Genomic DNA, 115,343 nt, shown 5'->3' on the forward strand with positions numbered 1-115,343 from the left:
GAAGCCTGATGGCGACGCAGACGCCGAGGCAATGTCGGCAAACCTGCAGCGCTCCTTCGTTGGCCTGGAAACGATCACTCCGGAGGCCACGGCGCTGGTTGCCGAGCTGCTCGAGTTGCCGGTATCCCCCGCGATCAAGGACATTCCGCCGGCCCGGCGGCGCGAGCTTCTGCTTGAGGTGCTGACGCAGTGGGTACTGAGACAGTCCGAGGACGTTCCTGTCATCCTCGTCGTCGAGGATCTGCATTGGGCAGACGCTTCCACCACCACCCTGCTTCGGCACATCGTGGGGCGGCTGTCGAATTGGCGGGTGATGGCCATTTTCACGTTCCGGCCCGAATTGACGGCCGAATGGCTGCTGGGATCGCAAGTGACAAGGCTGGGTCTGCGCCGCCTCTCCAAGAACGAGGCAAGAGCGCTGACCGCACAGATTGCCGACGCCTCGACCATGACGGCAGAGATCATCGCGTCGATCGTCGCCAAAACCGGCGGGATTCCGTTGTTCATCGAAGAGCTGACCAAAGCAGTTCTCGCCGGGGCTTCTTCCGCCGATCATGATCCGGCGCGATTGACGGCACTGGTCGACAGCATTCCATCCACGCTCCGGGGGTCGTTGGCCGCCAGACTCGACCGCCTTCAGATCGCAAAGCCGCTGGCGCAGGTCGCCGCGACGTTGGGCCGGACCTTCGACAGCAAAGTGTTGGCGGCCGTCACCGGAGAGAGTCAGCCCGCGCTCCGCGCGCAGCTCGATGAATTGCTGCGTCAGGGCTTCATCCATCAGCACGGAACGCAGGTTCAAGCCAAATACTCGTTCAAGCACGCACTGATTCAGGAAGCTGCCTACGACTCGCTGCTCAAGAGCGAGCGGCGATCGATGCATCGCAGGATCGCGGAAGTCATCTCCACGCAATTCGCCGACGTCGTCGCGGCGACTCCCGAGGTCCTGGCCGAACATTATGCGGCCGCAGAGCTCGCGGAATTGGCGATCGCGCATTGGGAAGCGGCCGGCAACAAGGCTGCCGAGCGTTCGGCCAATGTCGAGGCCGCCAGCCATTTCGCAAACGCCCTCGCGGTCCTTCGCCGAATGCCCGACACGACCGAGCGGGCGCGTCGGGAGTTATCGCTCGAGCTGCAGCGCGGCTCGCAACTTCTCGCCATCAAGGGGAATGCCGCCCCTCAGGTGGAGGAGGTGTTCACCCGCGCCTACCAACTCAGCTGGAGACTGGGCGAGCACCGGCTGCTGTTCAGGGCCCTCTACGGGCTGATGATGTTCTTCATCGTCCGAGGTCAGCTTGAGAAGGCGCATCAATGCGGGGTGCGCTTGATCGAACAGGCAGAACGCGCCGGCGACGATGGCCTTCAATTGCAGGCCAAGCGGCCGCTTGGCCTGACGCAGTTTTACCTCGGCCAGTTCAGCAGCGCGAAGGAGACCTTGAAACAGGCGCTCCAGCTATACGACCCCGATCGGCATCATCACCATCGGTTCGAATATGGCTCCGACCCGGCCGTCCTCGCGCAATGCAATCTCGCCTGGACCGAGTGGTTCGTCGGCTTACCAGATACTGCGATCGCAGACAGCGCACAGGCGATGGCGCGGGCGATCCAGCTCAACCATCCGCACAGCCTCGGATTTGCCCTCAGCTTCGAAGCCTCGATCAGGCAGAGCCGTGGTGAACCGAAGGAAGCGCTCCAGGCAGCCGAGCAGGCGATTCAGATCGGTCAGAGCTACCGCTTCCCCTACTGGAGCGCCTGGGGACGGATCTTGCGCGGCTGGGCCATCGGCAGGCTGGACCGTCCCGCATCAGGCGCGGCCGAAATCAAAGCCGGGCTGGAAGATTATCGCGCCACAGGCGCCGAGCTGATCCGGCCCTACGGCCTGATGTTGCTCGCAGAGACGCTCGGTACCGATGGCGCGCTCGAGGATGCCTTGGCCATGCTGAACGAAGCGCTCGACATCACCGAGACCAACAGGACGCTGTTTTGCGGGCCGGAGCTGTACCGGCTTCGCGGATCGTTGTTGCTGGCGGCGGATCCACACGACGATGCAGGCGACGAGAATCTCAAGAAGGCGGTCGATCTGGCACACGAGCTCGGGTCGCCAATGCTGGAATTGCGGGCCCTCGCCAGTCTCGTCTCGGCTTCACCGCACCGAGGCAGCTCGGCTCCGCTCCAGCGGCTCGAGCGGCTGCGCGATGCCATGACCGAAGGCTTCGCCACAGCCGATCTGGCCGAGGTCGCGCGCGTCATCAAACTCGCGGCAACGCATCGACGCTAGACGATCGGGGGCTGAAGGCGTCACCGGGGCGCCTTCGCGCGCGTTGGAACCGCGATGAGGAACCAATGGCGCCGCGACCAGTATTGGCCTAAAAGAGCCCGACCTCCCATTATCGGCGGCTTGTGCGACCGTGCATCGTCCAAGTCCCGCCGGTCGACCGATCCGGTCCCGGGATTTCCCATTCGGCGTGATCGCCCAGAAGGTTGTCGTTCGTGACATTTCCGACCAGTCCCCCGCCGCTCGCGCGAGCTTTGGCGGAGCGCAATTATCTACAGGCGACGCCGGTGCAGAGCGCTGTGCTGGCGCCGGACACCACCGGCCGCGACCTCCTGGTCTCGGCTCAGACCGGCTCTGGCAAGACCGTGGCTTATGGCCTCGCGATCGCGCGGGACCTGTTGGGCGACGCCGAGCAGTTTGCGCCCGCCGCAGCGCCGCTGGCACTGATCGTGGCGCCGACCCGCGAGCTGGCGCTGCAGGTGCATCGCGAGTTGAGCTGGCTGTATCGCCACGCCGGCGGGCGGATCGTCTCCTGCGTCGGCGGCATGGACCCGCGCCGCGAGCAGCGCGAGCTGGCAGACGGCGCCCACATCGTGGTCGGCACGCCGGGGCGGCTGTGCGACCATCTGCGCCGCAACCGGCTCGACGTCTCGCAGCTTAAAGCCGTGGTGCTCGACGAGGCCGACGAGATGCTCGATCTCGGCTTCCGCGAGGACATGGAGTTCATCCTCGAAACCACGCCGGAAACCCGCCGCACCCTGCTGTTCTCGGCGACGCTGCCGCGCGGCATCATCGCGCTGGCCAAGACCTATCAGCACGACGCAATGCGGATCGAGGTCGAAGGCGCCGAAGGCGGCCACGCCGACATCGAGTATCGCGCCATCCGCATCGCGCCGAATGACGTCGAGCACGCCGTCGTCAACGTGCTGCGCTACGTCGAATCCCCGACCGCGATCGTGTTCTGCAACACCCGCAGCGCGGTGAACCATCTGCAGACGGCGTTGCTGGAACGCGGCTTCGCCGTGGTGGCGCTGTCCGGCGAACTCACCCAGAACGAACGCACCGGCGCGCTCAACGCGCTGCGCGACGGCCGCGCGCGCGTCTGCGTCGCCACCGACGTCGCGGCGCGCGGCATCGATCTGCCGAACCTCGGCCTCGTCATTCACGCCGAGCTTCCGAACGACGCCGAAGTGATGCAGCATCGTTCGGGTCGCACCGGCCGTGCCGGCAACAAGGGCATCAGCGTCCTATTAGTTCCGCCGGCACGGCGGCGGCGCGCCGAGTTGCTGCTGCAGCTCGCCGGCATCGAGGCGAACTGGGGCACCGCGCCACAGGCCGACGAGATCCGCAGCCTCGATCAGCAGCGCATGCTGCAGGACCCGCTGTTCACCGAAGAGCCGACCGCCGAAGATCAGGCCCTGGCGCAGGCGCTGCTCGCCGAGCGCTCGCCCGAGCAGATCGCGGTCGCGCTGGCCAGGGTGGTGCGGGCCCGGATGCCGGCGCCCGAGGACATTCTCGATCCCGGCGAGCGGCCGGCCCGCGGCCGCGACGAACGTCCCGGCAAGACCGCGCGCGAACCGCGCGATCACGAGGCGCGCGACAAGGCTCCACGGTCTCGGTCGGCCAAGGCCGGCGAGAAACACGCGATCACGGGCGGCGTGTGGTTTCGCGCTGCAATCGGCAAGCGCAAGAACGCCGAAGCCCGCTGGCTGCTGCCGATGATCTGCCGCCGCGGCGGCATCACCCGGCAGGACATCGGCGCGATCCGCATCCTCGACACCACCACCGAATTCGAGATCTCGTCCGCCGCTGCCGACGCCTTCGCAGCGCAGATCAAGCGCCCCGATCACGACGACAACATCCGGATCGAGCCGCTGATCGGCGCCAAGCCGATCCCGCCGCGCGACGACAACCGCCCGCCGCGGCAGGACGCGGACCGCAAGCCTGATCGCGAGGCACGGCGCGCCAAGCGGCCGGCGTCGTGGTCGCCGCTGTCCGGCGAACCGCTGCCCGATCCCCGCGAACAGGACGCGCCGCGCCCCGGCAAGCGCGTGCCGCACGACGACGCTCCGCGCGGCGGCAAGCCGGCGCGGTTCAAAGACAAGGGATTCAAGACGCGCGGCGAGGACGCGTTCGAGGGCGATTTCAAAGCCAAGCCGTTCAAGACCGACGGCTTCAAGGCGGGCAAGGCGAAGGGCGACAAGCCGGCCTATGTCAGCAAGGCCCGCCGCGCCGATCCGTCGGCCAAGAACCCACCGTTCAAGAAGAAGGCGAAGAAGAAGTTTCGCTGAACAGTGACGCCACCTCGGCAAGACGGCGACCACACGACCACTCCGATCGTTCCTCGTCATGGCCGGGCTTTGTCCCGGCCATCCACGTCTTTGTCGCGCGGCGTCGCTGCAAAAACGTCGATGCCCGGCACAAGGCCGGGCATGACGCGTTGCTAATGGTGGAGTGCGCCGCCTTACGCCGGGCGCCTCAGGATTACGCTGAAGTAATCGCTTACAGCGTCAGTTCGTGGCGGCCGACGACCATCCAGTGCACTTCGTCCGGACCGTCGGCGAAGCGGAGGTGGCGGACGTCGGTGTACATCTCGGCGAGCGGGGTCCACTGCGAGATGCCGGTGGCGCCGTGCATCTGGATCGCCTGGTCGATGATCTTGCAGGCGCGCTCCGGCACCATCGCCTTGACCATGCTGACCCAGACGCGCGCTTCCTTGTTGCCGAGCACGTCCATCGCTTTGGCGGCCTTCAGCACCATCAGCCGCATCGCTTCGATCTCGCAGCGCGCCTGAGCGATGATCTGCAGATTGCCGCCGAGATGCGCCAGCTTCTTGCCGAACGCCTCGCGGGTCAGGCCGCGCGCCACCATCAAGTCGAGCGCCTTCTCGGCCTTGCCGATGGTGCGCATGCAGTGATGGATGCGGCCGGGGCCGAGCCGGAGCTGCGAGATCTCGAAGCCGCGGCCTTCACCGAGCAGGATGTTTTCCTTCGGCACCCGGACATTGTTGAAGCGCATGTGCATGTGGCCGCGCGGCGCGTGGTCGTGGCCAAACACGTGCATCGGACCGAGCACTTCGACGCCGGGGGTGTCGACGGGCACCAGGATCTGCGACTGCTGCTTGCTGGGCGCCGCGGTCGGATCGGTCTTGACCATCACGATCATGATCTTGCAGCGCGGATCGCCGAGGCCGGAGATGTAGTACTTCTCGCCGTTGATGACCCACTCGTTGCCGTCGAGCACGGCCGAAGTCGAGACGTTCTTGGCGTCCGACGAGGCGACGTTCGGCTCGGTCATTACATAGGCCGAGCGGATCTCGCCGTCGAGCAGCGGCTTCAGCCACTTCTCTTTCTGCTCAGGGGTGCCGACGCGCTCCAGCACTTCCATGTTGCCGGTGTCCGGCGCCGAGCAATTCATCACTTCGGAGGCGAGCGGCGCCTTGCCGAGTTCGGCAGCGATGTAAGCGTAGTCGAGATTGTTGAGGCCCTCACCGGTCTCGGCGTCGGGCAGGAAGAAGTTCCACAGCCCTTGCTCCTTGGCCTGCGCCTTGGCTTTCGCGAGCAGATCGAGCTGCTCCTGGCTGAACGACCAGCGGTTCGGGTTCTTCGCTTCGGCGATCTCGAACTCGTGCTGCATCGGCTCGACGACGTCGGCGATGAACTTCTTGACATGGTCGTAGAGCGGCCGGACGGCTTCGCTCATCCGCAGATCGTTGAGTGCGTCTTCGGGCGCGAGCGTGTAAGGGGTCTGGCGGGGGACGTAGGCCGTCTGCATGGTGTTCTCCCTTTTGCTTTTCTTGAGCGTTGGCGACCATCCCGCCTGGATGGCTGCCCGATCGTTATAGACGTCGGCGAATGGAGTTGTCTTTCGGTTTTTTTGCGACACTTGCCGACGAACGATCGCGTAGCGTCGCCAATTCCGGCAGCCGGACAATCATCGGCGACATCACCTCAGACCGCCGGTCGTGCTACCCTGCTCACTGCTGCACTGCAGATGCTCCACATGCGGTCGCCGGCAACGAACCAACCGCCGCCCACACGCTGAGCCTTACGGAGAGCCGCGCGTATCACGACCAGCACCACCGGCACCCGCGCACAATCCGGCAAGTATCGCGACGGCGGACGAGCCGGACATCCAGGCTGCGCCGGTCCCCCTCGCCGGCGAGGATTCGATCCTTGCGCTGCGTGCAAGGGTGGCGCGATCGGATCTACGCCGATCCCCGTTTTACGGTGATCAGGGCACGCCGCTCGGCCTGATCGGCACAGATCGCGCTGCGCCAGCGAAATGCGTGGATACTCCAGCGTAATCGGCGCACGGTGCGCCGATCGACGCCTCGCCACAGGGTGAGTCGTCGAATGCAGCGCCGATCGCGCCGACATCAGCAATCAGGCTGCTGCCTCACTCGATCAAACAGGAGATTGCGATGGCCAAAGGCGAACAGAAGAGTAATCGGGAAGCCAAGAAACCCAAGAAGGAAAAGGTCAAGACGATCGCCGCGGCGCCGAGTCAGAAGCCCGGTGGCTGGCAGCCCTCTTTCGACTCCGGCAAGAAGAAGAAATGACCGGCGACATTCGATCGAACGCATCGGCAACCGGGTTTCGTCAAGGCCAACCGCCGACGAGATCAAGATATTCAAGCCTTTGAGGACATTCAGTCGTCAGCCGTGACGGGCGCCTCGCCCGCACGGCGGCGATGGATGATGATTGGTGGCTCTGATTTCAACCTTAATTGGACGGGGCATCTTATACGGGGCAGCGGTCGGATTTCGCTCCGCGCGAACGATCCAATCACACGACGCCACCACGTCATTCCGTGCGCACGAAGCGCAAATTGTAATCCGAACGCCATCCGGAACCTGCATCGTCGCGCTTTCCGCCGGCGTGAGCGCAGCCTAGCGTTTGATGCCCCCCGGATGATTGATAGCGTCATAGCGCAGCTCGGACGTATCTTGTTGCGGTGATCCTCGCATCATCGTCCTGCCGATCTGTAAGATCGCGCTCGAACTGATCACCCGGCCTGACGTCGGCTCAAGCTGCTGATCGCCAAATGGTTCGTGTTCTGGGGTGTCGGCATTCGTCGGATCATGGCCGGCGTGCCGCAGATCCTGCGGCCGTCCTTCACCGCATCGATTCTCGGCCTGAAAGACCCGGCAGCCGACAAGATCGTGGCCGAGCTCGGCTACGCAATGTCTCGATCGGTCCTGCCGGCGCCACGAGCCTGTCGTTCGCGCCCTGGACCGCCCCGGCCGGCGGCCTGCTCGGCCTTGCCGAGATCAGGCACGCGATGAAAACCACGCGCGCTGCGCTGAGGAAAACCCGGCGATGGCCACCGACCTGCTGGTCGCCGCGGCCACCGCGGTCTATTTCGTCGCACTGGTCGTGCGATAGAGGCTTCGCTCAGCCCCGGACTTGAGGATGCGCGGCTGCCTAGCCGACGCGCTCCTTGACCTCGGGCAAAGGCGGCTTGCGCTCGAACGGCTTCTTCTTCGGCGGCGCGGGCAGCAATCCTTCGCGGATCGCCTTCTTTCGCGCCAGCTTGCGGGCGCGGCGGACCGCTTCCGATTTCTCGCGCGTCTTGCGCTCCGACGGCTTCTCATAGGAGCGCCGCTGCTTCATCTCGCGGAACACGCCTTCGCGTTGCATCTTCTTCTTGAGAACGCGGAGCGCCTGGTCGACGTTATTGTCGCGAACAATTACCTGCAATCATTCCTCCTCGATGAGCCACGAACTGCAACAGGCCCCGCATCGCAGTTCACCTGCGCGGGAGCCAATTTGCGAATTTCGGGAGTCTCGCGACGCCTGCATGCGCAGCGTCGGACGATCGACATCTCCGCGTCGCAGAGATGCAATATGCTGATCTTGACGTGACCACTATCCTGCAGCCGTGTCAATCGATTACCCCCCCGCGGACGGTCTCCGGACCGTGTCGGCGAAGGCTGCGGCGGCCGAACGGTCACGCCGACTGTGCGCCGACGACGGTTAGTTCATCGGCTTGCGACGGTCGCGCATGAACTCCTCGATGCGCTGGCTGGCGCTGGCGAGGCCGGCGTTCGGTGCAAGTTGAAGGAAAGCCCGTTGGATCGACTCCATTTCCGACTCGACTTGATCGTACGGAATTTCGAGATCGCGCAGTCGCAGCTCTGCGGCCGCGTCGTTCATATTGCGCAGCGCGATCAAGAACTCGCCTCGTAGCCAGATCTTGAACGTCTCCACCCACCTGTCGCCGAGTTCGCCGTCACTGACGTTCGAGAGCAGGCGGCCTCGCGACAGATAGTCGCGGGTTTCCTTCATATCCTCGGACTGAAGGAATTGGCTGGTTAGATCGTAATCGTCGTCACCAGACATCATGAACTCCCGGATCGCTCACGCCGCCGTCATCTTGGCATCGAGACGGCATCGACATGCTCGCAGCGCAGTTTCTGCTTCTGCTGCTGGAGATCCTGGATGGTGACGCGCACCAGCGCATCGACGTACACATCCATCGTTGGGTTTTCCAAGCCCTTCAGCCTGGTCACCATATCGTCCAATTGTCTGCAACGGCTGCACATGAGCACTCCCAGTCAGGGGCGGGAGCGCAACCGGCGTCCTCGTCACCGGCAAATGCCGAGCGCAAGGCGGTGATGCTGATGACCATACGCGCACGCTTAGCAATCTCCTAGCGCCAAGTGTCCCTGATACCGTCCCAACAGCTCATTCGCAGCTGCGCTGGCCATCGAAGCTGACGCGGATACCGGCGTTTGCTACTCACCGGCTGACGTGCTACGCAAAAATCATCGCCGCGCGGATTGATGCAGGTTGCGGCGACTGAGAGACACGCCAGTGCTCCCGCCTCAGAGGGAGCGATCATGGGCGTTATCATCTATCCGCTCCATTTCATTCGAGAGTTCCACCGACGGCTGACGGTTCACTTCACCCGTCTACATCGCCGCACGTCGAATCCGCTCGGAACGGACGTCTGCACCTGCGGACAAACCATCACCGCACCGACCGGATCAACCTATTCCAAAGGTCGCGCGATCAACGCATGGCACTGCAACGCCTGCGACCGTCGTTGGAACACTTTTTCGGAACTCGGCTTCGACAAGGGCAAAGAGAGATCAGATGTCCCCAAATCATAAGCTGAAAGACTGGCTGGTGCCGCCGGTCGTGGTGCCGATCCTGTTGTTCATCCAGGTCATCGTCGCGATTTTGCTGCGCTGATCACAGCCCAGGCTCGGCTGTATGGCTGGGCGGCGGCCGGCCTTTAGATAATTGCCGATCGCCCGGGAACGTGCTGTCGGCCGGGCTGTTGAGTTGGCTCGATAGGGCGCCTCTTCATGCCCATTGCGACCACGGCGATGCCAAGCGCGCCGCGGGTTCAGACCTCAGCCATGCGGTCGAAAGGGACCATCATGAACAAGCACAGGTCCAGGCCAGCCCAGTTCCGCAATTCGGTCGATATGAACGACAAGGTTCAGGTCAAGGTGCTCCGTAAGCGCCTCAAGCTGTCCGAAGCGCAGTTTGCCGATGCGGTCGAGAAGTCGGGCAGCTCGATCGCAGCTCTGGTCAAGGAAGCGACCAACCTCAAGCTCGCAAACTAATCGGATATCCTGGACATGCGGCCGGCAGTTCCCGCGCGTCGGCGTCGCTCATCCGCATTCAGGGCGACTGCATGAGCGAGGCAGGCGCGGAGCGGCCATCGCCACCACGTTGGGACGAGCAGGAGCGGCTTTCCGCGCTGGAACGCTACGGCATTCTCGACACACCGCGCGAGCCCGATTTTGACGATATCGTCCAGCTCGCTGCGGACACCTTCGGCGCGCCGATCGCGGCGGTGAACCTGATCGCCAGCGGCCGGCAATGGTTCAAGGCCGAGATCGGGCTCGGCGCGAGCGAATTGCCGCTTGATGTCTCGATCTGCGCCCATGCGATCGTGCAGAGCGGCACCATGGTCGTACCGGATACGCGGCAGGATACGCGGTTCGTCGACAATCCACTGGTCACCGCAGCCGGCGGCCTGCGCTTCTATGCCGGCGCCTTGCTGAAGACGCCGGAAGGCCTCCCGCTCGGCACCGTCTGCGTGCTCGATCGCGAGCCGCGGCCCGCGGGGATATCCGATCTCCAGCGGCGGACGCTGGAGGTGCTCGCCCGCTTGGTGATGACCCAGCTCGAGATGCGTCGGGTGATCGCGCTGCAGGACGCGCATGCGCGGCAGCTCGAGGCTGAGATGCGGGAACGCAAACACGCCGAAGCCGCGCGCCGCTCGTCCGACGACCGCTACCGCGCACTGTTCGATTCGATCGACACCGGCTTCTGCATCATCGAGGTGGCGTTTGGTGCGGACGGCGTCGCATCGGACTATCAGTTCATAGAGACCAACTCGGCGTTCATGCAGCAGAGCGGCCTTGCCGATGTCGAAGGCAAGTGGATGCGCCAGCTGGCGCCTGGCCATGAACAATATTGGTTCGACACCTATGGCGAGGTCGCAAGGTCGGGCATACCGATCCGCTTCAAGAAGCCGGCCAAGGCGCTGGACGACCGATGGTTCGACGTTCACGCCTTCCGCATCGGCGATCCGGGCGACCGGCTGGTCGCGGTCCTGTTCAACGACATCACCGCGCGGCGCCGTGGTGAGCTGCGCCGTGACGCGCTCCTGAAGATGGGCGATCAGCTGCGTTCGCTCACCACCATTCAGGACATGACCGGCATCGCCTCGGAGATCGTCGGCCGCGCGCTCGGCGCCGTCCGTGCCGGCTTCGGCCGCGTCGATCCCGGCGAGGAATCCGTCATCATCGAGAACGATTGGTCCGCCGCGGGCTATGCCAGCCTCGCCGGGTGGCACTCGCTATCCAATCACCCGAGCTTCGAAACCGCGAACGCGACCAAACAGCCGGTCGTAGTTGCGGACGTGGCGGCTGCCCTCCCCGATAATCTTTCTTCGCAGGCAAACGACGATCCCGGCATTGGATCGCTGGCGGTGATTCCGATCGAAAACCACGACGGCTCGACCGCGCTGTTCTTCGTCCACGTCGCCGAACCGCGCGACTGGAGCGACGACGATCTGGCCTTCCTCAGGAATGTCGGGGACCGCCTCGCCGCCGGGGTCGGTCGTCTGGATGCCGAAGCTCTGCAGCGCACGCTCAATCTCGAACTCAGCCACCGGATGAAGAACACGCTGGCGATGGTGATGGCAATCGCGCGGCAGACGCTGCGGTCGATCCCCGATCAGGCGCCGGTCGAAGCGTTCAACGCGCGGCTGCAGGCGCTGTCGACCGCGCACATGGCGCTGCTGCAACAGCACTGGACGGCGGCCAAGATCAACGAAGTCGTCAAAGGCGTAGTCGGCGCCGTCGAGGGACTGGACAGGTTCACCATCAACGGCCCCGCGGTTAGTCTGGGCGCACGCGCGACCCTGTCGTCGTCGCTGCTGCTGCACGAGCTCGCGACCAATGCGCTGAAATACGGCGCGCTGTCGGCCCCCACCGGTCGCGTCGCCATTAGCTGGAAAGTGGCGGACGAACAGTTGATCATCGAATGGCGCGAGACCGGAGGGCCGGCGATCACGCCGCCGACCCACAAGGGTTTTGGATCGCGACTGATCCAGCTCGGTTTGATCGGAACCGGGGGCGTCGAGCTCCGTTACCTCACCAGTGGCTTCGAAGCCGACTTCTCAGCCCCTCTCTCGCAGGTGCAGGAACGCAACGCGGGAGAGAACCGGTGACAACCGACGAAACAAACACCCGCCTGATCGTTCTGGTCGTCGAAGACGAACCGCTGCTGCGCATGACCGCGGTGGACATGGTCGAGGAAGCGGGCTTCACCGCGCTGGAAGCCGCCGACGCCACCGAGGCGATCCGCATTCTCGAAAGCCGGTTCGACATCCGCATCGTCTTCACCGACATCGACATGCCGCGCGGGATCGACGGCATCCGGCTCGCGGCCGTGATCCGTCACCGCTGGCCGCCGATCGACATCATCGTAACTTCCGGCCACGTCGACGCCGGCGAAGTCGATCTTCCCGCGCGCTGCAAATTCTTGCCCAAGCCCTACGACGAACGGCTGGTAATCGCCGCGATGCGCAGCTTCGCGGCTTAACGCCGTTCGATCGACCGGTGCATGTCGCCGCATCCCACCGATGGATTGCTGCGAACCGGCAATCTTCGCGCGTGTCAACCTATCAGAACGGCACACCGTTAACGACAACTAACCAATGATGCGACGAATTAGTAACCCAGGTCGGAATCCGGCACGATCTCGCAAGGTCATGTCTCAAAATTGCAACTCGCGAACAATAATTCTGCGCCCCGCGACGACCACAATGACAAACACTCCGTTCCGAACTTAGCAATCGACCATTGAGGATCGACCCAGGCCCACGAAACAAGAACGCCTGCATTCAGCGCCAGCCATGCGGCGAGCGTTGGATCCTCCAGAGCAATGCAAGGGCATCATTTCGGGGGCGGCATGAGTAATTCGGAAGCGATCGACAACACGACCGCAAAGCTGCGTCTTGCGCAGAGCAGTTCTCTGCTCGCGCTCGCGCTCTTGATCGGCTCTGCGCCGGCGCAGGCGGCGGACACCGATTGGGGCTGGCTGGCGATCGGCGCCCCCGCCGCCAAGGCACAGGGGTGGACCGGCAAGGGTGTGGTGGTCGGCGTCGTCGATACCGGCATCGACTTCAGTCACCCCGCATTGAGCGGCCGCGCCTTCGACTACAACTATGGCTCATTCGTCGCCGGGAGCAATCATCCTCATGCGACACATGTCGCCGGCATCATCGGTGCCACGGACATCAACCGGGGCATGGAGGGCGTAGCCCCCGATGTTCGGTTCTCATCGTTGAAGATCTTCACGGGAGCCGGCGGATCCTATCTGGGCGACGCGGCCGTCGCGGACGCCTACGACGGCGCCATCGGGAGCGGCGTCCGCATCTTCAATAATTCATGGGGGTCGTCGGACTCGATCGCAAATTTCACGTCGCGCGAAGAGCTGGTGGCTCACGAGCCCCTGCTGGTCGGCGCGTTCACGCGCGCCGTCAACGCCGATGCGGTCCTGGTATGGTCGACCGGCAATGACGGTCGCAGTCAGCCGAGCTGGCAGGCCGCCGCGCCCTACTACATTCAGGAGCTCAAAGCTAACTGGATTGCGGTGACGTCGGTGGGGGAGAATGGAACGATCGCTTCCTACGCCAACGCCTGCGGCGTCGCCAAGGCGTGGTGCCTCGCCGCCCCGGGGGGAGATTTCAATCCCGGCATTTATTCGACCATCCCCGGAAACGACTACGGCTACATGTCCGGAACCTCGATGGCGGCGCCCTACGTGACCGGCGCGACAGCGATCGCAAGGCAGATGTTCCCCAAGGCGAGCGGGGCGCAGCTCGCCCAGATCGTGCTGCAAACCAGCCGTGACATCGGCGCACCCGGCATTGATGACGTTTATGGCTGGGGCCTGCTTGCGGTCGATAACATCGTCGACACGATCAACTCGCGTGGCGCGGCGTTGTTCGCGAGTGCAGCCTGGGGCCGCTTCACCACCCTGTCGGCGATCGGCAACACGGTGCTCGACCGCATCTCCGATCTGCGCAACGGCCGGGGTGACGTCGTCACGGCTCCGCTCGCCTTCGCCGGGCAAAACGGTGTGTTCAGCCAGAGCGGCTCGAACCCGCGCAACGCCTATGCGGCGGATCTGGCGGCGGCCCCACAGCCCTCCCCGCTCGGCTTCGGCAATGTCTGGGCTCGCGGTCTGGCCGGGCGGGCCACATTGTCGGGCGGCGCGAGCTCGCCGCAGACGACGGCCGACATCAGTGGCGGCCTGCTCGGCTTTGACTTGGTCAACAATCAGAACCTGCTGGTCGGCGTCGCGGGCGGCGGATCGAATACCAATCTCACCGCGTCGGGCATCAGCGACAAGGCCGGTGCCCAGGCTTGGCATGTGCTCGGCTATGCGGCCGCGATGTACGGACCGGCCTTCGTCAACGTCGCCGGCGGTTGGAACAGCTTCGATCAGTCCTATCAGCGTCGTGTCATCCCCGGCACCGCGGGCACCGTGTTCGCGTCGACGATCAGCGCGGCGCAGTCGTCGTCCACCGACGTGGCCTATTTCTTCCAGGGACGTGGCGGCTGGACTTTCCAGACTGAGGTCGGCCGGATCGAGCCTTACGTGCATGGCGCGACCCGCAACCAGAGCTTCGGCGGCTTCAGTGAAACCAACGCCAGCATCTTCAGTCTGTCGGTGCCCTCGGCGAGTTTATCGGAAGCCGAATATGGTGCAGGCGTGCGCTGGGCCTGCGCGCCGATCAAGACGGTGGACCAACGCGTCGCGGTCGCACCGACCATCGACCTCGCCTATGTCCGCTTCACCAACGATGGCCCGATCCAGGTCGAGACCAATTTGTTGGGCACCTCCGTGGTGGGCCAGACCGCAGCACTCGGTGCCGATGCGATCCGCGTCGCTGCCGGGCTGTCGCTGACGAGTTTGGCGGGAATTTCCGGCAGCTTCGGCTATACCGGCACCGTCCGCGACGCCGCGACCGCCCACACCGTCTCCGGCGGTCTGAGCATCAAGTTCTGATTGCAGCTCCGCTGGCCGGCGCAGACCTTGGCTTCATGCCGAGCGTCTGTGCCGTCGCCTTTCAGAGCTGAAGTGCCCGGCGCCAGCCTGCGGCGCCGTCAGGGCAAGCGGCCTGAGTGTTGATCGAGTCCGACAAACAGGCCGTTCTTCGGGGCTATGCATACTCACGCAGGCTTCGCTGGCGCGTGGCCTTCGGGCAATGCAATTGCTCTCGCAGTTGCTGTGGCCGTCGCGATCAGCCGGTGATCGGAATCACGTAGCTCCCCTTCGAGGAACAGGATTTCGCGACCTCTGTGCACCACACGACCTCGGCCGACGAGCCGTCCCGGCCTTCCGGGCCGCATGAAGCTCACTTTCAGCTCCAGGGTCTGCGCGATCTGGTCGCCGCCCAGAAAGGCCATCGCCGCCGGCCCCACCGTATCGTCGAGCATCGCGCTCAGAAGGCCGCCTTGGACCGATCCAGACGGATTGAGGAAGGATTCCGTTGCCAGAAACTCGACCTCGATGCTCCCCGTTGCCGGATCGATGGCCAGCAGCTTCCAACCCAAAAGCCGCGCGGCGGGCGGCGCGGGCTGGCGGCCTTCGATCATGTCCCAGAAATATCCCACTCGCTGCGTCATCGACGACACTCCTCTGCACCGCGCCTCTCGTTAGCCGCAGAAACGAGCCGGCACCTTCACGCGACGGATATTCGCTATACGATGGCTCCTGACAGCGTGGCGTCCGCTCCACCAGCCGGCGGCCGAGCCGCGTTTCGAGGTCGTCGAGGCCGCGCGGCGCGCTACGGATGCGCGACGTCGAGCAGTGACGTTTCGGATCGGTGCCGTCACGCTGTCTCAGACCACAAAAACAGCTGCAACATCGTAGTAACCATTAAGGCGCAGCCTTGTTTTCGACCCATGGCGAGCCGCGCTGGACGACGGTGTTTGCGTAGATGAGGAGCTTTCGAGCGCAGGCGACGAGGGCGTAATTGTGCGCATAGCCTCGGGCTTTGAGGCGGGCGTAGAGCGCGCACAGGGCCTTGTTCCAGCGGAAGGAGGCTGGCAGCGCCGCAGCAAACAACGAGCGTCGTAGGCGGGCTCGGCCACCGGCAATGTGGCGCTCCCCCTTACGCTTGCCGCTATCGTCGTCGAACGGCGCAAGGCCTGCGAGTGCCGCCGCCTTCTCTCGGCTGATCTGGCCGAGTTCTGGCATGCGGATGATCAGCGCCAGCGCCGTCCGCGCACCGATGCCGGGCACGCTGAGCACCAGATCGAGACGCCGCGCCAAATCCACATGCTCGCGCAATTGGTCGTCAATGCGTTCGAGCTCGGCGAGCCGTCGCGCCTTCAGCCGATCGATGTCGTCGAGGACCAGGCGCCGTCGCCGTGGCTCGTCGAGATGTTCGAGCCGGGTTTTGAGGCGGACAATGTCTTCTTCAATCTGCTCGACGAACGTCAGGTGATCCGCGAAGTCCGTGAGCCTTTCGTCCGCTTCGATCGACGGAGTATCGAGCAGCGCCGCACAGGCCGCGATCAGTACGGCGTCCAAGACATCATTCTTGGCGCGGCGCAGATGCAGCCGGGCGAAGTTCTTGACCTGGATCGGCTGCAACACCAGGACGACGAAGCCTTTGGCCCGCAGATGCGAGACTACGCCGCGTTCGTATCCGCCGGTGGCTTCGATACCGACCTTCGTGACGCCCGCCTTGGCCAGATCGGCGGCCAATCGTCGCCATCCAGCCGCAGCATTCGCCACTTGCCATCGCTGCTCCCGGCCATGCACCGCGACGTCGAGCTTGTCCTTGGCCGTATCGATGCCGGCCGTTCCCGTGCTAGTCTTCGTCATCTTCGTCGACCCCTGCCTTGTGAAGCGAACCAAGTTGTTCCGGCAACCATCCGGGTCCGATGAAGGCACTGGCGCGATCACGCTACGGGGCAGTCAAAGACGACTCAGGGCGGGTACGATCCGATCGCCAGCCGCTCTGCCGCGGATGGCCGTCCGCGGCAGAGCATTCCTTTCGGAACACCCCAACGATATTCGATTTCGTTATTACAAGGGTGGGTTAGCCGAAGGCTTAACCCGCCGAAAAGCCGTAACGGCTTGCCTTGGCGCAATGGCGCATTGTGCTAAACTAACCGCCCCACGAGTTTATTTAGCTTATAACAATCAAGGGTTTCATCGTAGTACGATTATCAAACAGCCATGAGCAGCCTGCACAGCCCCATCCAAGAGAACGTCGTTAGCAGGGTACTCACCTGCCACATGCGCAATCCTATTCCGGAGGTTCGCAACCCTCTTGATACAGTCATCTTTGACTATTCTTGGCAGTAGGGACGGCGAAGCATTAACCAACGCATTGAGGTACCCTCCCATATTTCGCCTATCAAGAGGAAGGGTTATCGCCTTTGATTGAACTACCGATCGAAGCGACGTTTCAAGGCAACGCGACAGATGCAACAACCCAAGTAAACGCCGTCGGCGCAAGGGCTGCATCCCAGCTAAGCGCTTAATCTCCTGAAGCTCATCAATCACGGCCGCCTTGACCACCACATCCTGAAATCCCGGAGACGCATTCACAAGCAGGATAAGCGTGTCGATTCGTTTACCCGAGGCTTTCATTGCTCACCTGAACCATCGAACCCACTCGTTAGCGTTCGATACATAGAAGCGGCTTCTGACACGATACTCAGGTCGTCCGTCGGAAGCAGCGAGATGCCGGAAAATGCTAAGGCATAAACCTCTTTCCCTCTCAAAGGAAACAGATCTAGCGCATTTGCTGCAATAGCCAGTTCAGGACCACTGTGAGGAACGGGATATGGAACTCCCCGGTCGAGCTGATACGCACTCAGCAAGCGCGCTGTGAGAGCGGCACTCAACTGCCGCTTCAAGTTAGACTGAGTTTTCCCCGAGAGAACAGATGCATACACACCCTCAACAACGATGCGATTTCTAGGACTATAGCGCACCTCACCCGTCGATATCCGCCAGCGATCGTGACCCATCGACGCAATCGACCGGCCATCGCTGGAGCTCCTCCTTAATACTCGTTCAGCACGGTAGGCCATACGGACGACTCGCATGCATAGATCGAAATTCTGAGAAGACAGACTTTGTATCTCCGGCTTCATAGGTTCGGAATTTCCAAAATCATTTGGAGAATTGAGGAATTGAACCAAGTGCGGATCAGTCTCGGTCGTGGTTAAGCCGAAGTGCGATTGCAGAAAAGAGAGACGGTGCTCTTCAGGCCGTTTAAACATCAGTACGGTGCGCACAAATCTCGGCAATGCCAGTCGGGCAGAAATCAGCCTCGCCAAAAGGTGCGCAGGATTTCGGAGTTCGACAGCTTGCGGTACGAAAATAGCGCACAAATTGTCTGGGCCACCGACGAGCACGTCCGGCCCTCTTAGAAGAAAGGGATGATCAGGTCGCTCAACACGTTGGTTACCCGGAACAAAGTCAAAAAAGAAGAAGAACATGAGCAAAATTTCTCAGGACTGATATGTGCGTTCACTCGATTGAATGACAAATCCAATGACAGCTACTTAGCGCGGTAAAGGAGCCGCTCCATCAGATCGATTTACAAACGACATGCAACGCACAAGTCTAGCTCAGAGCGACGCGGAGTATCCCATTGTTCGAATGTGGCCACTCTAGTAATCTTGCACCTTTGCACAATACGGTCAGCAATTCACGAGAAACCTAGATCAGCTTTGCACACCACTGCAACCAATGACCTCTACTGTCTGAGATGCATTCAATTCCTGTACAGAGAGGGTAATCGGCTGACAGTGCCGCGGTGAGCGGGCGGCGTCAGGCGGCTACTTTGGTGGCTTGTTTTCCGGCTTTCTTTCCCTCCTTCCTTTGCTGTGACGTGGGCAGCCCTTCGACGAAGGCGGTGGCCGGTGTGCGGCCGTTCATGCCGCGGCCCTGGTGCGGCCGGCGCTGATTGTAGCCGACCAGGTAGTCGTCGAGAACGGTCTGCATCTCGTCGATGGTTTCGAACCAGGTGCGGCGACCCTCGACCCGGAAGTGCTCGTCGAGCAGGGTGCGGTGCAGCCGCTCGACGATGCCGTTGGACTGCGGCCGCTTCACCCGTGTGGTGCGGTGGTCGATGTCCTCGAGCTGCAGGAACAGCTCGTAGGGATGCTGGTCGGGCCGGCCGCAGAACTCCCGGCCGTTGTCGGACAGCACGGTCTCGATTTTGGCGTCGTGCGCCTCGAAGGTCGGCAGCACGTCGTTGTTCATCAAATGCACGGCGGTGACCGGCAGCTTGCTGGAGTAGAGCCGGGCGAAGGCGTAGCGGCTATGGCAGTCGATCGCGGTCTGCAGATAGACCTTGCCGACACCCTTGAGCGTGCCGACGAAGAAAGTGTCGACGGCGACGAGGCTGCCGGTGTGCGGGGCCTCGATGTGGCGCTCCCGGAACTCGGGCGAGAACCGTTCGAGCAGCCTTGTCTGTTCGTCCGAGAGCTCGATGGTGCGCTCGGCGGTGGTCTTCTCCAGCCGCAGCAGCCGCTCGTGCTTGGTCAGCAGGCCATGGCGCTGCCACACCCCGCGGATGCCGCCGGCGGAGACCTGCAGGCCTTTCAGCCGCAGCTCCTGCTCGACACGCACCGCGCCGTGGCACGGGTGCACCAGGGCGTGGTCGAGCACGGCTGCCTCGATCTCGGCCGAGACGCGGTTGGGATGCGGCCCCCTGGCGCCGGGCAGCCGGTCGATCAGGCCTTCGGCGCCGAAGGTCTGGAAGTTGCGGCGGATCTCGTAGAACTGCTGCCGGGAATAACCCATCACCTTGCAGGCGCGGCTGACGTTCTGAAGATCCGTGGCCAGCTCCAGCAACGAGAGCTTGCGCCGTGCTATCTTGTCCTTGGAGGTCATGATCGTTTGTCCTTGAGGTTCGATTGGTCGTTTGGCGACACCATCAAACCCGCTCGGACGCGGCGTGACCACCGGAACCGGGCGCTCGGACTCTTGCGGTCCGCGCCCGGTTCTTTCGGGGCCAAACTGTCAGGTGATTACGATCTCAGGACACAATTCCGTGTCTCAGGCTCCCGATTTGATAGAAGCCCCGGATCGCTCCAGGGCCTTCATGGATGGCCGGGACGAGCCCGGCCACGACGGCGTCAGGTGGATCGGCGGTGCGTCGTTCGTGACGCGCGCCCTCCTCATCAGTACCGATAATGCTCCGCCTTGAACAGTTCCTCGACCTTGACGCCGATGTAGTCGGCCTGTCCTTGCGCAGTTTTGGTGAACTTGACGCCGATCTTGGCGAGGCGCAGGCGGGCGACCTTTTCGTAGAGGGACTTCGGCAGCAAGAAGTGGCGAACGAGCGCGATATCCAGGACGGCAGAAGCTCCCTCAATATACTCGCCGGCGTCGCTTCGCCCAAGCGGCTCTGCGTGCTGGCCTCAGGTCCGCAGTTCGGATTGCCAGCGATAGAGGTCTGCTTCGAGTGCGTCGATGGAGCCGACAGCGTTCGTGGTCCCGCCGTGAGCACAGTGATTGCGCGTTGCATAGGTTTGCAGGACGCGCCGGAATGACGGTGACTGGCTGTCCAACACCATCGCAAGCCGAGTATCGAACGGCACTTTATTCCCTCTCAACGACGGCGTGTCCCAGCCGCGCCGAGAATTCCAGTCGGGGTTGGTGATCCGCGCGTTGACAGCCTCTTCGAATTTCGAATTCACCGCCTTCTCGAATTGTCCGAACATCAGCACAAATACGGCGCGCTCCAAGATGTCGCGCCTCAATTCCATTCGATCAATGGCGGCAATGTCGCCGCTTCTCGCCCGTTCTGCGGTTTCGGATTGGTAACGAGCGAAGAACCAATCGTAGCTGGCCTTAATCTCTGGAAGCTTGTCCATCTCAAATCAAGTTCGCTAATATTTCTGGCGAAAAGGGTTCGCCTTCACGCTTCGAGCTCGTTCGGAAAATCGTCCACCGAGGAGGCTCTCCGCGCTCGGCCAAATCGACGATGATGAATGTGCCCTTCGACGTATAAAGATCGACGCGGCCATTCGCACCGATCACCCACAACCCCTTCGGTTTGAACAGCGCGTAACCGCACTCTCCGTCCAAGCGAAGCGTCGGCTGGCTTGTCGGGGGGAGATTGAACTTCTGCATGAGTTCTTCATGCATCGAGACCTTACCGCGGTCGTCGACCTGCCATCCGTTGTCTCGCGCCCAACCGCCCACGTCGCGGAACAAATCACTAAGGCGATTTTTCCAATCCTGGACACGCTCTTCAACGTGTTGCTTGGTGACCTGCGTCTCCGTGCCACCGTCCACAACGTCGAGATCGTCGCTCATGGCTCTCCACTCCATTTCAGTAAGTTTTACCTCTGGTCGTGGCCATATCCAGATCTCCATATTTGGAGGAAGCTGATCCGGAATCAATAACTCTTTCGGCCCTTCCGCATCCTGGGGTGGATTCGGCGTCTGCCGCTTTCAGCAGGCAGGCCTGCCCGAGCGACCTCGATCCAAGAACCAAATTGATCATGGGACAATAAAAGCCCCGGAGCATTACTCCGGGGCTTCGCTGTTTCGTGGATGGCCAGGACGAGCCTGGCCATGACGGCGTCAGGTGGATCGGCGACGCGTCGTTCGTGACGCCCCCTCGCCTCCTCAATACCGATAATGATCCGCCTTGAACGGGCCTTCGACCTTGACGCCGATGTAGTCGGCCTGGTCCTTGCGCAGCTCGGTGAGCTTGACGCCGATCTTGGCGAGGTGCAGGCGGGCGACCTTTTCGTCGAGCGTCTTCGGCAGCACGTAGACCTTCTTCTCGTACTTGCCCTGGTTCTGGAACAGCTCGATCTGCGCCAGCGTCTGGTTGGTGAACGACGCCGACATCACGAAGCTCGGGTGACCCATCGCGTTGCCGAGGTTCACGAGGCGCCCTTCCGACAACAGGATCATCCGCTTGCCGTCCGGGAAGGTGATCTCGTCGACCTGCGGCTTGATGTTGTCCCACTTCATGTTCTTCAGGCTGGCGACCTGAATCTCGTTGTCGAAGTGGCCGATGTTGCAGACGATGGCGCGATCCTTCATCGCGCGCATGTGGTCGATGGTGATGATGTCCTTGTTGCCGGTGGCGGTGACGAAGATGTCGGCGATCGGCGCCGCGTCTTCCATGGTCACCACCTGATAGCCTTCCATCGCGGCCTGCAGGGCGCAGATCGGATCGACTTCCGACACCATCACGCGGCAGCCGGCCTGGCGCAAGCTGGCGGCCGAGCCCTTGCCGACGTCGCCGAAGCCGGCGACCATCGCGACCTTGCCCGACAGCATCACGTCGGTGCCGCGGCGGATGCCGTCGACCAGCGATTCACGGCAACCATAGAGGTTGTCGAACTTCGACTTGGTGACCGAGTCATTGACGTTGATCGCCGGGAACAACAGCTTGCCGGCCTTCTCCATGTCGTACAGACGATGCACGCCCGTGGTGGTCTCTTCCGATACGCCCTTGATGTTCTTGGCGAGCGTGGCGAAGTAGCCCTTCGGCTTCTCTTTGAGGATGCGCTTGATCAGCGCGAAGAAGATCTCTTCTTCTTCCGAATTGTGCTGATCGAGGAACATGGTGTCGCCGTTCTCGGCGCGCAGGCCCTGATGCACGAACATGGTGGCGTCGCCGCCGTCGTCCAGGATCATGTTCGGGGTGCCGCCGTCCGACCAGTCGAACAGCTTGGCGGTGTAGTCCCAGTAATCCTTCAGCGTCTCGCCCTTGACGGCGAACACCGGAATGCCGGCGGCGGCGATCGCGGCGGCGGCGTGGTCCTGGGTCGAGTAGATGTTGCACGACACCCAGCGCACCTCGGCGCCGAGCGCCACCAGTGTCTCGATCAGCACCGCAGTCTGGATCGTCATGTGCAGCGAGCCGGCGATCTTGGCGCCCTTCAGCGGCTGCTTCGGCCCGTATTCTTCCCGGGTCGCCATCAGGCCCGGCATTTCGGTCTCGGCCAGCGAGATCTCCTTGCGGCCGAACTCGGCGAGGCCGATGTCCTTGACGATGTAATCGGTGAACTTGGCGGTCATGCGGATGGGTTTCCTGATGTCTGTGTCAGTCGAACTGAGCACTACGAACTGAATCGGGCAGTTTGAGGCAGTGCGCCTCGTCTCCCTCGCCCCGCTGTTGCGGGGAGAGGGCCGGGGTGAGGGGCAGCGGCAAGGCTCGGCCTCGGTGCGAGGCCCCCCTCACCCGGATCGCCGCGATGCGGCGACCCGACCTTTCCCCGCGCGCGGGGAAAGGTGAGAGACGGTGGTATCGGTCTAGTTACACCGCACGCTTCATGGCGTCGGCAAGATCGGTCTTCTCCCAGGAGAAGCCGCCGTCGGCGTCCGGGGTGCGGCCGAAATGGCCGTAGGACGAGGTCCGGGCGTAGATCGGCTTGTTGAGGTCGAGGTGGGTGCGGATGCCGCGCGGGGTCAGGTCCATCACCTCGGCCACGATGGTCTCCAGCTTGTCCTCGGAGACCTTACCGGTGCCGTGGGTGTCGATGTAGATCGACAGCGGCCGCGCCACGCCGATCGCGTAGGCGAGCTGCAGGGTGCACTTGTCGGCGAGGCCAGAGGCGACGACGTTCTTGGCGAGGTAGCGCGCCGCATAAGCCGCCGAGCGGTCGACCTTGGTCGGGTCCTTGCCGGAGAACGCACCGCCGCCGTGCGGCGCGGCGCCGCCGTACGTATCGACGATGATCTTGCGGCCGGTCAGGCCGGTGTCGCCGTCCGGACCGCCGATGTAGAACTTGCCGGTCGGGTTGATATGCCAGATCGTCTTGTCGGTAATCCAGCCGTCGGGCAGCGCCTGGCGCACATAGGGCTCGACGCAGTCGCGGATCTGGTTCGAGCTCAGGTCCTCGACCAGGTGCTGATGCGACACCACGATCTCGCGGACGTATTGCGGCTTGCCGTTCTCGTACTGGATCGTGACCTGGCTCTTGCTGTCCGGGCCGAGCACCTTCTCCTTACCGGAGTGGCGAGCTTCCGAGATCAGCCGCAGGATCTTGTGGGCGTAGAAGATCGGCGCCGGCATCAGGTCGGGCGTCTCATTAGTGGCGTAGCCGAACATGATGCCCTGGTCACCGGCGCCCTCTTCCTTGTTGGTGCCGGGCTGCAGCGCGTCAACGCCCTGCGCGATGTCGGCCGACTGCGGATGCAGCAGGATCTCGATGTCGGCGGTCTTCCAGTGGAAGCCTTCCTGCTCGTAGCCGATGTCCTTGATGGCATCGCGCACCACCTGCTCGATCTGCTCGTTGGTGACCGAGGCCGGGCCGCGGGTCTCACCGGCGATCACCACCTTGTTGGTCGTCGCAAGCGTTTCGCAGGCGGCACGGATCGCCCACGGATCGATGCCGGCCTTCGGCCCTTCGCGATAGAACAGATCGACGATCTCGTCGGAGATCCGATCGCAAACCTTGTCCGGATGTCCTTCCGACACGGACTCACTCGTGAACATATAAGACGCGCGCATCACCAACCCCTTGTCCGCCGGACCCCGGCGGTGTTTTCGTGAAAGATAGCTATCCAGAAGATGTCAGTCGCGCCTGCGCGAGATGACGTAGGATTCGTCGTTGAACCAGAGACCGCTATGCTTGCGCAGAACCTCTCTGGTGGCTTCCAAATACTGGCCGTCCCGGGTCACTTCCGTGAGCCGGTCGTCCTCGATCTGCGCGACATACACCGCGGCATTCCATGCTGCAAAGGCCGTCGAATTGCCGATCGGTCCGGTGACCTCATTGGGCAAAGCCTCCATATCGTAGCGAAAGATCGAGCGGTTATCGGCGTAGGCATTGAAGTTTAGGTCTCTACCAGCCGAGCCGAGCTCGTATTTGACCGCGCGCAACAATTCGTGGCGGCTGACCGAGAACGGGTTCTCGTCCGGCCAGATCGATTGGACGATTTCCAATCCGGGATCGTGGCCGTGGGAATGGATTCCGATCAGCCGCCCACCCGGACGCAGCGCCCGCGCCAGCGGCGCGATGATCCGCTTGGCCCGGAAGTTGACGGATGATTTCGCCCGGTAGGGCTGCGAGGCGATGATCAGGTCGAAATTGGCCTCGGTGCGGCCGGCGCGCGGGATCACCGCGTCGAGCAGGAAGCGGTGGTCCTCGCGGTACAGCACGATCGCGACCGGGCGCTCGTACACCGGCATCCCGGTGCGGGGGCTGACATTGGCGCGCCAGTTGTCCTGCAGAAACGGCGCCAGTTCGGCGATCTGGGTCTCGAATTCGCCCGAGGAGGCGCCGCGCAGCGCGACCTCATGCCAGATCATCCCGGCGGCGGCGGCCGAGGACGCCGGCGTCAGCCATGGCGCCTCGGCGTAATTCATGTTGGTGAACACGAAGACTGAGGCCGGATGCTCGAACAGCCGGTCCGGCACCTTGTCGAGCGTCAGCCGCAGGTCCTCGACGCTGAGTTCCTTGCCGGAGACGTAGAACGGTATCTGAGGAAACCGCCCATGCATCGCCCTGAGCACCCTGGCCAGAACGGTGCCATCGCCGCATCCGGCGTCGAACACGCGCAGAGCGGGCGGACGGGGGTGGATGTTGGCGAGCTCCAGTGCGACGCGGTCCGCCACCACCCGCTTTTCCCCGCAAGTATGGACGAACAATAGATATTTTTGACGGTTCTCGAAGAACCGGAAGTTGCTGCGCGGGTCCCGCCGCTCCAGCGGCACCACAAGCCCCCGCGGCGGCGGCGCAACGCCCAAGCCAGCGGCAACAAACGCCTCGATCCGCTCCAACGTATCCAGCGTAATCCGTTTACCCTCGCGCAACCGGTACACCAACTTCCCGTCGTTCACCGCCCGCCGGCCGAACGTCGTCTCGGCCATCCCAGCTTGGCGGCAGTAGTCGGAGATGCGGGTGAGAAGTTGGTCGTTGTTCATGCGGGGCGGTGGGCAGTTCCAATTCGCTGAGGTCAAATAGCACGCATTTCCCACCGCCGGAAGAGCAACGATGCGATGAGTACCGTAGATAAATCGGTGCAAATCCGATTAGGGACCCACTCGTCTGTCATTGGGAAACAGCAATCCATCTGCTAAGAGGCTGGCGAGCCCTGGCAGGGCCGGGCAGCTTACGGAACGGATTGAGCGATGCGCATCACGATGATTGGGACAGGTTATGTGGGGCTGGTGTCCGGGGCGTGCTTCGCGGACTTCGGCCACCAGGTAACCTGCGTCGACAAGGATGCCGGCAAAATCGCGGCCCTGCATCGGGGCGAAATTCCCATTTACGAACCGGGGCTTGACGAGCTGGTCGCGGCCAACGTCAAGGCCGGGCGGCTCGACTTCACCACCGACCTGACAGCCCCGGTGGGCGAAGCGGACGCGGTGTTCATCGCCGTTGGGACTCCGTCGCGGCGCGGCGACGGCCACGCGGACCTGTCCTATGTGTATGCCGCGGCAAAGGAAATCGCCGCCGCCCTGAAAGGCTTCACGGTCGTGGTGACCAAGTCGACGGTCCCGGTCGGCACCGGCGACGAGGTCGAGCGGCTGATCCGCGAGACCAATCCCACCGCCGACGCGGCGGTCGCCTCGAACCCTGAATTCCTGCGCGAGGGCGCCGCGATCCGCGACTTCAAGTTCCCCGACCGCATCGTGATCGGGACTGCCGACGAACGCGCCCGCAAGGTGATGGGGGAGATCTACCGCCCGCTGTCGCTAAACCAGGGCCCTCTGATGTACACCGCGCGGCGCACCGCCGAGCTTATCAAATATGCCGCCAACGCGTTCCTGGCGACCAAGATTACCTTCATCAACGAGATGGCGGACCTCGCCGAAAAGGTCGGCGCCGACGTCCAGGACGTCGCCCGCGGCATCGGCATGGACAACCGGATCGGCTCCAAATTCCTGCATGCCGGCCCCGGCTTCGGCGGCTCTTGCTTCCCCAAGGACACCCGCGCGCTAGTGCAGACCGCCCATGACCACGACGTGCCAGTGCGGATCGTCGAGGCGGTCCTTGCCGTCAACGACAACCGCAAGCGCGCAATGGCCCGCAAGGTCTCGCACGCGCTCGGCGGCAACATGCGCGGCAAGACCATCGCGGTGCTCGGCCTGACCTTCAAGCCGGACACGGACGACATGCGCGAGGCGCCGTCGATCCCGCTCGTCACCGGCCTCACCGACATGGGCGCCAAGGTGAAGGCGTTCGATCCCGCCGGCATGGCGCAGGCCAAGGCGGAGTTGCCGGACATCACCTACTGCGAGGACGCCTACGACTGCGCCAAGGGCGCCGACGCGCTGGTGATCGTCACCGAATGGGTGCAATTCCGCGCGCTCGATCTGCCGCGGCTGAAAGCCGCAATGGCGCAGCCGATCGTGGTCGACCTGCGCAACATCTACCGCCCCGCCGAAATGGCCGAGCACGGATTCAGCTATCACAGCGTCGGCCGCGGCGACGCGTAGTTGGTCTGCCGGCGCCGCTGATTTTTCAACGTCGGCCGCTGCCGCGCGGCATCTCCTCCCCAACCTCCCGCTTCGATCTGATCGCGCTCTGCGCGCGATCCCGTCTGCGCGCGCTCATACGCAACACTATTGACCGACCGTTCGGTTAAGCTTTACGATCAGCAGAAAGCATAAGGTGCGATCGGCGCGGTCGGCGTCGTATACAAGGCACCGGGATTGGATCAGGCCAAAGACGCTCGCAAGAAGCGCAGCCTGCAACGGAGGAACGCTTCATGTCTCGCTACACGCATGTCCTGCGCAGCGTCGCCGTCGGCGCGACGGCTTTGGCGCTGTCGAGCTTTTCGCTGATGCACAGCGCGCTCGCGCAATCCACCATCAAGCTCGGCTCGGTGCTGTCGATCACCGGCCCCGCGTCCTTCCTCGGCGATCCAGAGGACAAGACGCTGAAGATGTATGTCGACAAGATCAACGCCGCGGGCGGCGTCGACGGCAAGAAGATCGAACTCGTCGTCTATGACGACGGCGGCGACGCCAACAAGGCCCGCACCTTCGCCACCCGCCTAGTCGAGGACGACAAGGTGGTGGCGATGATCGGCGGCTCGACCACCGGCACCACGATGGCGATGATCCCGGTGTTCGAGGAAGCGCAGATCCCGTTCATCTCGTTTGCCGGCGCGGTCGAAATCATCGACCCCGTCCGCAAATACGTGTTCAAGACCCCGCACACCGACAAGATGGCGTGCGAGAAGATCTTCGAGAACATCAAGGCGCGCAAATTTACCAAGGTGGCGATGATCTCCGGCACCGACGGCTTCGGCTCGTCGATGCGGGCGCAGTGCCTGAAGGTCGCGCCGAACTACGGCGTCAGCATCGTGGCCGAAGAAACCTACGGCCCGCGCGACAGCGACATGACGGCGCAGCTCACCAAGATCAAGGCCGCCCCGGGCGTCGAGGCAGTGGTCAATCCCGGCTTCGGCCAGGGCCCGGCGATCGTCACCCGCAACTACGCGCAGCTCGGCATGTCGTCGACGCCGTTCTACCAGAGCCACGGCGTCGCATCGAAGAGCTTCATCGAGCTCGCCGGCCCGGCGGCCGAAGGCGTGCGGCTGCCCGCCGCCGCGCTGCTGGTCGCCGACAAGCTGCCGGACAACGATCCGCAGAAGAAGGTCGTCACCGAGTACAAGGCGACTTACGAAGACACCACCAAGCAGCCGGTCTCGACCTTCGGCGGCCACGCTTATGACGGCCTCTACATCCTGGTCGACGCGATGAAGCGGGCGAAGTCGACCGATCCGAAGAAAGTGCGCGACGAGATCGAGGCCACCAAGGGCTTCGTCGGCACCGGCGGCATCGTCACCATGTCACCGACCGATCACCTCGGCCTCGACCTGTCGGCGTTCCGGATGCTCGAGGTCAAGAACGGCGACTGGACGCTGGTGCAGCCGGGAAGCTGACCCGATGCACTGAGTTGAGTCGTCATTCCGGGATGCGCCCCGTCTTCGAGGCGCAGGCCCGGAATCCATACTACCTGCGGTGGTTATGGATTCCGGGCTCGCGCCTAGCGGCGCGCCCCGGAATGACGGCCTTTTTGTTGAGAGCGCCATGTCCGAACTGCTGCAATTTCTGATCTCGGGGCTGACGGTCGGAGCGGTGTATGCGCTGGTCGCACTCGGCTTCACGCTGGTCTATCACGCCTCCGACGTCGTCAATTTCGCCCAGGGCGAATTCGTCATGCTCGGCGGCATGGTCACCGTGTTTGCGTATGCGGCCGGCGTACCGCTGCCGCTGGCCGCCTTGCTGGCGGTGATCGTCGCGGTGGTCATCGGCCTGTTGCTGTACTGGCTGGCGATCGCGCCGGCCCGCGGCGCCTCGGCGGTGTCGCTGATCATCATCACGATCGGCGCCTCGATCCTGCTGCGCGGCGCAGCGCAAATCGTGTTCGACAAGCAATTCCACAAGCTGCCGGCCTTCTCCGGCGACGCGCCGATCCACCTGCTCGGCGCGGTGATCCAGCCGCAGAGCCTGTGGGTGCTCGGCGGCGCGGCGCTGGTGGTGCTGACGCTCTACTACGTGATGGAGCGAACGCTGATCGGCAAGGCCGTGGTCGCGACCGCCGCCAACCGGCTCGCGGCGCGGCTGGTCGGCGTCAACGTCGCCACCGTGATGGCGCTGGCGTTCGGCGGCTCGGCCGCGATCGGCGCCATCGCCGGCATTCTGATCACTCCGATCACCCTGACTAGCTACGACGTCGGCACTCTACTGGCGCTGAAGGGCTTTGCAGCCGCGATGCTCGGCGGCATGGGCAATCCGCTCGGGGCCGTGATCGGCGGCCTGTTGCTGGGCCTGTTGGAGTCGTTCGGCGCCGGCTACGTGTCGTCGACCTACAAGGACGCCATCGCCTTCATCGTCATCCTCGCCGTGCTGTTCGTCGCGCCGCAGGGGCTGGTCGGCCGTCGCACTGTCGAGCGGGTCTGAGTGATGTTGAACGTGTTCGGACGCCGATCCGTCATCCTGATCGCGCTTGCTGTGGTGATGGCGGTGCTGCCGCTGCTGTTTCCATCGAGCTATTACTTCCGCGTCGCCTCGCTGGTCTGGGTCTCGGCGCTGGCCGCAATCGGTCTCAACATTCTGATGGGTAAGGCCGGCCAGGTCAGCCTCGGCCATGCCGGCTTCTTCGGCATCGGCGCTTATGCTGTGGCGATCGGGCCGGCGCATTTGGGCCTCAACGCGCTGCTTGCAGTGCTGGTTGGCGCCCTGCTCTCCGCCCTGCTGGCATTTCTGGTCGGCCGGCCGATCCTGCGGCTGAAGGGGCATTATCTCGCCATCGCCACGCTCGGGCTCGGCGTGCTGGTGGCGATGGTCATCACCACCGAAAGCGGCTGGACCGGCGGCCCTGACGGCATGCCGGTGCCGAAGCTGTCGTTGTTCGGCTGGCGCATTTCCGGATCGAACACCTGGTATTGGATCACGGCCGGGCTGCTGCTGATCGGCACCTGGTTCGCACTCAACCTTGACGACACCCCCACCGGGCGCGCCTTTCGCGCCCTGCACGACAGCGAGATCGCCGCGCGCACCGCAGGCGTGCATGTCGAGCGCTTCAAGCTACAGGCCTTCGTCATTGCGGCGGTGTACGCCTCGATTGCCGGCTCGGCGCTGGCGATGATGAATGGCTTCGTCAATCCGGATCAGGCCGGCTTCCTGCATTCGGTCGAGCTGGTGACGATGGTGGTGCTCGGCGGCCTCGGCTCCATCGTCGGCAGTATCGTCGGCGCCGCGGTGCTGGTGGTGCTGCCGCAACTGCTGACGGTGTTTCAGGACTATGAGCATTTCCTGCTCGGTCTGATCATCATCGTGTCGATGATCTTCATGCGCGACGGCATGGTGCCGATGCTGGCGAAGCTGACCATGAGGGCGCGGCGATGACGCTTCTGAAGGTCAGCGATGTCGGCATCTCGTTCGGCGGCGTCAAAGCGATCGACGGCGTCGGGTTCTCGGTGGCGCCCGGCGAAATTCTGTCGATCATCGGCCCGAACGGCGCCGGCAAGACGACGCTGTTCAATGTCGTCTCCGGCATGTACGCGGCCGATCATGGCCGGATCGACCTCGACGGCCGCGACGTCACCGGCCTGCCGCCGGACGAACTCGCCACCCGCGGCCTGTCGCGCACCTTCCAGAACCTGCAGATCTTCCACCGCATGACCGCCGCCGAAAACGTCATGGTCGGTCGGCATTTGCAGGAGCGCTGCAGCCTGTTTGCCGATCTGCTGCGGCTGCCCTCGGTGACGCGGCAGAACCGGGCCACCCGTGCAGCCGCGCTCACGCTGCTCGATCAGGTCGGGCTGCGCGATATCGCCGATGTCGCGGCCGGCTCGTTGTCGTATGGCGCAAGCAAGCGGCTGGAGATAGCCCGCGCACTCGCCGCTGAACCGCGGGTGCTGCTGCTCGACGAGCCGGCGGCCGGGTGCAATTCGGTCGAGACCGAGGAAATCGACCGCCTGATCTGCCGCGTCGCCGACCAGGGCATCGCGGTGGTGCTGGTCGAACACGACATGAAGCTGGTGATGAAGATCTCGCATCGCATCCTGGTGCTCAATCAGGGCCGGATGCTGGTCGAAGGCACGCCCGACGAGGTGCGGCACAATCCGCTGGTGGCGGAAGCCTATCTCGGCCGCCACGGGGCGCGGGAGGCGGCGCGTGCTTGAGGTGAAGGACCTACACAGCGGTTACGGCCGGATCGACGTGCTCAAGGGCATCGGCCTCGAGGTGCGCGCCGGCGAAGTCGTGGCGCTGATCGGCTCCAACGGCGCCGGTAAGACCACGCTGCTGCGGGCGCTGTCCGGCGTGCAGCCGGTCTCCAGCGGCGAAATCCGTTTTCTCGGCCAACGCATCGACAAGCTGCCGCCGCACAAGCGCGTGGCTCTCGGCATCACGCAATCGCCCGAGGGCCGGCAGATTTTCGGGCCGCTCAGTGTCGCCGACAATCTCCGGCTCGGCGCTTACTTGCGCAAGGACGACGGCATCGAGGCCGACCGCGAGCGCGTCTATGCGATGTTTCCGATCCTGAAGGACAAGCGCGACCAGCAGGCCAGCGGCCTGTCCGGCGGCCAGCAGCAGATGCTGGCGATCGGCCGCGCGCTGATGGGCAAGCCCAAACTGCTGTTGCTGGACGAGCCCTCGCTCGGGCTGTCGCCGATCCTGGTCGACCAGATCCTCGACGCCGTGACGGCGATGCGCAGAAGCGGCATCACAATCCTGCTGGTCGAACAGAACGCCGCTGCCGCGCTCGAAATCGCCGACCGCGGCTACGTGATCGAAACCGGCCGCATCGTGCACACAGGGCCTGCGGAGGAGCTGCTCACCGACCCGAAGGTGAAGGCGGCGTATTTGGGGGTCGACTGACGGCGATCGATCAGGAGCGTCGTCATTCCCTCCGCTCCGTCATTCCGGGGCGCGAGCGCCAGCTCGCGAACCCGGAATCCCGCGATCGTGGCGCACCCGGCGTTACGACAACCTCTGGTTTCCGGGTTCGCTCGCATTTGCGAGCGCCCCCGGAATGACTGTGCGTTGAAACGCAAATGGCCGGGGTGAGCCCCGGCCAGCACGCAGATACAACACGCTCAAGCGGAGCGCTTACTTCCCCCAGACGTCCCAGGAGACTTCCACGGCGAGGCGCAGCTTGTCCCACTGCTCCTGCTCGGACAGGATGTTGCCCTCTTCGGTCGAGGCGAAGCCGCATTGCGGCGACAGCGCGAGTTGCTCGAGCGGCACGAATTTCGACGCCTCTTCGAGCCGGCGCTTGATCGCGTCCTTGCTCTCCAGCTCGCCGAACTTCGAGGTGATGACGCCGACCACCACGACCTTGTTGCCCTTGGGCAGGAAGCGCAGCGGCTCGAAGCCGCCGGCGCGCTCGGAATCGTATTCCAGGAAATAGCCGTCGTAATTGATGCCGCCGAGCAGCGTCTCGGCCACCGGCTCGTAGCCGCCGGACGAAATCCAGGTCGAGCGGAAATTGCCGCGGCAGACGTGGGTCGTGATCACCATGTCGGCCGGCCGATCGGCGATCGCGTAGTTGATCACCCGCGCATAGATCTGCTGCAGATTGTCCGGATTGTCGCCGCGGTCGCGCGCCTTCTGCAATTCGTCCTGCGAGCACAGATAGGCCCAAACGGTGTCGTCGAACTGCAGATAGCGGCAGCCGGCGTCGTAGAACGCCTTCACCGCCTTGCGATAAGTCTTGGCAAGATCCTGGAAGAAGCTATCGAGATCCGGATAGACCTCGCTGGAGATCGCCTTGCGGCCGCCGCGGAAGTGCAGCACGGCCGGCGACGGGATGGTCATCTTCGGCGTCACGTGCGCGATGTCGGCGTGCTTCTTCAGGAAACGGAAGTGATCGAGCATCGGATGGTCGTCGGGAAAGTCGAGCTTGCCGACGACGCGGATCGAATCGTTGCGGGTCTGCACGCCGGCGAACTGAATGCCGGTGTCGGGATGGTAGAGTTCACAGCCGGTGAGATAGCTCAAGAAGTCGAAGTGCCACCACGAGCGGCGGAACTCGCCGTCGGTCGCGAGCTTCAGCCCGATCGCCGACTGCTTATGGACGACCTTCTCGATCTCCATGTCCTCGATCTCGCGCAGATTGGCGGCGGTGATCTCGCCCTTCTCCAACTTGGCGCGGGCTTCCTTGATCTTCTGCGGTCGCAGCAGGCTGCCGACCTCGTCGGCGCGGAACGGTGGCTTTGTTCTTTGCGTCATTTCAACTCCCCAAGGTCAGCTCTTGGCCCCGCCGGAAACGCCCAGATAGCGCTCCAACGTTGCGGCATCGTCCTTCAGCGCCGCGCTCGCCGCATCATGCACGATCGCGCCGCGTTCCAATATCACAACCCGATCGGCGAGCTGGAGGATTTTTCGCGCGTTCTGCTCGACGATGATCGAGCAGATGCCGCCGGAGCGGGTGATGCTGCCGAGCGCGGTTAGCAATTCGTCAACGATAATCGGCGCGAGCCCCTCGGTCGGCTCGTCGAGCAGCAGCACCTTTGGATTGAGCGTCAACGCACGGCCGATCGCCAGCATCTGCTGCTCGCCGCCGGAGAGCTGATTGCCGAAATTGCTGCGGCGCTCCTCAAGCCGCGGAAACATCTCGTACACCCGCGCCACCGTCCACGGACCGGGCTGTGCCACCGCGGTGAGGTTCTCCTCGACGGTAAGCGACTTGAAGATGTTGCGCTCCTGCGGCACCCAGCCGATGCCGGCGCGCGCGCGCTGATCAGGCCGCAGCGCGGTGACATCGACGCCGCCGACCGCGATGGTGCCGGAGAAACGGCGAGTGACGCCGACGATGGAGTTGATCAGCGTGGTCTTGCCGGTGCCGTTGCGGCCGAGCAGCGCCAGCACTTCGCCTTCGGCGAGACGGAGCGACATCGACGGCAGCACCACCGCCTCGCCGTAGCCGGCGCGGAGCTTGTCGATCGCAAGCAAGTCAGACATTGGCAAGCTCAGGCATTGCGAGATCACACATGGGCATCCTCGCCGAGATACACCGCCTTGACTTGCGGGTCGCGCGCGACCTCTTCAGGCGTGCCTTCGGTCAGCAGTGCCCCCGACACCAGCACCGAGATGCGGTCGGCGAACGAAAACACCAGGTCCATGTCGTGCTCGATCAGCAGAACCGTCACCTCGCGCGGCAGGCCGGCGACCGCGACGAGAATGTCGTGGCGCTCGCTTTCCGGCACGCCGGCGGCAGGCTCGTCCAGCAGCAGCACCCGCGGCTTGGTGGCGATCGCCACTGCGATCTCCAAGAGGCGCTGCTTGCCATAGGGCAGCGTGCCGGTCGGCTCGTTCATCACGTCGAGCAGCTTGAAGCGCTCGAGGTTGTCGGCGATCTCGCCGTTGATATCGGCACGGGTGCCCATCCGCCGCCACCAGTCGCCGCCGTGGCCGGAGCGCTCCGACACGGCAAGACCGATCGTCTCGAGAGGCGTCAGGTCGGCATAGAGCTGGTTGATCTGGAAGGTGCGCGACAGCCCGCGCAGCACCCGCCTGTGCACAGGCATGTGGGTGATGTCGTGGCCCTCGAGCAGGATGCGGCCGCCGTTCGGCTTGAGCACGCCGGTGAGCTGGTTGATCACCGTGGTCTTGCCGGCGCCGTTCGGGCCGATCAGCGCGTGGCGCGCGCCGGCTTCGACATTGAGCGACAGGTTGCGCGTGACGTTGAGCCCGCCGAAGTGCTTCTCCAGCCCGATGGTTTGCAGCGCCAGAGTCACTTCGCGCCTCCTGCCGGCTTGCCGCCCCGTACCGCGCGCGCGATGCTGCGCGGTAGGAACAGCACCCAGCGATGCAGCCGCTCGCGGCCGATCATCACGATCACCACCAGCACCAGGCCGATCCAGAACAGCCAATATTGCGGCGTGAGGATCGAGAAGGTTTCCTGCAACAGCTTGAACACCACCGCGCCGATCAGTCCGCCGTACAGATAGCCGGTGCCGCCGAGCACCAGCACCAGGATCAGATCGGCCGAGCGCTCGAACGAGAACACATCGAGCGAGGCGAGCTGGGTCGTCTGGGTGAACAGCGCGCCGGCGAGGCCGGCGTAGAACGCCGCGAAGGTGTAGATCGCCACCAGCCGGGTGTTGACCGGGATGCCCACCGCCGAGGCGCGCAGTGGGTTGTTGCGGATCGCGCGCAACGACAAGCCGAACGGCGAATGCACCACGCGGCGCGCCAGCAGGAACAGCACGAACAGCACCGCGACGGTGTACCAGAACCCGACCTTGCCGAAGAGGTCGAACTCGAAGATGCCGAGCAGCGGCTGCATCACGATGCCCTGCAGGCCGTCGGTACCGCCGGTGATGTCGGAGAACCGCTCCGCCAGCGCTTCGAGCAGCAGCGCGATGCCGAGCGTGACCATCAGCCGGGTGAGATCGACGCCGCGAATGACGAGGAAGCTGGTGGCGAAGCCAAGCACCGCGGCGGCGAGACCCGCGACCAGCAGCGCCAGCACCGGTTCGCCGACGATGCCGTGCAACGCGAGCAGGCCGGCGCTGTAGGCGCCGACGCCGAAGAAGGCTGCATGGCCGAGCGAGACGATCCCGGCATAGCCGAGGATCAGATCCAGCGACAGCGCGAACAGGCCGAGCCGGACGATCTCGGTCATGATCAGATAGCGCGATGGAAACAGCAGGCCGCAGCCGATCAGCACGGCCCAGAACGCGAACTCGGCCCAATGCCAGCGCGCGGTGCGACGGGCGTGAAGGCCGACGATTTCGGGAGGAGTCGACATGGTCATCAGCGCGCCGCGGTGCGGCCGAACAGGCCATTGGGACGCCAGATCAGGATCACGATCATGATGGTGTAGATCACGAACGGCCCGAGCTTGGGCAGATAGTATTTGCCGGCGACGTCGCCGATCCCGAGCAGCAGCGAGGCGAGGAACGGCCCAGTGATCGAGGACGAGCCTCCGACCGTGACCACGATCAGGAAATAGATCATGAACTTCAGCGGAAAATACGGATCGAGCCCGAGAATCTCGGCACTCAGCGCGCCGCCGAAGCCGGCCAGCCCGCAGCCGAACGCGAAGGTCAGCGCGAACACCTGCGGCACGTTGATGCCGAGCCCACTGGCGACGCGTGGATCATCGACCGCGGCACGCAGCCGGCTGCCAAACCGCGTCTTCGCCAGGGTCAATTGCAGCCCGATCGTCAGCAGCCCACAGATCACGATGATTATCAACCGGTAGCGACCGATGCCGCCGCCGAACAGGTCGATCTGGCCCTGCAGTGCCTCCGGCAACTGCATGAACACGCGCGACGAGCCCATAATGTAGTCGACGGCGGCGACTGACATGAACACCAGCCCGACGCTGAACAGTACCTGATCGAGATGCGACCGAGTGTAGAGATGCCGATACAGCAGCCGCTCCAACACCGCCCCTATCGCGGCGCTCGCGAGGAAGGCGAGCGGCAGCGCGGCGAAGAACGGCCAGCCGGCGCGATTGACCAACACGGCGCAGACATAGCCGCCCGCCATCGCGAACGCGCCATGCGCGAGGTTGACGAAATTCATCAGCCCCAGCGTCACCGCCAGCCCGCACGCGAGCACGAACAGCAGCATGCCGTAAGCAACGCCGTCGAACAGGATGGTGAGCAGGGTCATCGCGATTCAATCATCAGCGTTCGTCATTCCGGGATGCGCCCCTCTTGGGGCGCAGGCCCGGAATCCATACTCCCTGCAGGGGTTATGGATTCCGGGCTCGCGCTGCGCGCGCCCCGGAATGACGAAAGCCAAATCGGAGCGCGCAGTCGCTTACTTCTTCGTCTTGCCCGGATCCTTCACCGCGTCGACCTTGTCGAACTCGACGTTGTAGAGCTCGCCATCGACCTTCTCGACCTTGCGGATATAGACGTTCTGGACGATGTCGCGGGTGTCGGGGTCGATCGAGATCGGGCCGCGCGGGCTTTCCCAAGCCATGCCCTTCATCGCGGCGATCAGCGAATCGCCGTCGGCCTTGCCGCCGGTCTTCTTCAGCGCCTCGTAAATCAGGTGGATGCCGTCGTAGCCGCCGACCGCCATGAAGCCGGGCCGCTGGCCGAATTCCTTCTTGTAGGCGGCGACGAACGCCTTGTTCTTCTCCGACGGATGCGCCGCCGAATAGATGTGCGCGGTGACCACGCCGATCGCGGCGTCGCCCATGCTGTTCAAGAGGTCGTCGTCCATCACGTCGCCGGGGCCGATCACTTTGATGCCCGACTTGTCGAGGCCGCGCTCGGCGAACTGCTTCATGAAGTTGCCGCCCTGACCGGCCGGAACGAACACGAACATCGCGTCCGGCTTGGAGTCCTTGGCGCGCTGCAGGAACGGCGCGAAGTCCGGATTGGCGAGCGGCACCTTGACCTCTTCGACGATCTGACCGCCGCCGGCGGTGAAGCGCTCCTTGAACGCCGCCAGCGCGTCATTGCCCGGCGCGTAGTCGGAGGTCAGCGTCACCACCTTCTTGATGCCGTTCTTCACCGCCCAATCGCCGATCACGGTCGAGGACTGCGGCAGCGTGAACGAGGTGCGGACGATATAGGGCGAGCGCTCGGTGATGATCGAGGTGCCGGCCGCCATCACCACTTCAGGCACTTTCGCCTGGGTGGCGAGCGGCGCCGCTGCGAGCGCGGCGGGCGTGATGCCGAAGCCGGCGATCACGTTGACCTTGTCATTGACGATCAGTTCCTGCGCGAGCCGCTTGGTGTTGTCCGGCACCGCGGCGTCGTCCTTCAGGATCACTTCGATCTTCTTGCCGGCGACGGTGGAGCCGTTCTGCTTCATGTACAGCTTGACGGCATTGTCGATCTGCTTGCCGGTCGAGGCCTGGCCGCTGGTCATCGGCACGATCAGGCCGATCTTCACGGTGTCCTCGGCATGCGCCACCGTGCTCGTCGTTGCGCCGGCAAAAGCGATGCACGCGGCGTGCAGCAGCGTTCGTCTGCCAATCAACATGAGTGTTTCCTTTTCCCTTGCCTCTTTTTCGAGGCTTATTGCCCATCCCACCTTAGCCGACGCGGCGTCGCGCTGTCTCACGAAGCGCACGTTGATCGGCGGGCGGAGCGTCGAGGCGCCGGATAATGTCCCATCGGCCGACGACAGCAATTTTGCCGACGATCCGACGTCCCCGGTTCCGCCGCAGGCCTAGCCATATCATTGCCACGGAAACTGAAATGATGGTGCGATATCAGGTATGCTGTTATCCAATAGCGGTGCGGGTTTGGAGCGATCGTCCGAACGCGGTAAACAGCCGCGGCGGCGCCTTCCGCCGGTGACGACGAAGCGAGATGTATCGATGCGAGTTGGGTTGGTTAGGGGGCTGCGCGCAGCGGGCGCCGTGGTGATGCTGGGCGCGCTGACGGGCTGCGGCTCGATCAACAGCGCGCTCACCACCGGGATGGCGGACTATGTGCCGCAGTGGGCCGGAGGACTGCCGGCGGACGCCCCACCGCGCCCTGGTACCGCCAGGTACGACGCCTATATGAAGGAGCAGGAACGGCTCCGGAAAATGCCGGCGGCCGAGCGGGAAAAGCTCGAAGCGGCACGGGCCGCCGAAACCGGGCAGCCGCCTGCCGGCGCGCCGGCCCGATAGGACGAACGCCAGCCGTCGTCCTCAACTCCCGCGTCTCTCGGAGTTTTGGACCTTCATGCGTAGGTTCTTCGGCGGCATCGCCGCGCTCATCATCCTGGTCATCGTCTATGTCGGCTCCGCGGTCGCCTCGCTCGGCGGCCTTGCCGACGCGGTGCGCCGCGGCGACGGCGCCGCCGTGATCGCCCGCACCGACGTCAAATCACTGACGCAGTCACTGGCCGACCAGATCGTCGCGGCCTATCTCGACCGGATCGGACAGACCCGCGAGATCCGCCCCTCCGAGCGCATGCTGGTGCGCGCCGCCGGCCTTGGTGTTGCCGACGCGATGATCGCCAAGATGCTGACACCCGAACATCTGACGCAGCTATTGAAGACCGGAAAGCTGCAGGGCATTCAGGACCTGCCGCCGATCGCCGGCCTGCCGCAGCTCGGCGACATCGACACCAAGAACGTGGTGGCGACGCTCGGCCGGTTCCGCTTCGTCGAGCCGGTCGAATTTGCGGTGCGGATCAGCGATGCCACCGATAGCGACAATTCCAGCGAGATCCGGCTGCACTTCGCCGGTTCAGGCTGGAAGCTCGCAGGCCTGGTGCTGCCGAACCGCATCGCGGGCGAGCTTGCGGCAGCGCTGCCGGCCAAATAAGCCGGCGTCAGTCGGTGAACACCACCGTCTTGCGGCCGTTGAGGATCACCCGGTCATCGAGGTGATAGTGCAGTGCCCGGGACAGCACCCGGCGCTCGATATCGCGGCCCTTGCGCACCAGATCGGCCGGGGTGTCGCGATGGCTGATGCGTTCGACGTCCTGATCGATGATCGGGCCTTCGTCGAGCGCGCTGGTGACGTAGTGCGCGGTGGCGCCGATCAGCTTGACGCCGCGGTCGAACGCCTGGTGGTACGGCTTCGCACCCTTGAAGCCCGGCAGGAACGAGTGGTGGATGTTGATGCAGCGGCCAGCGAGCCGCGCTGACATCTCGTCCGACAAGATCTGCATGTAGCGCGCCAGCACCACCAGATCGGTGTGGGTCTGGGCGATCAGCGCGGTGATCGCCGCTTCCTGCTGCCGCCGCGTGTCCTTGTTCACCGGGAAGTGGTAGAATGGGATGTCGCCGAAATCGAACCCGCTGAAGGTCTCGCGCGGGTGGTTGGACACGATCGCGGTCGGGATCATGTGCAGGTCGCCGACCCGCCAACGATAAAGAATGTCCGCCAGGCAGTGATCGGACTGCGACACCAGCAGCATCACCTTGCGCCGGGTCTCCCGGTCCCGCATGTGCCAGCCCATCGTGAACTTGGCCGCGATGACGCCGAAACCGGTGCGCAGCGACGCCAGCGGAATCACCTTCGCGGCGGCGTTGAACACCACCCGCATGAAGAAGTGACCACTCTCGGTATCGTTGTACTGCTGTGCATCGAGAATGTTCTGACCATTCTCGAATAGGAACGTGCTCACCGCGGAGACGATCCCGGCGCGGTCCGGGCACGACAGAGTCAGAACATACTGATGATGAGGCATGGCGATCTGGGCGGCAGCGCGAGCGGCGCTGGAACTCGTTGCGGTGCCCTGCTGTAGCATCGCCGCATCGCTTGCGCCAATCCCAGAGACCAGCGCAAGATGCCCCGACAATGGGCGAAGGGCGAGACTGTATGGCCGAACGGCTCCAAGGCACCCGTATCCTGATCTTGGAGACCCGCGAGGAGGCCCAGTTCGCCCGGCTGCTGACCGAACAGGGCGCCGACGTCCTGCAGTGCCCGATGTTCGAAATCCGCGATGCGCCCGACCCCGCTCCGGTCTCGGCCTGGATCGACCGGCTGATCGCCGCGCCGTTCGACGATCTGGTGCTGCTGACCGGCGAGGGGTTGCGGCGGCTCACCAAGCTGGCCCGAGCGACCGACCGCGAACGGCCTTTCGTGGCGGCCGTGGGCCGGACGCGAACGTTCATCCGCGGGCCCAAGCCAGGCCGGGCGTTGCGCGAGATCGGGCTGGAGCCGCAGGTGACCGCCGAAGCACCGACCTCCGAGGGCGTCGCCGCCACGCTGAAACGTTATGATCTCGCCGGGCGCCGGATCGGCGTTCAGCTCTATCCTGAACGGGACCACGCCGCGCTGCTCAATGCCATCAAAGCGCAAGACGCCACCGTCGATGCGGTGCTACCTTATTCCTACGACGCGCGTGCGGCCGAACAGACCGTCGTCACTGCCGTCGAGGAGATGGCGCAAGGCCGGGTCGATGCGCTGGCGCTGACCAGTTCCGGTCAGGTCCGACGGCTGTTCGATGTGGCCCGCGCGCACAATCGTGAAGACCGACTGCGCGACGGCTTGGGCCGCACGCCGATCGCTTCGGTCGGTCCGGTGGTCACCGAGGAACTCGCCGCGCACGGCTTCGCGCCGACCATCACCCCCGCCAATGAGGCATTCTTCATGAAGCCGCTAATCAGCGCGATGATCGTCGCACTCGGCGGACGCACGCCACGCAACACAGTGGCAGGCTGAGGCGCGAAACGTCGCAGACCTCACCACCGCTCGATCAGACGACGTTCCATTTGACGGAATTTGAGACAGGAAGACCTGTCCATCTTCTGGACGGCATGACGCAACTCTCGGCAACTAGCTACCGATCGCTGACAGCTCCGCTGTATATTAACTAATCGTCAGCAAAGGGCGGTTGAAACGCAGGAGTGATCTGGGCTAACACCGAAACAACAATCTAACGAATAAACCTTTCAGGGAGGACTGCTATATGCGCAAAGCTCTGCTCGCAGCCGTCGCAATCGCGCTGCCGATGTTTGGATCGGTGGCGGTCGCGCAAGAGACCGTCAAGATCGGCTACATCGATCCGCTGTCCGGCGGCGGCGCCAGCGTCGGCGAAGGCGGCCTCAAGACCTTCCAGTATCTGGCCGACGAGCTCAACGCCAAGGGCGGCATCCTCGGCAAGAAGGTCGAAATCGTTCCGCTCGACAACAAGACCAATCCGCAGGAAAGCCTGATCCAGGCGCAGAAGGCGATCGACGCCGGCGTGCGCTACGTCACCCAGGGCAACGGCTCGTCGGTTGCCGGCGCGCTGTCCGACTTCCTCACCAAGTACAACGAGCGAAACCCCGGCAAGGAAGTGCTTTACTTCAATTACGCCGCGGTCGATCCGGTGCTGACCAACGAAAAGTGCAGCTTCTGGCACTTCCGCTGGGACGCCAACTCCGACATCAAGATGGAGGCGCTCACCAACTACATGAAGGACGTCCCGTCGATCAAAAAGGTCTATTTGATCAACCAGGACTATTCCTTCGGTCAGTCGGTGCGGACCCAGGCCCGGGCGATGCTGGGCAAGAAGCGTCCGGACATCGAGATCGTCGGCGACGAACTGCATCCGCTGCTGAAGATCAGCGACTTCGCCCCCTACGTCGCCAAGATCAAGGCGTCCGGCGCCGACACCGTCGTCACCGGCAACTGGGGCCAGGACATCGCGCTGCTGCTGAAGGCGGCCGCCGACGCTGGCCTTAAGGTCAGCTGGTACACCTACTACGCCGGCGGCGCCGGTGGCCCGACTGCGATCAAGCAGACCGGCCTCAACCATCAGGTGTTCCAGATCACCGAAGGCTTCGCCAACGTCGACCACAAGCAGTCGCAGGACTTCGAGAAGGCGTTCCGCGCCAAGGTCGACCTGAGTCTGTGGTATCCGCGCGCTGTGAACGAGATGCGGATGTTCGCGGCCGCGGCTGAAAAGGCCAAGTCGCTGGACCCGGTGAAGGTCGCTCAGGCGCTCGAAGACATGAAGTTCGAAGTGCTCGACGGCGGCGAAGGCATCATGCGGAAGGACGACCACCAGTTCTTCCAGCCGATCTACATCTCGTCGTTCGGCGACATTCCGGCCGGCCAGTTCGATGAAGAAAAGACCGGCTGGGGCTGGAAGCAGGTCGCAAAGATCGACACCGCCCAGACCATGCTGCCGACCACTTGCAAGATGGACCGGCCGTAAGCCTCGCACCGTCATGCCCGGCCTCGTGCCGGGCATTCACGCCTTCGGCGTGAAAACACAACAGACGTGGATGGCCGGGACAAGCCCGGCCATGACGACCTCACATCGTCAGGCGGCCTAACCCCATCATGCTCGAGCTGATCGTCATTTCCACCCTCAATGGCGTTCTGTACGGAATGCTGCTGTTCTTGATGGCGAGCGGGCTCACCGTCATCTTCAGCATGCTCGGCGTGCTGAACTTCGCTCATGCCAGCTTCTATATGCTCGGCGCCTTCTTCGGCTATCAGATCAGCCGCTGGACAGGGTTCTGGCCGGCGCTGCTGATCGCGCCGCTGCTCGCCGGCGCGATCGGCGCAGCGGTCGAACGCTTCGGCCTGCGCCGCGTCCACCGCAACGGCCATGTCGCCGAACTGCTGTTCACCTTCGGGCTCGCCTTCGCGATCGAAGAGGTGGTGTCGATCATCTGGGGCAAGGTTCCGGTCGATTACCGCACCCCGGCCCTGCTCGACTTCCCGGCGTTCACGATATTCTCCACCAATTACCCCGCCTACAAGATGTTCATGCTGGCAGTGTCGGTGGTGATCTTCATCGGCCTCCTGGTGGTGCTGAAGAAGACCCGGATCGGCCTGATCGTTCAGGCGGCGCTGACCCACCCACACATGGTCGCGCATCTCGGCCATAACGTCGAACGGATCTTCATGCTGGTGTTCGGCGTCGGCACTGCGCTGGCCGCCGTTGCCGGCGTGATCGCGGGCCCGTCGCTGGTGACGCAGTCCAACATGGCTTCGCTGCTCGGGCCGATCCTGTTCGTCGTCGTGGTGGTCGGCGGCCTCGGCTCGCTGCCCGGCGCCTTCATCGCCTCGCTGCTGATCGGGCTGCTGCAGACCTTCGCGGTGTCGATCAACGCTTCGCCCGCAACGCTGTTCGGTCCGCTCGGTCCCGATCTCGCCGCCTCCTGGCTCAACGACATCTGGAACGTGACCATCGCTCAGATCGCACCGATCATGCCGTATCTGCTGCTCGTGCTCATCCTGATCTTCCGGCCGATGGGGCTGTTGGGAACCCGCGAAACATGACCGACCTCGCCTCCAGCGTCGCGCCGCCCCGGCCGACGCTGTCCGACCGTGCCAAGTTCTACGGACTCTGGATCGCCACCGCGCTGGTGCTGCTGCTGTTGCCGAAGCTGTTCGCTTCCGGCGGCTCGCTGACGACGTTCAGCCTGGTCGGCATCTCGATCATCTTCGCGCTGTCCTACAACATCCTGCTCGGCCAGACCGGCATGCTGTCGTTCGGCCACGCGGTGTATTACGGCCTCGGCGGCTTCCTCGCGATCCACACGATCAATATCCTCGGCTTCAACAAATGGCCGATCCCGCTGCCGTTTGTGCCTCTGATCGGCGGCTTCGCCGGCTTGTTCTTCGCCGCCTTGATCGGCTGGGTGATGACCCAGCGCTCCGGCACCGCATTCGCGATGATTTCGCTCGGCCTCGCCGAGTTGGTCGCCTCCTCGGCCCTGATCCTGCGCAGCTTCTTCGGCGGCGAGGCCGGTATCTCGGCGAACCGCACCAAGCTGTTCAAGGTGTTCGGCCTATCGTTCGGCCCGCAGATCCAGATCTACTATCTGGTCGCCGCTTGGACCCTGATCGCCATCATCGCGATGTATGCGCTGACCCGGACCCCGCTGGGGCGGATGTGCAACGCCGTCCGCGACAATCCGGAGCGGGTGCAGTTCGTCGGCTACGATCCGCACGTGGTGCGCTATCTGGCGTTCTGCTTCTCGGGCTTCTTCGCCGGCATCGCCGGTGCGCTCGCCGCGATCAATTTCGAGATCGCCAACTCGGCCTATCTCGGCGCGGTGCAGTCCGGCACGGTGCTGTTCGCGGCCTATATCGGCGGCATCGGCTTCTTCATCGGCCCGATCGTCGGAGCCATCTTTGTCACCGTGCTGTCACTGGTGCTGAGCGACCTGACCCAGGTCTGGCAGCTCTATTTCGGCCTGTTCTTCATCATCGTCGTGCTGTTCGCACCGGGCGGCATCACCGGCATCATGATGATGCATCGGCCGCTGCTGCGCGCCGGAATGCTGACGCGGATGCTGCCGAGCTATGTGATGGCTGCTCTTCCGACCCTGGCGCTGTGTCTCGGCCTGATGCTGATGATCGAAACCACGGTGCACTACACCGTCAACCCGCACGAGGATCCGAACCGGGTCGCGTTCGGTATTCCGTTCAACGCCGCTAGCCCGCTGACCTGGGTGGCTTCGGCGGTGCTGATCATCGGCGGCTTCATTCTCGCCAAGATGGCCTGGAGCCGGGTCGCCCAGACCTGGGACACCACGCTGACCGCCGCCCGCGCCAAGGTTCACGCCCTATGAGCACCGCGATCGAACTCCGTGGAGTCGAAAAGAGCTTCGGCATCACCAAGGTGATCCAGAACATCAATCTGACGATCGCGCAGGGCGAACGCCACGCACTGATCGGCCCCAACGGCGCCGGCAAATCTACCACCTTCAACTTGATCAGCGGCTATATGCGCCCGACCACCGGCAGCATCCTGCTGCGCGGCGAGGAAATCGCCGGCATGAAGCCGTTCCAGATCAACCGCCGCGGGCTGTCGCGCTCGTTCCAGGTCACCAACGTGTTCGCCAACATGACGGTGTGGGAGAATCTGCGCTGTGCCGTGCTGTGGGCGACCGGGCATCGTTACGCGTTCTGGAAGAACGTCGACAATCTGCCCGAGGTGCGCGAGCGCACCGCGCAGATCCTGGAAGACATCCACCTCACCTCGCGCCGTGACGTGCCGGCGGGGCTTCTCACCTATGCCGAGCAGCGCGCGCTCGAGATCGGCATCACCATCGCGGGCGGCGCCAATGTAATCCTGCTCGACGAGCCGACCGCGGGCATGAGCCATGCCGAGACCGAACGCGCGGTGACGCTGATCCGCCGCCTCACCGAGGGCCGCACACTGCTGATCGTTGAGCACGACATGAGCGTGGTGTTCGGCCTCGCCGACCGCATCTCGGTGCTGGTCTATGGCCAGATCATCGCTTCGGGGACGCCGGATGAGATCCGCGGCAATCCGAAGGTTAAGGAAGCCTATCTCGGCGAGGAGGCTGCCTGATGATGCTCGAGGTCAAGGATCTGCACGCCTATTACGGCAAGAGCCACATCCTGCAGGGCGTCGACATGCATATCGACGCCGGCGAGGTGGTCAGCCTGCTTGGCCGCAACGGCGTCGGCCGCTCAACCACCGTCAAGGCGATCATGGGCGAGGTGCCGCCGCACGGCAGCATCCTGTTCAAGGGCAAGAACATCGCCGGGCTGCCGAGCTACAAGATCGCGCATCTCGGGCTCGGCTACGTGCCCGAGCATCGTGACATCTTCCCGGGATTGACGGTTCGGCAGAACCTGATGCTCGGCGTCAAGAACCCACGCAATCCGGGCAAATGGCGACTGGAAGACATGCTCGACATGTTCTCCAACCTCAAGGCCCGTGCCGACACCCCGGCCGGCGTGCTGTCCGGCGGCGAGAAGCAGATGCTGACGATCTGCCGGACGCTGATGGGTGATCCCGAACTGGTGATGATCGACGAGCCGACCGAAGGGCTGGCGCCGATCATAGTGCAGCAGGTCGGCGACCTCATCGCGGAAATCGCCCGCCGCGGCGTCGCCATCCTGCTGGTCGAGCAGAAGCTGTCGATCGCAATGCGGATCTCGCACCGGGTCTATGTGATGGGCCACGGCAAGATCGTGTTCGAAGGCACCCCCGACGACCTCAAGGCCAACGCCGCCATCCGCAAGGAATGGCTGGAGGTGTGAGCCCGAGCGGCTCAATTTCGGCAAAGCAGGGGCGACCTTGACGGACGGGAAGGTCCCCGCGGCGTGAGACCCTGGGGGGCGCACTGCGCACAGCACTGACGCTTCCCTGAGGGTCAGGTTCCGGGCTACCATTTCGGCCCAACCGCTGATTGCTCCTGAGCCCGATGCTGCCACCTGCCCTGCTCCGCGCCGCCGACTGGTTTCGCGCTTACGCCGAGAATCCCGATCCCCTCGCCGCCACTGGCAACCTGGTGGCGCTGGTTCTGGCCGGCAACGGGCCGTTCTATCCGCTGTATGTCGCGTTCGTCGGCGGCACCGGCGGGATGCCGTGGCTGCTGCTGACGCTGCTGTCATTTCCTTGCTTCCTTGCGGTGCCGGCGCTGGCGCGAGTCCAATCGCGGCTCGGGCGGGTGACGCTGTCCCTGATCGCGACCGGCAACACGATGTTCTGCGCCTGGCTGCTCGGCGTGCCCTCCGGCGTCGAACTGTTTCTGCTGCCGTGTGCGATGCTTGCCAGCGTGCTGTTTCGTCCCAGCGAACGCCTGCTGATGCTGCCGCTGGCCGGACTGCCGGTCGCAGCCTACCTCTTCCTGCACGATCGCTACGCGCCGCCGCCGCACAGCTACCAGCCGGCCGAATATGCCGGCCTGTTCTCGATGAACGCCTTCAGCGCCGCCATGATCTCGATCTTCATCGGCATGGTATTCTCGCGGCTGTACACGGCCGATCGGACCGGCACCTAGCTTTTTCCGGCGCCAGTAGAAAGATCGAGAAACACCTCGTCTTATCGCGGCCGTCGCAGGCATGCTATCGGGTGATCGGAGCGGCCGGGCATCAGGGATGGTCGCGATCGCTGGGGATCTCGATGGTCGATGTTGGACGGCAGGACGGCGAAACAACTGGCACTCCGGTGATCGCGCCGCGTCCGATACCCGCGGTACCTCCGGCTATTGGCAAGGCGCGCGAGGCGCCCCGCAACTGGCTGGACATTGCGGCATTCCTGATCGTGCTCGCCGCCGCAATCGGCGTCGCCGGCATCATGCTCGCCGGCTACTATCATGCGCCCGACCTCTTGTGGCGGGGCTTCCACCACGACCGCAATTCGCACTACAGCTTCGGGCTCGATCTAGCGCTGGCGGTCCGCACCTTCGATCCCGCGTGGTTCTTCGGCGAACTCGAGAAGGCCAAGGTCTGGCCGCCGTTTCATGGGTTGGTGCTGAGCGCCGTGTTGCTGCTGGGCGGCATCGATCACCGCCTCGGAATCGTTCCCAGCCTGATCGGCTGGGTGATGACGATTGCCTTTGTCTGGTTGATCGCGCGACGGCTGTTCGTCGACCGCTGCAGCGGCCTGCTCGCCGCCGCGGTGGCGGTGATCTTCACCGCCGCAAGCCCGGCCTTCCTCCTGGTCAGCGCCGACGTGATGCTGGAAGGGCTCGGCGCCGGCCTGTCGGCTGCCGGGCTGTGGGCCTATCTGCGCGCCGAAGCCAAGCCGGATGCGGCGGGACGCTGGCGGCTGCTGGCGCTGATCCTGACCGCGTTGTTCTTCCACAAGGGCAATTATTGGGGGCTGCTGATCGCGCCGCTGGCGATCGCCTACGCCACCGAACACTGGGCGCCGATCGCCCGAACGCTGCGGCAGATCTGGGCGGCGACACGTCTGAAGGCGGTGCTGAAGGCAACCACCGGCTCGCCGTTCTTGATCCTCGCTGCGCTGGTGGCGGGCCTGGTCGCGGCGATCTATGCGCACGGGCCGACCGCGCTGGAACTGTTCGGCCAATCGGTGTCGCTGTATCCGCCGGAAAACCTGACGACGGCCGCCTACGCGCTGGTGTTCCTGTGGTGGACGTTCACCTGGTTGCGGCACCGCGCCGCGATCGACCACACCCTCGGCACCCCCGGGCGGGCGCTACTGTATTGGCACCTGACGCCGATCGCGATCTCGTTTCTGCTGCCGCACCGACTGTCAAAATTCCTCTGGTTCGTCAGCCCCGCCAACAATCCCGATCCAAACCACAGCCTCTCCCTCGGCCTCCAGTTCTATTGGCGCGTGTTCGCCGACGGCTTCCATCTGGTGCCGTGGCTGGCGCCTATCGCCGTCGCTCTGGCGCTAATCGGACTAATCGCAATTCCGAGGCTGACGCCCGGAGCCCGCGCCGTTTTCCTGTTCGCATTGCTGGCCTGGGTCGGCGTGATCGCGCATCCGCAGCACCAAGGCCGCTTCATGTCGACCTGGGTATTTTCGGTTTGGATCTGCTCCGGCGTTGGGGCCGGTGCGCTGCTGGCGCTGACCCGTGCCTGGCTGCCACCGCTGTGGCGAGGGGCGGTCGCGGCCGCGCTGGCCGCCATACTGCTCGCAGTGAACCTGATGTCGCCGATGCCAAAGGCGGCGGCAACTTATGCGCTGCAGGACGCCTCCGGCCCAAGCGATCTCGAGCTGATCCGCCCGTATCTCGCCGAGCTCGACGGCGCGCACGAGGTGGCGATGTTCACAACTTTCGGCATGAGCAAGCTGTTTGCCTGGGTGATCCGCGAACGCTGCCGTTGCCATACCATTGTCGATGACCCGTTCATCGCCGGCGTCACCTCGCGCGAGGAAGCGCGGGCGCTGATGAGCGAGCGGATCGCGCAATCGACCGCCGATGTCGTGGTGATCATCGATGCACCCCACAGCCGCGACGAAGGCCCCGGCTTCGGCTGGGTGTATGCCAACATGGTCGGCATCGTCGATGCGATGGCCGATCAGACCCGCTACCAGCGCGGGACCAGCTACGCACTCCCGATCGGCGACGCCACGGCAACGATCTGGCGCCGCCGCTAAGCCGTGTTTGTTGCATTGCGATAACAGCATGGCCGCTGCGGCATCGGGTCGCCTTGCCGAGCAGATGCCTGCGTCAGCGGTAACGATAGGCGGGATTACGCAGAGGCTTGCGTCAAGTCTCTCTTCCCAAACTCAAATAGTCGAATATCGTCGGGTGGTCAGCTAAGCTACGTTTCGGCAAAATGACAGCAACGCCTCTCAGAAGGCGGCTCAAAAGAATGCTGCGGCATGAGGATCAGGCGCGAGCAACGCGCCGGCCGGTGTCGGGGAGGAAATCGGGCTTGGAACACGCATTGGAAGTGCGCAATGTCTCCTTGCGCTTCGGCGGCGTCCGCGCGCTGAGCGAGGTGAGTTTTGCCGTGAATCACGGTGAGCTGTTTTCGATCATTGGACCGAACGGCGCCGGCAAGACCTCCGTGGTCAATTGCATTTCCGGCCGTTACCAGCCGAGCGAAGGCCAATTGTTCTATCACGGCCGCGACATCACCGGCCTGAAGCCGAACGCCCGCGCGTCCCTCGGTATCGGCCGCACCTTCCAGAATCTCGCGCTGTTTCACCATATGAGCGTGCTCGACAACATCATGGTCGGGCGCCACCACCTGCTCAAAAACAACTTCCTGACCGGCGCGCTGTACTGGTTCGGCGCCCGGCGCGAAGAGCTGGCCCACCGCGAGAAGGTGGAGGAGATCATCGATTTCCTCGACCTGCAGACGGTGCGCAAGGCAACCGCCGGCACCCTGTCCTACGGCCTGCGCAAACGCGTCGAACTCGCCCGCGCGATGGCGCTGGAGCCGACGCTGATCCTGCTCGACGAGCCGATGGCCGGCATGAACTTCGAAGAGAAGGAGGACATGGCCCGCTACATCGTCGACCTCAACGAAGAGTTCGGCATGACGGTGGTGATGATCGAGCACGACATGGGCGTGGTGATGGACATCTCCAACCGCGTCGTCGTGCTGGATTTTGGCCGCAAGATCGCCGAGGGCGAGCCGGCCGAGGTGCTGGCCGATCCCCACGTCAGGCGCGCTTATCTCGGCGAAGAGGACGAGGTGCTGGTCGACCCCGACGACGCGCCGGACCATCCGACGGCGGCGGAGCGCGTGGCATGATGGACTATGCCGGCCGCGTCGCGGCAGCCGACACCTTCCCCAAGCTGCTCCGGCTCAATGCAAAGGAATTCGGGACCGAGATCGCGCTGCGCGAGAAAGATCTCGGGCTGTGGCGGGTGTTCACCTGGGCCGACTATCAGGCCCGCGTGCACGACTTCGCCCTCGGCATGGTCGAACTCGGGCTCAAGCGCGGCGACGTGATCGGCATCATCGGCGACAACCGGCCTGACTGGGTTTCGGCCGAGATCGCCACCCATGCGATTGGGGGCCTGAGCCTCGGGCTGTACCGCGACGTGCTCGATGAGGAGGCCGACTATCTGCTCAATTACGGCGAGGCCAAGCTGGTGTTCGCCGAGGACGAGGAGCAGGTCGACAAGCTACTCGGCCTCGCCGACCGCGCGCCGCATCTGAAGCACATCGTCTATTCCGATCCACGCGGGATGCGGAAGTACGACGATCCGCGCCTCTTACCGGCCGATCAACTCGCCAAGCTGGGCCGCGATCGCGCCAGCCGCGAACCGGGTCTGTACGACCGGCTGGTCGACGCGACGCAGGGCGAAGACGTCGCCATCCTGTGCACCACCTCGGGCACCACGGCGCACCCCAAGCTGGCGATGCTGGCGTCCGGGCGCGTGCTGAAACACTGCGCGACGTATCTGTCGTTCGATCCGAAGGGGCCGGACGACGAATACGTCTCGGTGCTGCCGCTGCCCTGGATCATGGAGCAGGTCTACGCACTCGGCAAAGGGCTGCTGTGCCGGATGAAGGTCAACTTCGTCGAAGAGCCCGACACGATGATGAACGACTTCCGCGAGATCGCGCCGACCTTCGTGCTGTTCGCGCCAAGGGTCTGGGAAGGCATCGCCGCCGACGTCCGCGCCCGGGTGATGGACGCCTCGCCGCTGAAGCAGCGACTTTACAACGCCGGCATGAAGGCCGGGCTGGCTGCGCTCGACCAGGGCCAGCACTCGGCGTTCGCCGACGCGGTGCTGTTCCGCGCGCTGCGCGACCGGCTCGGCTTCACGCGGCTGCGCTCGGCCGCAACCGGCGGCGCCGCGCTCGGCCCGGACACCTTCCGCTTCTTCCGCGCCATGGGCGTGCCGCTACGCACGCTGTACGGGCAGACCGAACTGCTCGGCGCCTACACGCTGCACAAGCCGGACGCGGTCGATCCCGACACGACCGGCGTGCCGATGGGCGCCGAGATCGAGATCAAGGTCCTGAACCCGGACGTCCAGGGCATCGGCGAAGTGGTGGTGCGCCACCCCAACATGTTCCTCGGCTACTACAAGAACCCGGAAGCCTCGACTGCCGACATCAAGGACGGCTGGATGCATTCCGGCGACGCCGGCTATTTCAACGGCGCCGGCCAGCTCGTCATCATCGACCGCATCAAGGACCTTGCCGAGCTGTCGCACGGCGAACGGTTCTCGCCGCAATACATCGAGAACAAGCTGAAGTTCTCACCCTACGTCGCCGAAGCGGTGATCCTCGGCGCCGGCCGCGACATGCTCGCGGCGATGATCTGCATCCGCTACTCGATCATCTCGAAATGGGCGGAGAAGAAACGGATCGCCTTCACCACCTATTCGGACCTCGCCTCCCGCCCCGAAGTCTACGAGCTGCTGCGCCGCGAGGTCGAGACCGTCAACGTCACCCTGCCACCGGCCCAGCGCATCAGCCGCTTCCTGCTGCTCTACAAGGAGCTCGACGCCGACGACGGCGAGCTGACCCGTACCCGCAAGGTCCGCCGCTCGGTGATCAACGAGAAGTACGGCGACATCATCGACGGCATCTATAGTGGACGTAGCGACATCCCGGTCGATACCACCATCAAGTTCCAAGACGGAACCACCCAGCGGATCCGCACCACGCTGAGGGTGGTCGACCTCGGCGCCGGCCACGCGCGTGCGGAGGCCGCGGAATGAGCACTGCTACGCAATTCATGAAGGCGTCATACGCGGGCTTGCCCCGCGTATCCATCATCCGAAGAGGATGGATTGCCGGGTCAAGCCCGGCAATGACGAAGTGGGAATCAAGATGAACTCACATCTCCTGATCCAGCTTCTCGTCAACGGCCTCGTGGTCGGCACGCTGTACGGCGTGGTCGCGATGAGTTTCGTGCTGATCTACAAGGCGACGCAGGTCGTCAACTTCGCCCAAGGCGAACTGCTGCTGATCGGCGCCTGGGTGTGCTGGACGCTGCTGGCGAAATATCAGCTGCCGTTCTGGGTCGGCATGCCGATCACGCTGGTGTTCATGTTCATCTTCGGCATCGCGGTGCAGATCATCGTGCTGCGGCCGATGATCGGCGAGCCGATCATCTCGGTGATCATGGTGACGATCGCGCTGTCGACCGTGTTCCAGGCGGCGTTGAAGTGGATCTTCGGCGTCAATCCGCAGCCGTTCCCCCAGATCTTCACCACCCAATCGATCTCGATCGGCGGCCTGCAGATCCAGACCGTCTATGTGATGAGCCTGGTCGTCTCGGTCGCGATGATGATCGGCATGGCGTGGTTCTTCAGGGTGTCGAAATACGGCCTCGCGATGCGCGCCACCGCGTTCAACCAGCAGGTGGCGCAGTCGCTCGGCATCTCGGTGAAGAGCGTATTCGCGATGGCCTGGGCGATCTCGGCCACCGTTTCGGCGGTCGCCGGCGTCGTCGTCGCTGTGGTCAACGGCGTGTCGTCGGGGCTGTCGGCCTACGGCATCAAGGTGTTTCCGGCCGCGATCCTCGGCGGCCTCGACTCGATCGGCGGCGCAGTGCTCGGCGGCATCATCATCGGCCTTTTGGAGAACATCGCCCAGTACGTCGACAGCGAATATCTGCACTGGGGCAATCTCTACGAAATCGCGCCGTTCTACGTGCTGATCATCATCCTGATGATCAAGCCCTACGGCCTGTTCGGCACCAAGGACATCGAGCGGATCTAGGCATGATCGCGGAAAAGTGGACACCGGTTTTCCGGAACGATCATGCCCAAAGAGAGAGATGGCGCATGACGATGATTTTATCCCAGAGAGGGCGTCGATAGCGCCATGGCGAATGCTTCCCTGATCCCCGCCGGCGATTTCCGCACCTCCTACGCCGCCGACACCACGATCTTCCCGACCCGGACCAGCCGCAACGCGGCGATCCTCGGCATCGTGCTGGTGTGCTTCGCGCCGCTGGTGCTGTCGGGCTATTGGCTGACCATCCTGATCCAGATCGGGATCTTCGGTATCGCCGCGCTCGGGCTGAACATCCTGGTCGGCTTCACCGGCCAGATCTCGATCGGCCACGCCGCGTTCTTCCTGCTCGGCGCCTACACCTCGGCCTATCTGAACAACCACTTCCCGATCCCGGTGTTCTTCGCGATTCCGCTCGCCGGGCTGGTCACCGCGCTGGTCGGGCTGGTGTTCGGCGTGCCGGCGGCGCGGCTGAAAGGTCTGTATCTCGTGATCGCCACGCTGGCAGCGCAGTACATCCTGATCGACTTTTTCTCGCGCGCCGAATGGTTCTCAGGCGGCTCGGTGCCGGCGATGGCCAATCCGTTCTCGCTGTTCGGGTACGTCCTGCAGGGCGACAAGCAGTATTTCTACGTCGTGCTGGCGTATCTGCTGGTCAGCTACATCCTGGTCACCAACCTGATGCGCACCCGCGACGGCCGCGCCCTGGTGGCGGTGCGCGATCATTATCTCTCGGCCGAGATCATGGGGATCAACCTCACGAAATATCGGACGCTTTCGTTTGCGCTCGCGGCGTTCTTTGCCGGCATCGCCGGCGCGCTGTACGCGCATTACCAGCTCGTCGTCTCCAACGAGGGCTTCGGCATCGAGCGTTCGATCCTGTTCCTGGCGATGATCATCATCGGCGGCATCGGCTCGATCTCGGGCACGCTGATGGGTACTGCCTTCGTGGTGCTGCTGCCGGAGACGATGGAATGGCTCAGCAGTGGCCTGAAAGGCAGCGCAATCGATCGCGCGCTGGAGCTGAACAACAACCTGACCTTCCTGCGCGAAATCGCGATCGGCCTGATCATCATCCTGTTCCTGGTGTTCGAGCCCGATGGGCTGGCGCACCGCTGGCGGCAGATCAAGGCGTATTGGAAACTCTATCCGTTCTCGCATTGAGCACGTGAACGGATGGACCACAAGACGGCAATAAAAACGATACTGGAGGAGAACACCATGACGATGAAATCTCTGCTCAGCAGCGCCGCGCTGGCGCTGGTGATCGCCGGCACCTCCGCGACCGCGCAGGCGCAGATCGCGATCGGCCATCTCGCCGACTATTCGGGCGGCACCTCGGACGTCGGCACGCCCTACGGCCAGGCGGTCGCCGACACCTTCGCCTGGGTCAACAAGAACGGCGGCGTCGCCGGCAAGCAGCTCAACGTCGACACAAACGACTACGGCTACCAGGTGCCGCGCGCGATCGCGCTGTACAAGAAGTGGTCGGGTGGAGACAAGGTCGCGGCGATCATGGGCTGGGGCACCGCCGACACGGAGGCGCTGACCGGCTTCCTCGCCAACGACAAAATCCCCGACCTCTCCGGCTCCTACGCAGCCGCGCTGACCGACCCCGAAGGCACCAGCGGCAAGGCCAAGCCCGCCCCCTACAACTTCTTCTACGGCCCGTCCTATTCCGACGCGCTACGCGCCGAGCTGATGTGGGCGGCGGAAGACTGGAAGGCCAAGGGCAAGTCCGGTGCGCCGAAATTCGTCCACATGGGCGCGAACCATCCCTACCCCAACGCCCCGAAAGCCGCCGGCGAAGCGATAGCCAAGGAGCTCGGCTTTGAAGTGCTACCGCCGCTGGTGTTCGCGCTGGCGCCCGGCGACTACTCGGCGCAGTGCCTGTCGCTGAAGAGCTCAGGCGCCAACTACGCCTACCTCGGCAACACCGCGGCGTCGAACATCTCGGTGATGAAGGCCTGCAAGGCGGCCGGCGTCGACGTCCAGTTCATGAGTAACGTCTGGGGCATGGACGAGAACGCCGCCAAGACCGCCGGCGATGCCGCCGACGGCGTGATCTTCCCGCTGCGCACAGCCGTGGCCTGGGGCGGCAAGGCACCCGGCATGAAGACGGTGGAGGAAATCTCGAAGATCTCCGATCCGTCCGGCAACGTCTATCGCCCGGTGCACTACGTCGCAGCAGTCTGTTCGGCGCTGTACATGAAGGAGGCGATCGAGTGGGCGGCGAAGAACGGCGGCGCCACCGGTGAGAACGTCGCCAAGGGCTTCTATCAGAAGGCCGACTGGGTGCCGGCCGGCATGGAAGGCGTCTGCAACCCGTCGACCTGGACCGCCAAGGACCACCGCGGCACCATGAAGATCGACCTCTACCGCGCCAAGGTGTCGGGCCCGACCGACGGCGACCTCAAGGACCTGATCGCCAAGGGCACCATCAAGCTCGAGAAGGTCAAGACCGTCGACCTGCCGCGCAAGCCGGAATGGGCCGGGTGGTGAGCTGAGCACCTAGCCCAGCGCAGCGGCGGCTGAGCCGCAGCTGTGCAACTCTGAGAAGCGTGCGCCGCGTCTGCTTTGAGCCGCGGCGCCTCAACACAAACAACCGTCATCCCCCGCGCATGCGGGGGGCCCAGTACCCCGCAGCGTCGCGTTTGGATCATCCGCGCTCTGGAATACTGGGTCACCCACTTTCGCGGGCGATGACGGCGGTGGTTGGGGTGCAGATTGCCCACCATCAAGTTCAGCGAGTTCGAGAACGTAGGACCACCATGACGGAAGCCGCCGAACTTCACCCTCCGCAGCCCGGCGCTTCCACGGCGCCCGCGCCTCTGCTCAGCGTCCGCAACATCGAAGTCGTCTATGACGACGTCATCCTGGTGCTGCGTGGCCTCAGCCTCGACGTGCCAAAGGGCGCGATCGTGGCGCTGCTGGGGGCCAACGGCGCCGGCAAGTCGACGACGCTGAAGGCAATTTCAGGGCTGCTGAAGACCGAGGACGGCGAGGTCACCCGTGGTGAGATCGTGTTCGACGGGGAGCGGATCGACGGCACCGATCCTGACAAGATCGTCCGCCGCGGCATCTTCCAGGTGATGGAAGGCCGCCGCATTGTCTCCGACATGACGTCGCTGGAGAACCTGAGGCTCGGCGCCTTCACCCGCAGCGACCGCGAGGTCGGCCACGACATCGAGATGGTCTACAACTATTTCCCGCGGCTGAAGGAGCGCACCGGGCTGGCCGGCTACCTCTCGGGCGGCGAACAGCAGATGCTCGCCATCGGCCGCGCCCTGATGGCCCGGCCCAAGATGATCCTGATGGACGAGCCCTCGATGGGCCTCTCCCCGCTCCTGGTCAAAGAGGTGTTCTCGATCATCCAGCAGATCAACCGCGACCTCGGCGTCACCATCCTGCTGGTCGAGCAGAACGCCCGTGCCGCCCTCTCGGTCGCCAGCCACGGCTACATCATGGAACAAGGCAAAGTCGTCCTCGACGGCACCGCCGACGAACTCCGCGACAACGAGGACGTCAAGGAATTCTACCTCGGTGGCGCTGGGGATCAGAGGAAGAGCTTCAAGAATTTGAAGAGTTTCAAGAGGAGGAAGAGGTGGTTGTGAGGCGACCGCTTCGGAGCAGGTGAGGCCGTCGACCACCGAAGTTCGGCAAGTCGCCAGATGACGCTGACCACAATCGCCCCTGCATCTGCGATGCCGCAGACCTCGCAGGATGAATTGGATCGACCGCCGCCGCTGGCTCGGCCGCGCGCGACATTCGACAACACACTGATATTGAAATGCTTTTTTGGATCCAGGAGAGCGCCAGCCGGACCGTGTCAAGGCGGAGGATAGGGCGGGGCGAAAACTGTTGACGACCCACCTCAAGCGCTTATGCCTGCTTCAGGCAAGCACGTTTTTTTGGGGAAGAGAATACAATCATGCCGGATGACTAGGCGAAAATTGTCAAGATGGGAGGCCCCTGCGAAACCGCGGGCTGGCGCCCCTCGTCGGCGAATCGCCCTCAACTAGGCATGAACACGGTGAAGAACTCCAATCCATTAGGGAATGGTGTGCCATATTCTCATGGACGTCGCCAAAATACCAAAGCGAAATTCTGAACTTCATATTCAACAACCGGAAGCAAGGCGACTGTGTCGTTGAAGTTGCCTGCTATAAGGATGGTCTGATCGCCCTTCTGGCTGCCGTCAGCAAACATACAGAGTTACAGCTGCATTCGATTGACATCTGCCCCGACGCCGTCGAGAGCACCAAGGGTGTATTGTTTGAGGCTGGATTGTCAAACTACGCGACCGTTGACGACGCTGCAGCAGTTTGTCCATAAGAAGACATGATTCAGAAGGTTCTCTGGGCAGGCGGTGTCGTGCATTTGGAATAGCTATCATTCCTACAACGCCGTTATTTCCGACATCAAAGCGAGCGCCGAATTTAAGGCTATGCCTTATGCACTCGCATTCTACATTACAACCTGTGATATCCAACGAGCAACGAGAGGGTTAGTGACGCTATTGATGATTACTTCGGAACGTCAAAGCCGAGACGCGTGATCGGAATGATTGTGAGTGGCATCGACCATCCAACGAAAGAAGCCCCGGAGCCAGATGGCCACTGGTGGACTGTACCCGGCTCGAAAGGAGCTATCGTGAGCCTCCGCTAATTGCAGCATCCGGCGATCTCGAGCGAGATGGAGATCGACAGGCGCAGCGATCCGGTCGAATGAGCGACCTGATTGAGAAGAACAGGCGGATGTGCGAACTGTCCCGAACCGCGCCAGGCGGCAGCATGACCGTGAATCGTATGGACGAGAACAGCCGCAGTCTTTCGATACTCATCGTTTCGCAGTACTTCTTTCCAGAGAATTTCGGCATCAACGCGATAGCGGCGGAGCTTGCCCAGCGCGGCCATCGCGTCACCGTGCTGACCGGCATGCCGAATTACCCCTCGGGCGAGTTTTTTCCCGGCTATGGAGGGGTCGGAATCCGACGTGAGACTTATGAATCCGTTGACGTCATCCGCGTTCCGCTGCTCGCCCGCGGCCGCAATTCGCGGCTAAAGCTCGCGCTGAACTACCTGTCGTTCGCCATCAGCGCCGGCCTGTTCGCACCCGTTCTGGTGCGGCGACGCCCCGACGTCATCCTGGTCTACCAGCTATCGCCGGCGATCCTCGCGCTCCCGGCGATGATCCTGCGGATGATCGGCGGGACCAGACTGCTGCTCTGGGTCCAGGACCTTTGGCCCGAGAGTCTGACCGCGACCGGCATGATCAGGTCGCAGGCGATCCTCGCAGCCTTGCGGGCGTTCGTGCGCCGAATGTATCGCGCCTCGTCGATTATCGCGGTGCAATCGGTCCGCTTCATCGACTTCATTCGGCCGCTGGCGCCGGCCAATGCAGATATCCGTTATCTGCCGAATACCGCCGACGCCTTGTACCGGCCGACGGAGGTAGCCGCCGACGATCCTTCGCGGCGCCTGTTCAAGCCGGGCTTCAATATCCTGTTCGCCGGCAACCTCGGTCTGGCCCAGGACCTCGAGAACGTTATCGAGGCGATTGATCGGCTGAAGGCGCGCCGGGAGATTCGGTGGACATTCGCCGGCGACGGCGTCCGCCGCGGCTGGCTCGAACAGCAGATCGCGGGGCGCGGTCTAGCCGACAACGTCCAGGTGATAGGTCCGTTTCCGCCGGAGCAGATGCCGAAGCTGTTCGCGATCGCCGACGCCCTGCTGCTGAGCTTGCGCGACGACCCGATCTTCTCGCTGACCGTGCCGTCGAAGCTGCAATCCTACCTCGCCTGCGGCCGGCCGGTGCTGGCGTCGATTTCCGGCGAGGCCGCAGAGATCCTGAAGGCGTCGGGCGCGGGTTTCGCCGCTCGGCCGGGCGACGCCGACGGGCTTGCCGGCATCGTGACCGCCCTGGCGGACAGCTCACCCGCGCAGCGTCAGGCGATGGCCCGGGCCGCGCTGGACTATCATCTGCGCGAATACGATCGCGAGGTGTGGATCGGCCGGCTCGAGAGCTGGCTGCTGGAGCTGGCGCCCCCTTAGCGCCCGGCGCAACACCCGCCCGAGCAGCGCCGGCGGGCTATTTCGACCAGACCGTCCGGTTCACATAGTCGATGTAGCTGGCGATAATGCGGACCATCTTGCGGGAGACATCCGGCACATCGTAATCGTCGACGACGACGGTCGGCCGCTTGCCCGGCTCGAACTGGTCGGTGACGATCTTGACCGATTGCACGACGCGCTCTGGATCGAGCCCGGTCAGGATCAGGGTCGCCCGGTCCATTCCTTCCGGGCGCTCGTGCGCCTCCCGCAGCGTCACCGCTGGAAAACCGAGAATCGACGACTCTTCGGTGATCGTGCCGCTGTCGGAGATCACACAAAATGCGTTCATCTGCAGCTTGATGTAACTGAGGAATCCGAACGGCTTAAGGAAAGCGATCCGGTCATCGTCGTGGTGACCGGTGAGCGCATTGAGCCGCTTGCGCGTTCGCGGATGGGTCGAGACGATCAGCCGCCGACCGAAATGGTCCGCCAGAGCCTGCAGGCATGCGAGCAGCCGTCGGAGCTTGGCGGGATCGTCGACATTCTCCTCGCGGTGAACGCTGACCAGCAGATAGTTGCGCGGCGCCAGCCCAAGTTCGTCCAGGATCAGCGACGCATCGATCTCGGGTCGGTAGAACGACAACACCTCGGTCATGGTAGAGCCGCTCTTGATCACCCGATCCGGCGGCAGCCCCTCGTCGAGCAAATAGCGGCGCGCGTGCTCAGTCAGAGGCAGGTTGATGTCGGACAAATGATCAATGATCTTGCGGTTGACCTCCTCCGGCACCCGCTGATCGAAACAGCGATTGCCCGCCTCCATGTGGAACACGGGAATCTTGCGCCGCTTGGCGGGGATCACCGCGAGGCCGGTATTGGTGTCGCCGTAGATCAGCACCGCGTTGGGCTGCTCGCGCTCGAACACCTCGTCCGCCTTGACGATCACATTGCCGATCGTTTGCGCCGCGGTCTCGGCGTTGGCGTTCAGGAAGATATCGGGGCGCCTGATCCCGAGTTCCTGAAAGAACACTTCGTTGAGCTCGTAGTCGAAATTCTGGCCGGAATGGACCAGGACATGGTCCATATGCCGATCCAGCTCTGCGATCACGCGGCTGAGCTTGATCAGCTCCGGACGCGTGCCGACGATGGTCATTACCTTGATCCGCTTCGACTGACCATCGCCGCTCATACTGACATCTCCTGCCTGATCCTCGCCCTCGCATAGCAAATTGTGCAGCCAAGGCAAACACAAGCGACCGCCGAGCGATGCGCTTAGGCCGGCCGCCAAAACGGTTGATCCGACCCGCGCGCACATCGTATCAGGTCGATGCACGGCGCGGCGCGGAGATGCCCTTGAACGTCATTCTGGTCAATGTCTGGCTCGATGCGGAGCGCGGCGGCGGCACGGCTGAGCGAACCCGGCGACTCGCGGTGCATCTGTCGCGACTCGGCTGCCGATGTACAATCGTCACCATGGGGCCGACCCCATGGGGCGACGAGTTCGGCCGGGCTGGCGTCACCGTCATCAGCGTGCCCTTCATCGGCCAGCGCTTCCCTGCACCGCTGGTCAATCCGCTCGCCCTCTACCGTCTGTTTCGCGACGCCGACATCGTCCATGTCATGGGCTTCTGGTTTCTCCTGGCGTCGTTCAGCTCTGCGATCGCCTATGCCGCCGGCACGCCGCTGCTGCTGTGCCCGGCCGGCTCCCTCACCCAGTACGGTAGAAGCGCCGCGATCAAGCGCGTCTTTACCGCGCTCGCCGGGCGACCGATGCTGCGCAGCGCCGCTGCGATCATTGCGACGACGCGTCAGGAAGAAGCGCTGCTGGTCTCGGATTTCGCGATTCCGGCAGACTCGATCCTGATCGCGCCGAACGGCATCGAGCTTCCCGGAGAAGGACGACCGGGAAGTATGGCAATCCCGGACAAACGATTCGTCCTGTTCGTTGGCCGGCTGACCGCGATCAAGGCGCCGGACCTGCTGCTCGAAGCGTTCGCGCGGATCGCCCCGGAAATTGTGGATGTCAGCCTTGTGATCGCCGGCCCCGATCTCGGGATGCGGCCTCAGCTCGAACGCCGGACCGCAGAACTGGGGCTTCAGGCGCGGGTGCATTTTGCGGGCTTCGCCGATGAGGCGCAGCGGACGGCGCTGCTGGCCCGGGCGTCGCTGCTCGCGGTTCCGTCGCATTCCGAAGTGATGTCGATGGTGGCGCTCGAGGCCGGCGCGATGGGCGTCCCGGTCCTGCTCACCGACCGCTGCGGCTTCGACGAGGTCGAACAAATCGGCGGCGGCCGCGTGGTGCCGGTCGACGTTGGAGCCATTGCGGAAGGTTTGCGTCAAATGTTGTCGGACGACGACGCACTGCGGCAATCGGGGCAAGCGCTGCGTGGTTTCGTGCTCGAGCACTACGAATGGTCGCGGGTGGCGGCGGCGTTGCTCCGCGATTTCCGCCGCTTGGCAGCGCAACGTCACGGACCCCGCTGAACACTTCAGCGCATCTTGCGAAACAGGATGCAGCCCTCGAGCGCGAGATCGAAAAGCATTTCCGGGGAAAACGACTCGTTGTCGTAACGGTCGAAAATATCCCAAACCCACGAAGGATAATCCGTGGCCTTCATGCCGCAGTAGGTTTCGAGCATGTAAGTAAAATGTCGCCAGAACTGGCCGACATTGTCATGCAGACCGTAGACGTGAACTTCTGCCCCGTGATCGCGAGCGATACGGTCGAGCACGCTGCGGGGAAATGCCCACTTGTCGTCGCGATCTTCCCATCCGGGAATGGCACCGCGGAAAATCTGAGGCTGCAGATCCGTCGCGAAGGCCTCAGTGAGGCGCATCGCGCGAGTCCAGCGATTGAGCAGTCCCCGCTTCCGGCCTTGACGAGCGATGTCGAGGCAGATCAACTGAAAGATGGCAAGGCCACCCTCGAGCGGCTCGAAGAAGATCGCCCATCCGCCCGGCTTCAAAACGCGCATCGCGCTGCGGATAAATCGACCGGGCTCGACTAGGTGATGCAGAATCGCCGCTCCGAAGACCAAATCGGCTGATGCCTCCTTGAGGTAGGCCTGATGGCGTCCATCGCTATGGCCACACACCGGTCTTCGAGTCCGCGAGAGCTCAGCAATCCTTCGAGGATCTTCAAGAGATTTGGACTGATATCAGTTGCCAAGATTTTGGCATCGGGAAAGATATCCAGCATCGGCAAGGTTGCGTTGCCGAATCCGCAGCCATACTCAACGATGATTCCTGAATTCTAAACGCCCACGTGATCGAGCGCCTTCCACAACAGCATTCGCCAATAATCGAAGCCTTGATACTTCTCGTAGTAAGCTTCGGCGTTCTAGAGGAAGGTGGCGTTGACGCGGCGACGATGGCGCCCAATCTCACTTTCGGGTGTCAGCACGCCTCGAAAAGCCTCATCTTCGCAATCGCCAAGATCAACCAATCGTTGATCGAAAATCGAACTATACCAGCGCTCCGACATCGTATTGCCCCTGAAGCCCTGTATATCATCCTGTGCCGTTAACGCTTCGCCACTCCCTCGCACCAAGGTACAATGCCGAGACTGCAAGCGATCGGCAATCGAGCAACTGCCCTAGCTGCTCAAAAAGCGCTATCTTCCCGCCCGGAACGGATTTACACGGTAGCAGAACTCGGCCTCATCGGACCCCGCTTAGAGCAACAATGAATCGCATCCCCGCACAGGAGATTGCTCCGCCGATGCTTGCGCCGACGCCGCCGCTGATCCGCATAGCCGTCGTCACCACCGCCGCTCCGCCGTCGGCGAACGGGCAAGCTCGGGTGCTCGGCCAAATCCTGGCTCCGGGCGCGCTGGCCGAGCCGGTCTACTTTACCGACCAGATGAACATAGTCGAACTCGAACAGTGCCATTTCGGGCGTCACGTCGCGTTGGCGCCGCCGCTGTTCCAGCTCACCGCCCGCCGATGGGGACGGCTGCTCGGCGGCCTCAATCGCAGCGGCGGACTCGCCCGCAGCGTTCTGATCCGCGCCGGCGAAATTGTGGAGGCGCTGCGCACGAGCCCCGTCGACGTAGTGATCGGCTGCAGCGGCAATCCGTTCGATCTGCCGGCCACCTGCCTCGCCGCGCGGCGGCTGGGACTGCCTTTCGTCGCCTACTTGTTCGACGACCCGGTCTATCAATGGGAGCGCGGCATCTACCGTTCTCTCGCGCGTCTGTCCGAGCGGCTGTGGAGCCGCGGCGCCGCGGCGGTGATCGTGCCGAACGAGGTGCTGGCGCGCGAGGTCCGGCAGCGCATATCCGGCGCCGCCGTCCGCATCGTGCGCAATCCGGTCGACCCCGCATTCATCGCGGCGGCCGAAACGCCGCGCCAGGATGATTTCGGTCTCGATGGCCGCGCTTTTCATCTGCTGTACACCGGTTCGGTCTATTCGGCGCAGGCCAGCGCGTTTCGCAATCTGGTCGAAGCGCTCGACCGGCTGCACGGCCGGTTCACTCTGGACATCTTCACGGCGCAGCATGCTTCGGATCTGGTCAGCCGCGACCTCGGCAGCCCTTACGTGATCACGCATCCGCATGCCTCGCACGCCGAGTCGATCGCGCACCAGCGCGCGGCCGACGTGCTGTTCCTGCCGCTGGCGTTCGACTCGCCGATCCCCGAAGTGATTCAATCCTCGGCGCCGGCGAAGCTCGGCGAATATCTGGCGTCGGGCCGCCCGATTCTGGTTCACGCGCCGAAGGGATCGTTCGTCACCGAGTTGATCCGCGACGCCGACGCCGGCGTCGTCGTCGACACGCCGGACCCGAACCTGCTGGCCGATGCCTTGCAGCGCATCGCCGCGGACGCCGATCTACGGACGCGCATCGTCGCCAACGCCGCGGTGCTGTCGCGCGAGTTTCTGGTCGAACGTGCGCGAAACGATTTCGTTGCGGTTCTGACTTCCGTTTTGCATTGAACCGCCATGACGAGACCTCTCCGAATTCTCTTCGTGGCCATGCACACCAGCGTCCATGCGGCACGCTGGATCGAGCAGACGTCAAAGCTCGGCTTCGACTGCCACGTTTTTCCGATCAACGACCTACCGCCGCATCATCTGCTCGGCGACGCTACGCTGCATGTTCCGACGCTGAGTTTCAAACCGGCGCTTTCGGCGGCGCGAAGCGAGCGGCCAGATCTGCTGCGCCGCCTCGGCAGGATCGCGCGCCTCGTCCTGAGCCGTCCCGACGAAGCCGCGCGACGACTGAAGGAACGGCTGCTCGCGCTACGCTCGGTTGAGATCGTGGACATGTCGGCCTCGCAACCGTGTGCCGTCGGACCGATCGTCCGGCATTTCCCGGTCGACGACGTGCTGCGGGACCTGTCGGCGGCCGATCAGACCATCACACTCGGCCTGCCCGGCGAAAGTGACGCTGCCACCGCGCGCCTTTACGGCCCCGAAGTGCTGGCTGCGCTGATCGAACGGCTGCAGCCGGACCTGATCCATTCGATGGAATTCCAGCATGCCGGCTACCTGACGCTGAGCGCCCGCGATCGGATCAAAGGCCGTTTTCCGCGCTGGCTCGCCACCAATTGGGGAAGCGATATCTATTATTTCGGCCGGGATGCCGCTCACGCTGCGCAGATCAGACGTCTGTGCGCCGCCATCGACGTGTATTCCTGCGAGTGCCACCGCGACATCGGTCTGGCGCGTGAGTTCGGCTATCGCGGACCGGAACTGCCGGTGTTGCCCAATTCCGGCGGTATCGATATCGCGCACATCGAACAGCTTCGCGACCCCACGCCACCTTCGGCGCGTCGGCTGATCATGGTGAAGGGATACGACCATTTCGCCGGACGCGCGATGGTGTCGCTCGCGGTCCTCGAACGCTTCGCTGCGCAACTGCGCGATTTCACCGTCGTGCTGTTCTCGGTCGGCGCGCGCCCCCGCGCCCGCGCGATCGAACTCGCGCAAGCCGGCACGCTGGACATCAGGGTGATCGACTGGGCCACGCACGACGAAATCCTGCGGCATTTCGGCCGCGCCCGGCTCTACCTCGGGATCAGCATTTCCGATGCGATTTCGACCTCTGTGCTTGAGGCGATGGCGATGGGCGCGTTCCCGATCCAGACCGATACCTCTTGCTGCGCCGAATGGTTCGTTCCGGACCAGACCGGCTTCACGGTGCCGGTCGACGATTTCGAGGTGATCTGCGAACGGTTCCAGCGCGCCCTGACCGACGACGCGCTGGTCGACGCCGCGGCGCCGCGGAATTTCGACATCATCCGGAGCCGCCTCGCGATCGACGTCATGTTGCCCAAGATGCGCGAATTCTATCGGCAAGCACTGATCGATTCCCGGACGCACGAGGGCGAAGGCGAAGCGCGATGAACGTCACTCAGATCAGTTCATCGGATGTGATCGGCGGCCGGTTCAACGGCTATGGCATCCGGCACCTGCTGGCGAACGAGGGGATCGTCTCGACTCATCTGGTCTGGAACAAGCTCGGCAAGGACGGCTCGTCCAGCCACTTCTTCCCCATTCCCGGCAGCCGCCACGCGACGTCGGCGCTGATCCGCATCGAGGACATGCTGTCGATTCACGGCCGCACCGCGCTGCAGTCTTTCACGCTCCCGCTGCATCGCCAGTTTCAGACCGCGGATCTGATCCATTACCACATCATTCACGACGGCTATTTCAGCCTTGACGCATTGCCCTGGCTGTCTCGCCGGAAACCGACGATATGGACCGTCCACGATCCGTGGATCTTCACCGGCCATTGCATCTATCCGGTCGGATGCGAGCGATGGCAGATCGGCTGCGGCCAATGTCCAAGGCTCGATCTGCCGTTCGCGATGCGGCGGGACCGGACTGAGCAGGACTTCGCCTGGAAGCGCAATATCCTGCTGAAGTCCGACCTCGAAATCGTCGTGGCATCGGAATCGATGCGCCGCATGGCGGCCGCCTCGCCGATCGCCCGGGGCAAGCGTCTGCACGTCATCCCGTTCGGCATCGATCTGCAGAAGTTCGCGCCCGGCGACGCTGCCGCCGCGCGGGCGCGGCTCGGGATTCTGCCGGGCCGGATCGCGATCGGAGTCCGCGCGTTTCCGCTCAGTCCCTACAAGGGTTTCGAATTCTTCGTCGAGGCGTTGCGGCGGCTCGAAGGGCTCGACACGCCGCTGGCGATCGTCACCACCAACACCAAGGGACAGCTCAACGAGTTCATTGGCAAGCACCAGATCATCGATCTCGGATGGGTCAACGACGAGAGCTTGATCCTCGACAGCTACCAGGCGCTGGACATGTTCGTGATGCCTTCGATCGCCGAGGCGTTCGGCATGATGGCGATCGAGGCGATGGCCTGCGGCAAGCCGGTGATCGTGTTCGACGGCACGTCGCTGCCGGATATCGTGCGCGCACCGGAGGTCGGCGTCGCGGTGGCGCGTGGCGACACCGAGGCGCTCGCCGACGCCATCAAGTCGCTTGTCGAGAACAAGGATCAGCGCGAGCGCCGCGGGCTCGCCGGCCGTGCGCTGAGCGAAGAACTCTACGATGACCGGCTCTTCGCGAAGCGGCTGGCGGACCTCTACCGCTCGGTCGCGGCGAGGCGGACCGGCCCGGCGGACGGCACCCCATGAAGACGCTTCTCCTCACCGACATTCCGCCCTCCAGCAATCTCACCGCCGGCATCGTCACGGCGCAGATGTGCCGCTTTGTTCCGCCGGGCGAACTCGCGATCTTCTGCGTCCAGAACCGCCACCTCCAGCCGGTCCCGTTTCCGGATCTCGCGAACGTTCCGATCAAAACCGTCCGCAAGCCGAACGAGCTCGGACGCCACAACCCGCGGTTTTTTCCGCTCGACCGGATCGGCGCGATCGCAATCGAGACCGCGCGGCGGCTGATCGAGGTTCCGCCCCTCGTCCGACAGGCGATCGCCTATGGGCGCGAGCAATCGGTTACGTCGCTGTGGGTGGTGCTGCAGGGGCAGACGATGGTGCGGATGGCCCACGCCGTCGCCGAGGGACTGCAGGTGCCGATGCGGGTCCAGGTCTGGGACCCGCTCGGCTGGTGGTTGCGATCCCACAAGGTCGACCGCTACAACCGGACCGCCGATCTCGCCGAGTTCGATCGGGTGCTGCGGCAGGCCGAGGGATGCGCAACGGCGTCATGGGCGATGTCGCAGCAATACCAGCAGCGCTACGGCACGCCATGCCATACGATCATCGCCTCGCTGGACCCTGCGCTCGCCCGCCGACCCAAGCCGTCGCTGCGCACGGCCGAGGAGTTCGCGATCGGCATGGCCGGACAGTTTTACGCCGAAGACGAATGGGTCGCACTGCTGCGTGCCCTCAATCATGCGAGCTGGAAGGTCGCGGGCCGTCAGGTCGTGCTGCGAGTCGCCGGCCATCCGCCGCCGCACCTTGAGCTCGCCCCTCCGGGCCGCATCGGGTTTCTCGGTTGGAAACCGCAGCCGGAACTGATCGAAATCCTGTCCCGCGACTGTGACGTTCTGTACTGCCCGTACCCCTTCGCGCCGCACATGGAGGAAGTCGCGCGGCTGAGTTTCCCGTCGAAGATTCCGACCTATCTCGCCGCCGGGCGGCCGATCCTGTTTCACGGCCCAAAGTACGCCTCGCCCGCAGCCTATCTCGCCGACCGGCAAGCCGGCCTCGGCTGCCAGGACTTGGAGCCGGCTGACGTCTACAACGGGCTGCTGCATCTGGCTGAGGACGCTGAACTCTATCAGCACCTCGCGCTGGCCGGGCAGGCCGCCTTCCTGCGCGATTTCAACCTCGCGACGATGGCGGACCGGGTCCGGAAATTTCTCGGCTATTCGGCCTGAATTCATCGGAATCCGCTGCAAAGTCTGGCCTTTCCACGAATGGACATCGTGCCGAAATTGGTGCAGAGACGGTCCAAATCGGGGCTTGGCATGAAGATTTTGATCGTTGGCGTTTCCGGTATGTTCGGAAGCTCCGCCTACCGGCTGTTCGCGTCTTCGAACGGCATCAGCGTGACCGGAACGGCGCGATCGGCCACGCTGCTGGACGGGTTGCCCCGTCATAACCGCGCCAAAATCGTCGTCGGCGTCGACGCCCTCGACACCGACGCGCTGATCCAGGTCGTCGCTGATGAGCGGCCGGACGTGGTGATCAACTGCGTCGGCGTCATCAAACAGTTGCCGGCCGCCAAGGCCGAACTGCCATCAATTGCGATCAATTCGCTGTTTCCCCACCGGCTCGCCAAGATCGCAGCCCTCGCCAATGCGCGGCTCATCCATCTGTCGACCGACTGCGTCTTTTCCGGCGACAAGGGCCATTACCGGGAAACCGATTTTCCCGACGCTGGCGATCTATACGGTCGCACCAAGCTGCTCGGCGAAGTCGACTATGCGCATGCGGTCACGCTGCGCACCTCGATCATCGGCCACGAGCTCGGCCGTTCCGTCTCGCTGATCGGCTGGTTCCTCGACCAGCCCGGACCGCGCGTCAGCGGCTATCGGCGCGCGATTTACAGTGGCTTTCCGACCGTCGAGCTAGCCCGCATCATCCGCGACCACGTCATTCCCAACCCGGCGCTGAGCGGTCTTTGGCAGGTGGCGTCGCAGCCAATCAACAAATACGAATTGCTGAAGCTGGTCGCCGACATCTACGGCAAGCAGATCGAGATTGTGCCCGACGACTCCGTTGTGATCGATCGCTCGCTCGACGGTTCGCGGTTTGCCGCGGCCACCGGCTACACCGCGCCGTCCTGGCGCGATCTGATCACAACGATGTACGCGTCCCGCTAGATAGGCTCCGCCGTGGAACGCTCGCAGACGACAAAGATGGAACGCAGTCGATGAACGCCAACATCCCTAACCTGAAAGACAAGGTCCTGCTGATCACCGGCGGCACGGGATCGTTCGGCAACGCCGTGCTGAAGCGCTTCCTGAAGGAGGAGGTGCGCGAGATCCGCATCTTCAGCCGCGACGAGAAGAAGCAGGAGGACATGCGGCTCGCGTTGAAGAACGATCGGGTCAAGTTCTACATCGGCGACGTGCGGGAGCCGTCCAGCATCGCCGCGGCGATGCGGGGCGTCGACCTCGTGTTCCATGCCGCCGCGCTGAAGCAGGTGCCATCCTGTGAATTCTATCCGCTCGAGGCTGTGCGCACCAACATCCTCGGCGCAGAAAACGTGATGGACGCGGCGCTGAAGAGCAAGGTCGAGCGGGTCGTCGTGCTGTCGACCGACAAGGCGGTGTATCCGATCAACGCGATGGGCATGAGCAAGGCGCTGATGGAGAAGCTCGCGGTCGCCAAGGCGCGGCTGCTCGCGCCCGACGATTCTACGGTGCTGTGCGCGACCCGATACGGCAACGTAATGGCGTCGCGCGGATCGGTGATTCCGCTGTTCGTGTCGCAGGTGAAGGCCAATCAACCGATCACCGTGACCGATCCGAGCATGACTCGGTTCCTGATGTCACTCGAAGAATCCGTCGATCTGGTGCTGTTCGCCTACGGCAACGGCCGTCAGGGCGACATTCTGGTGCAGAAGTCGCCGGCCTGCACGGTCGAGGTGCTGGCCAAGGCGGTGATGGCAGTGTTCGAACGCGCGGTGCCGATCCAGGTGATCGGCACGCGGCACGGGGAAAAGAAGTACGAATCCCTGGTGTCCCGCGAGGAAATGGCGCGTGCCGAAGACCTCGGGCGCTACTATCGCGTGCCGGCGGACGACCGCGATCTGAACTACAACAAGTACTTCGTCGAGGGCGAACAGAGCATTTCCAAGACGGAAGACTACACCTCGGACAACACCCATCGACTGGACGTCGACCAGGTCAAGGACCTCCTGCTCAGGCTGGACTATATTCAGGACGAGCTGAAGTCCGGCTTCCCCGGTCAATGACCGACCGATTGGCCAGATTTCGGAGAGCCGATCGCTGCTAGCGGCTTCGAAGCGCACGTAGAGAGTCATCATGTCCGCGACGTCGACACAGGATCCGACATTCGAGACCGACGATTACCCCGACGGACCGCGCGTGATGTTCGTGGGGTGGGCGGAGAGTTCGCACACCCATTCCTGGATCGATCTGCTGCAGCAATCCGGCATCAACGCGCGACTGTTCGCCCTGCCCTCCGCCGTCCCACCCGACAGCTGGCAAGTGAGAACCTATGTGACGATCGCGGCGCCCAGCCCGATCGATTCTGCCTACCGCAAGACGCTGACGTCTGCGCCGACCGCGCCGCCGCCCAGGCGGAGTTTGTTTAGCTGGATCAGGCCGGCTCCAACAGCACCCGCGGTGACCATCGAGCGACTGCTGGCGGACGCCATCATGCAGTGGAAGCCCGACGTCGTGCACACGCTCGGCCTTGATGCCGCGACCTATCTGATGGAGCGGACGCGCCAGCTGCATCCGGAAATCGTGGGAATCGGCCGTTGGGTGGTGCAGGTTCGCGGCGGGCCGGACCTAGCACTGCATCAATACGACCCGGTTCATCGTCCCAAGATCGAGAGCATCTTCGCGCAGTGCGATCACCTGATCGCCGACAATCCGATCAACTACGAAGACGCCGTCAAGCTCGGGCTCGCCGCGGAGAAGACCTGCTCGCCGGGACTGGGCGTCGTCTCCGGCCCGGGCGGCATCGACGTGCAGGGCCTGCGCAGCCGGTGGTCGCTCTTGCCTTCACAACGGCCGCGGACCATATTGTGGCCGAAGACCTATGAAACCATTTCCTCGAAGGCCCTCCCGGTTTTAGAGGCTATTCGGCTTGCGTGGGACCGGATTGCTCCGGTGACATTCGAAATGCTCTGGCTGGTCCAGAGCGACGTCCGGATCTGGTTCGAGAAGAGCATGCCGGACCACATCAAAGCGTCCTGCAATCTGTACGGCCGCCTGGATCGCGAACAGGTACTCGCCATGCTGCCGTCGGCGCGCGTGATGCTGGCTCCGTCGCTGACGGACGGAATTCCAAATTCGATGATGGAAGCCATGGCGCTGGGAGCGTTTCCAATCGTATCGCCGCTCGACACCATCACCCCGGTCGTCAAGAACGAGGAGAATGTTCTGTTCGCTCGCAATCTGTATCCCGAGGAAATCGCCGACGCGCTGGTCCGTGCGATGCAGGACGACGCGCTGGTCGATCGGGCCGCGGCCAACAACGTGATCAGAGTCGACGAACTGGCCAACCGCGACCGCGTCAGGATTGCAGTCATCGATTACTACAAGCAACTCACCACCCTGCAGCGCCAGACGAGGGCGGCATGATTATGCACACCCCAGCCCACGAGATCACGTCGGCCACGCAGGTGCTGACCTGCCCCGCGTGCGGCAATGACACTCTCGCCGTGACCGACGAGTCGGTGAATCTCGACCAGATCATGAAGCGCTGGCGCGATCACGGCGCGGCGTTCAGCGCCGAGACACTCGCCCGCTACAGCACCCGCGAACTCGGGCCGCTCCACCTCTACACCTGCCGGACCTGCCAGTTCGGACAATATCAGCCGATCGTCGTCGGCAACGCCGATTTCTACGGCGCGATTGGCCAGATCGAATACTACACCGAGAACAAGTGGGAGTTCGACCGCTCGATCGAATTCATCCGTCGCGAACGACCGCACACGGTAATCGATGTCGGCTGCGGATCCGGCTTCTTTCTCGATCAGTTGCGCAAGGCGATGCCCTCGATCAAGCTCGTCGGCATCGAAATCAACGAGGCCGCCGCCAGTCAGGCGCGCGCGCGCGGCCACCACGTGGAAGTGCTCGACTGGGACCGGGAAGACTTCGCCCAAGCTCTGCCGTTCAAGGCCGACGTCGTGGTCTGCCATCAGGTCCTCGAGCACGTGCAAAATCCGATTCAGTTACTGAAATCGATCCGCACCATGCTGACCGAAAGCGGCCTGGCGGTGATCTCGACGCCCGACAGCGAAGGCTTGGTCGGCAGGCAGAGCGATTCACTGACGGAACAGCCGCCCCATCACGTCACGAAATGGAACGAGGCGGCGTTCCGCGCCGCCCTGCCCCGCGCCGGGTTTCGCGCCGTCCGCGCCTATTACGAGCCATTGCCGAAGATCCTGTGGCCCGGCTATTTCCCGACGATCTGGCAGGCGAACGGATGGCCGTCGATCGTCGGACGCGCTGCGGCACAGGCCGGCAACCTCGGCGGCGAGGGCATGAATTGGCTGGCTAGCCTGTTGGAACAACGGGGGATTTCGTATCTTCATGGCGCCGGCGGCCACACCATCCTGGTCACCGCGCGGCCGCAAGCCAGCCAACGGATCGCCGCGACAGGACGCGACGCTTCCGAACAGCCCACGCCATCGAGCTCGCTGCCAAGCTTGGTCGGCGAGCTTGTCGCGAAGATCAAGGCGCGGCGGGCGGCGGCGCGGTTGCGTCACCTGCAGAGATCCGCGCAAGCATTGGTCGAGTCGGTCGATGCTTTCATCGCAGAAGCTCAGTCGTTGACCGCCGGTCAGGCTCCCGAGTCCGACCATCAAGCGGGCCCGGCCGTGCGGCAGACCACCTTGGACGCACTGGCGCAAATCGCTTTGGAGATCAACGAGCGTTACGAACGGCTCGACGCCCTCGAACGGTCTGCGCTTTCCGACGAGCAGCCGCGCGCGAGGCTGCGCCGATGAACACTGCCCCGATCATCCCGCGATCGATCGGATCGAGGAGCCGAATTTGTTAGCCGCCCGATCCCTGCTCGCTCCCTGGTGGACATCGAGCGTCGCCCTGCTGCGGAGCATCGTCCGCAATCGCCGGCTCACGATCGAGCTGTCGAAGCGCGAACTGCTCGACCGCTATACGGGCCAGCTGTTCGGATCGGCATGGGCGATCCTGCATCCCGCACTCACCGTGCTGGTGTTCTTGTTCTTCTTCGGCGAGGTGCTGAAGGTCAAGGTCGGCGGCGCGCACCTGCCCGCCAACAACGATTTCACCATCTATCTGCTGTCCGGACTGCTGCCGTGGCTGGTGCTGCAGGACGTGCTGACTCGCGGCTCGACGCTGGTCGTCAACAACGCCCACCTCGTCAAACAGGTAGCGTTTCCTCTCGACGTGCTGCCGATCAAGGCGATCCCGCCGGCTTTCGTCATCCTGCTGGTCGGACTGTTACTGCTGATCGTCTACACGCTGATGACCACCTTTGCCCTGCCCGCGACCTATCTGGTTCTGCCGTTGCTGCTGGCGGAATTGATCTTGCTTTGCGTCGGCATCGCATTGTTTCTGTCGGCGCTCGGCGTCTTCATCCGCGACCTGAAGGACATCGTCCAGGTGTTCAGTTTCGTGGGCGTCTACGTCTCGCCGATCTTCTACACCATCGATACCGTGCCCGCGAAGCTGCGGGCTCTGGTTTTTCTCAATCCGTTTACCCCGATCATCCTGACGTTCCAGGATGTGCTGTTCTACGGGAGTTTCGCTCATCCCTGGGCATGGGTGGTTTCGATCGTCCTATCCGTGGCAGCGTTGCTAATCGGAGCCCGAGTTTTCAACACCACTCAGCATTACTTCGGTAGCTACCTGTGAGTGATTTGGCGATCTCCATCCGCAACCTGTCCAAGGTATACAAGATCTACTCGCGCCCGGCCGACATCCTGGTGGAGATGTTGACGCGCGCTAAGCGGCATCGCGAATTCTGGGCGTTGCGGGACGTCTCCCTGGACATCAAGCGGGGCGAGGTGGTCGGACTGATCGGCCGCAACGGCGCCGGGAAGACCACCTTGCTGCGAGTGATCGCAGGCACGCTCGATGCAAATGCCGGCGACATCCGCGTCAACGGCAAGGTGTCCGCCATCATGGCGCTCGGCACCGGTTTCAACCTGGACCTGACCGGGCGCGAGAACATCCTGATCGGCGGGCTGGTCCAGGGACTGACCCACGAAGAAGTCGACGCCAAGACCGAAGAGATCATCAGTTTCTCCGGCCTGCGCGATTTCATCGATCAGCCATGCAAGACCTACTCGAGCGGCATGATCGCCCGGCTGGCGTTTTCGGTGGCGTCGAGCATCGAGCCCGACATCCTGATCGTCGACGAAGCGCTCGCGACTGGCGACATGGTGTTCAACGTCAAGAGCTATGCCCGGATGCGGCGGATCGCGCGCAGCGGCGCCACCGTCCTTCTCGTCACCCACAGCCTTCCACAGATTTACGAGCTGTGTGATCGTGCGGTGCTGATCGAAAACGGAGCCGTGGCGCTGGATGGAGAGCCGAGGATCGTCGGACAGGCCTACGAGGACCTGCTCCACAAGGAAATGGAAGCTGCGAATGCCGCAAACGCCGCCGCCACGCCGCCCACGGCGACGACCCCGCCGATCGAACTGAAGGGGTTTGTCGTGGAAGCGATCCAGTTTATCGATCAGGCGCGGCTTCCGGTCCGCGCCCTGACATCGGGACAGGCGTATCAGCTGGTCATTCGCGGCAAGGCGGCGTCGGCGCTGCGATCTTTCAATCTAGGCTTCTCGATCAGCACCAATATGGGAACCGCGATCTACAGCACCAGCACCGCCGATCACGGCGGACGTCTCGATCTCGCCGCCGGTGAGCGGGCCGAAGCGAGGTTCGACTTTCCCTGCGACCTTAGCGCCGGAAGCTATTTTCTGACGATCGAAACCAGCGAGGGCGACTCGCCGAGGAAAGTGTTCCCGCTCGGCGATTCCCAGGATCCGTCGGTTGCGGAGATTTTCGAGGTCGCGAACGGGGAGAAATTATTCGCAGGACTGATCGACCTTGGAAGCAAGCTGCTACTGGACGACAACGATTCTCAAGTGAGCTAGAGGGCGCCCAATTGCCCGGCGACCATCTCGAATTCGGGGTGTGGAAGGGCATCACCTTCTCCTACGCGGTGCGCGTGATGCAGACGCTGGTTTCTGCAAATGCGTTTCATCGCTCTGGATTCCGTCGAGGGACTGCCTCCGCCGCACGGCAACGACGTGATCGATGGTTATACCAGCGGTTTCCGGCAGTGCGAATTCGCTTGCAACGAGCGTGAATTCTTCAATAACGTCAGATCGTCAGGCGGCAATCCCGGCAGGGTGAAGACAGTTCCTGGCTGGTTCGATCGGTCGCTCGCCGAGGACAAGGCGGGCGCGCTGGGAATCGACAAGGTCGCAGCGGCGTGGATCGATTGCGACCTTGTCGATTCCACCGTTCCGGTGTTGCGATTTTTGACCGGACGGCTGAGCATTGGTTCAGTGTTGCTGTTTGATGATTGGCGCTGTTTCAGAAATCTGCCTGATCGAGGCGAGCAGCGCGCCTGCAGAGAGTGGCTCGACCAAAATCCCCAGATCAAGCTCGCGCCCTTCGTGGACTTCGGCTTTCATGGTGTCTCCTTCACGGTTGAAAGATGCTAAGCGAGACGGGGATCGGCCGCGAGCGATTCTCGAAGAGCCTCGGGAATAGAGCATGTGCGGATTTGCCGGAATATACGGGGGGTCGGACCGCGCAGCGGTAGAGGCGATGGTGTCGTCGATGCGGCACCGCGGGCCCGACGACAGCGGCGTCTATGTCGACGTCAGGGTCAGCCTGGGCCACGCGCGATTGTCGATCATCGACCTCACGCCCGGCGGCCACCAGCCGATGTTCAATGCGGCCGGCACGATCGGGATCGTCTACAACGGGGAAATCTACAATTATCCCGAAGAGCGCGAGCGGCTGATCCGGCTCGGAGAGAGCTTCCGGTCGACCTCGGACACCGAGGTGTTGCTGGCGCTGTACGAACGCGAGGGCGATGCGTTCCTGTCCCGGTTGCGCGGCATCTTCGCATTTGCGATTTACGATCGGCGAGACGGTCCGGGGCGTGAGCGCCTGCTGCTGGCGCGCGACCATTTCGGCATCAAGCCGTTGATCTATGCCGAAACGCCGACCGGGCTGGTATTCGCCTCCGAACTGAAGGCACTTCTCGCCAGCGGCCGGGTGGATCGCGCGGTAGACCGCGAGGCGTTGCGGACTCTGCTGACCTTCGGTTCGGTCACCCAGCCGCATACCATCATCGAAGGTGCCCGTCATTTGCCGGCAGCCCACAAGATGGTCGTCGACGCATCCGGCTGCCGGATGTCACCGTACTGGTCGTTCGGCGTTGACCGGGTGGCGGGCCTGCGCACCAGCCCATATCCGGAGATCCGCGAACACGTGCGCGACGCCGTCATCCGTTCGGTGGAGATGCAGATGATCGGCGACGTGACCGTCGGCGCGTTTCTGAGCGGCGGCGTCGACTCCTCGCTGATCGTGGCGCTGATGGCGCAGAACAGCGGCGCGCGGATCAAGACCTATTCGGTCGGGTTCGAGACCGGTGCCGCCGCCGAGGACGAAACAGAAGACGCCGCCGAGATCGCCGCGCGGCTGAAGACCGACCATACCCGGGCCGTGATCGGAGGAGAGGAGGCTGCGTCGCATCTGCCGAGATTCGTGGCCGGCATCGACCAGCCATCGGTCGACGGCATGAACAGTTACTTCGTCTCGCACTGGGCGAGCCAGCACGTGAAGGTGGCGCTGTCCGGTACCGGCGGCGACGAGCTGTTCGCCGGCTATCCGTGGTTCGCCGGCATGATCCCCGATTTCGACGCCCGGCCGCACTCCGCCGCGCGGCAGCCGCGCAGGTTTCTCGGTCGACTGAGAAATCTGCTGCAGCCCGCCGAAGCGCCGCTCGACGATACCGACTACACGGCACGCTTCCTGGAGACCTATGGCGGCCTCTATCATTGCTTCGGGCCGATGACGGCGGCGGCGCTGCTGTCGATGTCGTCGCCAATCGCGATGGCCGCGGACCTGTCCGGACTGGATGCTCTGCCCTCGGCCGACGTGCTGGACAGGGTCGGCGCGCTGTGCCTCAACGGCTATACGCGCAATCAGCTGCTGCGCGACATCGACTGCACCTCGATGGCCGCATCGCTGGAAGTACGCGTGCCGTTCCTCGATCCAGTGATCGCGGACATCGCGCTGTCGCTTCCGCGCGACGCCAAACTCCGGCCCGGCGGAACTCCGTTGACGCCAGCGGCGAGCTACGACGAAAGCGGGGTCAAACGAGTGCTGATCGACGTCGCGCGCGAATTTCTGCCGCAGTCGTTCTTCAGCCGGCGCGGCAAGCGCGGTTTCAACCTGCCGTTCGGGGACTGGATGAGGGGACCGCTGCGGCCGGTCCTCGACCATGCGCTGTCGCCCGAGACGGTGCGCCGCCGCGGCCTGTTCGACGTCGCGGTGGTGGACGAGATCCGCCGGCAATTTCTCGACGGACACCGCTCGTGGAACGGTCCCTGGCTGCTGATGATCATCGAATTGTGGATGCAGGACGTGTTCGATCGTCCGGGCCCGTATCGCTTGCCCGACCCTCGACCGTACGCCTGAGGACGCGGACATGCCGGCTCCGACATTCAGTATCGTGGTGCCGACCTACAATCAGGCGCAGTATCTTGGAGCGTGTCTCGACAGCATCGCCAGCCAGACCGACGGCGACTGGGAGGCGATCGTGGTGGATGACGGCTCCACCGATGGCTCCGCGGCGCTGGCCGACAACTACGCGGCGCGCGATCCGCGGTTCAGGGTCATCCATCAACCCAATGGAGGCGTCGCCAGCGCGCTGAACGAAGGCCTGCGCCAGGCACGTGGACAGTGGATTCACTGGCTGTCGTCGGACGATTTGTTCGATCCGCGCAAACTCGAGATCAACCGCGAGCAGATCCGACAGCATCCGGACTGCAAGTTCTTCTTCTCGTTCTTCCGGCTACTCCGGGAATCGACCCAGGAATTGAGCGATCACGGGCTGTGGGGACCGTTGCCGGATCGCGAGTCCCAGATCCCTACCTTGTTTTTCCGGAACTACATCAGCGGCATCACGATCTGCGTCGAGCGGACGGCCTGGCAATCGGTCGGATCGTTCGACCCGTCGCTGCGCTATGCGCAGGACTACGACATGTGGCTGCGGCTGCTGGCCAGGTTTCCGGCCCGCTTCATCGACCAATGGACCGTCACCAATCGCAACCATGCCTTGCAGGGCTCAGAAGTCTTTCCGCAGGCCTGCTACTATGACACCGCCAAAGCCGCGATCCAGTTCCTCAATCAGCATCGTTTCGAGGCGCTGTTCCCGCTCATGGATCTCACCGATCCGGCGCAGGCGGTTCGCGCGCTCGATCACGCCCTGACGATCACTTCGGATCCCTCGGCGTTTCTGTACGCCCTGGGCTGGCATCCGGCGCTGCTCTGGCGCGCCCTGGAATGGATCGCGGCCACCGAACGCCGCGATCCGGTGCTGGGCCGGCGGCTCCGAACCAGAGCCCGCTGGAGCTGCCGACGGAACGCCCGCGCCTGGAGCGACCGCAATGGCGCGTCGATCTGGACCTCGATCGGCGCCGCGCTCGCAATGGAGGGCCTCACCACCGTCTACCGGAGCCTCGACCCCGTCGATATCGCGGTCGATCGCTATTTCACACTGCGAGCGGCCGGGGATCCCGCGTCCGCCGCATTGGCGGCCTATCTGAAGCAGTTCCACGGGCTGTCGCTGCCGGAACCGGCGTCCACCGGCGATCAGGGCGGTACGCTCGCTGTCGTCCTCGACCACGCAACGGGCGAAGCCGAGGCCCTGGCCCAGGCGCGGCCTGTGGTCCGGGCGATGGCCGCCCGTGGGTGGCGGACCGTTCTGTTCACGGCGGGGGCACCATCGTTTCGGCTCGACTTCACCACGCCGGTGATCTCGGGTCCTCGGAACAAGATTGTCGGGCTGGCCGCACAATTCCAGCCCCGATGCGTTCTGTCCGCCGACCCGACCAACGCGGCATTTCCCCATGGCTTCCCAGTGCTGCATGTGTCAGCAGCCGCTGACAGCGCGGTGCTCGCCGGTTTCGTGACGGATTTGAGCTGCGAAGCCTCGACGCAGCCGCCGCGGCAGGAGCCCCCCCCCACCAGCCGGATTCCGTTGGTTTTTCTCACGCGAGCGCTGCATGGCGGCGGCGCCGAACGGGCGCTTCAGAGCGTCGCCGGTGCGTTGAACAGTCAGCTGTTCGACGTCCACATCGTGCCGTTGTTCAACTCCGCGATCTCACCCGAATTCGGTCACGCGACAGTAGCGCCTTCGTTCGAGGCGGTATGGTTCGAACGGACCAAGACCGAGGTTGTTCAACAGCAGGTACCTTTGCCGCAGACTCCTCCAACTGCGGAGACCATGGCCGCTCCGCGGCCGCGCTTCCCGGCCTGGGTCACGTTCATTGCCAGCAAGCTGACGTCGGCGCAAAAGCAGCGAATTCGGGCGAGCATTGCGTTCAAGATCGCCCGGCTGGGCTGGCGCGCGTTCAAGGCGGCTCGCCGCGAACTGACTGCTGACGCCCCGCCCCCCTGCGTCGACGTCGCTCTACCCCCGCCGTCGGAGGAATTGTCGCCCGCTGCCGCGCGTCCCGGGATCAAGGCAACGGCGCTCACCCCGTACGACAACATGGCCGACTACATCGCGCAGATCCTAGCGGGGCTAGGCCATAGCGCTATCGTGATTTCGCTTATGGAAGAGGCGACGATCGTGGCGTGGCTCGCCTCATTGCGCACGCCGATGCGTTATCTGGCATGGCTCCACACCGTCGAAAGTCTCTACCTCGACCAGATTTTCCCCGCTCCCGCCCAACGAGCCAAGTTCGACATCCTGTTGCATGCCGCGGTGGCCCGTTCGGAGCGATGCGTCTTCCCGTCGCGCGGCTGTTGCGACGATCTGACCGAACTGTACGAACTGCCGCCTGACCATTTCCAGTGCATCTACAATCCGATCGATCTCGCCACAGTACGGCGGCTGAGTGAGCTGCCATTTGAAAGGCCGCTCGCTCCACACCCCAACGTCCCGATCCTGGTCAGCCTCGGCCGGCTATCGCCTGAGAAGGATCATGCACATCTACTGAAGGCACTGAGCCTCCTGCGGCAGCGGGGTCGGGATTTCCTTTGCCTGATCATCGGCGATGGCGACCATGTGGGCGAGATCACACGATTGATCGAGCACCATGCGCTCGCCGACCAGGTCAGACTTTTAGGGGCCGTCCAGAACCCATTTCCGTATCTGGCGGCCGCCGACGCGTTGATCCTGACGTCGAAATTCGAGTCTTTCGCGCTCGTCCTTGTCGAGGCGATGGCCTTGGAGGCGGTGCCGGTGGCGGTCGACTGCCCGACCGGCCCGCGCGAAGTGCTGGATTGCGGACAGGCGGGCGTTCTCGTCCCTCCCGGCGACGAACGCGCGCTGGCGGATGCGATCGAACACATCGTGTGGTCAGAAGCCGATCATTCCGCGCTGCTGGCCACCATGGCCGACAGGTTGAAATCATTTGACATCGCGACCGTGGCTTTGCAATGGGAACGCCTTGTCGGGAAGGTCCATGCCAAGGCAACTCTTACCGATGAAGCATGCCCTGATTCGACGCGCCCCAACTTCGAAAGCGCAGCCGATGTTCAGGATAGTGCGAGATACTCCGCCGGATTGCACCGCTGACGTGGTTTCGGCATGAAGCCTTGATCGTCCGACAGCTCAACTGACCGACCAGGAAGGGTCCTATGGCCGCACAAGATTCCTCGATCGCGAGATTCGCCAGACGCGCTCAGGACGCCGCCCTTCGACGGATGATCGCGGTCGCCAAGCGGGTCGCAGGGCCGACGATCAGGCGCGCCCTTGCCCAGGAGCGGGAAGCCGCCGGAGCGGCGGCAGCGCCCGCCGCGGTCCTCGCCGGCGACGATCAATTGCTGAGCCGGATGGCGGCGGTTGCGGGCGACGGCCTTCGGGCACGTTATCCCAATTCGGCGCAGTCGGACGCCGTCGTGCTCGAGCTCGCCCGTCTGATTGCGCCAAAGCTCGCCCTCTTGCCGGGAAACCCTGCGCACGACATCTTCTATGCAAACGGCATGCACTTGCTGCCGAAGCACTATTACTTGCCGATCCCCGACGACGGCGATCAGCTCGACGCCTTCTGGACGACGCCGAGCAAGATGGTCGGTGTCGACACCCACGACGAAGCCCAGCTGCATCTGATGAAGAGCGTGTTCCCGCGCTACCTCGCCGAATTCCGCGAGCAGTTTCCGATCAACGAAGCGAAGGAATTCGGTGAGTTCTTCCTGCTCAACGGCAGCTACATGGCGGTCGATTCCCACGTCTACTACTCGCTGATCCGTCAGAACAACCCCGAGCGCATCGTCGAGATCGGATGCGGCAACTCCACCTTCCTCGCGTGTGCGGCCGCCAAGCGCAACCAGCAGGAATTCGGCCGCGCGCCCTCGATCACCGCGATCGAGCCATACCCGTGGGAGATTTTCAGGAAGGGCTACCCCGGTTTGACTGAGGTCGTGGCGAAGAAGGTTCAGGACGTTCCGCTTGAGGTGTTCACGTCGTTAAAAGCAGGCGACATCCTGTTCATCGACTCGACCCACGCACTCCGGTCGGGCAGCGACGTACAGTATGAATTCCTTGAGATTCTGCCGAGATTGCAGCCCGGCGTTCTCGTACACATCCACGATATCAGCTTGCCGCTCCCCTACCCCAAGGTCTATTACGATCAGCATATCTATTGGAACGAGCAGTACCTGCTTCAGGCTTTCCTTGCCTTCAATTCCCGGTTCGACGTGCACTGGGCTGGCAACTATATGCTGATCAATCACCGCGAGGCGATGCTTGAGACATTCCCCGAATTCAAGCTGATGCGGGAGAAATGGCCCTCCTCTGAGCCGTCAGCTTTCTGGATACGCTCGATGTAAATTCCGCCTTTAAGTGTTGTTCAGCGCGGAAATCAGCGTGGCGATACGCACTTAATAGCTGCGTGTGCCGGCACCAAGATTCTGGGTGCGCCCCGGACACCGATTTGCGGCGTCGAAAACGACAAGTCACACACGATCGCGATTTCTGTCGTAGCTACGGATGACAACAGAAACGTTAGCGGCGGATACAACATCAAGCCCGGCAACGGCGCGGTGGTGTACGGCACGTCCTCGAGCGTGCAGGGACACTTTTTCGACTTCTTAGCGGGCGAATCCATCACCTGCCGATTGGCCGCATCGCCCGAGCTCGCGCTGGGCACGTCTTACCTTTCGATCGATGCCGCCGAGCCCCCGACGCCCGTAGATGAAATTCACAACTATGCGACGATCGACTTTGTCCACGATGCCCTGCGGTTCATGGTCGGCTCGCGCGGGACATCCGAATCGCGGATCTCAAAACTCAACTAGCTTCGTTCAGGAAGGTGGAAGACGCCTAGGTCGTGGGCTCAAACCGCATCCACAGTCGTGTGGCGGCGAGTAGGACGGCGGCGAGGAAGTTTCGCGCGGTCTTGTCGTAGCGCGTGGCGACGCGACGGAAGTGCTTCAACTTGTTGAAGAAGCGCTCGACCAGATTACGCTGTCGATAAACCACAGGATCGACCGAACGCTGGACCTTGCGGTCGCGGCAGGTCGGAATGTGAGCACGGCCGCCTCGGTTGCGCACCAGTTTGACAAGCGGCTTTGCATCATACCCGCGGTCGGCAATGAGTTCGCCGCCCGGTCTAAGCGCTTCGATCAGCATCGGCGCGATGGTTTTGTCCGACGACTGGCCTTGCGACAGGACAATGCGCACGGGCAGGCCGGCTTCGTCGACGACGGCATTGATCTTGGTGCTCAGTCCTGCACGAAAAAGGCCGATGGCGTGACCTTGCCCCCAAGTTTTATCCAGGCCTGAGTTCGTTCGGGTGGTTAGATGGGCCCATGTGGGCGGTGGCGGGAGCTGGCGTGGAGCTTTCGATATAGCGCAGCGCCAGATCCCGACGCGGATTGCAGGTGGCGGCGAACTCGGATGGCGTCCGCCACCCGAGCTGTGAGTGCGGTCGTGCATCATTGTAGTCGGCCCGCCAGCACCGGAGCGCTACGCGGGCCTGGGCCAGCGAGGTGAACAGCGTTTCGTTCAGCAGTTCATCCCGCAGGCGGCCGTTGAAGCTCTCGATGAAGGCGTTTTGCATGGGTTTTCCCGGCGCAATGTAGTGCCAGGCGATACGGCTCTGATCGGCCCATGTCAGGATGGCATTGCTGGTGAACTCGCTGCCATTGTCGCTCACCACCATCTTGGGCTTGCCGCGCTCGGCAACCAGCCGGTCCAGTTCTCGTGCGACCCGGGCGCCCGAGAGCGAGGTGTCGACCACCAGCGCCAGGCACTCGCGGGTGCAGTCGTCGACCACAGTCAGAATGCGGAAGCGTCGACCATCGGTCATCTGATCCGACACGAAGTCGAGCGACCAGCGATCATTCGGGAGCACCGGCACTATCATGGGAGCTCGTGTGCCGAGGGCCCGTTTGCGGCCACCCCGGCGGCGCACTGTGAGCTTCTCCTCACGGTACAGCCGGAACAGCTTCTTGTGATTGACCAGGTAGCCCTCACGCTTGAGCAGGACGTGGAGGCGCCGATAGCCAAAGCGCCGGCGCTCATGGGCGATCGCCCTCATACGTTGGCGCAGCCCGGCATCATCGCTCCGGCTCGTCTGATATCTGACTGTCATGCGGCAGCAGCCGATGGCTTTACACGCCCGCCGTTCGCTCATCTCGAATGCAGTTTGCAGATGCGCGACAGCTTTCCGCTTGGCCGCGGGCGTCACCACTTCTTTCCCAGAAGATCCTTCAGGGCTGCATTGTCCAGCATGGCGTCGGCCAGCAACCGCTTCAGCCGGGTGTTCTCGTCCTCCAGCGACTTCAATCGCTTGGCCTCCGAGACGTCCATCCCGCCAAACTTCGCCTTCCACTTATAGATGCTGGCGTCGCTGACGCCGTGCTTGCGGCAAAGATCGGCGACCGAAACGCCAGCCTCGTGCTCCTTCAAAATCCCGATGATCTGCTCTTCCGAAAAGCGGCTGCGCTTCATGCTCTGGTCCTCGTTAGGGCCAGAACGAACTTAAAACTGGATTAAGCCCGAGGGGCAAGGTCACAGGCTATCTACCCCATCAGTCCCGATCCCAAGCCTTAAGATCGAGCGAGCTAGGCGCGGCACATTGAGAGCACTTCTTGGGCTTAGATAGTTACAGTCTGCAGACCCCTTTATTTCCACACCGAGATATCGCAGGCTGCAACCACACCTTACTGACCATCGGCAAGTCGTTGTAGCAGCTTGTGCTCAAACAGAACCTCAGAGTTATATTCTGGCACAGGACGCGAAGACCATGGGCGGCTCAGAACCGAATTAGAGCGGTTCACCGATTGACCGAATCGGGAAAGGGATCCCGCCCGGAGGAGGGAGGGGGAGTGCGATCCAAGATGCAGACTGGATCGGAGGCCTGCATCGGATGGTCCGACCTCTTTCGAGTGATCTGCGTGAGCAAGTGGTGGCTACGGTGGAGACCGGCGAAAGTTGCCGGGCTGTTGCAGCCGGCTTCGGTGTCGCGTCGTGAAGTGGAGCCGTTGCCATTGCGCGACAGGTTCGGTGACGCCGGACAAGATGGGCAGACACCGCAAGCCCGCGCTGCACCTGGCATTCATTGTCGAGGGGATAAGGCAGACACCCCAATTGACGCTGCATGCATTGAAAGATGAACTCGCAGCACGAGGCATGAAGGTCTCGCAAAACGCGGTTTAGACATTCTTTCTTGTGAAGGGCTGCGCTTCAAAAGAACGCTGCTCGCTCTCGAGCAGGGATACGCTGACACCGCGTGGCGACCGCAGCGCTGACGCAGGTTGTAGCAGGGCCTCGATCTAGAACGCCTAATGTCCATCGAAGAGACTTTGATCAAGACCAACATGGCCCCGCTGCGCGGCTGTGGGCCCCAAGGCTGCGTAGCTTTGCGCCGCATGGCCAATAGCGCATGCCGACCTTCCTGGGTGTCCTGCGCTGCGACCGCTTCATCGCGTTTGCGTGTTCGACGGCCCGATCGGCGAGAGTTTCCGCGCCTCGAATAGCAACTCGCGCCCGCGCTGAGGCTGGGCAAGATCTTCGTCATGGACAACCTCGGCAGCCACGAGTCACCGCCTATCCGCCGGATGATCCGAGAAGCCGGCCCCAGGTTGCGGTATCTGCCGCCGTATTCGCCTGACCTCAATCCGATCGAGCAAGTCTTCGCCAAGATCAAGCATTGGATGCGTATCGCTCAGCACGCACGATCGACGCTGCTTGCCGCCACACCAGCCACCTTGGCGGCATCGTTCCACCCGCCGAATGCGCAACTACCCCATGGTTAGACACGAGCACACATTTGCGGACCAAACCTCAAGGGTGCAGTATTTGACAGATCAAGGAATTCACGGGATCGGCAAAGGCGCCGCAGATCCAGCCTGCCACATATTCCGAGCACCGTGATAGCAGAAGGCAGAAAGATCGCGCTACGCAAATCCGCGACCCGTCAAATTTCATCCTTCATCCATCTCGCCACCGTGCCATACTTCGGCCTACACCTCATACATTCGATACACCGCCCACGGCGACCGGCTGGTTAATCCGGAAATAGAACGACTCTGCAATCACGTAAGACAACCACCCCAGTCCAACCGCTCCACAGAAGCCGACCCCCGCCATGAACAGAGCATCAAAGACAACTCCGAACCGAACGATTGCGACATGCCACCAACCAGCGAACACCAACGATAAAGCAACCGAGTGAAGAAGGTAGAACGAATACGAAATCCTCCCCAAGAAAACGAGCGGCCGCCAAGACAATAGTCCGACTAACCACCCCTCCCCTACAATCGCCTTGCACAGAATTGCAGAACCCAGCACCGAAAATAGCCAAACAAACTGCGAGGTCGAGAGATACCCCGCCACCATCAGACCAACTACGACTATATACATTATGACAATGATAGAATCAGGAAAGGACGACGCAATACTCCCAACCTGCTCCTTCGATAAGCAACCGATTAAAGCTCCGAAAAACAAGAAGAGATAGAACTCAGCATAAAACCCAATCACTGAGGGGACGTATGCAACAACGACACCCGAGAGAGCAACTGCGCCGATAACCGGAACCGAAAAAGCTTGAGCCGTTATTACTGCGATCGGGAACATGAAATAAAACGTCATCTCGTAAAACAGAGACCACGTAACGTTATTGAAGACAATCCCTGATATTCCTAGCGACGGAACACCATTTAAGAAAACCAAATTGGCCGCGATTACGCGCAAATTTGGAAGCGGAATATGCAAGACAAGCCCCACCAGAGCACAAATCATCACAGCTAATAGAAAAGCTGGATAAATTCTCATTATGCGCCTCAGGACGAAGCGGGAATAGTCGAATTTCCCAGCGAGCGTGATCCGAGCGATAAGAAATCCACTCAACATGAAAAAAAGATAGACGCCGTGATGTGACCTGAACAGGACGTACAACGCAACATCGAACGCCCCATACCAACCGGACAGATCGACGCTATTCGGATTTCCACCACGGAAAATGGCCATGTAGCTTCCGCAATAGTGAACGAAATATGTGAGCATTACGGCAACGCCTCGAAGTCCATCGAGCGCGGAATTCCGGCCAATCATTTTCTTCGCCCGTCCATCCTTGAGCAATCCAAGCATTCAACAATCGAACTAGATCACCATCAAATAGGGGGCACCATTTCTAACCTGCTACTGCGGTGACGTGAGGATCTGGAAGCAGACCATCATCAAGTTTGGACGTCCAATTTCGAATCGGATGAATTGGAAGACCGCATTTGATTATAGCTTTCAAGCAAGGATTCAGGCAGTTCTGAATGAACGAGATGGAATAATCAGATGTGCAAGCTACATCGCTAGCCATTCCTCGACATCCCGGCCACTCAATCGTCTCCTACCGCACTTCCGGCTCGGAAGGCAGTAGTTGCACCTGCGAATCCGAGCCGATGGTGAAGATCAACGCAACTTCGCGGGTACGACGTGCGCTGGTTAGCCAGCCTTGATCAAACACGCTGTGATCGACGGTTGATCGCCTCGGGCCGCAAGGTACATGACCTGCCGGTGCAGTAGTTGTCGAGGGCCCCTACGTGTTTCATCCCCATTTCCGGGGCAACTACATCGCCGACCTGACCAAGTCGCCTAACCGGCGAGGAGATCTTCGCCGACAAGGTGGGCGTGATGCTGGCGCGCGACATGGCGGCGATCCATCCGAACGCGCGCTTCGTCGTCGACGTCAAATCGACCGGCCTGTTCGCGACCGATCCGGTGCTGCAACAGCAGGGCGCCCAGACCGAATACTGGAAGACCGGCCACTCCTACATGAAGCGCCGTACCAATGAATCCCAGGCGCTGGCGGGCTTCGAGAAATCCGGCCATTTCTTCTTCAACGCGCCGTCAGGCCGCGGCTACGACGACGGCCTCGTCTCGGCGATCGCGATCTGCGAGATGCTCGACCGCGCGCCCGGCAAGTCGATGTCGGATCTAAAGAACGCGCTGCCGAAGACCTGGTCGTCGCCGACGATGTCGCCGCATTGCGCCGACGAGGTGAAGTACCGGGTGATTGATCAGGTGGTGAAGCACTTCGAAGCCGCCAAGGCCAATGGCGACCTCGTCGCCGGCCAGCCGATCCGCGATCTTGTCACCGTCAACGGCGTCCGCGTCACCTGCGAAGACGGCAGCTGGGGCCTGGTCCGCGCCTCCTCCAACAAACCCGAGCTGGTGGTTGTGGTCGAAAGCCCGGTGTCGGAGCAGCGGATGCACGACATGTTCGAAGCGGTGAACGTCGTACTGCGCCAGCATCCCGAAGTCGGCGCCTATAACCAGACGATCTGAGGCCGAGGCCAACAGCACTGATTTTGATTTGTCGGGCGGGATCGATTAGAGGGTTCCGATCAACGTGCCCGGTTCCGCTCGGAATCGCTCTAGGGCCCAGCGGACGGAGACCTGCCCATTCGACGTTTCAGCGATATCGCGCGTTTCGCAGTCAGCCTAGCGGCGTGTCTCGCCCTCGCCGGCTGTTCGTCGATTCTCGATGCGCTGCCGGATGGTGGCGACAAGGCGCCGAAGTCGGCGGTGATGGCGGTTGATCTGAAGAAGGTCGGGGATGAGGCAAAGCTGCCGCAGCCGTGGGAGATTGCCGGCCCGATCGAGGCCGATCCGGTCACGGTGACGCCGTGGATCGTCTGTCTACGCAGCAAGGCCCCGGATCAGACACGGCAGACCTACGCGCTGTTTTACAAGAGCGGCAAGCTCGAGACCTATCGGTTTACCGCGATCGTCGATCGCTGCGACGTGCAGAGCTTCAGGGCGTTCTAGAACAGGTCCGGGACTGTCGCAGGCGCGCTCTGATCACGACGCGCGTCGCTGCAACGGGTAATCTTCGCTGTCGTACAGCGTTCGAATGCCCTTGTGGTCGAAGCGTGCTTCGTCAACCTGCAGATAGGCGCCGTTCAGGCAATCCGCCGGCAGTTCCTCGATCGCATAGCGCACGGCCTCGGCCGCCCTGCTGAAGCGGCGATAGGCGACGCCGGTCCGGCGCTTCTTGCGGATCGCTGCGGGAAACAGTTCGGCGGCGGTATCGTAGCTGAACGCCATGGTGGAAGTGGCCTCCTGACTAGGGTGATGGGCCACGCGAATGCGCGATCTCGATCGGCACCGGCGGCTTCAATTCCGACCCTCTTCATATAGGCACGATGCGCGGATTTGCGACTCGCGGCCGCCGTGATCGCGCTATCTGAATGAATTCACTTCGCTTTTCTGAGACACACAGGAAAAAGCGGGCGCCGAGGGCCCGCTTCCGCAAATCAACCCAGAAGGATCGGATTCCGCTATTTCGGCTGCAGCTTCAGCGCCGCCGAATTGATGCAGTAGCGCAGCCCGGTCGGCCCGGGACCGTCGGGGAATACGTGACCGAGATGGCCGCTGCAGCGCGAGCACAGCACCTCGGTGCGGATCATGCCATGGCTGACATCGCGCTCCTCGTCGATCAAGCTGGCCTGCGCCGGCGCGGTGAAGCTGGGCCAGCCGCAGCCGGAATCGAACTTGGTATCGGACTCGAACAGCGTCTGACCGCAGCCGGCGCACACATAGGTGCCGGGCCGGGTCTCGTATTCATACTCTCCGGTATAGGGCCGCTCGGTCGCCTTCTCGCGCAGCACGGCGTACTGCATCGGCGTCAGCTCCTTGCGCCACTCGGCTTCGCTCTTCTCAATCTTGCCGGGAGAGGTGGTCTTGGTGTCGGACATCGTTCCTCCTGAAACCGTCGGGCCCCGCCTTCAGTTGGTGGCCTTGACGCTGCTCACCAGCGTCGGCTTGTCGAGATACTCCGTCGGAAACAGCTTCTTCAGGGCCTCGATCTTCGGCAGGTCGTTGTAGGCAATATAGGGCTGAGTGGGGTGCAGCGTCAGGTAGTCCTGGTGGTAGGCCTCCGCGGCATAAAACCCCTTCAGCGGGCCGACCTTGGTGACGATCGGTGCGCCGAACACCTTGGCGGCGTCGAGCTGCGCGATATAGGCGTCGGCGATCCGCTTCTGCTCTTCGCTCGTGGTGAAGATCGCCGAGCGATATTGCGGCCCGGTGTCGGGGCCCTGGCGATCGAGCTGCGTCGGATCGTGCGCGACCGAGAAGTAGATCTGCAACAGCTTGCCGTAGGAGATCCGCTTTGGATCGTATTTGACCTCGACTGCCTCGGCGTGCCCGGTGGTCCCGGTCGAAACCAGCGGATAGCTCGCACTTGCTTTGCTGCCGCCCGCATACCCCGACAACGCATTCACCACGCCGGCCGTGTGCTGGAACACGCCCTGCACGCCCCAGAAGCAGCCGCCGGCGAACACCGCGGTCTGAATGCCGCCGGCTTCCTTGGCGTCGAGTTGCGTCGGTGGAATCACGACCGGCTCCTCGGCCGCCCGGGACGGTCCGAGCGCGGACCATGCGAGCAGCCCGGCGGCCGCGGCGCAGAGAGCAAGACGACCAAATGAAGCGCGCATGAGCTGTCCTCGCGAGGTTGAGGTTGAGGCCGTTAGCCTGACCGTTGCGCTCAAGATACGAGGCTCGCGCCTAGCTGTTACGGAGGCGCGGACACGAGTTCGTGACTGCGACCTCGCATTGGAGAGAGGCCGCAGCATCACGGGCGCGAGACAATTCGGTAATTTTGCACCGGGCCGGCCGCCTGCAACCGCCCGAGGCCGCTCGGCCGGATCCCAATCCTAAATGACCGGAGGCCGAAGGCCGCATTGCATTAAGGATAGCCGCTCTCGGGGCTGGATCACCCCTTCGTGAAGTGCCAAGATGCGCTCGGCCCGGTGGCGGAAGATTAACGCGGGGGCGGTGCAACGCTCTTTTTCCTGGTTCAAGTCCAGGCTGGGCCTCCAGATCTTGCCGAAATTGCCGGTTGACGGGCGACTGGAAGGCCTTTCGCCGCCCGGGAAACTGGTCTAAGACACCTCCCGCGCGCCTGGGACGGCCCGGCGCTTGAAGACCTGAGGGACGCGCGGCTGCGCGCCCTTTTTTTGTGCCCGCGATTTCCGCCCGCGTCAGCGAGATTTGATGCCCAAACGAACCGACATCTCCACCATCCTCATCATCGGGGCCGGTCCTATCGTGATCGGCCAGGCCTGCGAATTCGACTATTCCGGCACGCAGGCGGTCAAGGCGCTGAAGCAGGAGGGCTATCGGGTCGTCCTGGTCAATTCCAATCCGGCGACGATCATGACCGATCCGGAGCTGGCGGACGCCACCTATATCGAGCCGATCACCCCGGAGATCGTCGCCAAGATCATCGAGAAGGAGCGCTACGTCATCCCCGGCGGCTTCGCGCTGCTGCCGACGATGGGCGGCCAGACCGCGCTGAACTGCGCACTTTCCTTGCGCAAGCTCGGCACGCTGGAGAAGTTCGATGTCGAGATGATCGGCGCCACCGCCGACGCGATCGACAAGGCCGAGGACCGCGAGCGGTTCCGCGAGGCGATGACCAAGATCGGGCTGGAGACCCCGAACTCGCGCCAGGTCAAGAGCCTGCCGGACGCGCTGCGCGCGCTGGACGAGATCGGCTTCCCTGCGCTGATCCGGCCATCGTTCACGATGGGCGGCACCGGCGGCGGCATCGCCTACACCAAGGCCGAGTTCATCGAGATCGTCGAGCGCGGCATCGACGCCTCCCCGACCAACGAGGTGCTGATCGAAGAGTCGATCCTCGGCTGGAAGGAATACGAGATGGAGGTCGTGCGCGATAAGCACGACAACTGCATCATCGTCTGCTCGATCGAGAACCTCGATCCGATGGGCGTGCACACCGGCGATTCGATCACGGTGGCGCCGGCGCTGACGCTTACCGACAAGGAATACCAGATCATGCGCGACGCCTCGCTGGCGGTGCTGCGCGAGATCGGAGTGGAGACCGGCGGCTCCAACGTGCAGTTCGCGGTCAATCCGGACGACGGCCGGCTGGTCGTGATCGAAATGAACCCGCGCGTGTCGCGCTCGTCGGCGCTGGCGTCGAAGGCCACCGGCTTCCCGATCGCCAAGGTCGCCGCCAAGCTGGCGGTCGGCTATTCGCTCGACGAGATCGCCAACGACATCACCGGCGGCGCGACACCGGCGTCGTTCGAGCCGACGATCGATTACGTCGTCACCAAGATTCCGCGGTTCGCCTTCGAGAAATTCCCCGGCGCTTCGCCGACGCTGACCACCGCGATGAAATCGGTCGGCGAAGTGATGGCGATCGGCCGTACCTTCCAGGAAAGCCTGCAGAAAGCGCTGCGCGGGCTCGAGAGCGGCCTCACCGGTCTCGACGAGATCGAGATCGACGGTCTCGGCCGCGGCGACGACAAGAATGCGATTCGTGCGGCGCTCGGCACCCCGACCCCGAGCCGGCTGCTGCAGGTCGCCCAGGCGATGCGGCTCGGCTGGTCGAATGAGGAGATCTTCAACTCCTGCAAGATCGATCCCTGGTTCCTGGCGCAGCTCCGCGGCATCATCGACATGGAAGCCCGGGTCCGCGAGGCAGGCTTGCCGGATCATGCGTTCGGCATGCGCACCCTGAAGGCGATGGGCTTCTCCGACGCCCGCCTTGCCGTGCTCGCCGACACCACCGAAGCCGAGGTCAAGGCCAAGCGCCGCGCGCTCGGCGTGCGTCCGGTGTTCAAGCGGATCGACACTTGCGCGGCGGAGTTCGCCTCGCCGACCGCCTACATGTACTCGACCTACGAGTCGCCGTTCGCCGGCCCTGCGTCGGACGAAAGCCAGCCGTCGGACAAGCAGAAGGTGATCATCCTCGGCGGCGGCCCGAACCGGATCGGCCAAGGCATCGAGTTTGACTACTGCTGCTGCCACGCCTGCTTCGCGCTGCATGACGCGGGCTACGAATCGATCATGGTCAACTGCAACCCGGAAACGGTGTCGACCGACTACGACACCGCGGACCGGCTGTATTTCGAGCCGCTGACGGGCGAAGACGTGCTCGAGATCATCGACACCGAACGCTCCAACGGCACGCTGCGCGGCGTGATCGTGCAGTTCGGCGGCCAGACGCCGCTGAAGCTGGCGCGCGCGCTGGAAGCCGCCGATGTGCCGATCCTCGGCACCTCGCCGGACGCGATCGACCTCGCCGAGGACCGCGACCGCTTCAAGCGCATCCTCGACAAACTGCGGCTGAAGCAGCCGAAGAACGGCATCGCCTATTCGGTCGAGCAGGCCCGTCTGGTCGCGGCCGAGCTGGGCCTGCCGCTGGTGGTGCGTCCGTCTTACGTGCTCGGCGGCCGCGCGATGCAGATCATCCGCGAGGACAATCAGCTCAGCGATTATCTGCTCGGCACCCTGCCCGAGCTGGTGCCGGGCGACGTCAAAGCGCGCTATCCGAACGACAAAACCGGGCAGATCAACACCGTGCTCGGTACCAATCCGCTGCTGTTCGACCGCTATCTGTCGGACGCGACGGAAGTGGACGTCGACTGCCTGTCGGACGGCAAGGACACCTTCATCGTCGGCATCATGGAGCACATCGAAGAGGCCGGCATTCATTCGGGCGACTCGGCCTGCTCGCTGCCGCCGCATTCGCTCAGCGCGGAGACCATCGCCGAGCTGGAACGCCAGACCCGCGAACTGGCGCTCGGCCTCGACGTCGTCGGCCTGATGAACGTGCAGTACGCCATCAAGGACGGCGAGATCTACGTGCTCGAAGTCAATCCGCGCGCGTCACGTACCGTGCCGTTCGTCGCCAAGGTGATCGGCATGCCGGTCGCCAAGCTCGCGGCCCGAATCATGGCCGGCGAGAAGATCGCCGATCTCGGCCTGAAGAAGCGCAACCTCGATCACGTCGGCGTCAAGGAATCGGTATTCCCGTTCGCCCGCTTCCCGGGCGTCGACACCGTGCTCGGCCCGGAGATGCGCTCCACCGGCGAAGTGATGGGCATCGACCGCTCGTTCGAGATCGCCTTCGCCAAGAGCCAGCTCGGCGGCGGCACCCGCGTGCCGCGCAAGGGCACCGTGTTCGTGTCGGTCCGCGAAAGCGACAAGGCGCGGATCGTGGACGCCGTGAAGCTGCTGCATTCGGTGGGCTTCAAGGTGATCGCGACCTCCGGCACCCAGCGCTATCTGTCGGACCACGGCGTGCCGGCAGAGAAGGTCAACAAGGTGCTGGAAGGCCGTCCGCATATCGTCGACGCCATCATGAACGGCGAAGTGCAACTGGTGTTCAACACCACCGAGGGACCACAGGCGCTGGCCGACAGCCGGTCGCTGCGGCGCGCTGCCCTCTTGCATAAAGTTCCCTATTACACCACTCTTTCGGGAGCGGTGGCCGCCGCAAAGGGCATCCGGGCCTATTTGGATGGGGACCTTGAGGTCCGGACTCTGCAGAGCTACTTTTCCGAAAGCTGATCGTCGCCCGGCCTGAGCGGCCGGCTATCGACTGACAGGCCGTCAGGCCGGGGAACCCGCCCGCATTGGAATTGTTCTCTCCGGCGTTTGCCGGAAAGCTCTGGTGCCGTTTTGAACCGACTTCGGACGCCGCACAGGCGCGGCGCCGCCGTAAACAGCCGACGACGTTGCGGGCGAGCAGGGTTCGGCGATCCGCAACGTATTCTTGAAGGATGAAGAGACGATGGTCGAAAAGATACCGATGACTGCGAGCGGTTACGCCGCACTTTCGGACGAGTTGAAGCATCGCCAGTCGGTGGACCGTCCGCGCATCATCGAGCACATCGCCGAAGCACGCTCCCATGGCGACCTCTCGGAAAACGCCGAATATCACGCGGCCAAGGAAGAGCAGTCCCACAACGAAGGCCGGATCAACGAACTCGAGGACAAGCTGGCGCGCGCGGACATCATCGACGTCAGCAAGCTGTCGGGCGACACCGTCAAGTTCGGCGCGACCGTCACCCTGATCGACGAGGACACCGAGAAGAAGGCGGTCTGGCAGATCGTCGGCGAGGCGGAAGCCGACGCCAAGAAGGGCAAGATCTCGATCACTTCGCCGCTGGCGCGAGCGCTGATCGGCAAGAAAGCGGGCTCCTCGGTCGAAGTCGTCGCCCCCGGCGGCGCCAAGGCCTATGAGATCGCCAAGGTCGAGTGGCGCTGACAGCGCCTCCTCGACGGGACGAAAAAGCCGCGCTTCGCCGCGGCTTTTTTGTTGCCCGAAACCAAGCGCCTCACGGCGAATTCAGTCGCTGGTGCAATGGTGTTGCGGCAATGTTCCGTACGGTCGGCGGCAGTTCTGCTCGGCCGCGACTGCCCCCACCTCGAGATTAGGATCGTCCATGAATCAGTCGTTCGCGCGCTGGCAGCCGTTCGCCCTGAGCCTGCTCCGCTTCATCACCGGCCTGCTGCTGCTTCAATACGGCGTGGCCAAGCTGTTCAAATACCCGCCGGTGCCGACGTTCGCCAAAGTCGAGCTGTTCTCGCTGTACGGCGCGGCGGGCAGCCTGGAGCTGATCCTCGGCGCGCTGCTGATGCTGGGCCTGTTCACCCGCCCGGTGGCGTTCATCCTGTCTGGCGAGATGGCGTTCGCTTATTTCCTCGGCCACGTCTTCAAAGGCGCGACACCGGTCTGGCTGCCTCTGCTGAACGGCGGCACCCTGGCGATCGCGATGTGCTTCACTTGCTTGTACTTGGCCACGTCGGGCGGCGGACCGATCAGTCTCGATCGCGTGCTGCGGCGCGATCGCTGACACCGCACCAGCACTGAAAAGATTGCAGCGGCGGCCTCAGGTCGTCGCGGCTTTCAACTCCAGCGGCACCGCGGCGGCATATTTCGAATTGCGCAGCACCAGCGAGGTGCGGACGTTGCGCACGTGCGGCGCGGCCGTGAGGTGGGCGACGAAATTCTGGAACGTCGCCATGTCGGGCGCGACGCATTTCAGGATGAAGTCGACTTCGCCCGACAGCATCCAGCACTCGCGGACCAGCGGCTCGTTGCGGACGAATTCCTCGAACCCGCGCAGGTCGGCCTCGGCCTGGCTCGACAGGTGCACCGAGGCGAACACGGTGACGTCGAAGCCGAGATGCGCCGGATCGAGCAGCCCGCGATAGCCGAGGATGTAACCTTCCTCCTCCAGCGTCCGCACCCGGCGCAGACACGGCGGCGGCGAGATTCCCACCCGTTTGGCCAGTTCGACATTGGTGATTCGGCCGTCGTCCTGGATTTCCTGCAGGATCTTGAGGTCGATCTGGTCGAGGCTCTTGGTCACGCTGGTGCTATTCCCGCAAGGCGGATTCGGCTTAGAAACAGCCTCTCTTAGCGCAACCCGCGAAATTTGGGTAATTTTATTTCGCGATGCTCACAGCTCGTTTTCCAATCTTGGTGGGAAATCCTGCACGGAGGTATTGCAAATCTTGCATAGCTCACCAAATCACATAGACTTCTGTCTGATCTTCCGCCCATTGGCGATGCCCCAGCCAGGCCTTTCCCTGCGTCGCGCCGCCCTCAGTTTCGGGGACTGATTCATGCCGAGTCCGGTTCAAGCCAAGGTCGTGATCATTGGATCCGGGCCCGCCGGTTATACCGCCGCAATCTATGCCTCTCGCGCGATGCTGGAGCCGATCTTGATCCAGGGCATGCAGCCGGGCGGCCAGCTCACCATCACCACCGACGTCGAAAACTACCCCGGCTTCGCCGATGTGATCCAAGGCCCCTGGCTGATGGAGCAGATGGAGAAGCAGGCGCTGCACGTCGGCACCCGGATCAAGACCGACCTCGTGGTCGATCTCGACCTCAGCCAGCAGCCTTTCCGGCTCACCTGTGACAGCGGAGACGTCTATCTGGCCGACACGCTGATTCTGGCCACCGGCGCCCAGGCGCGCTGGCTCGGTATCCCGTCCGAACAGACCTACAAGGGCTTCGGCGTCTCGGCCTGCGCCACCTGCGACGGCTTTTTCTATCGAGGCAAGGATGTCGTGGTGGTCGGCGGCGGCAACACCGCGGTCGAGGAGGCGCTGTTCCTGACCAATTTTGCCGCCAGCGTGACCATCGTGCACCGACGCGACCACTTCCGTGCCGAACGCATCCTGCAGGACCGGCTGTTCAAGCATCCGAAGATCAAGGTGATCTGGGACGTCGCGGTCGATGAGATCTGCGGCGCCGAGAACCCGACCAAGGTCACCCATGTCCGTCTGAAGAACGTCAAGAGCGGCACGACCAGCGAGGTCAAAGCCGACGGCGTGTTCATCGCGATCGGCCATGCGCCGGCGACCGAGCTGTTCAAAGACCAGATCAAGCTCAAACCGTCGGGCTATGTCGAGGTTGCGGCAAATTCGACCGCAACCTCGGTACCTGGCGTGTTCGCCGCCGGCGACGTCGCCGACGAGACCTACCGCCAAGCCGTCACCGCAGCTGGAATGGGCTGCATGGCGGCTCTCGAAGCCGAACGCTTCCTGGCGCTGCGCGCCGGCGACCGCCAAGCGGCCGAATAACTCTCTGGATGGCGCGACACCGCGACGGGTTCACCGATATGGACTGGGATAAGCTGAAGGTCTTTCACGCCGCTGCCGAAGCGGGGAGTTTCACCCATGCCGGCGAGCAGCTCGGGCTGTCGCAGTCGGCGGTGTCGCGGCAGGTCAGCGCACTCGAGCAAGAGCTCTCGGTGTCGCTGTTTCACCGCCACGCCCGCGGGCTGATCCTCACCGAACAGGGCGATCTGCTGTTCCGCACTGCGCATGACGTGTTCATGCAGCTGCAGGCGGCACGCGCCAAGCTCACCGACAGCCGCGAGCGGCCGAGCGGCGACCTCAAGGTCACCACGACGCCGGGGCTCGGCATTCACTGGCTGGTGCCGCGGCTCGGCGAATTCACCGCGCTGTATCCGGAGATCCGGATCTCGCTGATCGTCACTGACGAAGAGCTCGATCTGTCGATGCGCGAGGCGGACGTCGCGATCCGTACCCGCAAGCCGACCCAGCCGGACCTGATCCAGCGCAAGCTGTTCTCGATCGGCTTTCACGCCTATTGCTCGCCGGAGTACATCAAGAACTTCGGTACGCCGCGGACGCTGGAGGATCTCGACAATCACCGGCTGATCATGCTGAGCGACAGCCAGGTGCCGCCGCATCTGCAGAACCGGAGCTGGCTGATCGAAGCCGGGCGCAGCGGCATGGGACCGCGCGAGCCCTACTTCAAGGTCAACAACATCCTCGGCCTGGTGCGCGCTTGCCAGCAGGGCCTCGGCATCGCAGCGCTGCCGGATTACCTGATCGAGGACACCAACCGTCTGGTGCAGTTGTTTGGCGAGGAAGACTCGATCCAGCTCGACACGTACTTCGTCTATCCGGAGGAGTTGAAGACGGTGGCGCGGGTGCAGGTGTTCCGCGACTTCGTCGTCAACAAGGCGCAACGCTGGCCGGGCTGATTTGTCGCTCCCGGGGCTCCGCATGTCTGACATGCGGGGGGCCCGCTTGCCGGGCCGCCGGATCGCGGATCAAATCATTCTCACGTTGAGGGGTCGCGCTGCATCAAGTCCCCCTCCTCCAGTAGCGCGGCGGCTCAGCTATCCCTCTTGGAAGGTGATTGTGTCGGCCTATCAGGCCAAAGACCTTAAGCCGGGCTCTTCGTGGGCCCGGTTTTTTTCTGCGCAATCGTCTGTCCGAGCGCACGCGGCGATCGGTCGCAACAGCTCATGAAAAACGCGCGGGTGGCCGCGCGCTGCAGTGGTGTTGGGTCGCGGTCAGGCCGCCTGCTTGTGCATGCCGGAATTTCCGGCCCCGCGGATCGCCTTGACAGAGCGTTCGATCGCCGCCCACAGCCGGCTGATCTCGTAAGCGGCGCGGCCTTCGGCGGCATATTCGCGCGCGCCCTGGCCTTCACCGAGCGCCATCAGAAGATCGGCGCGGTTGGTGATCTGCCCGCCCCAGACCGGCGCCTTGAACTTGGCGAGCGCATCACGCGCGATGGTGACGATGCGGCTTTCGACGTCATCACGCAGCGCCGGGGCACCGTTGAGCACCACCGCGTAGGGTTTGCGGTGCGATCGGCAGGTCTGGATCGTATCCTGCACCGCGTTGACGTCGAACACGCCGGGACGCGCCGGGATGATCACCATCGTGGCGTTGCGGATCGCGTCGTCGACCACGGCGGAGAGGTTCGGCGGCGTATCGACGAACACCCATTCGATGCCGTCGCGCTTTGCGGCGGCGACGATGTCGCTGATCGACCGCGTTGCGGTGCGCAACGGCGGCTCATTGGTACCGCGAAGTTTGTGCCACAGCGTCAGCGAGCCTTGCGGATCGGCATCGATCAGCAGGCACGGACGCGATGCCTTATGGACCTGTGCAGCCAAGTGAGCAGCCAGGGTACTTTTTCCCGAGCCGCCTTTACGCGAAGCAAAAACGATGACGTTCATACCCTGGCCTCCCGATTGACCTTGGCGGCAAGGTGAATCAGCTCGTTGATTCGTGAAAGACAAAATTGCAAGCAATCATCATTGCCTCGCCAGATTGTAGCGATCCGCTGGTTTTTGAGTCACACCGGTTCCGCATTCGGTGCGACGCACAGGCTCTCATTGAGTCCCGAAGACGGTTTTTGAATAGCAGATTGATGACAGCGCCTGCTGATCAGGCCGCCGTCTTGGTGGATGAATCGGAGCGCTCCACCTGCTGATCAGCATCGAAAGGCTTAGTATCCGTACCGCGGCCGCGTTGCCGCTCCAGCCATTTGCGCTCGATCCAGTTCAGCGTCCGTGCGGTCGGCTTCTCGAGCGCTGGCACGTCCTGAGCGATCAGCACCATGCCGAGGGGTAGCATCCACAGGCCCAGGACCGGCAGGAAGCTAAGCATGCCGCCACCAACCAGGGCGACTCCGAGGGGCAGCCGAACATACTTAGATGACGGCCGCCGCAGCCAGCCGACGAAATGCGCCGGCCGGGGTGGTAGCTTGGACTCGAACCACTGCAGATGGCGGTCGAGTTCGGCGCGGTGATCGATCTCTGTCACAAAGCTCTCCTCAGGCGCGAGATATGCGCGTCGATTTCGACACCAACGCGGCAAGCTGTCGCGCAGATCCCGGAACCTGGGAGGCTTTGTCAGTTACTGCCGCTCGCGCTTGAGAGGTTTGCGGGGCTTGAGGCTCGTCGGTTTGCGCCGCACGGCCTCGTTGGAACGCATCGCCACCGGCGTCGGTCCGAACTGAGCGCGGCAGGCGGGCGTAAGCTGCGCTTTGTTCTGCATCATGCAGACGGTGATCCGGTCGACATCCGGGACAAACGCACCGCACAACCGCATCGCATCGCCCGTACACGCCTGCTGCTGCTCGGCGGTGTACGCCAACGCCGCACCGGCAATCAGTGACAGACCGAAGCTGGCAGCCAGAACAAGACCATGACGACGAACGACGCGCGGCGAGATCGAATGGGTCGAGATCATGGATGGCCCCCCTGCTGTGCTGACGTTTCCCCGCAGGCGTTCGGCCGCCTTGTTGTTAGTTGGCTGATTGGCGGAGTGTGCGTGAGACGCGAGAAATTCGCAAGCAGCGCGAGCGGGCCTTGCGCGACAAGCTTGGCGGCTAAGCTTCGTTGGCGCCGACGCCGCGCTGGTCCAAGGCGGTTTGCCCCGCCACGGTGAGACGATAATGACGCTGCCCGGCCGGATCGCCGGAGGTGCTGACCGCGACCAGGCCATCCGAAACCAGCCGGTCGAGCTCGAGCCGCTGCCCCGCGTTGAGGTCGCGCCCGGCCGTCCGGGCCACATCCACCAACACGGCGATCGCCTGATCGCTCAATTCCCGGTCGGTCATGCCGGCTCCCCCGCGCTTTGTTTCGCTTGAAGCAACGTGACGGTCCGGCATTCCGTTCCGGACATGTGCCGCAACGCAAGCGCGGTCACCCGCTCAGCAAGCGGCCGGCTGGGACCATCTCAGAAAGGGCGTGGTGACCTCACGCAGTCGCTGCGTAGCGCCGGCAAGGCGTGGTAGCCCACCTTGTAGGCTCGCCGCCTCTCGCGGGGGTGCTTCAAGGCTTACCTGCGTTCGCAGAGGGGCGCGCAGCTGTAGAGCTCTTTGTCCGTGCCTCTGTACACGGTGATCTGCTTGTCGCCTTGGTCCGATGCCTCGGCCACGATCCGGGCGTCCGCGATGCTGCGCAACGCAAGCGACAACGTGCCGGACTGGCGGGCACGCGTCAGCACTTCGGCTTGATCGCCTGTGAGCTCGAGGGTCGCGGTCTTTCCGACCACGACGTTCTGCCCTTCCCGTTCCTTCGGCAACTGGTCGATCGCGAGCACGCGCACGTTGGTCAGGATCGTCGTCGACGTCACCGTGTCCTTGGCGCCGGGAATATCGGAGCTCTTGTCCCGCTTGGTCAGGATCACGTCGACCTTGTCGTTGGGAAGAATGAAGCCGCCGGCGCTGGTCTCAGGCGAAATCTCGGTCGAGACAGCGCGCATGCCGGTCGGCAGGATCGCCGCCATGAAGCCGGAGCCGTTGGGCTTCACCAGTTTGACTTCGCGGATCGGCTCGCCGGCAACGAAGGGCGAGCGCGCGATTGTCCCGGCGAGAAAGGCTTCGGTGTTCGGCATCTTGTCGCGGCGGAGGAAGTGCTCGCTGGCGCTATCGGCAGGCCAGCTTTGCCACCGGACATCCGACGGGGTGACGAGCTGTCCAAGCGCGATATTCGATTTCGCGACGAGAACATCGACGGTCTGGAGCTGGGGAGCAGGCTCCGCAACCTGGCGGGGTCGCTCCGAGTCCGAGCTGCTCGCCAGGAACGCGGCAGCAGCGCCGGCGGCGAGAGCAATGCCCAAAACGACAATGCGCGGCTTACTCAGGCGCATCCGCAAACTCCGGTTACTAAACTCAACGCAACTTGTCGCAATCTTAGGTCGAGGCGCATCAAGATAGAGTTAAGGTGAATACGAAGAATCTCCCCGAAACGGTATTATGGGAGTGCCGCATAGCCACGGGTCCGTACACGCGATCTCGGGCGCGTGGGGCAGGCCAAGCGCGTCGGTCCGCTCGATTTCGGCGGCTGGCGGCTGATCGATCTGAAAAGAGAGATTTTAGGAGTGGTACAGTTGGGTGGGCTCGAACCACCGACCTCCTGTTCCACAGACAGGCGCTCTAACCAACTGAGCTACAACTGCATCCGGCGCGGCCGAGGTGGCCCGCGAACGGGCGGAAACTAGGTGCAACGCCGCGCTTTGGCAAGACCGTGATCGGCTGCAAAACCAATGTCGGGGGTGCTGTCGACAACAACCTTCCGACGAAAAAGCCCGGGCGGATGGCCCGGGCCCTGAAAACGTTGAAAACCGGGCCTGATCAGGCGGCCGGCTTGAAGATCTTCGAAGCGTTGGCCTTGATCGGCTCGACCGTCTCGGCGGCGACCTTCTGGGTCAGCTCGGTCAGTTCTTTGGTCTGCGCGGTCAGCGTCTCGATCTGCTTCTTGGCGTGGGAGGTCCACAATTCCATCACGTCCGGCAGGGTCTTGGCACCGATCAGGCTCTGCGCGAAGTCGAAGCTGGCGCTGGTGTTGGTCTTCACGAAGTCGAACACCTTGGTCGAATAGTCGGTCGCGCCTTTGCTGGCCGAGGTGAACACCGCCTCGATCGTGCCGTTCTGGGTCTCGGCGACGTCCTTCAGCTTGGCGTAGCTTTCGCGGGCCTGCGACACGCCCTTTTCGGCGAAGGCGCGGACCTGCTCCGGAAGCTGGAACGGCAGCACGGTGGAAAACGGATCGCTCGAGTCGGCCATTGGGGCATCCTTCGCTGGTGGGGCTATCGAAGTGACCCGCGCGAGCGGCCTGCGCAATGTTCAGGCTGTACGCCGAGCCGGGACGACAAAAGCCGTCCATTCGTCACAAAATACCACAGAAATTGTGCAATGCAACATAAAATTGCATTGCACTGCCGCATTACGCGCCATGGGCGTGGTGGGCGGTGGTGGGGCTCGTGGCCCGCCGGCCTTTGAGGAGGCTCAGCTCTTCGGCTTGGTCACGTCCTGCGCCGCCTTGCTGACGACCTGACCGATCTCGCTCGCCTGCTCGGCAAACGCCTTCATCTGTGACTGGACGTATTCGCTGTGGACCCGCATCACGTCGCCGAGATCCTTGGCGTGGACGAGCTGCTGGGCGTAATCGAGCGCGGCGTGAACGTTGCGCTCGGCGAAGCTGACGGCGCGGCCGGTGATCTCCTTGGCGTTGGCCCGGGCGGCGGCGCCGCGATCCTCGATGGTGGCGGCCGTCTGCTGGGCGCTGGACAGCATGTGCTCGAACGCCTTGCGGGCCTGATCGAACCCGGCCTCGGCCATCGAGCGCACTTCCTTGGGAATCTCGAACCGATCACGCTCTTCCTGATCCATCGTCAGCTCCTTCCGCCTGTTGCGCCGCTGCTCGACCCGGCGCCGAAGACCTTACCGACCTATCGCATCGCCGGTGTGACCGGCGGATGTCGACTAGCGCATCGTGACCGATCGTCATGGTTTTGCAACCTTCCAACGCGATCAGGGCTTTCGAGGTCCTCAGGCGTGGCCAAATTAAGGTTATCGGCGCTTAAGACGGGATAGCCTCATCGCAAACGTGGACCTAACGGGAGCCGCTGGCGATAATGAATTGTTAAGGTTCTCAGGCCCCGCGCTCTGTCGGCCACAGGCGCACCACTGGCGAGCCGGGCGTACGAGTAGCGATGACGAACTGGGACTTTCAATTGCGAGGGGTCGACGATCCCCGGCTCGCGGTGCACGCGACCCGGACGTTGCCGGCGTGGCTGTGGTCGACCGACGGCAGCCGCGTGCTGTGGGCGAACCCAGTCGCCGCCCGGCTGTTCGACGCCGCAAACGCCACCGAGCTCGCCGGCCGCAACTTTCGTCCCGCCGATCCGCACCGCCGCCAGGTCGCCCAGCTCGCCGCAAAGCTGCCGCCGAACGGCGCGACGCGGCTGGAGCGGCTGCGCGGCTTCGGCGCCCCGCTCGGCGCGCTGGTGACCTGCGCCTGCACAAAGCTCGGCTTCGCCGATGGCAGCGCCGGAATCCTGATCGCCGCCGCAGAATCGATCGGCCGCCCGATGCCGCTGATCGACCGGCTGCGCGGCCTTGTCGAAGGCGTCGACACCCCGATCGCAGCTTTCGCCAGCGACGGCCTGTTCGTCGGCTCGAGCGCCGCCGCGCGCACGCTGCTCGGCTTCCGCAATCTGAGCGAAGCGGGTCTCGACCAGGCCCGTGCCGACGCGCTGCGGCTCGGCCGCGCCGAGACGCCGATCGGACTTGGCCATTTGGTGCTGCAGCGGGTCGGCAGTGGTGCCGACGTCGGCCTGATCGCACTGCTGGCGCCGGGGACGACGACCGAGCCCGGTCAGCAACCAACAGCCAGGTCTCCAGAGCCGCAGCATCAGGCCGATTCAGATCCGCAGCCTGAAACCGAGCACCCGGCTGCCGTTGCGGCGCCGGTCGAGCCGGCTGCGCAAGCCGAGCCGACTGTCGAAGCTCTGGGGGCCGCTGAGGAAGCTCCAGAGCCGATCGCGGTCGCCCCGGATGCAAAAGACGAGTCCAGCGAACCGCAGGCGCCCGTCGAGTCGGAGAGCATTCTAGAACCCGCAACGGATCAGCAGCCGGCCGAAACCGAGGCGGCAGCGACTGAGCCCGACTACGAGACCTTCGCAATCCTGAGCGAAGAGCCCGCCGAATTCACGCTGCTCGACGACGTCGCCCCCGCTGTCGAGGCGCAGCCTGCATCGACCGAGCCGCAGGCGGACACAGTCGATACCAACGCACCGCAATCGCAACCGGTTGCTCCTGTCGAAGAACCGGCCGCCGAGGTGGTGCTAATCGATGAGCCTGCCGCGCCAGAGCCGACCGGTGAACCTTCGCCATATATCGAGGCCGTCGCCGACGAGCCTGCAGCACCGGAAGCGGCCGAGATTGAAGTCCAGCCGGCCTTAGTCGAACAATCCGCGGCCCCCGAGCCGGCCGCTCCCGAGCAGGCGGCAACCGACGCTGCACCGGCCGTCGAAACGGCGCCCGAACCACCTGCACCGCGGCGGCATCCACTCCGCTTCGTCTGGCAGATCGATTTGGCCGGCCGGCTGGCGATCGCCTCGGATGAATTCCTCCGCCTGATCGGCCCGCACACCGCTGCTAATCTCGGCGAACGCTGGACCGAGGTCGCCGACCGGCTCGGGCTCGATCCGCAAGGTCTCGTCGCGGCCGCACTTGCCACGCGCCACACCTGGAGCGGCATCACGCTGCAATGGCCGGCGGACGGCGCCGCGCTGCGGCTGCCGATCGAAATGTCCGGCCTGCCCGTGCAGGATCAGGGCGGTGCATTTGCCGGCTATCGCGGCTTCGGTGTCTGCCGCGATCTCGCCGCGCTCGATTATCTCGCCGCGCTACGCCGGCACGGCCCGAACGAACCGCTGCGGCCGCAGCCGCTGTCGGCCGATCGCGCGCCGAACTCCCCCGCTTCAGACCAGGCCGCTGCTCTGGACCCGCTCCTGAACCCCTTGGACACGCCCGTGGATACCCCGAAAAACGTCCTGCCGTTCCGCGCCGCCAACGACGCGCGTGCGCCGTCGCTGACTCCGGGCGAGAACAGTGCCTTCCACGAACTGGCGCAGCAATTGGCAGCCCGGCTCGCGAGCGAGACGCCGACGACCGCGGATGCTCCATCAATTGCCGACGACGAAGTTGCGCCAGAGCAGGACGCGGCACCGACCGATGCGCCGGAAGCACCGCGCGCCGATTGGCTCGCGCCGACGCCAACGCCGGCGAGCGGCGCCAGCGCGCGCGACCGCCTGCTGCTCGATCTGATGCCCGTCGGCGTGCTGATCTATCGGCTCGACCGGCTGCTCTATGCCAATCCGGCGTTCCTGGCACGGATGGGCTTTGCGAGCGTCGCTGCGCTGGAAGACGCCGGCGGCCTCGATGCGCTGTACGTCGATTCCGGCGTCGGCGATTCCAGCAGTAGTTCGGAGACCGGCACGCCGATCACCATCACCGCCGCGCAAGGCGGCGACGCGGCTCCGACCGAGGCGCGGCTGTTCACGATCGCCTGGGATGGCGATCAGGCGCTGGCGTTGATCTGCTCGCCCGCCCCTGCACCGACTGCCGTGCCCGAGCTGCCGTTTGCGCCGACGACTGCGATCGAGGATGCGCCCGCCGTGGTCGGCGCCGCGAACGCCGAGGAGCTCGGCGCAATTCTCGACACGACCGCCGAAGGCGTGCTGATGTTCGACGAAGCCGGCGAGATCAGCGCCGCCAACCGCAGCGCCGAAGCACTGTTCGGCTACGACGGCGACGCGCTGGTGCAGCACAATCTGATCGAGCTGTTCGCGCCGGAAAGCCGCGAAGCCGTGGTCGATTACTTGGACAGTATCAAGAGCGGCCGCGCCCAGAGCGTGCTCGACCACGGTCTCGAAGCGCTCGGCCAGGTGCGCGAAGGCGGGCTGTTTCCGCTGAGCATGACGATCGGCCGGACCCGCACCGATGGGCCGAATTTCTTCGCCGTGTTCCGCGATCTGTCGCAGCTCCAGCGTACCGAAACAGAACTGAGCCAGGCCAAGCGGCTCGCCGAACGCGCCACCGGCGCCAAGGCGGACGTGCTGGCGCGGCTCAGCCACGAAATCCGCGCGCCGCTCAACGCCATCATCGGCTTTGCCGAGGTGATGATCGAGGAGCGGTTCGGCCCGCTCGGCAACGAGCGCTACGTCGACTACATGAAGGACATCCGTGCCTCCGGGGAGCGCGTCATCGGCATTGTCGACGATCTGCTCGATCTGTCGCGGATCGAGACCGGCAAGCTTGATCTCGCCTTCGCCAGCATCAACCTCAATGAGCTGGTCGAACAGAGCGTTGCGGTGATGCAGCCGCGGGCCAATCGCGAGCGCATCATCATCCGCACCTCGCTGGCGCATTCGCTTCCGACGGTGGTGGCCGACGCACAGGCGCTGCGCCAGATCATCATGAATCTGATCAGTACGTCGATCCATCTGGCCAATGCCGCCGGACAGGTCATCGTCTCGACCGCGCTCAGCGATGCAGGCGAGGTGGTGCTCCGCGTCCGCGACACCGGCAGCCGTCTCAACGACGACGAACTCGCCGCCGCGCTGCAGCCGTTCCGCACACCGAGCGACCGTACCGAAGCCGCCGGCGTCAGCCTGTCGCTGACCAAGGCGCTGGTCGAAGCCAACCGCGCCACCTTCCACATCAAGAGCGCGCCGCAATCCGGCACGCTGATCGAAGTGGTGTTCGCCCACGCGCCGGCAGCGGTTTGAGGAAGGGATGCGGGCCGTCATCTCCCCGCGGGACCATGTTACCCGCAGACTGGCGCATTAGGACGGCCTGACGCCGAATCTGCCCGAGCGATGAACGATCTGCCAAGCTAGCGGCTCGGGCTTTCTAAAACCTCGAATGCCGGCTAACATTTATAAATGACCAAGCTCTTCGAACAGGCGATCGAGACCGTCCGCGGCCTTCCTGCCGAGCAGCAGGACGCATTGGCTAGACTGCTTATGCAATTTGCGGCAGTGGACCAGCCGGCACTCGAGCTGTCTCCACACGAGGCAGCCTCCTTCGATGAATCATTAGCGCAGGCGGAACGCGGCGAGTTCGCCACGGAGGAGCAAGTTCGCGCCATCTGGGCCAAGCACGGGCTGTGAAGCTACGCTATACGATCCGTGCTGCCGCCGAGCTCGACAAAATCCTCAACTTCATCGACCAACGTTCACCGCGGGGTGCGAGCCACGTCAAAGCGCGCGTCCGCGCCGTGATTGAGCTACTCCTCGAATATCCGGAGGCTGGGAGGGAAACTACGAGGGGTCTACGTCGTGTAGTTGCCTATCCTTATCCCTACGTGATTTTCTATCGGGCAACACCATCAGAGATCATCATACACGGCGTGCGTCACAGCGCTCGGAAGCCGACGACACAATCCTGAGTTCGACTTTCGAGCGGCGCAGGCTCCGCTGACCAGGACGCCAGCCAATATCCCCTTGCTCCCCGCCGGCAATCGCGATTTAGCTGGCGCGGACCGAACCCTGGCGCGAGAGCCTCGATGGCGACGATCGACACTTCCATGGTTGCGAAACTGCCGCTGTTTGCCGGGCTGAGCCGGGCAGAGCTCGACGCCGTGCTGAAGGAAGCGCAGTCGATCCGGGTTCCCAAGAACGGCCATGTGTTCGAACAGGGAGAGGACGCCCATTCGTTCTTCGTGCTGTTGCACGGCCACGTTCGCGCCAGCAAAGTGACGCCGGCCGGCGAGCAGATCGTGGTGCGCTACGTCGCGCCCGGCGAGACGCTCGGCGTGGCGATGGCGATCGGTCTCAACCGCTATCCGGCGACCGCCACCGCGGTCGACGATTCGATCGTGCTGGCGTGGCCGACCGCGGCCTGGCCACGGCTGGTCGAGCAGTATCTGGCGCTTGCCACCAACACGCTGCGCACCGTCGGCGGTCGGCTGCAGGAGACGCATTCCCGGGTGGTCGAGATGTCGACCCAGCAGGTCGAGCAGCGCGTCGCCCATGCGCTGCTGCGGCTCGCCAAGCAGAGCGGCCGCAAGGTCGAGAACGGCGTGCAGATCGATTTCCCGATCAGCCGGCAGGACATCGCGCAGATGACCGGCACCACCCTGCACACCGTCAGCCGGCTGTTGTCGGGCTGGGAGCAGAAGGGCCTGATCGAAAGCGGCCGGCAGAAGATCGTACTGCGCGAGCCGCATCAGCTCGTGGTGCTGGCCGATCAGGCGCCCGACGACAAGACCTCCTGAGACTTCGCCACCGCTTTACGCAGCGCCGCGAGAAACGGCGCCTCGGCGATGCCATGCTCGTGGCAGGAATCCTCGATCGTGTGAAACGTCGCGATCGGGCAGCCAACGCAGGCGAGCTTGAAATCCAGGAACACCCGGATCGTCGCCGGCCATCGGCGCATCACGTCTTCGACTACGAGGGTGCGGTCAATCGACATTGTCGTCTCCGTTGACCCGCCACGCTGACGCCCGGGGCGACTGCGTTCTTTGTCGCGCAACAACGTTTCGGTGGGTTCCTACACCTCGTAGTTGTCACATCCAACGAATGGCGGATGCGGGTGCCCCCGTAGTTGAAAGGTATTCATCTCCGAGCTTGTGCTGGGACAAACAGCGGCGGCGCGGCAGGAGCATGGTTGCGCCAGCCGAGTTTCAATCCAGCCGCAAGGACCTCTACTATGATGACCCGCCGAGATACTCTGCTGAGCGCCGCCGTCACCGCACTGTTACTCAGCGCGCCGACCGTGGCAGCAGCAGCCGCTGAAGACGATGTCTCGAAGCTGCCGCGCCAGAAGATCGAACTGGTCGCACCTCCGTTCGTGCACGCGCATCAGCAGGCCACCAAGGACGGCCCCAAGGTCGTCGAATTCAAGATGGTGGTGCAGGAAAAGGAAGTGGTGATCGACGAAGACGGCACCAAATTCCAGGCGATGACCTTCAACGGCTCGATGCCCGGACCGCTGATGGTGGTGCACGAGGGCGACTACGTCGAACTGACGTTGGTCAATCCCGCCAGCAACACCATGCCGCACAACATCGACTTCCACGCCTCGACCGGCGCACTGGGCGGTGGCGCGCTGACGCTGATCAATCCCGGCGAACAGGTTGTGCTGCGCTTCAAGGCAGATCGCTCCGGCGTGTTCGTGTATCACTGCGCCCCGGGCGGCAACATGATCCCGTGGCACGTCGTCTCCGGCATGAACGGCGCCATCATGGTGCTGCCGCGTGACGGCCTAAAGGATCGGAGCGGCAAGCCCCTACGGTACGACCGGGTCTATTACATCGGCGAGCAGGACATGTACGTGCCGAAGGATCCGAACGGCAAATACAAGGCCTATGCGTCGCCGGCCGAATCCTACGTCGACACGGCCGAGGTGATGCGCAAGCTGATCCCGACCCATGTCGTATTCAACGGCAAGGTCGGAGCGCTAACCGGCAAGAACGCGATGCCCGCCAAGGTCGGCGAGACCGTGCTGATCGTGCATTCGCAGGCCAACCGCGACACCCGCCCGCACCTGATCGGCGGTCACGGCGACTACGTCTGGGAGACCGGCAAGTTCGCCAATCCGCCGGAGACCAATCTGGAGACCTGGTTCATTCGCGGCGGTTCGGCCGGTGCTGCGCTCTACACTTTCAAGCAGCCCGGCGTTTACGCCTACCTCAACCACAATCTGATCGAAGCGATCGAGCTCGGCGCCACCGCGCACTTCAAGGTCGACGGCAAGTGGAACGACGATCTGATGAAGCAGGTCAGCGCACCCGGCCCGATCCCGGGCGGTCCGACCAACTAAGACGCCACGTTTCCGAGGCTCACGTTTGTGAGCCCCCCCCCCCTCTTCTCCGTCATTGCAAGGAGCGAAGCGACGAAGCAGTCCAGTCCAGTGCTCGGAGCTGGATTGCTTCGCTTCGCTCGCGATGACGGGGTGAGATCATCCACGAATGAGCAACAACCCCAACCCCACCGAACTCCCATGCTGCTCGCCTTCAAAGCCAAGATCGCTCTCGCTGCCCTCGCCGGCTTCGCCACGCCGTTGGTGGTGACGCCGCTGGTGATCGGCCATGGCGACGCCGCGCTCGACGGCCAGCAGGCGATGGTCGAGATCGCGCCGGGTGCGATGGACTACCGGCTGCCCGGCGAATTCACCCGCGATGGCCGGCAGATCGAGGCCCCGCGAACCAAACTGCAGTTCGACCGCCCGCTGTCGATCATGCTGCATCAAGTCAGTGCGGCGGACTATCAACTCTGCGTCGATGATGGCGCCTGTCATCCGATGCTGGCCGATACCGCGGTTCGCGCCGACCGGCCCGCCGTGCAGGTCTCATGGCAGGACGCCACCACCTACGCCGACTGGCTGTCGCGCAAGACCGGCGCACACTACCGCCTGCCGACCGACGCCGAATGGGCATTTGCGGCGGGCAGCAAGTTCAAGGATGACGGGCTCGCCTTGGACAGCGACGATCCGTCGGTGCGCTGGATCGCGCGCTATGAGCGCGAATCCGATCGCGACAATCTGTCGGCCGCGCTACGTAGCTTCGGCGGCTTCGGCGCCAACGAGCGCGGGCTGCTCGATCTGTCCGGCAACGTCTGGGAATGGACCACCACCTGCTTCGACCGCAGCGCGATCGACGCGGCCGGCCGGCCACAGGCTCAGACCGCCAATTGCGGCGTGCGGGTCGCCGAGGGGCTGCACCGCGCCTACGTCTCCGATTTCATCCGCGACGCCAAAGCTGGCGGCTGCTCGGCCGGCCTGCCGCCGATCCACCTCGGTTTTCGCCTGGTGCGCGAGCCGGCGGCGCCGCTCGCCCGGTTGCGGGGGCAACTGGACCGCGTGGTGACGGCGGCGGGGATTTGAACCGCGACCCAAGGCCGCGCAGGACATTGACGCGCATCAAATGGACCCGCGGGCCGAGCTTCTAGCCTCGGCCATCGCGTGTCCCGGCCCCCTCCGCTTCGCCACGCGCTCCTGAAGGCCGCCCGGCCGATGCGCGGAGTTGCGCTATTTTGAATGCTCCCGATCTCACCCGCCCGCCGCTGACGATCCGGCGGATCAGCCTCGACACCGGCCGCGAAAACGTCGCGGTGATTTCCCGCCGCTCGCGCGCCCTGCGCCCCGAGGTGTTTCGCGGCTTCAGCCGCGTCGAACTGCGCATCAACTCCAAGGTGCTGCTGGCGACGCTGATGATCACCGACGACGACGCGATGATCGGCCCCGACGAAGTCGGCCTGTCCGAGCCGGCGTTCCGCCGCTTCAATGAGCCGGTCGGCAGTGCCGTGTCGGTGACGCCGGCGCGGTCGCCCGCAAGCCTCGACGCGGTACGCGCCAAAATCCAGGGCCACACCCTGTCGGCTGCGGAGATCACCGCGATCGTCGATGACCTCGCGCACTTCCGTTACTCCGACATGGAAATCGCCGCGTTCCTGATCAGCGCCGCGCGCTTCACCACGACCGACGAACTGCTGGCGCTGGTCGGCGCGATGGCCTCGGTCGGTACCAAACTGACATGGGACACGCCGATCGTCGTCGACAAGCACTGCATCGGCGGCATTCCGGGCAACCGCACCACCATGATCGTGGTGCCGATCGTCGCCGCGCACGGACTGATGATTCCGAAGACCTCGTCGCGCGCCATCACCTCGCCGGCCGGCACCGCCGACACCATGGAACTGCTGGCGCGGGTCGATCTCGACGTCGAGCAGATGAAACAGGTGGTGCACGCCTGCGGCGGCTGTTTGGTGTGGGGCGGCCACGTCAACCTGTCGCCTGCCGACGACATCCTGATCTCGGTCGAGCGACCGCTCAGCCTCGACACGCCGGAGCAGATGGTCGCCTCGATCATGTCGAAGAAGCTCGCCGCCGGCTCGACCCGGCTGCTGATCGACTTCCCGGTCGGCCCGTCCGCCAAAGTCACCAACGCCAACGAGGCGATGCGGCTGCGCAAGCTGTTCGAGTTCGTCGGCGATCATTTCGGGATCAGCGTCGAGGTAGTCACCACCGACGGCCGTCAGCCGATCGGCCGCGGCATCGGCCCGGTGCTGGAAGCCCGCGACGTGATGGCGGTTCTGGGCAACGAGCCGGGCGCGCCCGCTGACTTGCGCGAAAAATCGCTGCGGCTCGCTGCGCATCTGCTTGAATACGACCCTAAACTCCGCGGCGGCACCGGTTATGCCCGCGCCAAGGAGCTGCTCGACAGCGGGGCCGCGCTGAAGAAGATGCAGCAGATCATCGACGCGCAGGGGCCTTCGCCGTGTCCGGCCGAACTCGGCAGCTACGCCGCCGATGTGCTGGCTGCCGCCGATGGCGTGGTCAACGGCATCGACTGTCTGCGCATCAACCGGCTCGCCCGCAGCGCCGGCGCGCCGGTCGCCAAGGGCGCCGGCATCGATCTGTTCAAGAAGATCGGCGACCGCGTCGAAAAGGGCGAGCCACTGTATCGGGTGTATGCGTCCGACCGCTCCGAATTCGATCTGGCGCTGGCAGCCGCACAGGCGGAGTCCGGCTTCGCGATCAATCATCACACGCCCGCCGACGTGGATCTGGTGTCGTGAGTGTCGCCCTCCGCTATCTGGACTCGGCTGCGGACGATGCAATCCGGCTCGCGGCACGGCTCGGCGTGCCTTCGCACCTGATCACGCAGCACCGCTTTCCGGACGGCGAGATCGCCGTCAATGTCGGGCCCAGCGCAGAAACCACGATCCTGTATCTGCCGCTCGACCAGCCCAACGACAAGCTGGTGACCATCCTGTTCGCCGCCGAAGCGCTGCGCCGCGAAGGCTGCAACCGGTTGGTGCTGCTGGCGCCGTATCTCTGCTACATGCGCCAGGACGTGGCATTTCATCCTGGCGACGCGATCAGCCAGAAGGCGATGGGCCGGTTGCTCGCTGGGCTGGTCGACCGCGTCATCACGGTCGATCCGCATCTGCATCGCACGCCGCGGCTCGGCGATGTGTTCCCAGGTATCGCGGCGGATGAGCTGTCGGCGATGCCGGCGATCGCCGCGGCGCTGCGCGGTACGCTCGATCCAGACACCGTCGTGATCGGGCCCGACTCTGAATCCCAGCAATGGGTCGATGCGCTGGCCAAACTGATCGGCACGCGATCGGCGGTGGCGCAGAAGATCCGCCATGGCGATCGGTCGGTCGAAATCGCGTTTGGCGATGCGAGCGCAATCGCGGGACGGCCGGCACTGCTGGTCGACGATATCGTTTCCTCTGGCGGCACGCTGATCGCCTGCACCCGTGCGCTGCTCGGCGCCGGCGCAACGTCAGTCGATGCGGTGATCACTCACGCGCTTTTCCCGCCTGCGATGCTGCGCGACTTCGCCGCCGCCGGCATCCGCAGCATCCGCTCCACCCACACCGTGCAGCACCCGACCAACGCGATCACGCTCGACGATCTGTTCGTCGAGGCGCTGCGGGGCGAGATCGGCACGACCTTCAAGGAGACCCGCGCATGAGCGTCACCATCCGATTCTGCGGCGCTGCGCGCACCGTCACCGGCTCCTGCTATCTGTTCGAGACCAAGGGCAAGCGCTTCCTGGTCGATTGCGGCCTGTTCCAGGGCCACAAGACGCTGAAGGAACTGAACTACGGCGCATTTCCGTTCCGCCCCTCCGAGATCGACGCGGTGCTGCTGACGCACGCGCATATCGATCATTGCGGCCTGCTGCCGAAGCTGGTGCGCGAGGGCTTCAAGGGACGAATCCTGGCGACGCGGGGCACCATTGATCTGTGCTCCTACATGCTGCCCGACGCCGGCAGCATCCAGGAGTCCGAAGTAATGATGCTTAACCGTCGCAACGCCGCGCGCGGCAAGCCCGAGGTCAGTCCGATCTACACCCAGGCCGACGCGATCGCGACGCTGTCGTCGTTCTATCCGGTCGATTACCAGAGCTGGGTCAACGTGCTTCCCGGCGTGCGCGCAAGGTTCTGGAACGCCGGCCATCTGCTCGGATCGGCCTCGATCGAAATCGAGATCGACGGCGAAGGCCGCTCGTCGTCGGCGCTGCGCCTGCTCGCCTCCGGCGATATCGGCCCCGACGGCAAGCTGCTGCAGCCCGATCCGGAAGCGCCGGCGCATTTCGACTACGTGATCTGCGAGTCGACCTATGGCGACCGCGTGCGCGAGCCGACGTCGCCGAAGCTCCGCCACGAGCGGCTCGCCGCCGAAGTCAACGCCGCGGCGGCGGCGCGCGGCGCACTGGTGATTCCGGCATTCGCTGTCGAGCGCACCCAGGAACTGATCGTCGACCTGATCGACCTGATGGAAAAGGGCACGATCCCGAGCGCGCCGATCTTCCTGGATTCGCCGCTGGCGATCCGCGCCACCGAAGTGTTCCGCCGCCACGCCGCCGATCTCGATGAAGATGTCGATGTCGAGCGGCTGCTGGCCTCGCCGCATCTGCGCTTCACCGAGACGGTGGAAGAGAGCAAAGCGATCGCCAAGCTGAATGGCTTTCACATCATCATCGCCGCCAGCGGCATGTGCGATGCCGGCCGCATCCGCCATCATCTCAAGCGCTGGCTGTGCCGCTCCACCGGCACCGTGCTGCTGGTCGGGTATCAGGCCAACGGCACGCTCGGCCGCTTCCTCGAAGAAGGCGCCAAGGCGGTGCGGATCATGGGGGAGGAAGTCCGCGTCAAAGCCAAGATCCGCCGCATCGACGATTACTCCGGCCATGCCGACGCCGGCGAACTGACACGCTGGATCACCGAACGCCGGCCAATCGATCGCGGGCTGTTTCTCGCGCATGGTGAGGAAACGGCGATCGCCGCATTGGCCGAGCGGCTCGGCGGCGGCGTGCTGCCGGCAGCGAAGATCTTTCAGCCGTTGCTCGACGACGTGTACGAGCTCGCCGCACCGGTTCCGACCGCGCTCGACGGCAAGCATCGCCGGCGGCTCGAGCCCGAATCGGTGGTCAAGCTCGACTGGCACAACGAGATGTCGAAGCTGCTGCTCGATATCAACGCCAGCGTCGAAGCGGCGGCCGACGAGCGCGCGCGCAGCGTGATCATTCGCCGCCTGCGCCGCGCGCTTGATGAGAACGGCAATGGCAACGGCGCGCATGCGGCGCGGCGCTAGCCCCGCTATGAATCGAACCTCATGGTCTGAATACCATTAGAG

100 protein-coding genes, 2 tRNA genes and 3 pseudogenes (1 of these 105 only partly in view) are annotated in these 115,343 nt (G+C 63.7%); 65 read left to right on the plus strand and 40 right to left on the minus strand.

Annotation, left to right across the window (positions count from 1 at the left end; all coding sequences use genetic code 11):
* Both HZF03_RS20210 and HZF03_RS20215 read left to right on the plus strand, forming a co-directional pair.
* Positions 1 to 2,275 carry the 3' portion of an adenylate/guanylate cyclase domain-containing protein gene (locus tag HZF03_RS20210; protein ID WP_119018113.1) on the plus strand. 1,043 nt of this gene lie to the left of the window's left edge, so the window shows 2,275 of its 3,318 coding nt (coding positions 1,044–3,318); its start codon lies beyond the left edge, outside the window; the stop codon is at positions 2,273 to 2,275.
* Between the two features lie 212 nt (positions 2,276 to 2,487).
* Positions 2,488 to 4,563: a DEAD/DEAH box helicase gene (locus HZF03_RS20215; protein ID WP_119018121.1), complete on the plus strand. Its 2,076-nt coding sequence runs from the start codon at positions 2,488 to 2,490 to the stop codon at positions 4,561 to 4,563.
* A 211-nt stretch (positions 4,564 to 4,774) separates the two neighbouring features.
* Here the strand turns inward: HZF03_RS20215 and HZF03_RS20220 are convergent, their stop codons facing one another.
* Entirely contained in the window at positions 4,775 to 6,046 is a 1,272-nt protein-coding gene (locus tag HZF03_RS20220) for an acyl-CoA dehydrogenase family protein (protein WP_012497337.1), read from the minus strand.
* Between the two features lie 649 nt (positions 6,047 to 6,695).
* Here HZF03_RS20220 and HZF03_RS20225 point away from each other — a divergent pair.
* Positions 6,696 to 6,833, plus strand: coding sequence for a hypothetical protein (locus tag HZF03_RS20225; RefSeq protein ID WP_011159539.1), 138 nt, complete (start codon positions 6,696 to 6,698; stop codon positions 6,831 to 6,833).
* Between the two features lie 865 nt (positions 6,834 to 7,698).
* On the opposite strand, the gene rpsU is transcribed toward HZF03_RS20225, so the two are convergent.
* The 3 genes from rpsU to HZF03_RS20240 form a co-directional block, all read right to left on the minus strand.
* Positions 7,699 to 7,974 carry a 30S ribosomal protein S21 gene (gene rpsU / locus HZF03_RS20230; protein ID WP_012497339.1) on the minus strand — a complete coding sequence of 92 codons (276 nt, stop codon included), beginning with the start codon at positions 7,972 to 7,974 and terminating at the stop codon, positions 7,699 to 7,701.
* 276 nt (positions 7,975 to 8,250) lie between these two features.
* Complete coding sequence (locus tag HZF03_RS20235; RefSeq protein WP_012497340.1) at positions 8,251 to 8,616, minus strand: hypothetical protein; 366 nt, start codon at positions 8,614 to 8,616, stop codon at positions 8,251 to 8,253.
* 29 nt (positions 8,617 to 8,645) lie between these two features.
* A complete protein-coding gene (locus HZF03_RS20240; protein ID WP_165858110.1) occupies positions 8,646 to 8,786 on the minus strand; it encodes a hypothetical protein in 141 nt (46 codons plus the stop codon).
* A 330-nt stretch (positions 8,787 to 9,116) separates the two neighbouring features.
* On the opposite strand from HZF03_RS20240, the gene HZF03_RS20245 reads away from it, so the two are divergent.
* The 5 genes from HZF03_RS20245 to HZF03_RS20265 all read left to right on the plus strand — a co-directional run bounded on the left by HZF03_RS20245 (position 9,117) and on the right by HZF03_RS20265 (position 14,820).
* On the plus strand, positions 9,117 to 9,389 hold the full coding sequence (locus HZF03_RS20245; protein ID WP_119018115.1) for a hypothetical protein: 273 nt from the start codon (positions 9,117 to 9,119) through the stop codon (positions 9,387 to 9,389).
* Between the two features lie 273 nt (positions 9,390 to 9,662).
* Positions 9,663 to 9,851, plus strand: a complete 189-nt coding sequence (locus tag HZF03_RS20250; protein ID WP_234803333.1) for a DUF3606 domain-containing protein — start codon at positions 9,663 to 9,665, stop codon at positions 9,849 to 9,851.
* Between the two features lie 71 nt (positions 9,852 to 9,922).
* A complete protein-coding gene (locus tag HZF03_RS20255) occupies positions 9,923 to 11,971 on the plus strand; it encodes a GAF domain-containing protein (protein ID WP_119018116.1) in 2,049 nt (682 codons plus the stop codon).
* Positions 11,968 to 12,345, plus strand: a complete 378-nt coding sequence (locus HZF03_RS20260; protein WP_119018117.1) for a response regulator — start codon at positions 11,968 to 11,970, stop codon at positions 12,343 to 12,345. The genes HZF03_RS20255 and HZF03_RS20260 overlap by 4 nt, the downstream gene beginning before the upstream one ends.
* Before the next feature lie 369 nt (positions 12,346 to 12,714).
* Positions 12,715 to 14,820, plus strand: a complete 2,106-nt coding sequence (locus HZF03_RS20265; protein WP_234832210.1) for a S8 family peptidase — start codon at positions 12,715 to 12,717, stop codon at positions 14,818 to 14,820.
* 164 nt (positions 14,821 to 14,984) lie between these two features.
* Here HZF03_RS20265 and HZF03_RS20270 read toward each other — a convergent pair whose 3' ends face one another.
* The 10 genes and pseudogenes from HZF03_RS20270 to HZF03_RS20315 form a co-directional block, all read right to left on the minus strand.
* Positions 14,985 to 15,440, minus strand: a complete 456-nt coding sequence (locus HZF03_RS20270) for a PaaI family thioesterase (protein WP_119018119.1) — start codon at positions 15,438 to 15,440, stop codon at positions 14,985 to 14,987.
* A gap of 253 nt (positions 15,441 to 15,693) precedes the next feature.
* Positions 15,694 to 16,647, minus strand: a complete 954-nt coding sequence (locus HZF03_RS20275) for an IS110 family RNA-guided transposase (protein WP_119018120.1) — start codon at positions 16,645 to 16,647, stop codon at positions 15,694 to 15,696.
* A 770-nt stretch (positions 16,648 to 17,417) separates the two neighbouring features.
* Positions 17,418 to 18,278, minus strand: coding sequence for a hypothetical protein (locus HZF03_RS20280; protein ID WP_133303230.1), 861 nt, complete (start codon positions 18,276 to 18,278; stop codon positions 17,418 to 17,420).
* 334 nt (positions 18,279 to 18,612) lie between these two features.
* Positions 18,613 to 19,680 (minus strand): IS481 family transposase, encoded by a 1,068-nt coding sequence (locus tag HZF03_RS20285; protein ID WP_179906168.1) that lies wholly within the window; start codon positions 19,678 to 19,680, stop codon positions 18,613 to 18,615.
* A 290-nt stretch (positions 19,681 to 19,970) separates the two neighbouring features.
* Positions 19,971 to 20,120 (minus strand): annotated as a pseudogene (locus HZF03_RS20290) (adenosylhomocysteinase); the annotation flags it as partial.
* A gap of 90 nt (positions 20,121 to 20,210) precedes the next feature.
* On the minus strand, positions 20,211 to 20,666 hold the full coding sequence (locus HZF03_RS20295) for a hypothetical protein (protein ID WP_119020087.1): 456 nt from the start codon (positions 20,664 to 20,666) through the stop codon (positions 20,211 to 20,213).
* 1 nt (position 20,667) lies between these two features.
* Complete coding sequence (locus HZF03_RS20300; protein WP_133303273.1) at positions 20,668 to 21,111, minus strand: hypothetical protein; 444 nt, start codon at positions 21,109 to 21,111, stop codon at positions 20,668 to 20,670.
* Between the two features lie 315 nt (positions 21,112 to 21,426).
* Positions 21,427 to 22,836, minus strand: coding sequence for an adenosylhomocysteinase (gene ahcY / locus HZF03_RS20305; RefSeq protein ID WP_119020089.1), 1,410 nt, complete (start codon positions 22,834 to 22,836; stop codon positions 21,427 to 21,429).
* Positions 22,837 to 23,074: 238 nt separating this feature from the next.
* Positions 23,075 to 24,271 (minus strand): methionine adenosyltransferase, encoded by a 1,197-nt coding sequence (gene metK / locus HZF03_RS20310; protein ID WP_104512368.1) that lies wholly within the window; start codon positions 24,269 to 24,271, stop codon positions 23,075 to 23,077.
* A gap of 63 nt (positions 24,272 to 24,334) precedes the next feature.
* Positions 24,335 to 25,687, minus strand: coding sequence for a hypothetical protein (locus HZF03_RS20315; protein WP_012497355.1), 1,353 nt, complete (start codon positions 25,685 to 25,687; stop codon positions 24,335 to 24,337).
* Positions 25,688 to 25,894: 207 nt separating this feature from the next.
* On the opposite strand from HZF03_RS20315, the gene HZF03_RS20320 reads away from it, so the two are divergent.
* The 6 genes from HZF03_RS20320 (at position 25,895) to HZF03_RS20345 (ending at position 32,104) form a co-directional block, all read left to right on the plus strand.
* Positions 25,895 to 27,205, plus strand: a complete 1,311-nt coding sequence (locus HZF03_RS20320) for a UDP-glucose dehydrogenase family protein (protein ID WP_104512346.1) — start codon at positions 25,895 to 25,897, stop codon at positions 27,203 to 27,205.
* 272 nt (positions 27,206 to 27,477) lie between these two features.
* Positions 27,478 to 28,659, plus strand: a complete 1,182-nt coding sequence (locus HZF03_RS20325; protein WP_119020090.1) for an ABC transporter substrate-binding protein — start codon at positions 27,478 to 27,480, stop codon at positions 28,657 to 28,659.
* A 148-nt stretch (positions 28,660 to 28,807) separates the two neighbouring features.
* Positions 28,808 to 29,680, plus strand: coding sequence for a branched-chain amino acid ABC transporter permease (locus HZF03_RS20330; RefSeq protein ID WP_119020091.1), 873 nt, complete (start codon positions 28,808 to 28,810; stop codon positions 29,678 to 29,680).
* Positions 29,681 to 29,683: 3 nt separating this feature from the next.
* On the plus strand, positions 29,684 to 30,628 hold the full coding sequence (locus tag HZF03_RS20335) for a branched-chain amino acid ABC transporter permease (protein ID WP_119020092.1): 945 nt from the start codon (positions 29,684 to 29,686) through the stop codon (positions 30,626 to 30,628).
* Complete coding sequence (locus HZF03_RS20340) at positions 30,625 to 31,407, plus strand: ABC transporter ATP-binding protein (RefSeq protein ID WP_011159557.1); 783 nt, start codon at positions 30,625 to 30,627, stop codon at positions 31,405 to 31,407. Before HZF03_RS20335 ends, HZF03_RS20340 begins: the two co-directional genes overlap by 4 nt.
* Positions 31,400 to 32,104: an ABC transporter ATP-binding protein gene (locus HZF03_RS20345; protein ID WP_119020093.1), complete on the plus strand. Its 705-nt coding sequence runs from the start codon at positions 31,400 to 31,402 to the stop codon at positions 32,102 to 32,104. The genes HZF03_RS20340 and HZF03_RS20345 overlap by 8 nt, the downstream gene beginning before the upstream one ends.
* A gap of 231 nt (positions 32,105 to 32,335) precedes the next feature.
* On the opposite strand, the gene HZF03_RS20350 is transcribed toward HZF03_RS20345, so the two are convergent.
* The 6 genes from HZF03_RS20350 to HZF03_RS20375 form a co-directional block, all read right to left on the minus strand.
* Positions 32,336 to 33,457: a cobalamin-independent methionine synthase II family protein gene (locus HZF03_RS20350; RefSeq protein WP_119020094.1), complete on the minus strand. Its 1,122-nt coding sequence runs from the start codon at positions 33,455 to 33,457 to the stop codon at positions 32,336 to 32,338.
* Between the two features lie 15 nt (positions 33,458 to 33,472).
* The gene (locus HZF03_RS20355; RefSeq protein ID WP_011159560.1) at positions 33,473 to 34,189 is read right to left on the minus strand and encodes an ABC transporter ATP-binding protein; all 717 of its coding nucleotides are present in this window, start codon (positions 34,187 to 34,189) and stop codon (positions 33,473 to 33,475) included.
* A 23-nt stretch (positions 34,190 to 34,212) separates the two neighbouring features.
* Positions 34,213 to 34,965 (minus strand): ABC transporter ATP-binding protein, encoded by a 753-nt coding sequence (locus tag HZF03_RS20360; protein ID WP_119020095.1) that lies wholly within the window; start codon positions 34,963 to 34,965, stop codon positions 34,213 to 34,215.
* On the minus strand, positions 34,962 to 35,987 hold the full coding sequence (locus HZF03_RS20365) for a branched-chain amino acid ABC transporter permease (protein WP_165858188.1): 1,026 nt from the start codon (positions 35,985 to 35,987) through the stop codon (positions 34,962 to 34,964). Before HZF03_RS20365 ends, HZF03_RS20360 begins: the two co-directional genes overlap by 4 nt.
* Complete coding sequence (locus tag HZF03_RS20370; protein WP_119020096.1) at positions 35,987 to 36,853, minus strand: branched-chain amino acid ABC transporter permease; 867 nt, start codon at positions 36,851 to 36,853, stop codon at positions 35,987 to 35,989. Before HZF03_RS20370 ends, HZF03_RS20365 begins: the two co-directional genes overlap by 1 nt.
* Positions 36,854 to 37,003: 150 nt before the next feature.
* Positions 37,004 to 38,182 carry an ABC transporter substrate-binding protein gene (locus tag HZF03_RS20375; RefSeq protein WP_119020097.1) on the minus strand — a complete coding sequence of 393 codons (1,179 nt, stop codon included), beginning with the start codon at positions 38,180 to 38,182 and terminating at the stop codon, positions 37,004 to 37,006.
* Positions 38,183 to 38,522: 340 nt separating this feature from the next.
* Here HZF03_RS20375 and HZF03_RS20380 point away from each other — a divergent pair, with 340 nt between their 5' ends.
* On the plus strand, positions 38,523 to 38,819 hold the full coding sequence (locus HZF03_RS20380) for a hypothetical protein (protein WP_012497367.1): 297 nt from the start codon (positions 38,523 to 38,525) through the stop codon (positions 38,817 to 38,819).
* A 55-nt stretch (positions 38,820 to 38,874) separates the two neighbouring features.
* Positions 38,875 to 39,462 (plus strand): DUF2939 domain-containing protein, encoded by a 588-nt coding sequence (locus HZF03_RS20385; protein WP_119020098.1) that lies wholly within the window; start codon positions 38,875 to 38,877, stop codon positions 39,460 to 39,462.
* 7 nt (positions 39,463 to 39,469) lie between these two features.
* On the opposite strand, the gene purU is transcribed toward HZF03_RS20385, so the two are convergent.
* Positions 39,470 to 40,333 (minus strand): formyltetrahydrofolate deformylase, encoded by an 864-nt coding sequence (purU, locus tag HZF03_RS20390; RefSeq protein WP_011159567.1) that lies wholly within the window; start codon positions 40,331 to 40,333, stop codon positions 39,470 to 39,472.
* Positions 40,334 to 40,464: 131 nt separating this feature from the next.
* Here purU and HZF03_RS20395 point away from each other — a divergent pair, with 131 nt between their 5' ends.
* From HZF03_RS20395 to HZF03_RS20465, 15 genes are all read left to right on the plus strand, one after another.
* Complete coding sequence (locus HZF03_RS20395) at positions 40,465 to 41,310, plus strand: uroporphyrinogen-III synthase (protein ID WP_119020099.1); 846 nt, start codon at positions 40,465 to 40,467, stop codon at positions 41,308 to 41,310.
* A 247-nt stretch (positions 41,311 to 41,557) separates the two neighbouring features.
* Positions 41,558 to 42,790, plus strand: a complete 1,233-nt coding sequence (locus tag HZF03_RS20400; RefSeq protein ID WP_011159569.1) for a branched-chain amino acid ABC transporter substrate-binding protein — start codon at positions 41,558 to 41,560, stop codon at positions 42,788 to 42,790.
* 128 nt (positions 42,791 to 42,918) lie between these two features.
* Complete coding sequence (locus tag HZF03_RS20405; protein WP_119020062.1) at positions 42,919 to 43,866, plus strand: branched-chain amino acid ABC transporter permease; 948 nt, start codon at positions 42,919 to 42,921, stop codon at positions 43,864 to 43,866.
* The gene (locus HZF03_RS20410) at positions 43,863 to 45,164 is read left to right on the plus strand and encodes a branched-chain amino acid ABC transporter permease (RefSeq protein WP_012497370.1); all 1,302 of its coding nucleotides are present in this window, start codon (positions 43,863 to 43,865) and stop codon (positions 45,162 to 45,164) included. Before HZF03_RS20405 ends, HZF03_RS20410 begins: the two co-directional genes overlap by 4 nt.
* Positions 45,161 to 45,910, plus strand: a complete 750-nt coding sequence (locus HZF03_RS20415; protein WP_011159572.1) for an ABC transporter ATP-binding protein — start codon at positions 45,161 to 45,163, stop codon at positions 45,908 to 45,910. Before HZF03_RS20410 ends, HZF03_RS20415 begins: the two co-directional genes overlap by 4 nt.
* 2 nt (positions 45,911 to 45,912) lie before the next feature.
* The gene (locus HZF03_RS20420; RefSeq protein ID WP_041810625.1) at positions 45,913 to 46,608 is read left to right on the plus strand and encodes an ABC transporter ATP-binding protein; all 696 of its coding nucleotides are present in this window, start codon (positions 45,913 to 45,915) and stop codon (positions 46,606 to 46,608) included.
* 164 nt (positions 46,609 to 46,772) lie between these two features.
* Positions 46,773 to 47,351 (plus strand): hypothetical protein, encoded by a 579-nt coding sequence (locus HZF03_RS20425; RefSeq protein WP_119020061.1) that lies wholly within the window; start codon positions 46,773 to 46,775, stop codon positions 47,349 to 47,351.
* Between the two features lie 122 nt (positions 47,352 to 47,473).
* Positions 47,474 to 49,426 carry a glycosyltransferase family 39 protein gene (locus HZF03_RS20430; RefSeq protein WP_119020060.1) on the plus strand — a complete coding sequence of 651 codons (1,953 nt, stop codon included), beginning with the start codon at positions 47,474 to 47,476 and terminating at the stop codon, positions 49,424 to 49,426.
* A 281-nt stretch (positions 49,427 to 49,707) separates the two neighbouring features.
* The gene (locus tag HZF03_RS20435) at positions 49,708 to 50,535 is read left to right on the plus strand and encodes an ABC transporter ATP-binding protein (protein ID WP_119020059.1); all 828 of its coding nucleotides are present in this window, start codon (positions 49,708 to 49,710) and stop codon (positions 50,533 to 50,535) included.
* Positions 50,532 to 52,463 (plus strand): long-chain fatty acid--CoA ligase, encoded by a 1,932-nt coding sequence (locus HZF03_RS20440; protein WP_119020058.1) that lies wholly within the window; start codon positions 50,532 to 50,534, stop codon positions 52,461 to 52,463. The genes HZF03_RS20435 and HZF03_RS20440 overlap by 4 nt, the downstream gene beginning before the upstream one ends.
* Positions 52,464 to 52,575: 112 nt before the next feature.
* Complete coding sequence (locus tag HZF03_RS20445; RefSeq protein WP_041810626.1) at positions 52,576 to 53,469, plus strand: branched-chain amino acid ABC transporter permease; 894 nt, start codon at positions 52,576 to 52,578, stop codon at positions 53,467 to 53,469.
* A 105-nt stretch (positions 53,470 to 53,574) separates the two neighbouring features.
* Positions 53,575 to 54,648: a branched-chain amino acid ABC transporter permease gene (locus HZF03_RS20450; RefSeq protein WP_119020057.1), complete on the plus strand. Its 1,074-nt coding sequence runs from the start codon at positions 53,575 to 53,577 to the stop codon at positions 54,646 to 54,648.
* Positions 54,649 to 54,705: 57 nt separating this feature from the next.
* Positions 54,706 to 55,986, plus strand: coding sequence for an ABC transporter substrate-binding protein (locus HZF03_RS20455; RefSeq protein ID WP_011159580.1), 1,281 nt, complete (start codon positions 54,706 to 54,708; stop codon positions 55,984 to 55,986).
* A gap of 269 nt (positions 55,987 to 56,255) precedes the next feature.
* Positions 56,256 to 57,098, plus strand: coding sequence for an ABC transporter ATP-binding protein (locus HZF03_RS20460; protein ID WP_119020056.1), 843 nt, complete (start codon positions 56,256 to 56,258; stop codon positions 57,096 to 57,098).
* Positions 57,099 to 58,277: 1,179 nt separating this feature from the next.
* Positions 58,278 to 59,537 carry a glycosyltransferase family 4 protein gene (locus HZF03_RS20465; protein ID WP_165858185.1) on the plus strand — a complete coding sequence of 420 codons (1,260 nt, stop codon included), beginning with the start codon at positions 58,278 to 58,280 and terminating at the stop codon, positions 59,535 to 59,537.
* Between the two features lie 37 nt (positions 59,538 to 59,574).
* Here the strand turns inward: HZF03_RS20465 and wecB are convergent, their stop codons facing one another.
* Positions 59,575 to 60,723 (minus strand): non-hydrolyzing UDP-N-acetylglucosamine 2-epimerase, encoded by a 1,149-nt coding sequence (gene wecB / locus HZF03_RS20470; RefSeq protein WP_119020054.1) that lies wholly within the window; start codon positions 60,721 to 60,723, stop codon positions 59,575 to 59,577.
* 164 nt (positions 60,724 to 60,887) lie between these two features.
* Between wecB and HZF03_RS20475 the strand changes: the two genes are divergently transcribed.
* The gene (locus tag HZF03_RS20475) at positions 60,888 to 62,018 is read left to right on the plus strand and encodes a glycosyltransferase (RefSeq protein ID WP_165858184.1); all 1,131 of its coding nucleotides are present in this window, start codon (positions 60,888 to 60,890) and stop codon (positions 62,016 to 62,018) included.
* A 5-nt stretch (positions 62,019 to 62,023) separates the two neighbouring features.
* On the opposite strand, the gene HZF03_RS20480 is transcribed toward HZF03_RS20475, so the two are convergent.
* Positions 62,024 to 62,629, minus strand: a complete 606-nt coding sequence (locus HZF03_RS20480; protein WP_179906203.1) for a methyltransferase domain-containing protein — start codon at positions 62,627 to 62,629, stop codon at positions 62,024 to 62,026.
* Positions 62,539 to 62,778: a methyltransferase domain-containing protein gene (locus tag HZF03_RS24630; protein ID WP_420853862.1), complete on the minus strand. Its 240-nt coding sequence runs from the start codon at positions 62,776 to 62,778 to the stop codon at positions 62,539 to 62,541. Before HZF03_RS24630 ends, HZF03_RS20480 begins: the two co-directional genes overlap by 91 nt.
* Positions 62,779 to 63,050: 272 nt before the next feature.
* On the opposite strand from HZF03_RS24630, the gene HZF03_RS20490 reads away from it, so the two are divergent.
* The 15 genes from HZF03_RS20490 (at position 63,051) to HZF03_RS20560 (ending at position 82,641) form a co-directional block, all read left to right on the plus strand.
* Positions 63,051 to 64,469: a glycosyltransferase gene (locus HZF03_RS20490; protein WP_179906205.1), complete on the plus strand. Its 1,419-nt coding sequence runs from the start codon at positions 63,051 to 63,053 to the stop codon at positions 64,467 to 64,469.
* 39 nt (positions 64,470 to 64,508) lie between these two features.
* Positions 64,509 to 65,882 (plus strand): glycosyltransferase, encoded by a 1,374-nt coding sequence (locus tag HZF03_RS20495; protein WP_234906876.1) that lies wholly within the window; start codon positions 64,509 to 64,511, stop codon positions 65,880 to 65,882.
* Complete coding sequence (locus tag HZF03_RS20500; protein ID WP_119020049.1) at positions 65,879 to 67,129, plus strand: glycosyltransferase; 1,251 nt, start codon at positions 65,879 to 65,881, stop codon at positions 67,127 to 67,129. Before HZF03_RS20495 ends, HZF03_RS20500 begins: the two co-directional genes overlap by 4 nt.
* Positions 67,126 to 68,334, plus strand: coding sequence for a glycosyltransferase family protein (locus HZF03_RS20505; RefSeq protein ID WP_119020048.1), 1,209 nt, complete (start codon positions 67,126 to 67,128; stop codon positions 68,332 to 68,334). Before HZF03_RS20500 ends, HZF03_RS20505 begins: the two co-directional genes overlap by 4 nt.
* Positions 68,335 to 68,424: 90 nt before the next feature.
* The gene (locus HZF03_RS20510) at positions 68,425 to 69,282 is read left to right on the plus strand and encodes a dTDP-4-dehydrorhamnose reductase family protein (RefSeq protein WP_012497386.1); all 858 of its coding nucleotides are present in this window, start codon (positions 68,425 to 68,427) and stop codon (positions 69,280 to 69,282) included.
* A 50-nt stretch (positions 69,283 to 69,332) separates the two neighbouring features.
* Positions 69,333 to 70,379, plus strand: a complete 1,047-nt coding sequence (locus HZF03_RS20515; protein ID WP_012497387.1) for a polysaccharide biosynthesis protein — start codon at positions 69,333 to 69,335, stop codon at positions 70,377 to 70,379.
* Positions 70,380 to 70,449: 70 nt separating this feature from the next.
* Positions 70,450 to 71,739, plus strand: a complete 1,290-nt coding sequence (locus tag HZF03_RS20520) for a glycosyltransferase family 4 protein (RefSeq protein WP_119020047.1) — start codon at positions 70,450 to 70,452, stop codon at positions 71,737 to 71,739.
* Positions 71,736 to 73,109 (plus strand): class I SAM-dependent methyltransferase, encoded by a 1,374-nt coding sequence (locus HZF03_RS20525; protein WP_119020046.1) that lies wholly within the window; start codon positions 71,736 to 71,738, stop codon positions 73,107 to 73,109. Before HZF03_RS20520 ends, HZF03_RS20525 begins: the two co-directional genes overlap by 4 nt.
* A 46-nt stretch (positions 73,110 to 73,155) precedes the next feature.
* Positions 73,156 to 73,998, plus strand: a complete 843-nt coding sequence (locus HZF03_RS20530) for an ABC transporter permease (RefSeq protein ID WP_012497390.1) — start codon at positions 73,156 to 73,158, stop codon at positions 73,996 to 73,998.
* A 77-nt stretch (positions 73,999 to 74,075) separates the two neighbouring features.
* A complete protein-coding gene (locus HZF03_RS20535) occupies positions 74,076 to 75,245 on the plus strand; it encodes an ABC transporter ATP-binding protein (protein WP_234832344.1) in 1,170 nt (389 codons plus the stop codon).
* Positions 75,246 to 75,344: 99 nt separating this feature from the next.
* Positions 75,345 to 75,821, plus strand: a complete 477-nt coding sequence (locus HZF03_RS20540) for a TylF/MycF/NovP-related O-methyltransferase (RefSeq protein ID WP_012497392.1) — start codon at positions 75,345 to 75,347, stop codon at positions 75,819 to 75,821.
* 52 nt (positions 75,822 to 75,873) lie between these two features.
* Positions 75,874 to 77,811 (plus strand): asparagine synthase (glutamine-hydrolyzing), encoded by a 1,938-nt coding sequence (gene asnB, locus HZF03_RS20545; RefSeq protein ID WP_119020044.1) that lies wholly within the window; start codon positions 75,874 to 75,876, stop codon positions 77,809 to 77,811.
* Between the two features lie 10 nt (positions 77,812 to 77,821).
* Positions 77,822 to 80,920 carry a glycosyltransferase gene (locus HZF03_RS20550; RefSeq protein WP_119020043.1) on the plus strand — a complete coding sequence of 1,033 codons (3,099 nt, stop codon included), beginning with the start codon at positions 77,822 to 77,824 and terminating at the stop codon, positions 80,918 to 80,920.
* Positions 80,921 to 80,982: 62 nt separating this feature from the next.
* The gene (locus HZF03_RS20555; protein ID WP_133303270.1) at positions 80,983 to 82,173 is read left to right on the plus strand and encodes a class I SAM-dependent methyltransferase; all 1,191 of its coding nucleotides are present in this window, start codon (positions 80,983 to 80,985) and stop codon (positions 82,171 to 82,173) included.
* A gap of 81 nt (positions 82,174 to 82,254) precedes the next feature.
* The gene (locus HZF03_RS20560) at positions 82,255 to 82,641 is read left to right on the plus strand and encodes a Wzt carbohydrate-binding domain-containing protein (RefSeq protein WP_276510786.1); all 387 of its coding nucleotides are present in this window, start codon (positions 82,255 to 82,257) and stop codon (positions 82,639 to 82,641) included.
* Positions 82,642 to 82,666: 25 nt separating this feature from the next.
* Here the strand turns inward: HZF03_RS20560 and HZF03_RS24515 are convergent, their stop codons facing one another.
* Both HZF03_RS24515 and HZF03_RS20570 read right to left on the minus strand, forming a co-directional pair.
* Complete coding sequence (locus HZF03_RS24515) at positions 82,667 to 83,221, minus strand: IS5 family transposase (protein ID WP_234906877.1); 555 nt, start codon at positions 83,219 to 83,221, stop codon at positions 82,667 to 82,669.
* A protein-coding gene (locus HZF03_RS20570) for an IS3-like element ISRpa2 family transposase (RefSeq protein ID WP_179906209.1) occupies positions 83,115 to 84,298 on the minus strand; the annotation gives its coding sequence in 2 pieces (ribosomal slippage) (positions 83,115 to 84,049 and positions 84,049 to 84,298; 1,185 coding nt in all). The genes HZF03_RS24515 and HZF03_RS20570 overlap by 107 nt, the downstream gene beginning before the upstream one ends.
* Before the next feature lie 418 nt (positions 84,299 to 84,716).
* On the opposite strand from HZF03_RS20570, the pseudogene HZF03_RS24520 reads away from it, so the two are divergent.
* Positions 84,717 to 85,652: pseudogene (locus HZF03_RS24520) on the plus strand (transposase).
* 167 nt (positions 85,653 to 85,819) lie between these two features.
* Here the strand turns inward: HZF03_RS24520 and HZF03_RS20580 are convergent.
* Positions 85,820 to 86,941 (minus strand): acyltransferase family protein, encoded by a 1,122-nt coding sequence (locus HZF03_RS20580; RefSeq protein ID WP_119019218.1) that lies wholly within the window; start codon positions 86,939 to 86,941, stop codon positions 85,820 to 85,822.
* A 501-nt stretch (positions 86,942 to 87,442) separates the two neighbouring features.
* Here HZF03_RS20580 and HZF03_RS20585 point away from each other — a divergent pair.
* Together HZF03_RS20585 and HZF03_RS20590 are read left to right on the plus strand one after the other, a co-directional pair.
* Positions 87,443 to 88,132: pseudogene (locus HZF03_RS20585) on the plus strand (phosphohexomutase domain-containing protein); the annotation flags it as partial.
* Between the two features lie 243 nt (positions 88,133 to 88,375).
* The gene (locus HZF03_RS20590; RefSeq protein WP_234832303.1) at positions 88,376 to 88,615 is read left to right on the plus strand and encodes a hypothetical protein; all 240 of its coding nucleotides are present in this window, start codon (positions 88,376 to 88,378) and stop codon (positions 88,613 to 88,615) included.
* Positions 88,616 to 88,648: 33 nt separating this feature from the next.
* On the opposite strand, the gene HZF03_RS20595 is transcribed toward HZF03_RS20590, so the two are convergent.
* The 3 genes from HZF03_RS20595 to msrA form a co-directional block, all read right to left on the minus strand.
* Entirely contained in the window at positions 88,649 to 88,894 is a 246-nt protein-coding gene (locus tag HZF03_RS20595; RefSeq protein WP_107357602.1) for a hypothetical protein, read from the minus strand.
* A 233-nt stretch (positions 88,895 to 89,127) separates the two neighbouring features.
* A complete protein-coding gene (msrB, locus tag HZF03_RS20600; RefSeq protein WP_119019493.1) occupies positions 89,128 to 89,544 on the minus strand; it encodes a peptide-methionine (R)-S-oxide reductase MsrB in 417 nt (138 codons plus the stop codon).
* Positions 89,545 to 89,574: 30 nt separating this feature from the next.
* Positions 89,575 to 90,285, minus strand: a complete 711-nt coding sequence (gene msrA / locus HZF03_RS20605) for a peptide-methionine (S)-S-oxide reductase MsrA (protein ID WP_119019492.1) — start codon at positions 90,283 to 90,285, stop codon at positions 89,575 to 89,577.
* A gap of 309 nt (positions 90,286 to 90,594) precedes the next feature.
* Between msrA and HZF03_RS20610 the strand changes: the two genes are divergently transcribed.
* From HZF03_RS20610 to HZF03_RS20625, 4 genes are all read left to right on the plus strand, one after another.
* Positions 90,595 to 90,669: transfer RNA gene (locus tag HZF03_RS20610), tRNA-OTHER, on the plus strand.
* A 175-nt stretch (positions 90,670 to 90,844) separates the two neighbouring features.
* Positions 90,845 to 94,174, plus strand: a complete 3,330-nt coding sequence (gene carB / locus HZF03_RS20615; protein WP_119019491.1) for a carbamoyl-phosphate synthase large subunit — start codon at positions 90,845 to 90,847, stop codon at positions 94,172 to 94,174.
* A 223-nt stretch (positions 94,175 to 94,397) separates the two neighbouring features.
* A complete protein-coding gene (gene greA, locus HZF03_RS20620; RefSeq protein ID WP_011159607.1) occupies positions 94,398 to 94,874 on the plus strand; it encodes a transcription elongation factor GreA in 477 nt (158 codons plus the stop codon).
* Between the two features lie 178 nt (positions 94,875 to 95,052).
* A complete protein-coding gene (locus HZF03_RS20625) occupies positions 95,053 to 95,463 on the plus strand; it encodes a DoxX family protein (RefSeq protein ID WP_011159608.1) in 411 nt (136 codons plus the stop codon).
* A 36-nt stretch (positions 95,464 to 95,499) separates the two neighbouring features.
* Here HZF03_RS20625 and HZF03_RS20630 read toward each other — a convergent pair whose 3' ends face one another.
* Positions 95,500 to 95,982 (minus strand): Lrp/AsnC family transcriptional regulator, encoded by a 483-nt coding sequence (locus tag HZF03_RS20630; RefSeq protein ID WP_011159609.1) that lies wholly within the window; start codon positions 95,980 to 95,982, stop codon positions 95,500 to 95,502.
* Positions 95,983 to 96,238: 256 nt separating this feature from the next.
* Between HZF03_RS20630 and trxB the strand changes: the two genes are divergently transcribed.
* Both trxB and HZF03_RS20640 read left to right on the plus strand, forming a co-directional pair.
* Positions 96,239 to 97,204, plus strand: coding sequence for a thioredoxin-disulfide reductase (gene trxB / locus HZF03_RS20635; RefSeq protein WP_011159610.1), 966 nt, complete (start codon positions 96,239 to 96,241; stop codon positions 97,202 to 97,204).
* An 8-nt stretch (positions 97,205 to 97,212) separates the two neighbouring features.
* Positions 97,213 to 98,136 carry a LysR family transcriptional regulator gene (locus tag HZF03_RS20640; protein ID WP_011159611.1) on the plus strand — a complete coding sequence of 308 codons (924 nt, stop codon included), beginning with the start codon at positions 97,213 to 97,215 and terminating at the stop codon, positions 98,134 to 98,136.
* Between the two features lie 315 nt (positions 98,137 to 98,451).
* On the opposite strand, the gene HZF03_RS20645 is transcribed toward HZF03_RS20640, so the two are convergent.
* The 8 genes from HZF03_RS20645 to HZF03_RS20680 form a co-directional block, all read right to left on the minus strand.
* Positions 98,452 to 99,126 (minus strand): ParA family protein, encoded by a 675-nt coding sequence (locus tag HZF03_RS20645; RefSeq protein WP_011159612.1) that lies wholly within the window; start codon positions 99,124 to 99,126, stop codon positions 98,452 to 98,454.
* 211 nt (positions 99,127 to 99,337) lie between these two features.
* Positions 99,338 to 99,715 carry a hypothetical protein gene (locus tag HZF03_RS20650; RefSeq protein WP_012497403.1) on the minus strand — a complete coding sequence of 126 codons (378 nt, stop codon included), beginning with the start codon at positions 99,713 to 99,715 and terminating at the stop codon, positions 99,338 to 99,340.
* 93 nt (positions 99,716 to 99,808) lie between these two features.
* Entirely contained in the window at positions 99,809 to 100,144 is a 336-nt protein-coding gene (locus HZF03_RS20655; RefSeq protein WP_119019490.1) for a hypothetical protein, read from the minus strand.
* A 139-nt stretch (positions 100,145 to 100,283) separates the two neighbouring features.
* A complete protein-coding gene (locus HZF03_RS20660) occupies positions 100,284 to 100,514 on the minus strand; it encodes a hypothetical protein (protein WP_042441267.1) in 231 nt (76 codons plus the stop codon).
* 221 nt (positions 100,515 to 100,735) lie between these two features.
* On the minus strand, positions 100,736 to 101,548 hold the full coding sequence (cpaB, locus tag HZF03_RS20665) for a Flp pilus assembly protein CpaB (protein WP_011159616.1): 813 nt from the start codon (positions 101,546 to 101,548) through the stop codon (positions 100,736 to 100,738).
* 232 nt (positions 101,549 to 101,780) lie between these two features.
* Positions 101,781 to 101,857: transfer RNA gene (locus tag HZF03_RS20670), tRNA-His, on the minus strand.
* A gap of 175 nt (positions 101,858 to 102,032) precedes the next feature.
* The gene (locus HZF03_RS20675; protein WP_011159672.1) at positions 102,033 to 102,464 is read right to left on the minus strand and encodes a phasin; all 432 of its coding nucleotides are present in this window, start codon (positions 102,462 to 102,464) and stop codon (positions 102,033 to 102,035) included.
* Positions 102,465 to 102,686: 222 nt separating this feature from the next.
* Positions 102,687 to 103,070: a phasin gene (locus HZF03_RS20680; RefSeq protein WP_011159673.1), complete on the minus strand. Its 384-nt coding sequence runs from the start codon at positions 103,068 to 103,070 to the stop codon at positions 102,687 to 102,689.
* Positions 103,071 to 103,393: 323 nt separating this feature from the next.
* On the opposite strand from HZF03_RS20680, the gene HZF03_RS20685 reads away from it, so the two are divergent.
* From HZF03_RS20685 to HZF03_RS20700, 4 genes are all read left to right on the plus strand, one after another.
* On the plus strand, positions 103,394 to 106,975 hold the full coding sequence (locus tag HZF03_RS20685; RefSeq protein WP_119019489.1) for a PAS domain-containing protein: 3,582 nt from the start codon (positions 103,394 to 103,396) through the stop codon (positions 106,973 to 106,975).
* A gap of 156 nt (positions 106,976 to 107,131) precedes the next feature.
* Positions 107,132 to 107,359, plus strand: coding sequence for a hypothetical protein (locus HZF03_RS20690; protein ID WP_119019488.1), 228 nt, complete (start codon positions 107,132 to 107,134; stop codon positions 107,357 to 107,359).
* A complete protein-coding gene (locus HZF03_RS20695) occupies positions 107,356 to 107,637 on the plus strand; it encodes a type II toxin-antitoxin system RelE/ParE family toxin (protein WP_119019487.1) in 282 nt (93 codons plus the stop codon). Before HZF03_RS20690 ends, HZF03_RS20695 begins: the two co-directional genes overlap by 4 nt.
* A gap of 117 nt (positions 107,638 to 107,754) precedes the next feature.
* Positions 107,755 to 108,465, plus strand: coding sequence for a Crp/Fnr family transcriptional regulator (locus HZF03_RS20700; RefSeq protein WP_119019486.1), 711 nt, complete (start codon positions 107,755 to 107,757; stop codon positions 108,463 to 108,465).
* Here the strand turns inward: HZF03_RS20700 and HZF03_RS20705 are convergent.
* Complete coding sequence (locus tag HZF03_RS20705; RefSeq protein ID WP_119019485.1) at positions 108,438 to 108,662, minus strand: DUF1858 domain-containing protein; 225 nt, start codon at positions 108,660 to 108,662, stop codon at positions 108,438 to 108,440. The two genes, HZF03_RS20700 and HZF03_RS20705, sit on opposite strands and share 28 nt — an antisense overlap.
* Before the next feature lie 237 nt (positions 108,663 to 108,899).
* Here HZF03_RS20705 and nirK point away from each other — a divergent pair, with 237 nt between their 5' ends.
* The 5 genes from nirK (at position 108,900) to HZF03_RS20730 (ending at position 115,301) form a co-directional block, all read left to right on the plus strand.
* Entirely contained in the window at positions 108,900 to 110,012 is a 1,113-nt protein-coding gene (gene nirK, locus HZF03_RS20710) for a copper-containing nitrite reductase (protein WP_119019484.1), read from the plus strand.
* Positions 110,013 to 110,192: 180 nt separating this feature from the next.
* Positions 110,193 to 111,074, plus strand: a complete 882-nt coding sequence (locus HZF03_RS20715) for an SUMF1/EgtB/PvdO family nonheme iron enzyme (protein WP_119019928.1) — start codon at positions 110,193 to 110,195, stop codon at positions 111,072 to 111,074.
* A 149-nt stretch (positions 111,075 to 111,223) separates the two neighbouring features.
* Complete coding sequence (locus tag HZF03_RS20720) at positions 111,224 to 112,768, plus strand: thymidine phosphorylase family protein (RefSeq protein ID WP_042441276.1); 1,545 nt, start codon at positions 111,224 to 111,226, stop codon at positions 112,766 to 112,768.
* Positions 112,765 to 113,676 carry a ribose-phosphate pyrophosphokinase gene (locus HZF03_RS20725; protein WP_119019929.1) on the plus strand — a complete coding sequence of 304 codons (912 nt, stop codon included), beginning with the start codon at positions 112,765 to 112,767 and terminating at the stop codon, positions 113,674 to 113,676. The genes HZF03_RS20720 and HZF03_RS20725 overlap by 4 nt, the downstream gene beginning before the upstream one ends.
* Positions 113,673 to 115,301 (plus strand): MBL fold metallo-hydrolase, encoded by a 1,629-nt coding sequence (locus HZF03_RS20730; protein ID WP_119019930.1) that lies wholly within the window; start codon positions 113,673 to 113,675, stop codon positions 115,299 to 115,301. Before HZF03_RS20725 ends, HZF03_RS20730 begins: the two co-directional genes overlap by 4 nt.
* Positions 115,302 to 115,343: the final 42 nt, after the last annotated feature.

Origin of the sequence: Rhodopseudomonas palustris, assembly GCF_013415845.1 — a bacterium.
GTDB lineage: Bacteria > Pseudomonadota > Alphaproteobacteria > Rhizobiales > Xanthobacteraceae > Rhodopseudomonas > Rhodopseudomonas palustris_F.

Bases quoted from the DNA above. Each gene is read 5' to 3' on its own strand.
- HZF03_RS20365 (WP_165858188.1), bottom strand. From the start codon at position 35,987: ATGACCATGTCGACTCCTCCCGAAATCGTCGGCCTTCACGCCCGTCGC.
- HZF03_RS20405 (WP_119020062.1), top strand. From the start codon at position 42,919: ATGCTCGAGCTGATCGTCATTTCCACCCTCAATGGCGTTCTGTACGGA.
- ahcY (WP_119020089.1), bottom strand. From the start codon at position 22,836: ATGACCGCCAAGTTCACCGATTACATCGTCAAGGACATCGGCCTCGCC.
- HZF03_RS20285 (WP_179906168.1), bottom strand. From the start codon at position 19,680: ATGACCTCCAAGGACAAGATAGCACGGCGCAAGCTCTCGTTGCTGGAG.
- HZF03_RS20370 (WP_119020096.1), bottom strand. From the start codon at position 36,853: ATGACCCTGCTCACCATCCTGTTCGACGGCGTTGCTTACGGCATGCTG.
- HZF03_RS20375 (WP_119020097.1), bottom strand. From the start codon at position 38,182: ATGTTGATTGGCAGACGAACGCTGCTGCACGCCGCGTGCATCGCTTTT.
- HZF03_RS20715 (WP_119019928.1), top strand. From the start codon at position 110,193: ATGCTGCTCGCCTTCAAAGCCAAGATCGCTCTCGCTGCCCTCGCCGGC.
- nirK (WP_119019484.1), top strand. From the start codon at position 108,900: ATGATGACCCGCCGAGATACTCTGCTGAGCGCCGCCGTCACCGCACTG.
- HZF03_RS20690 (WP_119019488.1), top strand. From the start codon at position 107,132: ATGACCAAGCTCTTCGAACAGGCGATCGAGACCGTCCGCGGCCTTCCT.
- HZF03_RS20700 (WP_119019486.1), top strand. From the start codon at position 107,755: ATGGCGACGATCGACACTTCCATGGTTGCGAAACTGCCGCTGTTTGCC.
- HZF03_RS20320 (WP_104512346.1), top strand. From the start codon at position 25,895: ATGCGCATCACGATGATTGGGACAGGTTATGTGGGGCTGGTGTCCGGG.
- HZF03_RS20400 (WP_011159569.1), top strand. From the start codon at position 41,558: ATGCGCAAAGCTCTGCTCGCAGCCGTCGCAATCGCGCTGCCGATGTTT.
- HZF03_RS20225 (WP_011159539.1), top strand. From the start codon at position 6,696: ATGGCCAAAGGCGAACAGAAGAGTAATCGGGAAGCCAAGAAACCCAAG.
- metK (WP_104512368.1), bottom strand. From the start codon at position 24,271: ATGCGCGCGTCTTATATGTTCACGAGTGAGTCCGTGTCGGAAGGACAT.
- HZF03_RS20580 (WP_119019218.1), bottom strand. From the start codon at position 86,941: ATGCTTGGATTGCTCAAGGATGGACGGGCGAAGAAAATGATTGGCCGG.
- HZF03_RS20275 (WP_119018120.1), bottom strand. From the start codon at position 16,647: ATGACGAAGACTAGCACGGGAACGGCCGGCATCGATACGGCCAAGGAC.
- HZF03_RS20415 (WP_011159572.1), top strand. From the start codon at position 45,161: ATGAGCACCGCGATCGAACTCCGTGGAGTCGAAAAGAGCTTCGGCATC.
- HZF03_RS20300 (WP_133303273.1), bottom strand. From the start codon at position 21,111: ATGAGCGACGATCTCGACGTTGTGGACGGTGGCACGGAGACGCAGGTC.
- HZF03_RS20355 (WP_011159560.1), bottom strand. From the start codon at position 34,189: ATGTCTGACTTGCTTGCGATCGACAAGCTCCGCGCCGGCTACGGCGAG.
- HZF03_RS20730 (WP_119019930.1), top strand. From the start codon at position 113,673: ATGAGCGTCACCATCCGATTCTGCGGCGCTGCGCGCACCGTCACCGGC.
- HZF03_RS20410 (WP_012497370.1), top strand. From the start codon at position 43,863: ATGACCGACCTCGCCTCCAGCGTCGCGCCGCCCCGGCCGACGCTGTCC.
- HZF03_RS20380 (WP_012497367.1), top strand. From the start codon at position 38,523: ATGCGAGTTGGGTTGGTTAGGGGGCTGCGCGCAGCGGGCGCCGTGGTG.
- asnB (WP_119020044.1), top strand. From the start codon at position 75,874: ATGTGCGGATTTGCCGGAATATACGGGGGGTCGGACCGCGCAGCGGTA.
- HZF03_RS20625 (WP_011159608.1), top strand. From the start codon at position 95,053: ATGAATCAGTCGTTCGCGCGCTGGCAGCCGTTCGCCCTGAGCCTGCTC.
- HZF03_RS20590 (WP_234832303.1), top strand. From the start codon at position 88,376: ATGGCGGTTGATCTGAAGAAGGTCGGGGATGAGGCAAAGCTGCCGCAG.
- HZF03_RS20535 (WP_234832344.1), top strand. From the start codon at position 74,076: ATGTTGACGCGCGCTAAGCGGCATCGCGAATTCTGGGCGTTGCGGGAC.
- HZF03_RS20595 (WP_107357602.1), bottom strand. From the start codon at position 88,894: ATGGCGTTCAGCTACGATACCGCCGCCGAACTGTTTCCCGCAGCGATC.
- HZF03_RS20640 (WP_011159611.1), top strand. From the start codon at position 97,213: ATGGCGCGACACCGCGACGGGTTCACCGATATGGACTGGGATAAGCTG.
- HZF03_RS20395 (WP_119020099.1), top strand. From the start codon at position 40,465: ATGGCCGAACGGCTCCAAGGCACCCGTATCCTGATCTTGGAGACCCGC.
- HZF03_RS20295 (WP_119020087.1), bottom strand. From the start codon at position 20,666: ATGGACAAGCTTCCAGAGATTAAGGCCAGCTACGATTGGTTCTTCGCT.
- HZF03_RS20250 (WP_234803333.1), top strand. From the start codon at position 9,663: ATGAACAAGCACAGGTCCAGGCCAGCCCAGTTCCGCAATTCGGTCGAT.
- HZF03_RS20505 (WP_119020048.1), top strand. From the start codon at position 67,126: ATGAAGACGCTTCTCCTCACCGACATTCCGCCCTCCAGCAATCTCACC.
- HZF03_RS20680 (WP_011159673.1), bottom strand. From the start codon at position 103,070: ATGGATCAGGAAGAGCGTGATCGGTTCGAGATTCCCAAGGAAGTGCGC.
- HZF03_RS20420 (WP_041810625.1), top strand. From the start codon at position 45,913: ATGCTCGAGGTCAAGGATCTGCACGCCTATTACGGCAAGAGCCACATC.
- HZF03_RS20235 (WP_012497340.1), bottom strand. From the start codon at position 8,616: ATGTCTGGTGACGACGATTACGATCTAACCAGCCAATTCCTTCAGTCC.
- HZF03_RS20510 (WP_012497386.1), top strand. From the start codon at position 68,425: ATGAAGATTTTGATCGTTGGCGTTTCCGGTATGTTCGGAAGCTCCGCC.
- HZF03_RS20655 (WP_119019490.1), bottom strand. From the start codon at position 100,144: ATGATCTCGACCCATTCGATCTCGCCGCGCGTCGTTCGTCGTCATGGT.
- HZF03_RS20540 (WP_012497392.1), top strand. From the start codon at position 75,345: ATGCGTTTCATCGCTCTGGATTCCGTCGAGGGACTGCCTCCGCCGCAC.
- HZF03_RS20500 (WP_119020049.1), top strand. From the start codon at position 65,879: ATGAACGTCACTCAGATCAGTTCATCGGATGTGATCGGCGGCCGGTTC.
- HZF03_RS20335 (WP_119020092.1), top strand. From the start codon at position 29,684: ATGTTGAACGTGTTCGGACGCCGATCCGTCATCCTGATCGCGCTTGCT.
- cpaB (WP_011159616.1), bottom strand. From the start codon at position 101,548: ATGCGCCTGAGTAAGCCGCGCATTGTCGTTTTGGGCATTGCTCTCGCC.
- HZF03_RS20705 (WP_119019485.1), bottom strand. From the start codon at position 108,662: ATGTCGATTGACCGCACCCTCGTAGTCGAAGACGTGATGCGCCGATGG.
- HZF03_RS20675 (WP_011159672.1), bottom strand. From the start codon at position 102,464: ATGGCCGACTCGAGCGATCCGTTTTCCACCGTGCTGCCGTTCCAGCTT.
- HZF03_RS20245 (WP_119018115.1), top strand. From the start codon at position 9,117: ATGGGCGTTATCATCTATCCGCTCCATTTCATTCGAGAGTTCCACCGA.
- trxB (WP_011159610.1), top strand. From the start codon at position 96,239: ATGCCGAGTCCGGTTCAAGCCAAGGTCGTGATCATTGGATCCGGGCCC.
- HZF03_RS20220 (WP_012497337.1), bottom strand. From the start codon at position 6,046: ATGCAGACGGCCTACGTCCCCCGCCAGACCCCTTACACGCTCGCGCCC.
- HZF03_RS20315 (WP_012497355.1), bottom strand. From the start codon at position 25,687: ATGAACAACGACCAACTTCTCACCCGCATCTCCGACTACTGCCGCCAA.
- HZF03_RS20350 (WP_119020094.1), bottom strand. From the start codon at position 33,457: ATGACGCAAAGAACAAAGCCACCGTTCCGCGCCGACGAGGTCGGCAGC.
- HZF03_RS20325 (WP_119020090.1), top strand. From the start codon at position 27,478: ATGTCTCGCTACACGCATGTCCTGCGCAGCGTCGCCGTCGGCGCGACG.
- HZF03_RS20425 (WP_119020061.1), top strand. From the start codon at position 46,773: ATGCTGCCACCTGCCCTGCTCCGCGCCGCCGACTGGTTTCGCGCTTAC.
- msrB (WP_119019493.1), bottom strand. From the start codon at position 89,544: ATGTCCGACACCAAGACCACCTCTCCCGGCAAGATTGAGAAGAGCGAA.
- HZF03_RS20645 (WP_011159612.1), bottom strand. From the start codon at position 99,126: ATGAACGTCATCGTTTTTGCTTCGCGTAAAGGCGGCTCGGGAAAAAGT.
- HZF03_RS20520 (WP_119020047.1), top strand. From the start codon at position 70,450: ATGTCCGCGACGTCGACACAGGATCCGACATTCGAGACCGACGATTAC.
- HZF03_RS20550 (WP_119020043.1), top strand. From the start codon at position 77,822: ATGCCGGCTCCGACATTCAGTATCGTGGTGCCGACCTACAATCAGGCG.
- HZF03_RS20385 (WP_119020098.1), top strand. From the start codon at position 38,875: ATGCGTAGGTTCTTCGGCGGCATCGCCGCGCTCATCATCCTGGTCATC.
- HZF03_RS20460 (WP_119020056.1), top strand. From the start codon at position 56,256: ATGACGGAAGCCGCCGAACTTCACCCTCCGCAGCCCGGCGCTTCCACG.
- wecB (WP_119020054.1), bottom strand. From the start codon at position 60,723: ATGAGCGGCGATGGTCAGTCGAAGCGGATCAAGGTAATGACCATCGTC.
- HZF03_RS20430 (WP_119020060.1), top strand. From the start codon at position 47,474: ATGGTCGATGTTGGACGGCAGGACGGCGAAACAACTGGCACTCCGGTG.
- HZF03_RS20255 (WP_119018116.1), top strand. From the start codon at position 9,923: ATGAGCGAGGCAGGCGCGGAGCGGCCATCGCCACCACGTTGGGACGAG.
- HZF03_RS20525 (WP_119020046.1), top strand. From the start codon at position 71,736: ATGATTATGCACACCCCAGCCCACGAGATCACGTCGGCCACGCAGGTG.
- HZF03_RS20685 (WP_119019489.1), top strand. From the start codon at position 103,394: ATGACGAACTGGGACTTTCAATTGCGAGGGGTCGACGATCCCCGGCTC.
- HZF03_RS20515 (WP_012497387.1), top strand. From the start codon at position 69,333: ATGAACGCCAACATCCCTAACCTGAAAGACAAGGTCCTGCTGATCACC.
- HZF03_RS20495 (WP_234906876.1), top strand. From the start codon at position 64,509: ATGCACACCAGCGTCCATGCGGCACGCTGGATCGAGCAGACGTCAAAG.
- HZF03_RS20465 (WP_165858185.1), top strand. From the start codon at position 58,278: ATGACCGTGAATCGTATGGACGAGAACAGCCGCAGTCTTTCGATACTC.
- HZF03_RS20270 (WP_119018119.1), bottom strand. From the start codon at position 15,440: ATGACGCAGCGAGTGGGATATTTCTGGGACATGATCGAAGGCCGCCAG.
- HZF03_RS20440 (WP_119020058.1), top strand. From the start codon at position 50,532: ATGATGGACTATGCCGGCCGCGTCGCGGCAGCCGACACCTTCCCCAAG.
- HZF03_RS20280 (WP_133303230.1), bottom strand. From the start codon at position 18,278: ATGTTCTTCTTCTTTTTTGACTTTGTTCCGGGTAACCAACGTGTTGAG.
- HZF03_RS20660 (WP_042441267.1), bottom strand. From the start codon at position 100,514: ATGACCGACCGGGAATTGAGCGATCAGGCGATCGCCGTGTTGGTGGAT.
- HZF03_RS20455 (WP_011159580.1), top strand. From the start codon at position 54,706: ATGACGATGAAATCTCTGCTCAGCAGCGCCGCGCTGGCGCTGGTGATC.
- HZF03_RS20555 (WP_133303270.1), top strand. From the start codon at position 80,983: ATGGCCGCACAAGATTCCTCGATCGCGAGATTCGCCAGACGCGCTCAG.
- msrA (WP_119019492.1), bottom strand. From the start codon at position 90,285: ATGCGCGCTTCATTTGGTCGTCTTGCTCTCTGCGCCGCGGCCGCCGGG.
- HZF03_RS20445 (WP_041810626.1), top strand. From the start codon at position 52,576: ATGAACTCACATCTCCTGATCCAGCTTCTCGTCAACGGCCTCGTGGTC.
- purU (WP_011159567.1), bottom strand. From the start codon at position 40,333: ATGCCTCATCATCAGTATGTTCTGACTCTGTCGTGCCCGGACCGCGCC.
- greA (WP_011159607.1), top strand. From the start codon at position 94,398: ATGGTCGAAAAGATACCGATGACTGCGAGCGGTTACGCCGCACTTTCG.
- HZF03_RS20330 (WP_119020091.1), top strand. From the start codon at position 28,808: ATGTCCGAACTGCTGCAATTTCTGATCTCGGGGCTGACGGTCGGAGCG.
- HZF03_RS20265 (WP_234832210.1), top strand. From the start codon at position 12,715: ATGAGTAATTCGGAAGCGATCGACAACACGACCGCAAAGCTGCGTCTT.
- carB (WP_119019491.1), top strand. From the start codon at position 90,845: ATGCCCAAACGAACCGACATCTCCACCATCCTCATCATCGGGGCCGGT.
- HZF03_RS20450 (WP_119020057.1), top strand. From the start codon at position 53,575: ATGGCGAATGCTTCCCTGATCCCCGCCGGCGATTTCCGCACCTCCTAC.
- HZF03_RS20340 (WP_011159557.1), top strand. From the start codon at position 30,625: ATGACGCTTCTGAAGGTCAGCGATGTCGGCATCTCGTTCGGCGGCGTC.